Origin of the sequence: Halocynthiibacter sp. SDUM655004 (genome assembly GCF_026015885.1) — a bacterium.
Lineage (GTDB): Bacteria > Pseudomonadota > Alphaproteobacteria > Rhodobacterales > Rhodobacteraceae > Falsihalocynthiibacter > Falsihalocynthiibacter halioticoli.
On record NZ_JAPDUG010000002.1, the window covers coordinates 228,362 to 343,704 of the forward strand.

The window sequence follows — 115,343 nt, forward strand, 5'->3', positions numbered from 1 at the left end:
CCATGGTATTTCTCCTGTTCAGTCGAGAAGTTTCCTGTTTCTCGACCAATCATATGTGCAATGCTGCACCGCAGAACAACCCACACCTCGGCAAACCGGCCATGCATTTTTTGCAACCCCCCAGACATTAACCCTTTATTTACTGCATGTATTTGCATTTCTTTAACCGACTCGCTTGATGATTGAGGGCATAGCTGCTGGAGAAACCAATGCTGGAAACATATCCCTCTGCTGATCGGCTTGCCGCGCTGCGCGACCGAATTGGCACCCTCAAAGAAGAAGAAATGCGCTTGAGTTTGCGCTTTATCCAAGAGCGTGACACGCGCGTTTTCAAGGGGCGTCGCTGCGACGTCCTTGTTGAGCACGAAGAATCCCGCGAGTTCGATCCCGGGCGCCTCCCCGCGGAAATACGGCGTGATCCGCACTACTGGACAACACGCTTTCGCACCCACATCAAGGTCCGCAAACGCTTCAAACCAAGCGACGACATGTCTATTGGGCACGGCGAGGTGATTGATCTGACCAAACAAGGCGGCGTCTATTGCTAGCTGTACAGCAGGCCTGTCTTCCTGTGTAACTGTGCTCTGATAATCCGAGTGCGCTGCGCAAACAGGGTCAAAGGCACCAATTGCGTGTCTTTGACCTTCCTGCGCTCGTTTCGCAAGGTTTTGCCATTGTGTTAGAGCAACCATCAGAACATGAAGTAGCGTTGCGCCATAGGCAGGCTCTGCGCAGGTTCACATGTTAGAAGCTCGCCATTCGCGCGCACTTCGTAAGTTTCGGGGTTCACTTCAATTTCTGGCGTTGCGCTGTTCATAACCATGTCAGACTTGCCGATACCGCGGGTATTTTCGACGGCGAGCGTGGTTTTAGACAAGCCCAGCGCCTTACCAAGCCCTGCGGATTCTGCCGCAGCGGACACAAAGCTGACAGCGGAATGCGCAACTGCTTTGCCCATACCGCCAAACATCTCGCGAGAATAAACGGGCTGCGGCGTTGGAATTGAGGCGTTCGGATCTCCCATCTGAGCCATTACGATGCTGCCACCCATCAAGACCATCTCGGGCTTCACGCCAAAGAACGCGGGTGACCAGAGTGCGAGATCGGCGCGTTTGCCAATTTCGATGCTGCCGATGTGGCGGCTGATTCCGTGGGCGATCGCAGGATTGATCGTGTATTTGGCGATATAGCGTTTGACGCGCACATTGTCGTTGTCGCCCGTCTCTTCGCCCAAACGACCACGCTGCTTTTTCATTTTGTCGGCGGTCTGCCACGTGCGGATCAAAACCTCACCCACGCGGCCCATGGCTTGGCTATCGCTCGCTATGATCGAAAACGCGCCCATGTCATGCAGGATATCTTCCGCGGCGATGGTTTCGCGGCGGATGCGGCTTTCAGCAAAGGCAACATCTTCCGGAATTCCTTTATCGAGGTGGTGGCACACCATAAGCATATCCAAATGCTCCTCGATCGTGTTCACGGTATAAGGCCGCGTCGGGTTGGTCGAACTTGGAATAACGTGCTGCTCGCCCACAACTTTGATGATATCGGGCGCATGACCGCCGCCTGCCCCTTCTGTATGGAATGCGTGAATCGTCCGCCCCTTGATCGCGTTCACCGTATTCTCGACAAAGCCGCTTTCGTTAAGCGTGTCCGTGTGGATCATGACCTGCACATCCATGTCATCGGCAACGGACAGACAGCAATCAATCGCACCCGGCGTTGTTCCCCAATCCTCGTGGAGTTTCATAGCGCAGGCCCCACCTTCAATCATCTCGACCAACGCCGCTGGCTGTGAGGCGTTCCCCTTCCCCGCAAGCCCTATATTCATCGGCGCGTTGTCGATTGCCTGAAGCATCCGACCAATGTGCCAAGGCCCTGGCGTACAGGTCGTGGCGAGTGTGCCGTGTGCGGGGCCAGTGCCGCCGCCAAGCATCGTCGTCACACCGGAATGGAGCGCATCTTCCATCTGTTGCGGGCAAATGAAGTGAATGTGGCTGTCAAAGCCCCCCGCCGTGAGAATACGCCCTTCGCCCGCAATGGCTTCAGTGCCAGGACCAACGATTATGTCCACGTTGGGCTGTGTGTCTGGGTTGCCCGCCTTGCCAATCGCTGCGATCACACCGTCCTTTAGGCCGACATCGGCTTTATAGATGCCCGTTACATCCACGATCAGCGCATTGGTGATAACCGTATCAACAGCCCCACCTGCTCGCGTTATCTGCGACTGCCCCATCCCATCACGGATCACCTTGCCGCCGCCGAACTTAACCTCTTCGCCATAAGTCGTCAGATCGCGCTCGACCTCGATGATCAGGTCGGTATCGGCAAGCCGTAAGCGGTCGCCGGTGGTCGGGCCATACATATCGGCATAGGTCGCACGAGAGATTTTTGCGGGCATGGTCGTTTCCTTAGTTTGCTTCCCAAACCGCGCGGAGGTCTTCGTCGCGGCGGCGGGTCATGGCTTCGAGGCAAGAATAAACTACGGCCGAATACAGATCGGCATCCTGATAAGGCAGCGCGTCCGCAGCGCATTTGCTATCACGGTAATTGTAGAAATCCTGTTGCGAATAATAAATCTGGGCTTCAGCGGTTGCCGGACCATCGGGGAAAATGTCGTCGATCTGCCTTGCGCCTTCGAGCGCCATCAAGAATGCAAATTCTAGATCTTCATCAGCGCGCACGAAGGATTGCCACACACATTCATTGAACTGCTCGGTCATCTCCGGATTGGCGCATTCGCCATGCTCCGTCGCTGCTGATGATCCGCCATAAAGCGCCAGCAGGATAGCCGCCTGAATTCCAATTAATCTCATCCGTCTATCTCCGCCATAAATTCCAACCGCTCTGTGCGTTGGTTCGATAAATCCTCAAGGCATGAAGAAACGATGAACGGCTCAAGCGTACCACCGCGATAAAGCCATCCCTCCGCTTCGCAGGCCTTGTCCCTGTAAGAAATCCACAAGCGTTGCGCCGCAAGGAGCGTGTCCGCCGCGCCGCCCTCTTTTATGTCATTGGCAGCGTCAATTTCCTTCATCGCAGTCATTGCCTTTTCCCACGCCAAATTGAGCGCTTCGTCGGCCTTCAGATACCGTTGATACGCGCAAGCATTGATCGCACGTTGGGTAACCGGATCGTCGCAATTAAGCTCGTCTGCGGTGGCCGCATACGGCAGCATTAACAATGCACTACAAGACAATCCTGCGAGAAAAAGGCGCATCAAAGTGCTCCCATAACCTTTTGATTAAATCCGTAAACTTCGCGCTTACCAGAGAGCGGCACAAGCGTAACTTCGCGCGTTTGCCCGGGCTCAAAACGCACTGCGGTTCCTGCGGCAATATCAAGGCGCATACCGCGCGCTTGATCGCGGTCAAACTCAAGTGCGGCGTTCGTTTCGGCAAAATGATAGTGGCTTCCAACCTGTACGGGACGGTCACCAGTATTGGAGACGACAAGCGTCACCGTTTCCGCGCCTTCGTTCAATACAATGTCGCCGTCTTGGGGGAAAATCTCTCCGGGAATCATAGGAACCTACCTGATTGGATGATGAACTGTGACGAGTTTTGTGCCGTCTGGAAATGTAGCCTCAACCTGCACGTCGTGGATCATTTCCGCGATGCCATCCATACACTGATCAGCTTTAACCACATGGGCTCCCGCTTCCATCAGATCGGCAACCGAACGGCCGTCGCGCGCACCTTCGACAACGAAATCGGTGATCAGCGCAATCGCTTCGGGATGGTTAAGCTTTACACCGCGCTCCAGCCGTCCTCGCGCCACCATGGCCGCCACGCTAATCAAAAGTTTGTCTTTTTCTCTCGGGGTCAGGTTCATTGTCTTCCCTATTCTTGCCAAACGCGCGGGAGGCTGCCCTGCCGTGCGATCTTGAGTACTTGTGCAACGGCGCGCCTCAGTGGCCATGCGTCCGTTGCCCGCATTCTTATGATGCATTTCCCGTTCCAGCCGCTCACAGCAGCAACGACTCCATCAAAGGATTCAATCACAGAACGGAAACGATCTGCTGCGTCTTCAGCTCCCTGCTCGATCAACGCGATTGTGGCGAAGGCGCGCGCTCCAGCAAGCGTCACAGCACTCTCGCTTCCGTCAAGAACCTTCTGGCTGATTGCAAATGGGTCAACCCAAACCGGCGCTCCACATCTGCGCACCTCGCGCCAATCAGAGAACGAAAGGCTTTCGATGGTCTCGCCCATGGCGGCCCGCCCAAGAACAACGCTTTCCGCCATCAAAAAACGCGCGTCCGAAGCAAGCTCAACCGTGGTGCGGCGGCCAAGATTTGAGCCTTCAAAAAGGATTGTTTCCTGTGGCAACCAGCTCAAAGTGCCCGCCTCTCCAACGGATATCGACACATCGACTTGCCCGACTTCACCAGTGGAGCGATACGCTCGTTCGGCGGTTTGCGTGGTGGCCATTGCCGCAACGCCGGTACCAATTTTCATGTCATAGCAAAGGTGATCGCCGCCAGTAACACCGCCCGCAGTGTTGAGAAACACAAGTTCCGGCACATCGCGGTGGACGCGCGGCAAAAACACTTTGGCCGAGCCGGATTGATGTAGATCGGTCAAAGTTGGGCGCGCGCCACGCATTGCCAAACCAACTGCACCACGACCAACCATGCGCTGCATACGCCCCTGCTTCGCAGGTGGCTGACCGCCATGTGTTGTAAAATTTATCGCCTGATCCAGCATCCCAGCCCTCGTAACTTGCCTCATTCCTAGGCAACAGAGCCACACATTCGCAAGCTTCCGCTCAAGGAAAAGGCGCACATATGCCGAAAAAATGCGCCTTCGCCTAAAAATTAATCAAACACCCCTGAATTGACCATTTCCATGCAGCCGGGAAATTGCCTCCTGACTGCAATCGCCGCTGGAAAACTGCGCAGCAATTGTGTAGCGCAGGGGCATGACGAATAAACTCACGCTCCGACGCCCCGATGATTGGCATTTACACCTGCGCGATGGCGATATGCTCGCGGCAGTCTTGCCCGAAACGACACGCCACTTTGCCCGCGCCATCATCATGCCGAACCTTGTGCCGCCTGTTGTAACAGGAGCGCAAGCCGCGGCCTATCGAGATCGGATCACCGCAGCGATGCCAAATGGCGCGGACTTCACACCGTTGATGACGCTTTACCTCACAGAAGACACAGATGCAGAGGATGTCGCCAGAGCGCATGCAAGCGGGCTGATCACCGCAGTGAAGCTGTACCCTGCGGGCGCAACAACGAACTCAGCCAGCGGCGTTAGCAATTTTGACAATGTTCGCCCCGTACTTGAGAAAATGGCCGAGATCGGCCTGCCTCTTTGTCTGCACGGCGAAGTGACAGACCCTGAAATTGACATTTTCGACCGCGAGGCCGTGTTTATCGACCGTGTCCTTGATCCGATCCGCAAAAGCACCCCGGGTCTGCGCACTGTGATGGAACATATCACAACCAAAGACGGTGTGGACTACGCCAAGAGCCAAGACAATCTCGGCGCGACCATCACAACGCACCACCTTGTGATCAACCGCAACCACATCCTCGTGGGCGGCATCAAGCCACACTATTACTGCCTACCCGTTGCGAAACGTGAGTTGCACCGCGAAGCGCTGGTCGAGGCCGCCACATCAGGCGACGCGCGCTTCTTCCTTGGAACTGACAGCGCTCCACATACGGATAAACTCAAAGAAAATGCCTGTGGCTGCGCAGGGTGCTTCACCGCGACCAACACCATGTCTATTCTCGCCGAAGTGTTTGAGAAGCAAGGCGCTCTCGAGAAACTCGAGGCCTTTACTTCGTTGAAAGGGCCCGCGTTTTATGGCCTCCCGGCAAATGAAAAGACAATCATGCTCTCCAAAGGGGCGCCCGTCACCTACCCTGATAAGATCACCGTTGGCGATGAAACCGTAACCGTCTTTGACCCTGGATTTCCGCTGCATTGGCGGGTTGCGGACTAAGCTCCGCAGCGTTCAAATAGACCAATCAAACAAAAGGAACCGCTATGATCCCGAGCGCCTATCCCGACCCGAAAGAAATCGCACGACTGACTGCGCGGATGTTGCTTGAGATCGAAGCGGTACACTTCAACGCCCGCGAACCTTTCACGCTGGCCAGTGGTTTGCCGAGCCCGACTTATATCGACTGCCGCAAGCTGATTTCCTTCCCGCGTATCCGCTCGACGTTGATGGATTTCCTGACTGTTACGGTCATGCGCAATGCAGGGTTTGAAGCGTTTGATAACGTGGCTGGTGGCGAAACCGCAGGCATTCCCTTTGGCGCGCTGGTTGCAGAACGTATGGCGCTTCCAATGAGCTATGTTCGCAAGAAGCCGAAAGGCTATGGCCGTAACGCACGGATCGAAGGCGCGATGAGCGAGGGCGAGCGCGTCTTGCTCGTTGAAGACCTGACAACCGACGGCGGCAGCAAGCTCTCCTTCGTGGACGCAATCCGCGAAACTGGCGCCACTTGCGGGCATACGGCGGTGATCTTCTACTACGGTATCTTCCCTGAAACCGAAAAGACGCTTGGCGATCACGGGGTTACGCTGCATCACCTTTGCACATGGTGGGATGTATTGGCCGAAGCCAAAGCCTCCAATGCTTTTGACGAGGAAACATTGACAGAGGTAGAAGCCTTCCTCAATGATCCGCGCGGCTGGCAAGAGGCCCACAAGAAAGCCTGATCTGATCAACATCTAGGGGTAATTCTTTACGGTAGCCCCTAAATATGCTAATCCACAGGTTATCCACAGAAATATACAATTTGCCAGTACAACTGGCTTTCATGTATGTCAGACGCCAAGGTCTGAGGGGACAGTATGAACGAGATTGCACCGATGCAGGACGGCGCAGGGCTTCCTGCGTTGCCGGAACAACCGTCGCAAATGGATGCGCAACCGCATAATATCGAGGCGGAGCAACAGCTTCTGGGCGCGATCCTGACCAACAACGACACCTACGATCGTGTTGCTGCAATCGTGAACTCCGCGCATTTTTACGAGCCGACTCACGCACGAATCTTTGAGGTTGCGGCAAACAGAATTGCCAAAAACCTCAACGCATCGCCGGTGACGCTCAAAGCGTTTCTCGAGGATGACGAAGGGCTAAAAGAGCTTGGCGGTCCTGCCTATCTTGCACGACTGGCCGGCGCTGCTATCTCAAGCTTTGCGGCCAAGGACTATGCCCAGATTATCTATGATCTGGCTATTCGACGCGAACTTATGGCGCTTGGTCGTGAGATTTCAGACAAAGCTGCCGCTGTGGACATTGCGAGCGAGCCGCGCGAGCAGATCGTTGAGGCCGAGCAACGCCTCTATGCCATGGCCGAGCAAGGGCAAGGCGAAAGTGGCTTCCAATCCTTCCTCAAGGCCGTGACAGAAGCGGTTCAGGTCGCGAACACCGCCTATGAGCGCGATGGCGACCTTGCTGGTATCTCTACGGGGTTGATTGATTTGGACAAAATGCTGGGCGGCTTGCACCGTTCAGACCTTTTGATCCTCGCGGGTCGTCCCTCCATGGGGAAAACATCCTTGGCGACGAACATCGCCTATAACATCGCGAAATCGTATAAGAAGGGCAAGAAAGCCGACGGAAGCGAGGGAGCAATCAACGGCGGTGTCGTTGGGTTCTATAGCCTCGAAATGTCGGCCGAGCAGCTTGCTACGCGGATCTTGTCGGAGGCTTCCGAAGTGCCATCCGGCCAGATCCGCAACGGCGACATGACCGAAGAAGAATTCCGCCGTTTCGTCGAAGCGGCCAAGCAGCTCGAAAGCTGCCCGCTATATATCGACGACACGCCCGCCCTACCTATCTCGCAACTTGCAGCCCGCGCACGGCGCCTGAAGCGGACCCACGGGCTAGACGCTTTGTTTGTGGACTATCTGCAACTTGTACGTCCTGCTTCGGCAAAAGATAGCCGCGTGAATGAGGTTTCGGAAATCACCCAAGGCCTCAAAGCCATCGCCAAGGAACTTGATATTCCGGTTGTTGCGCTCTCTCAGTTGAGTCGGACAGTCGAAAGCCGCGATGACAAACGCCCACAACTTTCGGACCTCCGCGAATCTGGCTCGATTGAGCAAGACGCCGACGTTGTGATGTTCGTGTTCCGTGAGGAATACTACAAAGAGCGCGAAAAACCTGGTGATCACGAGCTTGAGAAGATGGCAACGTGGCAGGAAGAAATGGACGCGCTCCATGCAAAGGCCGAAGTGATTATCGGCAAAGCCCGTCACGGCCCGATCGGCCATGTTGAGCTTTCCTTCGAAGGACAGTTCACGCGGTTTGGTAACCTTGCAAAACCGTGGCAAGGCCAGCCGGAGCAACCCTAACTCCCCGAATTCTGCCAGTCGGAATGAGCGCCAGCGGATTTGCGTAAAATTCGCTTGCCTCGCCGCGATGCAAACGGCACAACCCTCTGCATGTCTACGGGAAAACTCAAAATTGATCTCGCGGCGCTGGTGGCCAACTGGCGCGCTTTGGATGCCCAAACCGGCCCAACCGTTGAAACCGCTGCGGTGGTCAAGGCCAACGGTTATGGCTGTGGCGCAGGCCGCGTTGCACGTGCGCTCGCCCAAGCAGGCGCACGCCGCTTCTTTGTCGCCACCGCCGAAGAAGGCGTAGAGATTCGCCAAGCGCTTGGGCCCGGACCAGAGGTCTGCATTTTCTCAGGGCATATGGCCGGTGATACCGACATGATCCATGATCTTGTCTTAACGCCAATGCTCAATTCCCTCGCGCAACTCACGCGGCATTTCGAGGCCCTCCCCGGAGCGCCATTTGGTATTCAGCTTGATACCGGCATGAATCGCCTCGGCATGGAAGTTGCCGAATGGGCGGCGGTGCGTGACATTGCGCTTTCGCAAAATCCGACCCTTGTGATGAGTCATCTTGCTTGCGCAGACGAGCCCGATCACTCCGCGAACGAGGCCCAGCTTCAGAACTTCCGCGCCATGACCGAGGGCATCACTGCGCCCCGCTCATTGTCCGCAACGGGCGGCATACTCTTGCCGAAGGAATATCACTTCAATCTCACGCGTCCCGGAATCGGCCTCTATGGCGGCGCACCATTTGAAGCTGCAAAGCCCGTTGTGAGCCTTTCACTCCCCGTCATCCAGACGCGCGAATTGGAAGAAGGCGAAGCCGTTGGTTACGGTTGCACATGGGTGGCCGAAGCGCCAAGCAAGCTTGCGACGGTTTCGGGCGGTTATGCCGATGGCCTCATTCGCGCCATGTCAAACAACACAGTACTTTGGTTTGGCGATACGCCTTGCCCTCTGGTTGGCCGCGTTTCCATGGACCTGATCACGGTCGACATTACGCATCTTACCGAACGGCCCGATGCGCTCGATATTTTGTGTCCGGCACAGACTGTTGACGATCTTGCGACTGCGGCAGGCACAATCGGCTATGAAATCCTGACCTCGCTCGGGTCTCGCTATACACGACGCTATGTCGAGGCGGGTTCATGAGCGCAAGGCTGATCTCCAAACCCTTGGCCGCAATTGGACGTTCGGTTTTGCAGCTTCTTGCTGCAATCGGGCGGGTTGCGATCTTTGCGGCTAGCGTCATCAGCCATTTCTTCCGCCCGCCATTTTACCTCAAAGAACTCCTGCAATCCATTCTTAACATTGGATATTTCAGCCTTCCTGTTGTCGGGCTGACAGCACTCTTCACAGGCGGTGCGCTGGCGTTACAAATCTATGCAGGCGGCGCGCGGTTTTCCGCAGAAGCTGTCGTTCCTCAGATCGTTGCCATCGGCATGGTTCGCGAGCTTGGGCCTGTTCTCGTCGGCCTAATGATTGCCGCGCGTGTTACGTCATCAATTGCCGCTGAGATCGCGACGATGAAAGTCACGGAACAGATCGACGCGCTCGTAACGTTATCGACAAACCCGATGAAATACCTCGCTGTTCCACGTGTATTGGCGGCGCTGATAACGGTTCCGCTGCTCGTCGGAATTGGCGACATCATCGGCATTATGGGCGGGTTTATCGTCGCAACCCAAAGCCTTGGGTTCAATGCCGCCACCTATCTTCACAACACGGCCAACTTCCTAGAACCACTCGACATCATTTCGTCGCTTGTCAAAGGCGCGGTATTCGGTGGGATTGCAGCGACGATGGGCTGCTACTACGGCATGAATTCAGGGCGCGGTGCGCAGGGGGTCGGCCGCGCGACCAAAGGCGCGGTAGAGGCGGCCGCCGTGTTGATACTTGCCGCTAACTTCCTGCTGACGGGGGTATTCTTCTCGGTATGATTACGCTCGAAGATGTTCACAAGAGTTTTGGACCCAAGCAGGTTCTACGCGGCCTTGACCTTCACGTACCGCGCGGCGAAAGCATGGTCATCATCGGGGGCTCCGGCACCGGAAAATCAATCTGCATCAAATGCATACTCGGACTTGTTACACCTGATTCAGGCCGAATTACGGTTGATGGCGTCAATGTTCAGAAAGCTGAACGAGACGCGTTTCTGGCGCGTTTCGGGATGCTGTTTCAGGGCGGCGCGCTCTTTGACTCGATGCCGATCTGGCAAAACGTTGCATTTCGCCTCATGCGCGGAAGCCTAAAGCGCCCCAAGGCCGAGGCCTACGAGATCGCCGTAGAGAAACTGCGCCGCGTTGGGCTTTCACCTGATGTTGCCCCGCTCTATCCGGCCGAGCTTTCGGGCGGGATGCAGAAACGCGTTGGCCTTGCCCGCGCCATTGCCGCGGATCCCGAGATCATCTTTTTTGACGAGCCGACAACTGGTCTTGATCCGATTATGTCCGGTGTTATCAACGAATTGATCCGCGAAATCGTGGTGGAAATGGGGGCAACGACCGTCACGATCACCCATGATATGACCTCCGTGCGCACCATCGCAGACCGTGTTGCTATGCTTCATGACGGGGTTATCAAATGGACCGGCCCTGTTTCCGAAATGGACGCAAGCGGTGATGCCCACCTTGACCAGTTCATTCATGGCCGCGCCGATGGCCCGATTGCGAGTCTGCGTTAGGATGTTGCCCGTCTTGCATTGCGCCCGCAAACCTGCGACCCATTTCGCATGAAAACACTGCGCATTCTCAACCTTGCCTTGCTTGTCGCATTTCCTGTGGCATGGTTTGCGCCGCTTCTACGCGCCGGAATTCTGCCGCTGTTCAGCTTGAACGAAATTTCTGTCATGTCCGGAGTCATCGATCTTTGGCAGATCGACATTTTCCTCGCGGTCCTCGTTACCTTTTTTGCGCTTGTTGCGCCGATCTGTAAAACGCTCGGGTTGGCGATGATCCATGCTGGCCGTATGGACGCACGCGCCCTGCCCGTTTTACATCTATTCGGTCGTTTAGCTATGGCAGACATATTTTTGATTTCATTGTATATTGTTGTGATCAAGGGCATTGGTGTTGGCCGCGTCGAAACCGGTTGGGGTCTGTATTTATTTACGGCCTGTGTTTTGCTCAGCCTCTGGGTTTCATTCACCACAGAGCGCTTGGAAAAGGCCGCGAAGAAGGACATAAATGCGCATGGCTAAATCCAAGAATTTTGTTTGCAAAGAATGCGCGGCGACCTTTTCGAAATGGTCAGGCAAATGCGATAACTGCGGCGCGTGGAACACCATTTCCGAGGAGGTTCCGTTTTCCTCTGGCCCTGCTGGAAAGTCACTTGGCTCCAAACGCGGCACGCCGATGGCTCTTTTCGATTTGGCGACCGAAGAAGCGCAACCACCCCGCACCCGTTCCGGCTCAAGCGAGTTGAACCGCGTTTTAGGCGGCGGCTTGGTTCCCGCCAGCGCAGTTCTTGTGGGCGGTGATCCAGGTATCGGGAAATCAACACTCTTACTTCAAGCAGCGGCGAGCTTTGCGCGTGCGGGCCTCAAAACGATCTATGTATCCGGCGAGGAAGCCAGCGCGCAGGTGCGCATGCGCGCTCAAAGGCTCGGGCTACAGGAAGCGCCCGTGAAGCTCGCAGCGGAAACCAACCTCCGCGATATTCTCACGACGCTTGAGGCCGAGAAGCCCGATCTTGTTATCATCGACTCGATTCAAACTATGTGGGCCGACACGGTCGATAGCGCGCCTGGTAGCGTGAGCCAAGTTCGCGCTGCCTGTCATGAGCTTACGACATTTGCCAAACGCAAGGGCATAACCATGATCCTTGTCGGCCATGTCACCAAGGAAGGCCAGATTGCCGGTCCGCGCGTGGTGGAGCATATGGTCGATACCGTTTTGTACTTCGAAGGCGAGCGCGGCCATCAGTTCCGCGTGTTGCGTGCGGTTAAGAACCGCTTTGGCCCTGCTGACGAAATCGGCGTATTCGAGATGACAGGCAAAGGTTTGGCCGAAGTCAAAAACCCCTCGGCACTGTTTATCGGAGATCGCGCCAACCCCGTTCCGGGCAGCGTTGTATTCGCAGGAATCGAAGGCACTCGCCCAGTTCTCGTTGAGTTTCAGGCGCTTGTCGCTCCGAGCCCTCATGCACAGGCCCGCCGCACCGTTGTTGGATGGGACGGCAGCAGACTCGCCATGATTTTAGCCGTTCTTGAGGCCCGCTGCGGCGTTCCTTTTACCGGCTTGGACGTGTACTTGAACGTCGCAGGCGGCATGCGTGTGAGCGAACCGGCGGCTGATCTGGCTGTTGCGGCTGCGCTACTTTCTGCACGGGAAGATCATTCTTTGCCGTCTGAGACTGTGGTTTTTGGCGAAATTAGCCTATCAGGGGCTTTAAGGCCCGTTGGTCAAATGGAAAACCGGTTGAAAGAAGCAGGGAAACTGGGCTTCTCTTCCGCCATTGCACCATCGGGGGGCAAGAAAAGAGACCACGCGGACATGCAGGTTCGATATATGTCGGATTTGGCAAGTTTCGTTAAAGATACTTTCGGGGAAAACTAGCCCCTACAGGAGAAGACATGGAAGGCTTTACCATTGTAGACGGCGCGGTTGCTGTCGTCATCCTCATCTCGGCGCTGCTTGCGTATTCACGCGGGTTGGTTCGCGAGACCTTGTCTATTGCCAGTTGGATCGCTGCGGCGGTCATTGCTTATATTTTCGCACCCAAAGCCGAGCCGCTGGTTCGGGAAATTCCGATTCTCAACGATTTCATCGGCGGCCAATGCGAGCTTTCCCTTGGGGCGAGTTTTGCAATTGTGGGTATTGTGGCGCTTGTGGTCTTGTCGATCTTCACGCCAATATTTTCAAACGTTGTGCAACGCAGCGTGCTGGGCGGACTCGACCAAGGGCTTGGCTTCCTGTTCGGAGCGGCGCGCGGTGCGCTTCTCGTTGCTGTGGCGTTGTGGCTCTATAACTGGGCCGTTACGGATGAGCCGATTGCGGTTATCGAAGATAGCCGAAGCGCCGAAGTATTTGGTCAGCTTTCTGATCGTGTGGGCAATGCGGTTCCAACCGATGTTCCGGGATGGCTTGAGACAAACATGGAAGAATTCCTTGCTCAGTGCGAACCCGTAACCGAAACCACCATCATCGAATAACATCCTCGTACAGAACGTACGGCACGAGGTCGGGCAAGAATTGCCCGGCCTTTTTTGTGCCAAGCGGCTAATTCCTGAGCAATGTGCCGCCACTATCCATGAAATATGACATTTTCCTAACTGCGGATGGGTGACACCGCCGCCGCAACGCCTTAAGAGAAGGGCGACAGAGACATGGATTCGGAGCTGCAATGCGTGACATGCCCCCCGCCCACCCGTTCGATGATGACAAACTCAAGGAAGAGTGCGGTATTTTCGGAGTTGTCGGCGTTGCCGATGCAGCCAATTTCGTAGCGCTCGGACTTCATGCGCTTCAGCATCGCGGACAAGAGGCAGGCGGCATCGTTGTCCATGATGCCGAACAAGGGTTCAACTCCGCCCGTCGCTTTGGATATGTACGCGACAACTTCACTTCCCATTCAGTTATGAAAACCCTGCCCGGCCCTATTGGAATCGGGCATGTGCGCTATTCAACTGCGGGCTCCAAGGGAGCAACCGCGATCCGAGACGTGCAGCCTTTCTTTGGAGAGTTTTCCATGGGCGGCGCCGCGATTGCACACAACGGCAACATCACCAACGCCGATGCCTTGCGCCGCGATCTGATCGAACGTGGCTCCATTTTCCAAAGCAGCTCCGACAGCGAATGCATCATTCACCTGATGGCACGCTCCATGCAGCGCAACATCCCCGAACGGATGAAAGACGCGCTGCGCTCGGTTGAGGGTGCGTTCTCGGTGGTGGCTATGACCCGCACAAAACTCATCGGTGTACGCGACCCTCTGGGCGTGCGCCCGCTGGTTCTGGGCCGTCTTGGCGAAGGGTGGGCTCTGTCTTCTGAGACTTGTGCGCTAGATATTATCGGCGCGGATTTCGTTCGTGAAATCGAGCCTGGGGAGATGGTCGTCATCACGGAGAATGGCGTTGAAAGCCACCGTCCGTTTGAGCAAAAGCCAAGCCGCTTCTGTATCTTTGAGCACGTTTACTTCAGCCGCCCTGACAGTATAATCGGTGGCCGCTCGGTCTATGAAACACGCCGCCAGATCGGGGTTGAGTTGGCGCGCGAAACACCGGTTGAAGCCGATTTGGTTTGCCCTGTTCCGGATTCCGGCACGCCTGCTGCGATCGGCTACAGTCAGGAAAGCGGCATCCCCTATGCGATGGGGATAATTCGAAACCAATATATGGGCCGGACGTTTATCGAGCCGAGCGAGCAAATCCGTAACATGGGTGTGCGCCTCAAGCTTAACGTCAACCGCGCGCTCATTCGCGGCAAGCGGGTCATCCTCGTAGATGATTCAGTTGTGCGCGGCACGACAAGCCGCAAAATCAAGGAAATGATCCTTGATGCAGGGGCCAAAGAGGTTCACTTCCGCATTGCCTCTCCTCCTACCATGTGGCCCTGTTTCTATGGTGTAGATACGCCTGAACGGGAAAAGCTTCTGGCGGCCACCATGAGTGAAGAGGAAATGCGCAAACATCTTGGCGTAAACAGCCTCAAATTTATCTCGCTCGATGGCCTCTACCGCGCGGTTGGCGAAGCAAACGGCCGCGATGCTAAGGCTCCGCAGTATTGCGATGCCTGCTTCTCTGGTGAGTACCCCGTGCGCCCTGCGGATATGATTGCCAAAGGGTTTGAACTCAAGGCAGCGGAATAAGCCGGATATAGGTCTGGAGGGCAAACATGAGCGAACCCATCAAGTTTCGCCCCCATCATTTCCTCTGTTCGCTTGGATTTCAGGGCAAGGGCTATTCGCCGGAATTCACCCAGAACATGTATGAGATCGTTGTCGGGCGCCTGCGGGCGAAAGGCGGCGATGAAGAGCTAATCCAGACCGTCGGGCTTAGCGATGATATTTGCGGCCCCTGCCCTAAACGGCGCGGACGGCTATGCACAGAGCAGAGTAAGATCAAAACGCTGGATCGCGCACATGCGGCGGCGTTGAAGCTTAAGCCGAACGAGCAGCTTACGTGGGGCGAAGCCAAAGCGCGGATCAAAGCAAATGTGCCCTCTGGCCACCTGTCCGAGATCTGTAAGGGCTGTCAGTGGCTGGAGTACGGTCTTTGCGAGACAGCTCTGGCAGAGCTTCACGCAGAAGCGTAACAAGCCCCCAAAACATCCATCGCCTATGAAAAAAGCGCCGCGTGAACCCACACGGCGCTTTCGAAATTCTTGCCCGCTTAAACTGCGGGAGTGCAGGCCTTAGCCCTTACGCAGTTCCAGAGCTTTCCATGCACCGGATACAACCAGCGCAGCGATAACGGCCTTAACCACATCGCCAATCAGGAACGGCTGAGCAAACCCAGCAATTACCTTCGCCGCAGGAAGTCCAGCCCAGCCAGCTTCGACACCAGCCACAGAGGCAACACCAAGCGGCCATGCAAGGCCAGGAACGTAAAGCAGCGCGGATACAGCAACAGCAACGAGCGCCGTGCTGAAGAAGCCCTTGGCATAACCGCGATCAGCAGCGAGGCCAGCAAGGTAAGCCATGCCCACAAAACCAATCAGGAAGCCACCAGTTGGGCCAACGAATGTTGCAAGGCCAAGACCACCGTTTGCGAAAACAGGCAGACCCATCGCGCCTTCGGCCAGATAAGCCACGAGTGTTGCGGCACCAAGGCGCGCGCCGAATGTGAGGCCAACAATCAGAATGGCCAGTGTTTGCAGTGTCATCGGCACGGGGAACATCGGCACAGAAATTTGTGCGGCCAATGCGATGAAAAGCGAACCAGTCAGGACCATCATCCCTTTGGTTACGAGGGAGTTGGAGCCGATCAGGGCTTTGGATAATGTCATTTTGGTCTCCTTGAGGACATGCTCTCAGGCTTGTTTTTGGGCAATATGCCGCGAATGTCAAGGAACCGCTTGCAAGGACGAGGGACTAATGACAAACGAAGGCATGACAAATTCAACCGACAAAATCGCCCTTATCACAGGGGCCTCGCGCGGTCTTGGTGCGGCATTGGCCGAAGCCTTGGCTCCGACCCATCATATTATCGCTGTGGCCCGCACATCGGGCGCGCTTGAAGAGTTGGACGACCGTATCAAGGCGAAAGGCGGCAGCGCCACGCTTGCGCCGCTTGATATTTGTGACCAAGGCGCGATGCAGCATCTCTGCCGTTCGGTATATGATCGTTGGGGGCATGTTGACCTCTGGGCGCATACGGCCATTCACGGAGCGCCTCTTGCCCCGAGTGGCCATGTAGACCCCAAAGATTTCGACAAATCCATGACCTGCAACGCAACAGCCGCGCAGCGTTTGATCACCTATGTCGAGCCACTTTTGCTTGCCGCCGAAAACGGAACCGCGCTGTTCTTTGACGATGACGCCCCCGGTGTTCGCTATTTCGGTAGTTATGGTGCGAGCAAGGCCGCGCAAATGGCGCTCGTGCGTTCGTGGCGTGGCGAAACGCAATCCACCGGCCCACGCGTGGTGATTGCCAAACCCAAGCCGATGCCAACGGGCCTGCGGGCTCGTTTCTTCCCTGGTGAAGATCGCGCACCACTTGCCTCGCCGCATGAGGAAGCGAAAAAGGCTTTGGACCTGCTCCAGCAACCATAACGCGCCAACCAAGCTGCAAATCGCGTCTGATAAATGTGCCTGTGGTGACAATCTGGCACCAAACAACCGCACCCTCGCGATTTCTCGCGCTTGCGCTTGTGGAATTCTTTACCTCCCCCTTCCGCTGTTCTAGGACATGAATATCAAGCAGCGGGAGGCACAATGCGTATTCTCATAACCAACGACGACGGGATCAACGCACCGGGGCTTAAAACCCTGCATAAGATCGCCGAAGAGCTTGCCGGACCTGACGGAGAAGTCTGGACGGTTGCACCCGCTTTCGAACAATCCGGCGTAGGGCATTGCATCAGCTATACCAACCCGCTTGCAATGGCCCAACTGGGAGACCGCGTGTTCACGACCGAAGGCAGCCCCGCAGATTGCGTTTTGGCCGCGCTCTATGACGTGATGCCGGAAAACCGCCCCGACCTTGTGCTTTCAGGCGTAAACCGCGGCAACAACGCTGCCGAAAATACGCTCTATTCCGGTACGATCGGTGGCGCCATGGAGGCCGCTTTGCAAGGCGTCCCATCAATCGCGCTTTCGCAATACTACGGCCCAGACAACGCACAGCTTGATGACCCATTCGAAGCCGCTGCCGAACATGGCGCGGATACTGTCCGCCGAATTCTCGCCGCCAATCCCGAAGAATCCGAGGATTACCGCCTGTTTTATAACGTGAACTTCCCGCCTGTGGCCGCCGCGGCCGTGAAAGGTTTGCGCACAACAACCCAAGGATATCGGCGCGGCACAAATTTCTCGACAGAGCCGCATATGTCGCCCTCCGGTCGCCGTTTCCTTTGGATACGGGGCGGCAACCAGCATGTCGATACAGCCGAAGGCACAGATGCCGCAGCCAACCTAGCGGGCTATATCTCGGTCACCCCCATGCGCGCCGACCTCACCGCCCACGATGCATTTGCCGCGATCAAGGGGCAACTCGACACATGAACGACGCCGAACGGAAAATGCAATTCTTATACGCCCTAAGATCAAAGGGCGTTACGGATAAGCGCGTTTTAACGGCGATGGAAAAGATCGACCGCGGGCCTTTCGTTCGCGGTGTGTTTGCCGAGCGCGCCTATGAAGATATGCCGCTGCCGATTGCCTGTGGCCAAACAATCAGCCAGCCTTCTGTTGTTGGCGTGATGACGCAGGCGCTCAACGTTTCTCCGCGTGACAAGGTTCTTGAGGTGGGCACCGGCTCTGGCTATCAGGCCGCAATTCTTAGCCAATTGGCACGCCGCGTTTATACAGTGGACCGCCATCGTCGCCTTGTTCGAGAAGCACAGCAGATCTTCAACGAACTTGACCTAACCAACATCACCGCTTTCTCCGCAGATGGTAGCTTTGGCCTACCGGACCAAGCGCCGTTTGACCGGATCCTTGTGACCGCAGCCGCCGAAGATGCGCCCGGCCCTTTGCTTTCACAATTGCGAGAGGGTGGCATTATGGTGCTGCCAGTTGGCCAATCAGATACCGTACAAAGCCTTATCAAGGTCACAAGAACCGAAAACGGCTTTGAATACGACGAATTGCGCGATGTGCGCTTTGTTCCGCTGCTCGAAGGGCTAAGCGACGAATAATAGCCTACAACGCGCACTAAACTCGTGTATAATGACCCCATAAGCTCGGCAAACGAGCATAAGAAAATTGAGGAATATCCTATGCAGCCCCCACGTTCCGGCGCTTTGGCGCTGTTTGAGGCCACAGGCAAATTTCAGAATTCCAAGACGCGCAACCTAAGCCCGCGTCTCAAAACCGTCGTGTTCGGCGGCGCGCTGATGGCGCTTGCTGCGTGTAACCAAGGTTTAGATTGGGACATGCGCGGTAATTTCGGCGATGCCTATTCCACCTCCTCCGCAGTGCAACAGGCCAGCAAACCGGCCCCTGCCCCCGACAATCGCGGCGTCGTGTCCTACCCGAGCTATCAGGTTGTACTGGCCCGTCAGGGCGACACAGTTCGCGACGTGGCCGGCCGTGTCGGCGTTGATGCGACAGCGCTCGCTAAATACAACGGCATTCAGCCGGATGTGAAACTGCGCCAAGGCGAGTTGCTCGCGCTTCCCAACCGCGTTGCGGAACCTTCTGCAGCTACGGGCGCGCCAACGGAAGCGATCGATATCACGACAATTGCGGGCAGCGCGATTGAGCGCTCCTCGACCGCTCCACAGCAGAACACCAATATCAACACCGCCAAGCCAAGCGAAACTTCGCCCAAAAAGCCAGAGCCGATCCGACACCGCGTTGCGAGTGGCGAGACGGCCTATTCGATCTCGCGGCTGTACAATGTGAACGTGAAATCCCTTGCGGAATGGAACGGGCTTGGCAGTGATCTGAGTGTGCGCGAAGGGCAATTCCTCCTTATTCCGCTCCCAGCAGAGCAAGCCGCGCCGCAAAAGGTCGAAGTGGTTAAGCAACCAGGAACGGGCTCTGCGACACCGGTTCCCCCAAGCGCAAGTGAGGCGCTGCCAAAGCCAGTGCCCGTAAAAGCACCGGAAGAGGTAAAGGCTCCTGATCTGAGTATGTCAGAGAAAGAAGCCGCCAAAGCAACGCGCTTCTCTATGCCAGTTCAAGGCAGCATCATCCGCGCCTATTCCAAAGGCAAGAACGACGGCATTGATATCGGCGCGACTGCCGGTAGCGCGGTCAAAGCAGCGGATGCCGGAACAGTTGCAGCGATCACAACGAACACCGACGGCGTAACGATTGTTGTGCTGCGCCATGCGGATGGGCTTCTGACGATCTATGCAAATGTCGAGGGCGTATCGATCAAGAAGGGCGATAAGGTGAAGAGAAACCAGGCGATTGCCAAGGTCCGCAATGGCAACCCATCCTATCTGCACTTCGAAGTACGCAAAGGCTTTGATAGCGTCGATCCGATGCCCTATCTTTCATAAGTGACAGTATTCAAAACAGAAAAAGGCGCGCCATAACGGTGCGCCTTTTTTGTATTTAAGAGTGTGAAACGAACTTAGAGAGAAACGCCTCTGCGCCCTGCAAGATCGGTGAAGTATTGCCATGCAACGCGCCCCGAACGGCTTCCTCGTGTGGCCTGCCATTCGATGGCCTCTGCCCAGAGTGTATCTTCGTCAATCTCGATGCCGTATTCCTTGCAATAGCCACGGATCATATCGAGGTACTCATCCTGCGAACATGGGTGGAACCCGAGCCACAGACCAAACCGATCCGAGAGCGACACCTTCTCCTCAACAGCCTCAGATGGGTTGATGGAAGAGCTACGTTCGTTTTCGATCATGTCACGTGGCATCAAGTGACGGCGGTTCGATGTGGCATAGAACACAACATTCTCAGGCCGTCCTTCGATGCCGCCATCCAACACCGCTTTGAGCGATTTGTAGTGCTGGTCATCATGCGAGAAGCTCAAGTCGTCGCAAAACAGAAGGAAGCGTTCTGACGAGGCGCGCAGCAGTGAGAGCAAGCGGCCAATGCTTGGCAAATCTTCACGCTGAACTTCAACGATCTTAAGGCCAAGCCCTTGGCGCAGAACCTCGGCATGAATGGATTTCACAAGGCTCGACTTACCCATACCACGGGCGCCCCATAGGAGCGCATTGTTTGCCGGAAGCCCGCGTGCGAACTGCAAGGTATTCTCGAGAAGCGTGTCTCGCGAGCGGTTGATGCCCACAAGAAGCGACAAGTCCACGCGATTTACCTCTGGCACCGGCGCGAGCCGATCGGGCGCAACATGCCAGACGAAAGCATCCGCCTCGGAAAAATCGGGAGCACCTGCGGGGGCCGGAGACATACGCTCAAGTGCATCGGCAATGCGGCGCAAATCAACGTTATTCATCGGCTGCTTTTCCGTCATCTTTGGTGCCTCGCCCGTCACGCTCGTCTTCGTCGTCGTCATCCTCAAAGGCGCCATCACCGTGGATATCCTCATCCCACAGACCTTCAGCCTTGAGATAGGCTTCACGCTGTTTCTCAACACGGGAAACAAGCAAGATCGACACCTCATAGAGGCCGTAAACAACTGTGAACAGGATAAGCTGGGTGACAACATCCGGAGGTGTCACAAGTGCGGCAACGAGCAGAATGCCAACAACCGCATATTTCCGCACGCCCTTCAAACCACGCGCCGAAACAAGCCCCGCTTTGCCCATAAGTGTCAGCAAAACAGGAAGCTGGAAACACAGTCCGAATGCCAGAATAAATTTGAGCGACAAGTTCAGGCTTTCGCGCACCGACCCAAGAAACACAGTCCGCAACTCTGAGTCTTCGGTCACTTCACCAACGCCCTCTCCTGTGAGCATCCGCGCAAGTGTCGGGATCGCGTCAGAGAAGCCGATAAAGAAGTTCATCGCCAGCGGAGTCACCACGTAATGGGCGAAAGTCGCCCCCAGAAGGAACATTACAGGAGACGCAAAGATAAACGGAAGGAACGCGTTTTGTTCGTTTTTGTATAGCCCCGGCGCGATAAACCGCCAAAGCTGATAAGCAATCACAGGGAATGAAACAGCAAAACCGCCAATCACCGAAATTCGGATCAAGACAAAGAACTTCTCTTGTGGCGCAGTGAAGATCAATTGCGGGTTTTCACCGCGCGCGCGAAGAACATCTGCGATGGGCTGCGCAAGGAAGTTCAGGATCGGTTCGGCAACAATAAATACCAGAACCATACCAACCAGAAACGCAATAACCGACCGGATTAGCCGTGTGCGTAGCTCTGTAAGGTGTTCGATTAACGGGGCGGAGCTGTCTTCGACCGAGTCGCTCATGTTGTTTTGCCTGTGCTCTTGGCCTTGGTGGCCTTCTTGGCAGCGGGTTTCGCCGCGGCTTTCGTTTTGGGCGTTGATTTGGCTGCGGGCTTTTTAGCTGCGGTTTTCTTCGCCGCCGGTTTCTTAGCGGCAGGCTTCTTCGCAGCTGGTGTCTTGGCTGGCTTTGCCGCCTCATCCGTTGCCTTGGCCGCATCTTCGGCGGCCTTCGCAGCAGCTTCTTCCGCTGCTTTCCGCTCTAGAGCCTTTTTCGCAGTCGCTTCCTGAATCTTCTTGCTCGCTTCAGTGCGTTCCTCAGACAACTTGGCTGTTTCGGATCCTGGCTTGGCTTTTGCCGCTACGCTTTCGGGTTTGTTGTTGCCCTTATTCTCGCCCGGGCTCCAGTCCTCAAACCGCTTAGCAACGCCATCAAGTTGATCAAGGCCGAGGCTCTTTTTCGACGTCACGTTTTTGAGGTCTTTGGCCACATCGGCAACGCCGGCGGAATCCGCCGCGTCGTTCATAGCCGACTGGAATTCACGCGCCATGCCCCGCGCTTTGCCGGTAAACCGGCCAACCGTTCGGAACATTCCGGGAAGGTCTTTGGGGCCGACCACGATCAAGGACACAACCCCGACCACAAGCAATTCGCTCCAGCCGATATCAAACATCAGGACATCCTAACAATCTGGAAAAGATCAGGCTTTGTCTTTTTCAGACTCAGGAGTTACGTCGCGCGCAACATCTGCGGTGTCTTCCAATTCTTTCTGACCTTCATTGATGCCTTTTTTGAAGCTGGTGATGCCCTTGCCAACTTCGCCCATCAGGGACGAGATCTTGCCACGGCCAAACAAGACCAAGACAACAACAGCGATCAGCAGCAGACCCGGCAAACCAATATTATTCAGCATTTTCTTTCTCCCAAGACAGGGCAACGCGCCCCGCCGTCATAGTTTCCCTACTGTATCTATTGGTTTGAGGCGGGGTTTCAAATACCCAATCGCACCGATTTGTGATGTTTTTACGCAGAATCCCCCGCTTTGTTGTCGCAGGGCAAAGAATTCGGCGTGATTTTCAGCAAACAACGAGGAAGTTACCCGCAACAGGCGAGCGGATGTCGCGTGCGACACCTTGGCGTGAAGAGCGTGAGAATACCGCGGGCGCTATTTTTGGCGTCACTCCGCGTTGAACACAAAGCATCGGTCGCGACGGATCATAAGCCAGAGCGCGGTGCCGACACGCGGCAAAAACACCGATGGAACCGTTGCGCGCAATGTAGAGCCGTCATAATCCATTTGAAACTCGACAATGCTTTCACGGCCCATAAAGCGTGCTCGCGTCACTACGCCACGCGCTGGCGTTCCGTCGATCGAGGTTGGATTCGGCCCCTTGCCACCGCGATCAAAGTCAATGCGCAGGTGCTGTGGTCGTATTGCGATATCAAGCATCGTGTCATCAGGTTTACCCGGAGCGAGGAACTGACCAAAGGGTGTCTCGCAGAGCGCTCCTTTAACCTTCCCGCGTATCACATTGATATCACTAAAGAAGCGCGCAGCCTCAAGATCAACCGGGCGGTTATAGATATTGTAGGGCGCGCCCAATTGTACGATCTCGCCATTGCGCATCAGCGCGATTTGGTCCGCCATGCGCATAGCTTCGTCAGGCTCATGCGTGACCAGCAATACCGCCGCTCCCTCTTCTTTAAGAACCGCAAGGGTTTCATCGCGGATATCATCGCGCAAGCGGTTATCGAGGCCGGAAAACGGCTCGTCCATGAGCATGATAGACGGACGCGGCGCAAGAGCGCGGGCGAGTGCCACGCGTTGCTGCTCGCCGCCAGAGAGTTCGTGGGGGTGGCTATCAATGAAATGCAGCAAACCGACGCGGCCGAGCAATTCCTCGACCCGAGCGCGGGTTTCGTCCTTAGGACCATCCAACCCGAAGGCAACGTTCTGCCCCACAGTCAGATGGGGGAACAGTGCAAAATCCTGAAACATCAGCCCGATCGAGCGGCGTTCTGGAGGGACGCGATAAACCGTGTCGCAGACAAGTTTATTGTCTACATAAATTTCACCGGAATCCTGCATATCTACGCCCGCGATAATCCGCAGTGTCGTTGATTTTCCGCACCCGGACGGCCCGAGAAGACAGGTCACCTGCCCCGGCATCACTTTGAGCGACACGTTATCTACAACCCGCCGCCCACCAAATTCGCGCACGATGTTTCTTATCTCTAAGCGTGGTGCTTGAGAGTGAACTTGCGCGTCCGGATCTTCGCGCGTGAAAGGCTCTGCCGTTTCTGTGCTAGCGGGACTGGCAACAGTGGATACCTGCGCACCCGTAGCAGAATGCACCAGATCTTCAGAAGCAATCGAGTCCGTGGAAATCTTTTGATCTTTGGTCACGCGCGCGCCTTATCCGATATAAACGGTCAGAATGATCCGCAATCCTCGGGATAGCACCCACCCCAGACCTCGGCAACCCCGACGACCTGCTTTCGGCACAAGGTTACACGGTATGGCCGCAGAGAACACTGCCCTGCGGCCACAATGATATAGTTACATTGTCGAGTTCATCGCGCCGCCATCAAGCAGCACATTCTGGCCGATCATGTTGCCTGCGTACTGGCTGCACATGAATGCGCAAGTCGCGCCAAACTCTTCGGCAGTACCGTAGCGGCCTGTCGGAAGGGAAGCGGCACGTTGCGCAGAAGCCTCCTCAACGGAGATGCCCTGAGCATCGGCCACACCTTGGTCAAGACTCTCAGCGCGGTCTGTCGCGTGAATTCCGGGCAGCAAGTTGTTAATCACAACGCCATGCGGTGCAACCTGACGAGATGTCCCCGCAACATAACCGGTAAGTCCTGCACGCGCTGAGTTTGACAAACCAAGTACCGCAATCGGAGATTTGACCGATTGGCTGGTGATGTTGACAACACGCCCCCATCCCTTCTCGATCATCTTGGGAAGCAGCGCTTTCATCAACGCAATCGGTGTAAGCATGTTGGCGTCAATCGCTTTGATGAAATCTTCGCGCTCCCAATCGGACCACATTCCCGGAGGCGGACCGCCCGCGTTTGTTACGAGGATATCAACATCGGCCGCTTCCGCGAGGACCTTATTCCGCCCTTCTTCGCTCGTAATGTCAGCAGCAATTGCCACGACATCCACCCCATATTTATCGCGCAGTTCCTGTGCAGTTTTTTCGAGCGGACCTTCGGTACGCGCGTTCAGTACAAGATTAACCCCTTCTGCAGCCAAAGCCTCGGCACATCCGCGGCCAAGACCTTTGGATGAAGCACACACCAAAGCGCGCTTGCCTGAAATTCCCATATCCATTGCATTCTCCTGTCTGAATTCCGCGTTAATGTAGCATAGTGATGACTGGGTTAAACCGTAAGTTGTCGGCCACTCCTAAATCTTATGCTTAATAAACAACACGCCTCACTTTTTTGAGATTAACGCCACGTAAACCCTAAGTTTTGACGGTGTTTGGCCTTAATGTCGCCATGTGAAAAGACATATTTAACTTGTCCGGTCGTAAACTCTTAAGAGTGTGTATGTACGACGCGTAAGTTTCTAAGTATGTGGTTCGCCGAGTAAACGGTATCTAAGGATAAGAATATGAAGATTGCCTCCATTACCCCGCCTCAAGTAAACACCCGCGGCGCGTATCAGGCAACTTCTCGAGACCTCCCGAGCCAATCATTCATCGTATATCAATCAATCGAATTCATCGCGGTAAGCGGTGTGAATTACAATGAGCCCTTCGCTGATGGCGCCGCTCTTTGCCTTGATGATGAATACAAGCTGGTCAAAGGGTGCGCACCGGTCGAGATCGAAATCGGCATGACGGATCAGGCCACATTTACGATTTCCGAAAAGCAGTCGGCGACAGGCCGGAAGGGCCAGATTTTTCTCGACAGCAAAGTTACTCTGATGACATCAGATGCAGACTGCGTTGAGGCGCTCGTACTTGCCGAGGTAAATCCGGCCAACATGATGCTCGAGAATATTTTCATTCTTCCGTTCGCTCCCCTACTTGACGACAAAGAGTATCGCTTGATCGAAATCCACCGTGAAGTTGACGTTGAGGACCTCATCGCCAATACCGCGAACTCTCAGGCGCGCAGAGCACGAAACGCCGCGCGCAAAGGCGCCGCTCCTTCTGGTCGACTAAACGAAGCGCCGCAAAATCGGTCGATTGACACAGTTCCGAATTATGTACTCGCGTCGCTGCGGGATATTCAGTCCACAAGCAGTTTTAAGAACTAGTTTCAGTCAACATCTATAGCCCTATTGCCAAGGCCTTAGGGAATAGATTTGCATTCAACAGGCGCTACATGTGTTCAGGGCTGCAACACCCCATTGCGCGGCCATTCGCACGCGAGTATACCGCCGGCATGACAGAGCAACTTTCCATAAAGTCCGATCTCCCCAAAGAGATTGCGCGCCGCCGCACATTCGCGATTATTTCCCACCCAGATGCAGGGAAAACCACACTGACTGAAAAGTTCCTTCTTTTCGGTGGCGCTATTCAGATGGCTGGCCAAGTGCGCGCGAAAGGCGAAGCGCGCCGCACGCGCTCTGACTTTATGCAAATGGAAAAAGACCGCGGCATTTCCGTTTCCGCCTCGGCCATGTCGTTTGATTTCGGCCCCTACCGATTCAATTTGGTTGATACCCCCGGCCACTCGGATTTCTCCGAAGATACCTATCGTACGCTGACCGCTGTTGATGCCGCCGTTATGGTTATCGATGGCGCAAAAGGGATTGAGAGCCAGACGCAAAAACTCTTTGAAGTCTGCCGGATGCGCGATCTGCCGATCCTGACATTCTGTAACAAGATGGACCGAGAGAGCCGCGACACGTTTGATATCATTGATGAAATCCAAGAGAACCTTGCAATCGATGTAACGCCGGCAAGCTGGCCGATTGGGATGGGCCGCGATTTTCTTGGCTGTTACGATATGCTTCGCGACCGACTTGAGCTGATGGACCGCGCGGACCGGAACAAGGTCGCCGAGAGCATTGAGATCAACGGGCTTGATGATCCTCTCCTTGAAGAGCATGTCCCAGCTGACCTGCTCGAAAAACTTCGTGAAGAAGTTGAGATGGCCCGCGAACTTCTACCATCGCTTGACCACCAAGCGATGCTCGAAGGTACAATGACGCCAATTTGGTTTGGCTCTGCGATCAACAGCTTTGGTGTTAAAGAACTAATGGACGGTATTGCCAACTATGGCCCAGAGCCACAGCCCCAATCCGCCTCACCGCGCCCTGTTGCACCGGACGAGAAGAAAGTCGCGGGTTTTGTTTTCAAGGTGCAGGCCAACATGGACCCGAAACACCGCGACCGAGTAGCTTTTGTCCGCCTTGCGTCGGGGCATTTCAAACGCGGTATGAAACTCACACATGTCCGCAGCAAAAAGCCGATGGCAATCAGCAACCCTGTTCTCTTCCTCGCAAGCGATCGCGAACTGGCCGAAGAAGCATGGGCAGGTGATATCATCGGGATTCCAAACCACGGCCAATTGCGCATCGGCGACACATTGACCGAAGGCGAACAAATCCGTGCAACTGGCATCCCAAGCTTTGCGCCCGAACTCCTGCAAGGCGTACGTTCTGGTGACCCACTCAAGGGCAAGCACCTCGAAAAAGCTCTCATGCAGTTCGCAGAAGAAGGCGCGGCAAAAGTCTTCAAGCCAACTTTTGGCTCGGGCTTCATCGTCGGCGTTGTCGGCGCGCTCCAATTCGAAGTCCTCGCCAGCCGGATCGAAATGGAATATGGCCTTCCCGTTCGTTTTGAGCCGAGCCAATTTACATCTGCCCGTTGGGTTGCTGGCGAGAAAACCGCAGTCGACAAGTTCGAAGCTGCCAACAAACAACACATCGCGCGGGACCATGATGGTGACATCGTCTATCTGACGCGTCTACAGTGGGACATCGACCGTATCGAGCGAGACTATCCAGACGTGAAGCTGACGGCGACGAAAGAGATGATGGTATAGGGTATGAGGCCAAGCAAACACTATCTCAGGGCTGCGGAGCTTTACATCAAGCTTCTGTTCAAAAAGAACGAACCATTTGATCCGCCCGTCCTCTATGACCGTGAGAAGAAGTTTGCTTACCTTCCCGTGCCGAAAGCGGCGCCCCCCCCTTTCTAGCCTCGATTCCCGTATAGTTGAGATGCTCGGTCGTATCGAAAAACAAGGTTTTCAACGTCCGAAGGAACTTCGGCTTTGTAATTGTCGAAAGTTATAACAAGACCCAGAAACACAGATCCCACCTAAGGGGCTCGGGCATTTTGAACAAAAATGCTGTTAAAAATGAATCACATGAATTCAAGGTGCTATTTATTTCTTTCTACCTAGGTGGGAGGTATTCACTCCATAGATTGGCGAGTTCGCTGGAAAAGCGTAAACTGTCATCGGGAGAGAATCTTTTAGAAGTCGGTTTCCAAGACGTAGTAGTTCCAGCGCAATGCGCGTGCCAAAACTCAAATCTTGCTATCTTTGCTAAATTTTCGAATTTGCCACCTACTGCATGCACATCCCACCCCAACCGGCTCAGAAAACTATTGGGATTTGCGCACCACTTACGATGACACGAACCCGCCGTAGATGTAAAAACGTGCTCTCGGTGCGACGATGACTGCTTTACCTCCGAGCCTGGAAAAACCCACTTGCCAGGAAATGAGATCGCTCCAATTGGGTTTTGCCGTGTAGCCCTGAAAATACTCCTACTATTCCCCATAACTAACTCGTCAATGTCGACATTCAATACCGCTGGAGACAGAGCCAGAATATCTCGACGCGCAATGTTCAGCATTGAGATTTGAAAGTACTTATACTTGATTGACGTACCTGAACGAGCAATTACCCGTCCATATTTGAATGGCGCCTTAACGACGAGAAAACTGCTCAAACCAGAGACATTTGAAAGCGTGTCAGCAATGTCATGAACGGAATACGCGTCCGAGCCATTATCGAAAACCACAACTGCTTCGGCGCGGTGACGCAACACATGATAACTCGCCCAGTCACCGATCCAATCCAAGTTGTTATTTTTATTAACACAAACTAACGAGTTCCGCTTTCCAATCAAGTTTGACGCGGAGGGTCGTGGAAAATAATCTATTTTCTGATTATTAATTACAAAACTTAGATTCGCGCCCCGAACCCACGGCACTTCTACCAAATCACAGCGTGGAGTGCTGCCTAGAGGTAATATAGTTCGTTTTATACACTCAACTGGCTTGTCATCAATTCTGATAGAGCTAGAAAACAGCTCCCAAAGGCTTCCAAAAAAAAGGTGCTGTAAAAAGTAGTTTTCGTCCGCAAGGAGATACAACGCAATCGTAAAATAGCGTGGTGTCATCAAAGTGCACAAGTTCGGGATGACCTAAAAACAGCTCCAGATTGAGTATAACTCGACGTTCATCTGTAAACAACGAGATACAAATGAAGCTAGGTCAATTGCGTTTGTACTCTCCATCTACTTTCCTTGGCCGCTTCCAAGACAAGCGTCCCATTGATTTGCGACCGCTTTGCTAAAAGTAAGATCATTGTTCTTCTTGAAGCGACGCGACCAAGACTTCCACGATGTTGTCGTCCCGGCGCAGTGAACGTGCCATTCATTTCGCGGCCATACGCGCCCTAAGCCCTCAAAGCGCGCTCCAACAGCATGCACATCCCAGCCAATTCGGCTCAACAGCCCATTTGGTCTAGCACACCATTTGGGCTGTGAGAAATAGCGTTCGGGAAGATACACATTTGCATTGTGTGGAAGGGGTAATTCGAGCTTTGGGTCCGGGAAAACCCATTTTCCACGTGTCGAAACCATTCCGAATGGGCTGCGGCAGGCCACATCAAATATGCTGTTTTTGCCACGCATAACCATCTCGTCGATATCAATGCTCAATACCGCTCTGGATTGTGCAAGAAAGTCGCGGCGCGCGAGGTTGAGCATTCCGACCTGAAAGAACTTGGTATTCAGCTTGAAAGGTTTCTTTAACTGCCGACCGTATTCAAACGGCGCGCGCACAACGGCGCTTACGTCAATACCGTCAACTTCCGCCAAACAAGCGCTAATATCTTCAAGGCGATAGGCATCAGAACCGTTATCAAACAGCACTACTGCGTCCGCACCGTGGGCGTTGGCATGAAACTGCGCCCAATCCCTGATCCAAGTTAGATCGTTGTTTTTGCTTACACAAAGTAGTGCATTGCGCCCTTTGAACGCGTTAGCTGCCGAGCTTCGTGGCGTAATCGGAATCGATTGACCGTCAATAACAAAGGAAAGCTGGCTGCCCTCTCTCCACGGAACTTCGACCAGTTCACAACGGGGCGAACTCGTGCGCGGAATTGAGACGCGTTTAAGTCTAGAAACCGGTTCACCATCGATCCGAATAGCAGCCCTGAAAACATCCCAGAAACTGCCGAACAATGGCGCAGTAAAGCGCAAAGATTTCCCGTCTGGCGACAAGACGCAATCATAGAATAGTTGTGTCGCGTCAAAATGTTCGTAATCAGGATTGTCGCGAAACTCCGAAATGCCTTCAATCTCGCGACGTTGCGAGGAGAACTCAGCGAGGTTCAAGTCGACCAGATCGTAAATTTGGTGGTGCTGCATTCTTCGCCCCTCTTAGTTGGACGTCCGCTACCATAGGCAAACATCCGAAACAAGGCCGGGCGAGTTGAGAAGGCTAGGTGGAAATTAGCCACTCAGACCGCAAAAACAGGCGATATATTTAACAATTTCAGGCAAATACTGCGCTCAAGTTGACCCAGAGCCCGATCTGGGCTATTGGATTGGCGCATCTGCATGCTGCAGAGACCACCGCCGGGACGCTCTGGAACTCTGCGTCCCTCAACCTTACGGTCCGATACCGTAAATGATGGACATACATGACTAAATTCTCAGATTTGAAACTTGATCCCAAGGTTCTCAAGGCCGTTACGGCCGCCGGATATGATACTCCGACCCCAATTCAGGCGGGTGCGATTCCCCCTGCTCTCGAAGGACGCGATGTTTTGGGGATCGCGCAAACAGGTACAGGTAAGACTGCGAGCTTTACGCTGCCGATGATTACCTTGCTGTCAAAAGGCCGCGCGCGCGCACGTATGCCGCGCAGCCTAGTTCTCGCCCCTACACGTGAATTGGCCGCGCAGGTTGCGGAAAACTTTGACATCTACGCAAAGGGGACGCGCCTGACCAAAGCATTGCTGATTGGCGGCGTATCTTTCAAAGAGCAAGACATGCTGATTGATCGCGGCGTTGACGTTTTGATCGCAACACCTGGTCGTCTGCTTGATCATTTCGAGCGCGGCAAACTGCTCCTCACGGGCGTTCAGATCATGGTTGTGGATGAAGCAGACCGGATGCTTGATATGGGCTTTATCCCCGATATCGAACGCATCTTCAGCCTCACGCCATTTACCCGCCAAACGCTGTTTTTCTCGGCCACTATGGCGCCGGAAATCAAGCGGATCACCAACACATTCCTCTCGGCTCCTGCCAAAGTTGAAGTGGCACGTGCTGCGACGACGAGCGAGAATATCGAGCAAGGCGTTGTGCTGATGAAGCCAAGCCGTAAGGATCGGACCGCTAAGGAAAAACGCGATATCCTGCGCGCAATTGTGGAGCAAGAAGGCGAAGGCTGCTCAAACGCCATTGTTTTCTGTAACCGCAAGCGCGATGTTGATATCGTTGCTAAATCTCTGAAAAAGCACGGCTATAATGCAGAGCCGATCCACGGCGACCTTGATCAATCCAAGCGTATGGAAGTTCTTCAAGGCTTCCGCGATGGAGATCTTCGTTTCCTCTGCGCATCAGACGTTGCTGCGCGCGGACTTGATATTCCGGCCGTGAGCCACGTGTTCAACTTCGACGTTCCGAGCCATGCCGAAGATTACGTTCACCGTATTGGCCGAACAGGTCGCGCGGGGCGGAAGGGCAAGGCATTCATGATTTGCTCGCCTCAAGACGAGAAGAACCTTGCTGATATCGAGAAACTGGTGAAGCAGGAAATTCCACGCCTCGAAAACCCGATTGCTACGCCTGTCGAAGAGGCAAAGGATGCTTCCGAAGAAAAGCCGAAGCGGGGTCGTCGTCGTAAGAGCGATAAATCTGAAGAGTCCGCGGCGAAACCTGTTGAAGCAAGTGACAACAGTGCAGCAACAGAAACAGTGCAGACAGAGAAAACTGCTTCTGAGAAGTCTGACAAACAAAAAGACAATCAAAGCGACAACCGTAGCAAAAAGCCTGCTCGCGAGTCGCAACGTGGCCGTGGCCGGAACGACAAAAACCGTGGCGACAACGGCGTTGTCGGCATGGGCGATCACATGCCCGGCTTTATTGCGATGAGCTTTGACGAGCGCCGCGCGGCAAGCTAACACACTCAATCAACAAACAAAAAAGGCAGCCGCATTTGGCTGCCTTTTTTGTTTTGAACACTAAGCTCGTTTAGTTTTCGAGCAAACGGCTCACAACAACGGTAACTTCTGGCTTTTTACCAATCTCGTCCTGTGCGGAACGACGCGCGGCTTTTCGAATTTGGTCTTCAATCTTGTCATCATCCGCCAAAGTTTTGGCGTCCATCCGCATCAACACGTGACCAAGATCAGTTTCGACAACATCAACAAGTTCTGCACTGCTTCGCCCAAAGCGCGGTAGGCCCATGATCTCGACCCATGGATCGCCGAGCGGAGAATCCTCTTCGTCAATGATAATGCTCACCATGATATGCCCATTCAGAGCCATGCGAATACGCTCGCGCACAACGCCATCCAAAGCACCGATCTTCACCGATCCGTCAAGATAGGTGCGGCCTGAATCGATATACTCTACCACCTCGGGACGGTTGCCCGAGAGATTGATCATCATACCATTTACAGCAACAACGCTCGCCAGCCCCTTTTGTTCGCCGAGCTTTGCGTGCTGGCGTAAGTGGCGGTGCTCGCCGTGCATCGGGATGAGCATCTGCGGTTGCATGATCTCGTGAACTCGCTCCAGATCAGGGCGGTTGGCATGACCGGACACGTGGTAAAGGCCACCGTCGTCGTCAACGATATCAACACCCATTTCAGAGAAAGCGTTCATGATATTGATCACGCCGCGTTCATTGCCGGGAATGGTCTTGGACGAGAAGAGAAGCAGATCGCCCTCTTTCATCGACATTCCAAGGTATTTTCCGCGTGATAGCTGCGCAACCGCTGCACGGCGCTCGCCTTGCGATCCGGTGGCCAACAGCATGAGGTTCTCGCGCGGTATGTCGCGCGCTTCTTCAACGGGTACAACCGTTGGGAAATCTTTCAAAATGCCGGTTTCGACACCTGCCGTCACCATCCGCCGCATAGCCCGACCAAGCAAAACAACAGAGCGCCCTGCCCTGTGGCCTGCTTCAGCAAGCGTTTTAAGACGCGCAACGTTGCTGGCGAAAGTCGTCGCAACAACCATGCCCTTGGCCTCTTTTACGAGCCGTTCAATCTCTGGGCCGACTGTTTTCTCGGAGCGGCCTGCTTTGGGCGAAAATACGTTGGTTGAATCACAAACCAGCGCCTTCACGCCGGGTTTGGCGATTTCAGCCCAAAGCTCTGGGCTAAAGGGCTCGCCAATAATCGGAGTTTCATCCAACTTGAAATCGCCAGTGTGAACAATTCGCCCTGCTGGCGTATCAATTACAAGACCAGAACTTTCAGGAATGGAGTGCGCAACGGGCATAAAGCTGACCGCAAATGGGCCTGCTTCAACCACTTCCGGATAGGGCGAAACTGTATGAACCTCTTGCGGATCCGCGCCCTGCTCTTCCATTTTGCGGCGGGCGTGGTGGGCCGTAAAGGCGCGCGCATAAACCACGGGATGACCAAGCTGATGCCATAGATGCGAAAGGCCGCCAATATGGTCTTCGTGAGCGTGGGTGATGAAAACAGCTTCGATACGCTCTTTGTTTTCCTCAAGCCACGTTACGTCGGCCATAATCAGGTCTACGCCTGGTGTGCTGTCCATATCAGGGAATGCGACGCCGATGTCGACAACGATCAACCGCTCCTTGCCCTTGGGGCCGTAGCCGTAAACATAGGTGTTCATGCCGATTTCACCGGCACCACCAAGCGGAAGATAAATCAGACGGTCTCTGCTCATAAAGCGGGGTTTTCCTTGTTATATTTATGTATGACCGTCAAACCATGCATGGTGAGATCATCTTCGAATTTGTCAAAAAGTGCATGCCCCTGTTGAAACAGAGGTGCTAGTCCGCCGGTCGAGATAACCCGCATCGGGCGGTCTCGTTCGGCTTTGATCTGTTCGCATATCCCGTTCACGAGGCCAACGTAACCCCAAAAAACACCTGACTGCATACAGGCGACCGTATTGGTACCTATGACATTAGCGGGTTTGGTGACGTCCACATGGGGCAAAGCAGCTGCTGCTTGGTGCAACGCTTCGAGGCTGAGGTTGACCCCAGGCGCAATCACACCTCCGATATAGGCACCATCGCTGGCCACCACATCAAAGGTTGTTGCAGTGCCAAAATCGACCACGATCAAGTCACCGCCGTAAAGATCATACCCCGCAACCGTATTCACCAATCGATCCGGCCCAACAGCAGTTCCCGCATCTACACGCACATCAACTGGAAGCGCACATTCTGGTTTCCCAACGACCAGCGGGCGCGTGTTGAAATATCGGTCAGCGAACACACGCAGGTTAAACACGACGCGCGGAACGGTTGAGGAAATGATGACTTCGGTGATCGTCACGTCCAGTTTTTGCATCTGCATCAGCGTAGAAAGCCAGACGTAATACTGATCGGCGGTGCGCTGATGCTCGGTCGAGGCGCGCCATGTGGCAAGAAATTTCTCGCCGTCCCAGATGGAAAACACGGTATTTGTATTGCCGCAATCAATCGCCAGAAGCATTCAAGGCCTCCTAAAAGAAAACATCCGCAGCCGGAATCGCCATGCGCCCTGCCGCCGTTACGAGGATCAGGTTGCCACGTTCGTCCACAGTTTCAAAGGTTCCATGCCATTCCTGATTGCCGGTACGGGCCCGAATGGTTTCGCCAAGGCGTGCAGCTCGCGCCAACCATGCCTCTCGAATTGGGGCAAAGCCATAGGTTTGGAACTGTTGCTCATATTTGTTGAACGCGGCGGCAAGAAGATCAAGAAACTCCTCTGGCGTCACCCGAACACCGGTTTCAGAGACGAGGTCAACCGGCGGCACCGCCCCCTCTTCGACCTCATCCTTGCCTGGCGCGCCGACCAAATTGACACCCACGCCGATGAATAGCTGTACGTCCCCGCCTTGTGCGGCAGCACTTTCAAGCAAGATGCCAGCAAGCTTCCCCCCATTGAGAAGCACATCATTCGGCCATTTAAGCGCGAAAGGCGCGGTACGCCCCGTAGCCGCAACAAGGGCATCATAGAGCGCAAGCGCGGTAACAAAACTTCTTAGAGCGACGGTTTCAGGCGGGTCAGGTAACCGAACTGCAAGCGTTGCGGCAAAATTGCCCATTGGCATTGCCCATGCACGACCTCGCCGACCGCGCCCCGCTGTTTGCATATGTGAGAGAATCCAAGTCGGACCAGCGAGGCCAGACGCTTGCCGCGCGGCCTCGCTCAATGTGCTGTCACACGTGGCAAGAACCTGACGCCCATATCCATGGGGCCAGTTTGCCGTTGGATTAGTTGACAAGGGCAACCGCGGCGGCTTTGGCCATAGCCTCAACGCCGAACATATTCACAATGCCAAGCACCATTACCGCAGCAGACACCATCAGAACGCCCCAAAGTACAGGAGATGTCGGGCGGTCTAGCGGATCAGTTTCCTCGCCGAAGTACATGTAGTACACGATGCGCAGGTAGTAGAAGGCGCCGATCACAGACGCAATCACACCGGCAACAGCGAGCCAAACAAGTCCACCCTGAACAGCGGCATTCAGCACCCAGAACTTACCGAAGAAGCCGAGCATTGGCGGAACACCAGAGAGGCTGAACATCAGGACAAGTAGCGCCAGCGCACGAAGAGGTTCGCGAGTGGAGTATTGGTTCAGGCTCGCAATATCAGTTACAGGCTTGCCGTCTTTCTCAAGCGAAAGAATGAACGCAAATGTACCGAGGTTCATGGTGACATAGATCGCCATATAGATAAGCATCGCCTGAACACCGGTTTCTGTTCCGGCAGCAAGGCCCATAAGTGCGAAACCCATGTGAGCGATGGAGCTATAGGCCATCAGGCGTTTGATGTTCTTTTGGCCAATCGCGGCGATCGAACCGAGGAACATCGACAGCACAGAAATCAATGCTACGATTTGGCTCCAATCTCCAACGGTTGCACCAAAGGCATCAAACACAACACGTGCAAAGAGCGCCATCGCGGCCACTTTCGGAGCAGTGGCGAAGAACGCAGTGATCGGTGTTGGCGCACCCTCGTAAACATCCGGTGTCCACATGTGGAATGGAACGGCGGAAACTTTAAACGCGAGGCCCGTCATGATGAACACGAGACCGATGAGCATGCCGATTGGCAGATGCTCGCCCTCTACTGAGGCAACGATATCAGAGAACAACGTTGTGCCGGTATAGCCATACACGAACGACGCCCCATAAAGCAGCATCCCTGAGGACAGCGCACCAAGAACAAAATATTTCAGACCTGCTTCAGTAGATTTCACCGATGTCCGGTTCATGGAGGCAACCACGTATAGCGACAGGGACTGTAGCTCTAGGCCGACATAAAGTGCGAGAAGGTCGCCCGCGGAGACCATCATCATCATCCCGACAACCGCCAAGGCGACAAGGATTGGATACTCAAAACGCAGCAGGTTCTGCTTTGCTAGGTAATCCTGACTCATGATAAGGATCAGCGCCGCAGAGAATAAGATCACAACCTTGGCAAACCGCGAGAACGCGTCGTCCACAAAGGCCCCGTTAAAGGCAGTTTGCGCGCCGTCTCCGGCAACCGCTATCCAGAGACCAAGCACCGCCATCAAACCCGCCGTTGCCCAGAGGATCAAAGGCGCAGCTTTGTCCTTGCTGGTATAGACGCCAAACATCAGGAGGCCCATGGCCGAAACGGCGAGGATCAGTTCCGGAAGAACAGTGGAAATATCTGCAGAGAGCATCGGACCCACCCTTAGTGTGTTGCTGTAGTTGCAGCTTCGACCACAGCGGGCAAAGCAGCGTTATAGTTTGTGATAAGCGCCTCGACCGAGGGGCCGATGATATCGGTGACCAAGCTTGGGTAGACACCCAAAAGCAGCGTCATGAATACAAGCGGCGCAAAGATCGCCTTTTCGAGGCTTGTCATATCCTTGATGGTTTTGAGACTCTCTTTGATGAGGTCCCCCATAACCACGCGACGATAAAGCCAGAGCGCGTAAGCCGCCGAGAAGATGACACCCGATGCCGCAAAGAGCGCGATCCATGTGTTCACTTGGAAAATGCCCATGATAACGAGGAATTCACCAATAAAGCCCGACGTTCCAGGCAGGCCGACGTTCGCCATTGTGAAGAACATAAAGATAAGAGCGTACGCTGGCATCCGGTTTACAAGGCCACCATAGGCATCGATCTCGCGGGTGTGCATCCGATCATAGATCACGCCCACACAGAGGAAGAGCGCGCCGGAGATAAAGCCGTGGCTGATCATCTGGAAGATCGCACCGTCGATACCTTGCTGGTTTACCGCAAAGATACCCATGGTCACGTAACCCATGTGGGCAACGGAGGAATAGGCAATCAGTTTTTTCATGTCGTTCTGAACAAGCGCGATGAGGCTTGTGAACACAATCGCGATGGCCGAGATGATAAGAATAAAACAGGCAAGCTGCTCTGCACCAACCGGGAACATCGGCAAGCTGAACCGTAGGAAGCCATAGCCGCCCATTTTCAGCAGGATCGCCGCAAGCACAACGGAGCCTGCAGTAGGCGCTTGAACGTGTGCATCCGGAAGCCAGGTGTGGACAGGCCACATCGGCATCTTCACCGCAAAGCTGGCAAAAAACGCGAGGAACACGAGGGTCTGCGCACCGCCAATGATGCTAAAGCCCAGAATGCTAATGGTTTCGCTATTGAACTCATGCGTCAGCAGGTCAACGATATCGGTTGTTCCTGCATCCATATACATGGCGATCATCGCAACCAGCATCAGCACCGAACCGATGAAGGTATAAAGGAAGAACTTGAACGCAGCATAGATGCGATCCTTGCCACCCCAGATACCAATGATCAGGAACATCGGGATAAGGCCCGCCTCAAAGAAGACGTAGAATAGGATCAGATCAAGCGCGACAAACACACCGATCATCAGCGTTTCAAGGATCAAGAACGCGATCATGTATTCCTTGACGCGGGTCTTGACGTTCCAACAGGACAGAACAACCAGCGGCATCAGGAATGTGGTGAGCATCACGAACAGAACCGAGATCCCGTCAACGCCCACTTTATAGGTAAAGCCCATGATCCAGTCGGCTTCTTCGACAAACTGGAAACCGGTATTGCTCGCGTCAAAGCCCATCAGGATCGCAAGGCTCACGAGGAATGTGATCGTCGTGGCCGCAAGCGCGAGCCACTTGGTATTTCGTTGGGCAAACTCGTCATCGCCGCGCAGGAAGAGCGCAAGGATTACGGCACCAAACAGCGGAATAAATGTGACGATGGAAAGGAGGTTTTCCATAATTATTCAGCCCCTCCGCTGATAGTCATCCATGTAATGAGAACCACAAGCCCAACCACCATGGCCAAAGCATAGTGGAACAAGTAGCCCGATTGGGCGCGGCCTGCGCGTTGTGTGAAGAACGGGATAATCCCCATGGCAACCCCGTTGATGAAGCCGTCGATCACCAATCCGTCGACTTTCTTCCAGAGGAATTTACCAAGCCGCAGCGCGCCTTTCACGAAGATCACGTCATAGACCTCGTCGAAGTACCATTTGTTCAGCAGGAACTGGTACATGCGGTGCTGGCTCTTGGCCAAACGCTTCGGCAGGCTCGTATCCTTGATGTAGAAGAGATACGCCAACCCGAGGCCCAGGAGCATCGCGACGAACGGCGATACTTTGACCCACTTAGGTGCGTGGTGTGCCTCGTCCATCACGTGGTTATCAGGGTGTGTGTAAACAGCGCCCTGCCCTTTGGTCCAACCTGCGGCGTGAGCGGTTTCTTCACCAGGCCCATCTGTTGCGTGCTCGTCGGAGTGATCGTCATTCGTCGCAACAGCATGATCATCCGCATGATCGTCACCATGGCCGTCGGCTTCTGCAACTTCGTGATGGGATGGAACGCCGTAGAACTTGTTCACATCGTCGTGGCTTCCAAAGAAGCTGCCGAACCAGATCATGCCCGAGAGAACCGCACCAAGCGCGAGTACACCGAGCGGGATCAACATAACCATTGGGCTTTCATGCGCGTGATCATGCGTGTGCTTATCGCCACGCGCCTCGCCAAAGAAAGTCATGAACATCAGGCGCCAGCTATAGAAGCTTGTCATGAAGGCCGCGATAACCAGCATCCAGAAGGCATAGAGCCCAACGCCAGTATGCGCGCCCCAAGCACTCTCGATAATCGCGTCTTTAGACAGGAAGCCCGCGAAACCGATTGTTGTAAGCGGAACACCGACACCGGTAATGGCAAGCGTACCAATCAGCATCGCATAATATGTCATCGGAATTTTCTTCCGCAGACCGCCGTAATGGCGCATGTCTTGCTCGTGATGCATGGCGTGGATCACCGAGCCGGCACCAAGGAAGAGCATCGCTTTAAAGAATGCGTGCGTGAAGAGGTGGAACATCGCAGCGGAGTAAACACCAACACCCGCAGCAACGAACATATACCCGAGCTGTGAACAGGTAGAGTAAGCAATCACACGTTTAATATCGTTCTGAACGAGGCCAACAGTAGCGGCAAAGAACGCTGTTGTTGCACCGATCACAACGATGATCGAGGTTGCCGTTGGCGCAAATTCCATCAGCGGCGACATGCGACAAACGAGGAAAACACCCGCGGTAACCATTGTCGCGGCGTGGATCAGGGCCGAAACAGGTGTCGGGCCTTCCATCGCGTCCGGAAGCCAAGTGTGGAGGAAAAGCTGCGCTGATTTACCCATCGCACCAATGAACAGCAGGAAGGCCAGAAGGTTGGCCGCATTCCAATCGGTCCAGAGGAAATGAAGCTCTGTTTCTGCGAGGGTTGGCGCGGCGGCGAACACATCGTCGAAGTTGATCGAACCTGTGAGCATGAAGAGGCCGACGATCCCGAGCACAAAACCAAAGTCACCAACGCGGTTCACGATAAACGCTTTCATCGCAGCGGCATTCGCGCTTGGTTTGCGGTAGTAGAAGCCGATCAGCAAGTATGAGGCAACGCCCACGCCTTCCCAGCCAAAGAACATCTGAACGAGGTTGTCCGCTGTCACCAGCATCAGCATCGTAAAGGTAAAGAAGCTAAGGTAGGCAAAGAACCGTGGCTTATAGCTTTCGCCCTTTTTCCACTGGGGATCATGATCCATATACCCAAAGGAATAGAGGTGAACGAGGCTTGATACGGTCGTCACAACGATCAACATGATCGCGGTAAGACGATCTAGACGAATTGACCAAGAAGTATCCAGCGCGCCGGACTGAATCCACGTCAGGATGTGGATATAGCGGGTCTCGCCATCAAATCCGAGGAACACGATCCAGCTCAGGAATGCAGCAAGGAACAACAGTCCCGTTGTTACATACTGTGCGCCTTTCTCGCCGATGTAGCGCCAGCCAAAGCCGGCGATCAACGCGCCCACGAGCGGGGCAAAGAGAATGATTTTTTCCATGATGCCCTAGCCCTTCATCACATTGACGTCTTCAACCGCGATGGTGCCACGGTTACGGAAGAAAACCACAAGGATCGCAAGGCCGATGGCGGCCTCGGCGGCGGCAACCGTGAGGATAAACAGGGTAAACACCTGCCCCACAAGATCGCCCAAGAAGCTTGAGAAAGCGACGAAGTTGATGTTGACCGCGAGCAACATGAGCTCGATCGACATCAGGATCACGATCACATTTTTCCGGTTCAGGAAGATCCCGAAAATCCCGATGACGAACAAAGCCGCCGCCACCGCTAGATAATGCTCAAGTCCGACCATATTTCAGTCCTCGTCCTTCTCGTTCTTCGTTGCGCGGTATGTTCCGCGCGCGTTCAATCGCGCCCATTTTTCAGGGCGCTTGTTCTTTTACGACAAGCCCTGTCCCGGCTTTACGTCGATAACTTCCATGGCTTTCGCAGGGTCGCGGTGCATCTGGGCAAGCACATCCTGACGCTTCACATCCTTGCGGTGTGTCATTGTCAGAAGAATTGCGCCAATCATCGCCACGAGCAGGATCAGACCCGCGCCTTGGAAGAGATAGATGTAATCGTCATAGATGATTTGGCCGAGCGCCGCAGTGTTCTGTACATCATCCGCTGCGGGAGCAGCAGACATCAGCGAAGATTGCGCCGTATCAGCAAACTGCCAAACGGTGATTGCAAGGCCGATTTCCATCAGCAACACCACACCAATCAGAATGGCGAAGGGTACAAACGTCGCCATTTCCCCGCGTAATTCAGCGAAATCAACATCAAGCATCATCACCACAAAGAGGAAGAGAACCGCGACGGCCCCCACGTATACGATCACCAGAAGCATCGCCACGAACTCCGCTCCAAGCAGAACAAATAGCCCTGCTGAAGAAATGAACGCGAGGATAAGCCACAGCACCGAGTGCACAGGGTTGCGAGACACAACCACGAACAGCCCCGCCGTGACCACGGTGATCGCGAAGACATAAAAGGCGAAATCTGCAATGCCCATTTTACTGTCCTTCTTCCTGTCCCCTGCGGGACGTTTCTCTGCCCTCTTGGGGCGTTGTCTTCTGGCGCCGGACGTGCTGCCGATGCCTGTTATGCGCGACCCTTAGCGGTAAGGCGCATCAATCTCGAGGTTCCGCGCAATCTCGGCTTCCCATTGTTCGCCGTTGGAAAGGAGTTTTTCCTTGTCATAGAAAAGCTCTTCGCGGGTTTCAGTGGCGAACTCGAAGTTCGGCCCTTCGACAATCGCATCCACCGGACAGGCTTCTTGGCAGAAACCGCAGTAGATGCATTTAGTCATGTCTATGTCGTACCGCGTTGTGCGGCGGCTACCGTCTTCGCGTGGCTCAGCGTCAATTGTGATCGCCTGTGCGGGGCAAACCGCTTCGCAAAGCTTACATGCGATGCAACGCTCTTCGCCATTCGGATAACGGCGCAGCGCGTGTTCGCCACGGAAACGCGGGCTGATTGGCCCTTTTTCATGCGGGTAGTTGATCGTTGCTTTGGGGGCAAAGAAATACTTCAACCCAAGCTGGAAGCCCTTAACGAAATCCGCCAGCAGGAAGTATTTCGCGGCGCGGGTGTAATCCATAGCCATAATCAGCCTCCGATCGCCCAGCGGGCATAGGCTCCGCCAAAGGCACCAAATTGAGCAAGGAACGCAACGATCACGACCCAAGCCAGCGACAGCGGCAGGAATACTTTCCAACCAATGCGCATGAGTTGGTCATAGCGGTAACGCGGTGTAATCGCTTTAACCATCGCGAAGATGAAGAAGAAGAACGCCATCTTGCCGACCATCCAGAGCACACCATCAGGCAGGCCCGGAATTGGCGACAGCCAGCCGCCGAAGAACAACAAGCTCATCAGGGCGCACATCAGGAAGATCGCGATATATTCGCCTGCCATAAAGAGCAGGAACGGAGTCGCGGAGTATTCAACCTGATAACCGGCCACAAGCTCGGATTCCGCTTCGGGAAGATCGAAAGGTGGGCGGTTTGTTTCGGCCAAGGCGCTGATAAAGAACAGGAATACCATCGGCAAATGCGGCAACCAGTACCAGCTAAAGAAGCCGTAAGCACCATCTTGAGCACGCACGATGTCGCTAAAGTTCATTGAACCGGTCGAAAGGATCACACCGATAATGATCAGTCCGATCGACACTTCGTAAGAGATCATCTGCGCTGCGGAACGAAGCGAACCAAGGAATGGATACTTCGAGTTCGAGGCCCAACCGCCCATGATCACGCCATAAACTTCAAGCGAGGACACCGCGAACACAAAGAGGATCGCCACGTTGATATCGGAAAGAACCCAGCCGTCATTGAACGGGATCACTGCCCAAGCCACCATCGCCAAAACAAAGCTTGTCAGCGGAGCGAGAAAGTAAACCGGTTTATCGGCACCTGCGGGCACCACGACCTCTTTGACGACATATTTCAACGCGTCAGCAACAGATTGCAAAACACCCCATGCCCCAACAACGTTCGGACCGCGGCGCATCTGAACCGCCGCCCAGATCTTCCGGTCGCCATAGACCAGAAACAGAAGGGAAATCATCACAAACGCCACGACAGCAAGACACTGCGCGACGATGATCACAAAGATTCCCCAAGGGGTTGAAAAGAACTCAGCCATAGATCCTCACACCGTCGGTATCCCAATTTCTGTGCCACCCGCTCGGGCGCGTGGCGCCTGTGTTTCGAGCGCGGTCGCGAGGGAATGGGTTTGGTGTGCTGTAAACAGCATCCCCACACCAATTTCCACCCTCAACATTCGCAATTGCGCCCCACACGGGCACAAAAATTCTTTGTTGCGCAAATACATCCGCGAAAGGCGCGCTTACAGCAGGTCGCCCTGCCCCCATGCGCCTAACATCTGCGGCGATATGTCTTTGCGTTTGTTGCATTATTCTGCTGCTACGGCCTCTTGGCTGCGTGCTTTTACATTGGCGGAGAGCTCGGCCATAAGCTGGCTCGCCCGCGCAATCGGGTTGGTCAGATAGAAATCTGTTACCGCATTCACGAAATCCGCTTTGGCCGGTTTGCGCAGCGGCACCCGTTTCCATGCGTTTTCCGGCACTTCGTCGATATTGCCAAGGTGCGGAACAGCCTCGATCAAGGCCTGGCGGAGCGCCCCAAGGGAATCATACGGCAATGTCGCGCCAAGCTCGGCGGATAGCGCACGTAGGATCGCCCAGTTTTCTTTGGCTTCGCCCGGCGCGAACCCTGCGCGTTGCGCAAGCTGCGGTCGGCCTTCGGTATTCACGAAAACACCGCTCTCTTCGGTATATGCAGCAGAAGGCAGGATCACGTCAGCGCGATGCGCCCCGCGATCTCCGTGGCTGCCTTGATAGATTACAAATGCACCTGGCGCGATTTCGATTTCATCCGCACCAAGGTTGTAAACAGCTTCAGCACCATCAAGCGCCGCTGTTACGCCGCCTTCTGTCACTGCGCCAACATCAATCGCGCCCACGCGGCTCGCAGCCGTGTGCAGCACCATGAATTTGCTTTCAGTGGTTTCGGCAAACTTCATCGCTTGGCTCAAAACAGCCTCGCCGTCAGCTTCTTGAAGCGCACCTTGGCCAACGATCACGATGGTGTCTTTGCCGAGCGCGTCTGTATGTTCACCTTCGTTCAGCTTCACCAGATCTGCGCGGCTCGTACCAAGATGGAAATATTCATATGTCAGGTCAGCCGCTTCACCAATCACACCGATTTTCGCGCCTGCAAGCCAAGCTTTGCGGATGCGCGCGTTCAGAACGGGCGCTTCCACGCGTGGGTTGGTGCCGATGAGCATGATCGCTTTCGCGGTATCAAGGTCCTCGACAGTTGCCGTGCCAACATAGGCGGAGCGGTTACCTGTTGGCAGTTTCGCGCCATCAGTACGGCACTCAACGTTGCCGCCCTGCCCCTCTACCAATTGCTTAAGCGCAAAGGCTGCTTCGACGGGCGCAAGATCGCCAACCAGACCGGCCAGTTTCTTCCCCTTAATGCCAGCGGCCGCCGCAGCGAGCGCTTCACCCCAGCTTGCTTTGCGGAGCTTACCGTTTTCACGGATATATGGCGTATCAAGGCGCTGACGACGTAGACCATCCCAAACAAAGCGCGTCTTATCGGAAATCCACTCCTCGTTCACACCGTCGTTGTTGCGCGGAACAATCCGCTTCACTTCACGGCCCTTGGTGTCGACGCGGATGTTGCTACCGAGCGCGTCCATCACGTCGATGGTTTCGGTCTTGGTCAATTCCCACGGACGGACGGTAAAGGCATAGGGTTTGCTGGTCAGCGCACCAACGGGGCAAAGATCAATGATGTTGCCTTGAAGGTTGCTGTCGAGCGTTTCGTTTAGATAGCTTGTGATTTCCGCATCTTCGCCACGGCCAGTTTGGCCCATCTGCGAAATGCCGGCAACCTCGGTTGTAAACCGCACGCAGCGTGTACAAGAGATACAGCGGGTCATCGTTGTTGAAACCAGCGGGCCGAGATCAAGATCATCTACTGCGCGCTTTGGCTCATTGTAACGGTTCTCAGAGATACCATAGGCCATCGCCTGATCCTGAAGATCGCACTCGCCACCCTGATCGCAAATCGGGCAATCCAGCGGGTGGTTGATGAGCATAAACTCCATCACACCTTCGCGGGCCTTCTTCACCATAGGAGAGTTTGTTTTCACAACAGGCGGCTGTCCCTCTGGGCCAGGGCGCAAATCGCGCACCTGCATCGCACAAGACGCTGTTGGCTTGGGCGGTCCGCCCACAACCTCAACAAGGCACATCCGGCAGTTGCCAGCAATCGTCAGACGCTCGTGATAACAGAACCGCGGAATTTCAACGCCAGCCTGCTCGCACGCCTGAATAAGAGTCATCGCGGGATCAACTTCGATCTCTGTCTCGTCGATGATGATTTTGCGTAGGTCAGTCATGGGCTTACTCCGCCGCCACGGCGCTTACACGCCCTGTTTTCTTGTGTTTAATCCGGTCTTCGATCTCGTTGCGGAAGTGGCGCACAAGACCTTGGATCGGCCATGCAGCCGCGTCGCCAAGCGCACAGATCGTGTGGCCCTCAACCTGCTTGGTCACGTCAAGAAGCATGTCGATTTCCTCGACTTCTGCATCTCCGGTGACCAAACGATCCATCACGCGCATCATCCAGCCAGTACCTTCACGGCATGGCGTACACTGGCCGCAGCTTTCGTGTTTGTAGAACTTGCTGAGGCGCCAGATCGCTTTGATAACATCTGTGGATTGATCCATCACGATAACCGCCGCAGTCCCAAGGCCAGAACGCTGCTCACGGAGCCAGTCAAAATCCATGATCGCTTCATCAGCGATATCTTTTGGCAAAAGCGGAACCGAAGAGCCCCCTGGAATAACCGCCTTGAGGTTGTCCCAACCGCCACGAACACCGCCGCAATGGCGCTCAAGAAGCTCACGCAAAGGGATCGACATTTCTTCTTCGACAACGCAAGGGTTCACAACGTGGCCCGAAATACCAAAGAGCTTGGTGCCAGCGTTGTTTGGGCGGCCCATGGAGCTAAACCACTCCGCACCGCGCCGCATGATTGTCGGGATAACCGCAATCGATTCAACGTTGTTCACTGTGGTTGGACAGCCATAGAGACCCGCGCCAGCAGGGAACGGCGGCTTCATGCGCGGCATACCCTTCTTGCCCTCTAGGCTCTCAAGCAGCGCGGTTTCCTCGCCGCAAATGTATGCGCCAGCACCGTGATGCAAATAGAGGTCAAAATCCCAACCCGATTTCGCGGCGTTTTTGCCCAACAGGCCTGCGTCATAGCATTCGTCAATCGCAGCCTGTAGCGCTTCGCGTTCGCGAATAAATTCGCCGCGGATGTAGATATAACAGGCGTGCGCGCCCATCGCGAAAGAGGCCATCAACGCGCCTTCGATCAGCGTATGCGGGTCGTGACGCATAATCTCGCGGTCTTTACATGTACCGGGCTCGGATTCATCGGCGTTGATTACGAGGTACGCAGGGCGGCCATCGCTTTCTTTGGGCATGAACGACCACTTCAGACCAGTCGGGAAGCCCGCACCACCACGCCCGCGCAAACCAGAGGACTTTGCTTCGTTGATGATCCAGTCACGGCCCTTCTTGATGATGCCCGCAGTTCCATCCCAATGCCCACGCGATTTCGCGCCCGCAAGGCTGCGATCGTGCATTCCGTACAGGTTGGTAAAGATCCTGTCTTGATCCTTGAGCATCCTCGTCATCCTTCAATTCCCGGGGGCAGCCCCCGACGTGTTATTTCTGGCGCGCGCGCCAAATTTGATATCCTACAACCACCGACCAAACGAAGCCGGCTCCTGCCATAAGGTCAAACAACAGCCGCGTCCGTTGCGACCAGTCCAGCATTGACCCGAGCGATTGGGCCGCAACCCAGAAAATGGCGGTTCCGGCAATCACAAGCGCCAACATGCGCCCTTTTGCCTGCACCTTGTCTTCTGGGCCGCTGCCCTTTTGTGTCATCTCCTAGCCTTTCTTCCGGCTGGAAAATTCGGTCTCGCCGCCCTCGGCGAGGATTTTTGCTTGATCTACCCAGCCATCACGCTCGATACGACCTTTGAACTTCAGGCGCTCATCAACCCAAGCGATCTCTGCAGCGCCCCACTTGGCCACCTGATCAAAATGCCAGATGCCGAGTTCGTTCAGAGTAGATTCAAGTTTCGGTCCCACGCCCTTGAGTTTCTTGAGGTCATCCGCGCCCGCTTTCCGTGGCGCTTTCATCGTGCGCGGCTTCTTCTCTGCAGCAGGTGCCGGTGCAAGGGTTTCCTCTTTGATCGGTTCCGGAACAACTTCTTTCGCCATAGGTGGAGTTACAGGAGCAACGGGAACCGGATCTTGTTCGGCAACTGGCTCTGGTGCCGCTTCAAAAGTGCTTGCGGCTTGTTCTGCAGTCGTGACTTCCTGCTCGCCAAAGCAGAAATAGTAGCGCAGAGCAAAACCTACACCGGCGGCAACGGCAACTCCGATGATCAAGGCAACAATCGTTGCAAGTCCAAGCTGGCCACGCAAAATCAGGAACGCTGCCAATCCAAGCAAAACGCCAATGATCCAACACATGTTCGCACAGGTAAAAAAGCCGGATTCTTGAGTTTTAGTCATACATAACTCCCTCGAAAAAATGTTTTATCTCAACACGTTGCGCACGAATCCGAACAGAGATCGCAGCAATGCGCCCTGTTTGGTTTCGTGAGTATGTGTGTTGGTTTCTCATTGTCTTCTCGTCGTTATTTACGGGGTTATGTAGCCTTAGTCCTCGTCGTAAACCCCGCCCTTTTCTACTTTCTTGGAAAATGCTGTTTTGCCGCCTTCAGCAAGAATTTTGGCCTGAGCGATCCAGTCATCGCGCTCGATCCGGCCTTTGAACTTCAAGCGTTCATCAACCCATTTGATCTCTGCCGGACCCCATTTTGCGACCTGGTCATAATGCCAAATTCCCAACTCGTTTAGGGTCGTTTCAAGCTTTGGGCCAACACCCTTTAGTTGCTTGAGATCATCTGCGCCTGCTTTGCGCGGCTTAGCCATCGTGCGCGGCTTTTTCTCTTTCACCGTTTTCGCTGCTTCTGCGCTTGCGGCTTTCTTCTGTGCGGGTTTTGCCGGTGGCTTTGCGGCGGCCTTCTTGGGGGCAACATTCGCTTTCGATTTGCCGAGCCAAGGTGTGATAAGCGGAACTTCTTCACCGTCAATCCGCTTGATCGTATCACCAAGATCAACAGCCCGTTGCGCAGAAGCGTTGTATTGCGTTTTACCGCTTTCGTGCTCCGTAAGCGACGTCAGGCCAGAAAGCGGCTCCGCAGCGTAGCGGCCATTTTGCGGGCCAGGAACAGGCACGCGACCCGCGGCCAATTCCGCCATCAACTCGCGGAATTTCTCCGCGGTAAGGTCTTCGTAGTAATCCTTGCCGATTTGCGCCATCGGCGCGTTCGCACAAGCGCCGAGACACTCGACCTCTTCCCACGAGAACTTACCATCAGCCGACAGTTCATGCGGCTTTTCGTTGATAAGCTCTTTACACACAGCAACCAAATCTTCAGCCCCACAGATCATGCAGGAGGTCGTGCCGCAAATCTGAATATGTGCAACTGAACCAACAGGTTGAAGCTGGAACATGAAATAGAAAGACGCCACTTCAAGAGCACGAATATGAGCCATGCCAAGCATATCGGCGACATATTCAATCGCGGGGCGCGACAGCCAGCCTTCTTGCTCTTGGGCACGCCACAAAAGCGGAATGATCGCGCTGGCCTGACGGCCCTCGGGATACTTGGTTACCTGCGCCTGCGCCCATGCGCGGTTGGCTTCGGTAAAGGCGAAACTCTCGGGTTGGGTTGCGTGTAGACGGCGTAGCATTAGCGGTCGATCTCCCCGAACACGACGTCCATCGTGCCGATAATTGCGGCCACGTCGGCCAGTTGGTGGCCACCGGCCACATAGTCCATAGCTTGCAAATGCAGATACCCCGGAGCGCGGATTTTGCTGCGATAAGGTTTGTTGGTGCCGTCGGCCACAAGGTACACGCCAAACTCGCCTTTGGGGGCCTCAACCGCCGCGTAGACTTCACCGGCAGGAACGTGGAACCCTTCGGTGTAGAGTTTGAAGTGGTGGATCAACGCTTCCATCGAGGTTTTCATATCGCCCCGCTTCGGCGGCGTCAGCTTACCTCGCGCCAGAACATCACCCGGCTCGTTGCGTAGCTTTTCACAGGCTTGCTTAATGATCTTGAGGCTTTCGCGCATCTCCTGCATCCGCACGAGATAACGGTCGTAGCAGTCGCCGTTCTTGCCAACGGGAATGTCGAACTCGAACTCGTCATAGCACTCATAAGGCTGTGCACGGCGCAAATCCCACGCAAGGCCGGAGCCGCGTACCATCACGCCAGAGAAACCCCAATCAAGGATATCCTGCTCGGATACGATCCCGATATCAGCGTTACGTTGCTTGAAAATTCGGTTCTCGGTGAGCAACCCGTCAATATCGCTAAGGACATTCGGGAATGTATCTGCCCAAGTATCAATGTCTTCGATAAGGTCCGGCGGCAGATCCTGATGGACACCACCAGGGCGGAAATATGCGGCGTGGAGGCGCGCGCCACAGGCCCGCTCGTAAAACACCATAAGCTTTTCACGCTCTTCAAAGCCCCAGAGCGGCGGCGTCAGCGCGCCAACGTCCATCGCTTGTGTCGTGACGTTCAAGAGGTGATTGAGGATACGGCCAATCTCGGAATAGAGAACGCGGATAAGCTGCGCACGGCGCGGTACCTCTGTTCCGGTTAGCTTTTCGATGGCAAGGCACCATGCGTGCTCCTGGTTCATCGGGGCCACGTAATCAAGCCGGTCGAAATACGGGAGGTTCTGGAGATACGTACGGCTCTCCATCAGCTTTTCGGTACCGCGGTGAAGAAGGCCGATATGCGGATCGCACCGCTCGACAATCTCGCCATCAAGCTCAAGCACAAGGCGCAAAACACCGTGAGCCGCAGGGTGCTGTGGCCCGAAGTTGATGTTGAAATTGCGGATTTTCTGTTCGCCCGTCAGAACGTCTTCGAAATTTCCGTCCATATCTTACACCTTCGTCATATTCTGCTGCCAGCGGTCGGGAAGAGCCCCGAAACGCGCTTCTACGGCGGCGTATTGTGGCGCGAGTAGCTGGCTTAGGCCGGCCCGTCGCGTATCATCAAGCGGGAATGTCGCCCCTGCGTGCACGGGTCGATGCGTTTTGGCGGGCATCGGTGCAATCATCAGGAAGCGGCAGAGAGTTTCAATCGTGGCCTGATCAAACAGGCGCTCAAAAAACAGCACAAGACGATCAGCACTTGGGACAGCGGCAAACAACCGATCAAGCGTTCCAGCGTAATCGCTCCGCAGGAACGAAGGATGCCCTTCCCCGCTTAAGATGCTGTCGGCAATGCGATTGCTGATCTTCGCCATCTCTGCGTTGCTCTTTGCGCGCGCGTCCGCGACCATCCGGATATTACTCCAAAGTCGTTCAACAGGATCGCGCAGTATATAGATAAACTTGGTCGTCTGTCCCAATCCGGCCATCATCTTCAGCGTAGCCTTAGACAACAGAGCATAGGCTGGCGTGATGTCAGCGGTCAATTTAGCGTTCGTTCTTGCCGCCTCGGCTTGCTGATACTCAGAATATGCCTCTGGGGAATAACCAAGCTCAAGCAATGCGGAGACCTGCTTCAAACGTTCAATCCGGCTCGCAAGTTTTCGTTTCTTTCCTTCCGCGGAAATGAGCCTGCGCAATTCAAGGGTAACGATGTCTTGCTGAATTTCTTCATTCCGTTTGATCAAGGCACGTTCGGGCGTATCGGTGTCTGCATCATCAAAATAATGCAGTTCCTTTACTGCTGGTGAGGCTACCTCTGGATGCGACTCAAGGAATTTGAACAACCAAGACGTTCCCGCCTTGGCAGCCCCAATTCCAAAAAGATGAGTCGCGTTCGACATATCAGCCTTTTGCCTCGTCTGCTTTATCATCGCCAGGGAGGATGTACTCTGCACCTTCCCAAGGGGACATGAAATCAAACTGGCGGTATTCCTGCGTGAGGCTTACGGGTTCGTAAACAACGCGTTTTTCGATCTCGTCATAACGCACTTCGGTATAGCCCGTTGTCGGGAAATCCTTGCGCAGCGGATGCCCGCGGAAGCCATAATCTGTGAGAATACGGCGCAGGTCCGGATGGCCGGAAAACAGGATACCGTACATGTCAAAAACTTCGCGCTCGAACCAGTTTGCAGCCGGATAAACAGTAACGATCGAAGGCACCATATCGTCTTCGCGCACCATAACGCGCAGGCGAATACGATGGTTCTGGTACATCGACAGGAAGTGATACACCACGTCAAACCGCTTCTCACGGCTTGGGTAATCAACCGCAGTAACGTCGACAAGCGTCGAGAAACGGCAGGTCCGGTCTGTCTTTAGAAACTCGACAAGCCCGACAAGCGCGTCCGGCGTGACATCAACAGTCAACTCGTCAAATGCAATCGAGTAGCCGATCACACAGTTGGGCCGCTTTAGTTCGATATAGGCGCCCAGTTCGTTCAATGCTTCAGACATAGAGCCTACCTCGTGATCGTGCCGGTGCGGCGGATTTTGCGTTGTAGTTGCAGGATGCCGTACATCAGCGCCTCAGCAGAGGGCGGGCAACCCGGCACATAGATATCAACCGGAACGATCCGGTCGCATCCGCGCACAACGGAATAGGAATAATGATAGTACCCGCCACCATTTGCGCAGGAGCCCATTGAAATTACATAGCGCGGCTCTGGCATCTGGTCGTAAACCTTGCGCAGCGCAGGAGCCATCTTGTTGGTCAGAGTACCGGCAACAATCATCACGTCGGATTGGCGCGGAGAAGCCCGAGGCGCGAAGCCGTAACGCTCCACGTCATAGCGCGGCATCGCCGTATGCATCATCTCGACCGCACAACATGCCAGCCCGAATGTCATCCAGTGCAGCGAGCCAGTACGCGCCCAATTTATGATGTCTTCGCTAGATGTCAGCAAAAAGCCTTTGTCCTGAAGCTCTGTGTTCAGGGCTTGGGTCGCGACGTCTTTGTCAACGCCCGCTTGGTTTGGCGACGTACTTAGTCCCATTCCAGAGCTCCTTTTTTCCATTCATAGGCAAAGCCGATTGTCAGAACCGCAAGGAACGCCATCATTGACCAGAACCCAACCAGCCCTACATCTTTGAATGCAACTGCCCACGGGAAGAGGAAGGCAATCTCGAGGTCAAAAATGATGAAGAGGATCGCAACCAGATAGAACCGTACATCAAACTTCATGCGGGCATCATCAAATGCGTTAAATCCGCATTCGTAGGCCGACACTTTTTCCGGATCTGGGTTACGCACCGCGATGATCACAGCCGCGAGAATCAAGACGACCCCCAGCGCAATGGCGATTCCCAAGAAAACAAGGATGGGGAGGTATTCTCTTAGCAGCTCTTCCACGTATGGCTCCTTTGGTTGTGCCTGTGCACATGCCTAATAGCTTGTCGTGGTTTACTCTTGCCTCTTGCCTTGGTCAACCGAGGCGAGGGTCACTTTCACATTGTTTTTGCGGATTATTTGCCGCAGTTCAGACATCTTTAAGCTGATAAAAATAATCAGGATTAAGGCGAAACACCGTTCAGTTTTATCACCTCACAGAACGATCACGCCGATAACGCAGCCAAGTAAAACCAAAGTCGTCGGCCCCCAAAGGTATCTTTCCATTCGACTTGGCGTTGCCCAGTTCCCGATGCAACTCAACACCGCCAACACCAAGACAATCCAAATGGCCCAATCAGGAAAAGTGAGGTTTGAAATAGCTAGCAACTGCAACCCAGCGGCCTGCCACACAACCAATGTCATCGTGACTTGAACGGCGATCTGAAGTGCTGCGATCCAACGAACACGCAGCGGTAATACTCCGGGAAATTTCCCGCCCATCGTCAAGTGCCCCCAAGGCGCACCGAAAATCAGAGCAATCTGTAGAACCACGGGCGGAATCATCGCGATCGCATAAATTTTAGCGGCAATTTCCGGTGTCATAGCGCAGTTACCGCCCTGTTATTTCACAACCCAAGCTGCCGGCCGCTTCTCAAAGAAAGCGGCGATACCTTCGGGTGCTTCCTCTCCGTCCCAACAGCCGATCAGCGCATCAATGCTTGCATTGATTTCCGTCTCGCCAATGGGCGGGCCGAAGCGTCGTGTCAGAGCTTTTGCTGCGGCAACTGCCTCCGGCGCACAAGAAAGGTATGGCGCAACCTCGGCTTCAATCGCATCATCCAAAGCATCAGGTGCTAAGGCCCGTGCAAGAATGCCGAGTTCGACTGCTTCTTCTGCTTGAAAAATCCGGCTGTTCATAAAGACACGCCGCGCCATCGCCTCGCCCATGCGTGCCAAAACATAGGGACCTATGGTCGCTGGGATAAGTCCTAGTTTAGTTTCGGTGAGGCCAAGCTTGCCCCCTTCAACGCCGATCGCCACATCACAGACACAGGCCATCCCAACGCCGCCGCCAAACGCAGCGCCGTGCACACGCCCGATCATCGGCTTGGGCATCGTATTCAGCGCTTGAAGCATATAGGCAAGCTTGCCTGCTTCGCGTCTGCGCGTGTCTGCGTCTGCCGCCATCTGTTGTTGCATCCACGCCAGATCACCGCCCGCGCAGAAACTCTTCCCCTGTCCAGATAGAACAACAACGCGGACTGATTTATCCGTGCCAAGTTCCTTTGCCGCACGGGTCAGCTCGGTGATCAAATGCTCTGACAGCGCGTTGTGCTTTTCGGGCCGCGCAAGCGCCAAGTTGGCGACGCCGCGATCATCCACGGAAATCTCGAGTGTTTCAAACATTGCTGTCCTCCTTCGGGCCACGCATCGCTCGCGCCAGTTGTGCTGCTTCAAGCAGAACGGCTTCATGCAGCCCCGTATCATAGCCCAATGCGGCAACATGGGCTGCCAAAGCCTCTGTCGCAACATTCCCTGCCGCCCCCGGCGCGTAAGGACAGCCGCCAAGCCCTCCTACCGCGCCATCAAACACACGCAAGCCGCGCTCCAACGCAACGGTAACATTCTCAAGCGCACGACCCGATGTATCGTGGAAATGCCCCGCAAGCTGATCGGCGCCCGCAACGCGAAGAACTTCAGCCAGCATGGTATCTATGCCCTCTGGAGTTGCGCGCCCAATCGTATCGCCAAGCGAAATCTCATAACAGCCCATAGCCAGCAACTGCGCCGCAACGCGCGCAACCTGCTCCGGCGCTGTTGGCCCGTCATAGGGGCATTCGACAACGCAAGAGATATATCCACGAACCGGAATACCCTTGGCCCTCGCGGCCTCGGCAACTGGGGCAAAACGAGCGAGGCTTTCTGCAATCGTACAGTTGATGTTGGCCTTGCTGAACCCTTCGCTGGCACTTCCGAAAATCGCAATCTCGTCTGCACGAGCGGCAACAGCGCCTTCAAACCCGCGCATGTTTGGCGTAAGTGCGGCGTAGGAAACCCCCTTAGCGCGCGTAATCCCCGCCAAGACCTCAGCCGAATCCGCCATCTGCGGCACCCACTTGGGCGACACAAAACTGGCCACCTCAATCCGCTTGAACCCCGCGCGGCTCAGGCAATCCACCAAGGCAATCTTGTCAGCCGTCGAGATGACAGATTTCTCGTTTTGAAGCCCATCGCGGGGCCCAACCTCGAAAATCTCGACCTTATCCGATTCAAGCCCCGACATCTGGCACCTCGTAAAAATCCTTCTGGTACAATAGCTGCCCACCCGCTTCGGGCAAGCTCGCCTTGAACGCCGCGCGTTCGGAAAGGCGGGAGTACCATGCGGTTATGTTCGGGAAATCATCCGTGGATGCAAAGTGCTTGGACATATACAACGCTTGCCCGAGCGAGATATCCGCCGCAGAAAACCCACGGTCCAAAACGTAATCCCGCCCTTCAAGCCGCGCCTCAAGCGCCGCATAGCATTTCTTAAGTCGCGCGGCCTCAAGCTTCATGACAATCAGGCTGCGCATCTCGTCCTCGTAGAGCGCGATATGCTGCTGCGTCAGGGCTGCTGCGTGCTGGCTAATCGTTTCAGAAAAATGCACCCAGATGAGCCAGTCCGCGCGCTCCGCATCCCCAACAGCGCATCCAAGCCCCGCTTCGGGATACTGCTCGCAAAGAAACTCGGTGATCGCGCCCGTTTCAAAAAGCGTCTGGCCGCCAATCTCCAGCGCTGGCACCCGCCCCGCAGGATTTAGCGCAAGATATTCGGGCGAACGCAGGTTCTTACCAAACGGATGCTCCACAACTTGAAACGGCAACCCAATAGCGTGGTCGATCTCGTGCAACAGCCAAAGGCTCCGCATCGAACGGGTTTGCGGCGCATGATGTAGGGTTATGTCGGTCATGCCGCTTTAGACCTCCGCCTCTTCAAGCTGAATAAGCGGAGCGCCCGCGACCACCTGATCGCCCTCGCCGCACAACACATCAGCCACAACACCGTCTCGCGACGCCAGAAGGCTATGTTCCATCTTCATCGCTTCAAGAATAACGAGCCGATCACCTTCAGTCACCTTAGCGCCGGGTTTGACAAACACCGCCTTAAGCAGCCCGGGCATAGGAGCGGCAACGATATTGCCGCCCTCCTCCGCCGCGCCGCCGCGCGCCAGCGGGTCAATCGCCTCAAAGACATAACCGTTGCCCCAGAACACGCTTAGGCTTTCACCAAATCGTCGTACCCGTGCTCGAGTTTTGGCTCCATCAACAAACCAGATACCTGCGCGGCGCGTTACGTCATGCGCGATCTCTCCGATCTCGACACGATGCTCGCCAACAGCAAGCGTGGTGATCCGTGCCGCGATTTCCTCGCCGTTGTAAAGGAATGTTATCGTTTGCGGCACAGGCTCCCAAAGAGTGAAGCCTGCACTCTCGATATCGGCCGCTTCGCCAACGGCCTCGGTGAGACCGGCAAAGCCCAGCGCCGCCAGCGCTCGCGTACGAGAACAGGCCACCGGCTCTTCTGCGAGATGCTCAAGATCACGCCCAATAAGGCCGGTATCGACATCCCCCGCGCGAAAGCCCTCGTGGCGGGTAAGGCTGGTTAGAAACGCAAGGTTCGTCACGGAACCGGCCACTTCTGTGCGCGTCAAGGCTTGCTCTAACTGCTTGAGCGCAACGGCGCGTGTTGGCCCATGTGTTGTAAGTTTTGCGATCATCGGATCGTACCACGGCGAAATTTCGTCACCCGTGCGCACGCCGGTATCAATCCGCGCATCTTGGGGAAATTCAAGATGCGAGAGCGTACCCGTTGCAGGAAGGAAACCCGCTGGCACATCCTCGGCATAGAGCCGCGCCTCAAAAGCATGGCCCTTTATTGCAAGGTCCGACTGTGAGGCCGGAAGCCCTTCGCCCGATGCAACACGCAATTGCCATTCCACAAGGTCAACGCCTGTAATTGCTTCGGTCACAGGATGCTCGACCTGCAAACGTGTGTTCATTTCCATGAACCAGAAGCCATCGGTACGCAGCCCATCCGAGCCATCAACGATAAACTCAATCGTACCTGCGCCCGCATAGCCAATCGCCTTTGCCGCCCGAACAGCAGCGTTGCCCATTGCCGCACGCACATCCTCGGTCATACCCGGTGCAGGAGCTTCTTCGATCACTTTTTGGTGCCGCCGTTGGAGCGAGCAATCGCGCTCAAATAGATGCACGGCATCGGTACCGTCGCCGAAAACCTGAACCTCAATATGGCGCGGAGAGGTGATGTATTTCTCAATAAGCACATCGGCATTGCCAAAGGCCGTTTTCGCCTCACCCTGCGCAGAGGCCAGAGCGGCGTCAAACTCGCCCTCCTTCTCGACAAGGCGCATACCCTTGCCACCACCGCCCGCTACGGCTTTGATCAAAACGGGATAGCCTATCTGTTCTGCTTGTTCGGCGAGATAGGCGCTATCTTGATTGCTGCCGTGATAACCCGGAACAACCGGAACGCCCGCCTCTTCCATCAAAGCTTTAGCCGCATCCTTAAGGCCCATCGCGCGGATTGCTTTGGCAGAGGGGCCGATGAAAACAAGGCCCGCTGCCTCGACAGCCTCTACAAACTCGGGGTTTTCCGAAAGAAATCCATAACCGGGATGAATCGCCTCTGCGCCCGTATCAAGAGCGGCCTGAATAATCACATCGCCGCGCAAGTAGCTTTCGGCGGGTGCCGCCGCGCCGATATGCACCGCTTGATCGGCCAGCGCCACGTGTCGCGCCCCCGCATCGACGTCGGAATAAACCGCCACCGTGCCAACGCCCATCTTACGGGCGGTCTCAATAACACGACAGGCAATCTCGCCACGGTTCGCAATCAAAATCTTGGCAAACATGCTGCTCTCCAAACTAAATGCGGAACACGCCAAAGCGCGTGTCATCAATCGGGGCGTTTAGGGCCGCGCGCAGCGACAGCGAGAGAACCCGCCGCGTTTTGCGCGGATCGACAATGCCGTCATCCCAAAGCCGTGCAGAGGCATAGAGCGGATGGCTCTGCTCCTCGAACATTTCAATTGTGGGCTGTTTGAACGCCGCCTCTTCTTCCGCGCTCCAGCTTCCGCCGCCGCGCTCAATCGCGTCGCGCTTCACGGTGGCCAGAACGCCAGCGGCCTGTGGCCCGCCCATCACCGAAATGCGGCTTGTGGGCCAACTCCACATAAAACGTGGCTGGTATGCGCGTCCCGCCATGCCGTAATTGCCAGCACCGAAACTGCCGCCCACAACCATCGTCACCTTTGGCACGCTCGTTGTGGCAACCGCCGTCACCAGCTTGGCGCCGTGTCGCGCGATACCTTCGTTCTCGTACTTCTGACCGACCATAAAGCCAGTGATATTTTGCAGGAATATCAACGGTATTTTTCGTTGGCTGCACAGTTCCACAAAATGCGCACCCTTTTGCGCGGCTTCGGAAAACAGCACGCCGTTGTTGGCAATAATGCCAACGGGGCAGCCTTCAAGATGCGCAAACCCCGTGACCAATGTTTCGCCAAACCGTGCTTTGAACTCGTCAAAGCGGCTACCATCCACGACGCGCGCGATCACCTCACGGATATCATACGGCGTTCGGAGATCGGCAGGGACAACGCCCAAAAGCTCCTCTGGGTCATAAACTGGCTCTTCCGGCGATTGCCAGTTGACCGTTGCGGGCTTGGTTATGTTGAGGTTGCCAATGGCCTGACGCGTTAGGGCGAGCGCATGAGCGTCGTCCTCCGCGAGGTAGTCCGCAACCCCCGATAAGCGCGTATGAACATCGCCACCGCCCAGATCTTCAGCCGACACAATTTCGCCCGTTGCCGCCTTCACGAGCGGAGGACCGGCAAGGAAAATCGTGCCCTGCTCTTTCACAATGATGCTCACATCAGCCATCGCCGGAACATAAGCTCCACCTGCCGTACATGAGCCCATCACCACGGCGATTTGCGGAATACCCGCCGCCGACATATTGGCCTGGTTATAGAAAATACGCCCGAAATGGTCCCGATCAGGAAAGACCTCGTCTTGGTTCGGAAGGTTCGCACCACCGGAATCCACAAGATAGACGCAGGGCAACCGACATTCCGCTGCTATTTCTTGTGCGCGCAGGTGCTTTTTGACGGTCATTGGGTAATAGGTGCCGCCTTTTACGGTGGCGTCGTTGCAAACGACCATTACGTCCTGCCCCATGACTTGGCCGATGCCCGCGATCACGCCCGCACAGGGGGCCGCGCCATCATACATGCCATGGGCCGCCGTTGCACCGACCTCGAGAAAATCGCTGCCCGCATCAAGCAGGTTCGCCACCCGTTCGCGCGGCAGCATCTTGCCACGGCTTACATGGCGCGCGCGGGATTTCTCCCCACCGCCTGCAGCGGCTAGCTTTGCCGCCTCGGATACAACGCCCAGCGCCTCAAGATGCGCGGCGCGGTTGGCCTCGAAACCCTCCCCTGCTGTTATCGCCTTACTGACCAGTTTCACGACATCGCTCCCATCATCTCGCGACCAATGAGCATCCGGCGGATTTCGGAGGTGCCGGCACCGATCTCCATCAGCTTTGCATCACGGAAAATACGGCTCACCGCGCTTTCGTTCATAAAGCCCGTGCCGCCCATGGCCTGTACCGCTTGGTGCGCCACGACCATCGCTTCCTCGGACGCATAGAGCACACAAGCCGCCGCATCCTGCCGCGTAACTTGGCCGCGATCACAGGCCCGCGCCACCTCGTAAACATAGGCGCGCGCGGAATTCATCTTGGTGTACATGTCCGCAATTTTACCCTGCATGAGCTGGAAGTTCCCAACAGGCTCGCCAAACTGCTTGCGCTGCGAAATATAGGGCATCACCTCATCAAGGCACGCGGCCATAATCCCCGTGCCGATACCCGAGAGCACAACGCGCTCGTAATCAAGCCCACTCATCAAGACACGTACGCCTTTGCCCTCTTCGCCCAGCACATTTTCAAAAGGCACTTCAACATTTTCAAAGATCAACTCGGCCGTGTTGGAGCCGCGCATCCCCATCTTGTCGAAATGGGGGCTGGTTGAAAAACCCACCATATCTTTTTCAATGAGGAATGCAGTCATTCCACGGCTGCCGGCATCCGGATCCGTTTTCGCGTAAACCACTAACGTATCTGCATCGGGCCCGTTGGTGATCCAGAATTTCGTACCGTTCAGGGTATAGTAGCCGTTCTTTTTCTCGGCGCGCAGCTTCATCGACACAACGTCAGATCCCGCCCCTGCTTCCGACATAGCAAGCGCGCCGACATGTTCGCCGGAGATAAGTTTAGGAAGATATTTTGCGCGTTGTTCTGGTGTGCCGTTGAGTTTGATCTGGTTCACACACAGGTTGCTGTGCGCCCCATATGACAAGCTCACAGAGGCGCTGGCACGCGCGATTTCTTCAACTGCGATCACATGCGCCAGATACCCCATGTCCGCACCGCCGAACTCCTCTGGCACGGTAATCCCCAATAGGCCAAGCTCCCCCATTTCTTGCCATAGCTCTGGTGGAAACTCGTTCTTGGCATCTATTTCGGCCGCCATCGGCTTCACACGATCTTGCGCCCAACGATGCACCATCTCGCGCAGCGCATTAACTTCTTCGCCCAAGTCAAACGTCATAGTTGCGGTGAACACGGCTCTCTCCCATTTCCTGATCGCGCATTTATTGAACGCTTGTTCATTTAATAGCACAGAGCGAGTCGCGTCAATCCTTCGCAAGGCGACAGGCAAGAACTCCGAGAAGCGTTTGAAAATTAAGGCAGCAGTGCCTCTGCGAGGTCGGGAAGATCGCGGTAGTGGGCTAGCAAGGCATCGGGCTCAAGGGCCGCAACCGCCTCACCCGTCGGGCCGAATCCAACCAACACAATCGGCACACCGGCAGCGCGCGCAGTGTCACGATCTGTCACTGTGTCGCCAATCAAGATTGAACGCTCGACCTCTCCGCCTGCCTGTGTTACGGCCGCGAGATACGGAGCAACATCCGGCTTTCGTGTGGGCAAGGTGTCAGCACCAATCAAAGCATCAAACGCATCGCGCACACCCAGTCGCGACAGCAGGCTCTCTGCCAACCCTTCAGGCTTATTGGTGCAAATCGAAACCGCGAAGCCGCGCCCCCGCAGAGTCTCTACCGCATCCATTGCACCATCATAAAGCCGTGTGTGGCGATCAATCTCTCGCCCATATGCTTCCAGCAAAACAGGATACTGCTCAGGAACCCCCGCCTCAGCTCCCTCAGGATCAACGCGCGAATACCCGAGCGCCAACATCGCACGCCCTCCGTGAAACGCAGTCAATGCATCTGCAACGGGATCAAGCACATCGCCGTGCCCCAAACCTTGAAAACAATAATTCGCCGCCGCAATGAGATCGGCGCTTGTATCGGCAAGCGTTCCGTCGAGGTCAAAAACCACGCATCTTTTTCTATTATTTGGCAATTTTCAGCGTATCCCTGTAACATCCTGTAAAGCTATTTGAACATTTTGCCCCTTGCCCCGCGCGCTTTGAGCGATAAAACGGGGGAACATTCCGCCGCGACCACAACAGAAAAGACACTAAATGCCAACAGCCCTTATTACACTGGCCGCCGGTCAGGGCAGCCGTATGAACTCGGATTTGCCAAAAGTTCTACATAAAATCGGCGGTGCAACGCTACTTGAGCATGCTTTGGCAAGTGCTGAAGAACTGGATGTCGACCGCAGGATTGTTGTTGCCGGACATGGGGCTGAACTTGTGCGCGCAGAAGCCGAAGACCTTGGCGTATCTGACGTGGTGGTTCAGGAGGAGCAACTTGGCACAGGCCACGCGGTTTTGCAGGCGCGCGCGGCCCTCTCTGATTTCACGGGTGATGCGCTCGTTCTCTATGGCGACACACCGTTCATTCGCCCCGAAACGCTTTCGAAGATGGCAGCAGCGCGCCAAACCCACGCCGTCGTGGTCCTTGGGTTTGAAGCTGCGGATCCTGCGCGCTACGGCCGACTAATCACGAAGGGCGATGACCTTGAGCGCATCGTTGAGTTCAAGGACGCAACTGATGAGGAACGCGCGGTAACACTCTGTAATAGCGGAGTTATTTCCGCTGACGCCGAAACCTTGTTCTCACTTCTGGACGAGGTTGGGAACGACAACGCGGCGGGCGAGTACTACCTCACTGACATCGTCAAAATTGCCCGCGACCGTGGACTTTCAGCAGGCGTTGTGACCTGCGAGGAGGCCGAAACACTTGGCATCAACGCCCGCGCCGAACTTGCAAATGCCGAAGCCGTATTTCAGGCCACAAAACGCGTCGAAGCTCTTGAAAACGGCGTCACGCTGCTTGCGCCCGAAACGGTGTATTTCGCACGCGACACATACATTGGGCGCGATACAGTTGTGGAGCAAAACGTGGTGTTCGGCCCCGAAGTCACCATTGAATCAGGCGCTCACATCCGCGCGTTCAGCCACCTAGAAGGCTGTCACGTCAGCCGCGGCGCGATCGTTGGCCCATATGCCCGTCTGCGCCCCGGCGCGGAACTTTCTGAAGATGTGCGTGTTGGCAATTTCGTCGAAATCAAAAACGCCACACTCGCCGAAGGGGCAAAAGCCAATCACCTCACCTATGTCGGCGATGCGACAATCGGAGCGCGCGCCAACCTCGGAGCTGGCACAGTTACTTGTAACTATGACGGCGTGATGAAGCATCACACCGATGTTGGAAATGATGCCTTTATCGGCTCTTCCACCATGCTGGTTGCCCCGGTAAAGGTTGGCAACCGCGCAATGACGGCGAGCGGCTCGGTGATTACAAGTGACGTACCGGCCGACGCATTGGCCATCGGACGCAGTAAGCAAGTCAACAAAGAGAGGCTTGCGGATAAATTGTTTCAAAAATTGCAACAGATAAAAGCCAAAAAATCGGGTGGTAAATCGTAATGTGCGGTATCGTTGGTGTATTGGGAACGCATGAGGTTGCGCCCCTATTGGTCGAGGCGCTTAAACGGTTGGAATACCGAGGCTATGACAGTGCGGGCATTGCAACGATCGACGATGGCAAACTTGATCGTCGGCGCGCCGTAGGCAAGCTGGTGAACTTATCCGACGCTCTTGTTCACAACCCTCTTACCGGAAAATCGGGCATCGGTCATACCCGCTGGGCCACCCATGGCGCCCCAACCGTCAGCAACGCCCACCCGCACAAAGCGGGTCGCGTGGCGGTGGTTCACAACGGAATTGTCGAAAACTACCAGAGCCTCCGCGAAGAGTTGGTCGCAGCAGGATACAGTTTCGAAAGTGAAACCGACACAGAAACAGTCGCAACGCTTGCGCAGTTCTTCCTTGAGCAAGGACAAGCGCCAGTTGACGCTGCTAAATCTACCATCAACCGCCTAGAGGGCGCATTCGCGCTGTGCTTCTTGTTTGATGGCGAGGATGATCTTCTCGTAGCAGCACGCAAGGGTTCACCTCTAGCGATTGGTCATGGCGAAGGCGAGATGTATGTCGGTTCCGACGCGATCGCGCTTGCCCCAATGACGGATCGGATCACTTATCTTGAAGAAGGCGATCACGCCGTAATCACCCGCACCTCTGTTGAAATCTTTGACGCGAACGGCGCCGAGGTCGAGCGCCCGGTCAAGCAGGTTCAACTCGACGCAACACGCATCGAAAAATCCGGCTACAAGCATTTCATGGCTAAGGAAATCGCGGAACAGCCCGTCGTACTGGCCGATGCACAAGCCCATTACATTAAAGACGGCAACATCACCTTGCCTGTTGATCTCGATTTCAGCGCATTTGATCGCGTGACCATGGTTGCCTGTGGCACAGCATATCTTGCCTGTCTTACTGCGAAGTACTGGTTCGAACAGATCGCGCGCATTCCTGTCGAGGTCGATATCGCCTCGGAGTTCCGTTATCGTGAGCCGCCTGTGCCCGCGCGGACCTTGGCGATTTTCGTCAGCCAATCGGGAGAAACGGCTGATACGTTGGCGGCCCTTCACTATGCCAAATCCCAGGGCGCAACGATCCTTTCTGTGGTCAACGTCACCGAAAGCTCCATGGCGCGGGATAGCGATATGTCGCTTCCGATCCTTGCGGGCGTCGAAGTTTCCGTGGCTTCAACAAAAGCATTTACGTGTCAATTGTCGCTCTTGCTTTTGCTCGCACTCAAGGCATCATCAGACCGTGGGGCGCAAAGCACAGAGCAAGTGCAAAGCTACCTTGCCCATTTGCAAAAAACGCCCGCTCTTGTGAGCCAATCGCTGAATGTTGGCGACGCGGTAAAAGAAGCCGCCAAACTCGTTGCAGAGGCACAAGATATCTTGTTCCTCGGACGCGGCGCGATGTTCCCACTGGCGCTAGAAGGCGCGCTCAAACTCAAGGAACTCAGCTATATTCACGCTGAAGGCTATGCAAGTGGCGAGTTGAAACACGGGCCAATTGCGCTGATCGACAAGCATGTTCCTGTTGTGGTCATGGCCCCGCGCGATGCTCTATTTGAAAAGACAATCTCCAACATGCAGGAGGTTATGGCCCGTGGCGGCAAGGTGCTGCTGATCTCTGATGCCGCCGGTATCGCTGAAGCAGGGCAAGGCGTTTGGAGCACGATCACCATGCCGGAGATCGAGCCTGTTTTCGCCCCAATCCTCTATGCGATCCCTGCACAGCTATTGGCCTATCACACGGCGATCGCCAAGGGCACCGACGTAGACCAACCACGCAACCTTGCAAAATCGGTGACCGTAGAATGACCCCAGAAGCCGCCCTATCCGACCTTCGCGCCCACGCCCAAGATGGCAAGGCCGAAGAAATGCGGGCCTATCACAAGGCCGATCGAGAGTACCTTGGGGTTGCCAATCCCGATATCGACAGCTGCACCAAAGCGTGGCGCAAAGAGCTGGACGTTCCAGAGCGAGTTGCCCTCGCCCGCGATCTTTGGGCCACAGATATCCACGAGGCACGTGTAGCAGCCGCCAAATTGCTGACCCAAGCGCGGCTGCGCCCTGACGAAGCGGCGTGGGAGCTTATCCAAAGCTGGGTTCCGGATTTCAACGCATGGGCCATTGCCGATCACGCTTGCATCGCGGGGCAAAAACGCCTCGTTGCCGACCCCACGCGCCTTGATGAGGTAGAGCCGTGGATTGCATCTGATCACATGTGGACGCGCCGCGCGGCCTTTGTCATCACCTTGCCGTGGACCAAACAGAATTTCCCGAAACCCGCCGAGATTGAAGCGCGGGAACGCGTATTGGGCTGGGCTGCGACGCTGGTTGAGGACAAGGAATGGTTTATCCAAAAGGCGATTTCGTGGTGGCTGCGCGATCTGTCAAAGCACGATGTGCCACGCGCGCAGGCGTTTTTGAATGAATATGGCCCGCGCCTGAAACCATTCGCACAGAAGGAAGCCACGCGCCACATGCGCGATTACACTGTGCCTCCGCTCAAAGAGCCAGACGTCGAGACTGCTGACGCTCCTAAGCCTGACGAAGCGCCCGACGCATAATCTTGCCCGTCGCCGTCATTGGCATTTCGTCAATAAACTCAACGGAACGAGGAGCGACGTGTGGACTGACCTTGTCTTTGACGCGGGCGATCAACGCATCCTCTAACCCATCAGCACTCTCGCCTTCGCGCAACACGATGAATGCTTTCACAACCTCTGTCCGCAGCGCATCCGGAATTCCAATACAGGCCGCCATGGCGACCGATGGATGAGCGCAAAGACAGTTTTCGATCTCACTCGGTCCAATGCGATAGCCAGCGGAGGTAATCACATCGTCATCGCGGCTGGAGAAGCGGAAATAGCCGTCCGCGTCACAACTGCCAAGATCACCGGTGCGCAGCCAGCCATTCACGAATTTACGTTCTGTTTCCTCGGGCTTATTCCAATAGCGCAGAAACATCACCGGATCGGGCGCGCGCACCGCAATTTCGCCAATCTCACCTGCAGGAACTGGATTGCCTTCAGCGTCGATAATCGCAACCTCATGACCAGGAACGGCACCGCCCATCGCACCAGCCATATGTTTACCAAGCGCTTTTGATGCGGAAACCACCAAATTACACTCAGTCTGACCGTAAATCTCATTCACCGGTGCGCCCAAAACATCCTCTGCCCATTGCAACAAGTCTGCGCCAAGGCTCTCTCCGCCAGAGCTGATACTGCGGATATCCACGCCAACAGGAACGTCCGCTCCACGCATCATTTTGAGTGCGGTTGGCGGCATAAAGAGGTTCCTAATTCGATACCGCGCCATCAGGTCATAGGCCGCTGCAGCGTCGAACTTTCGCATCCGATGCGAGACAAGCGGCACACCGTAATAAAGGCAGGGCATTGCCATATCCATCAACCCACCGATCCACGCCCAGTCTGCTGGCGTCCAGCCGCAATCGCCCTGTTTCGGGAAGCCATCGTGATGCACTTCGATGGCCGGAAGATGACCGAGCAGGAACCTGTGCCCATGCAAAACGCCTTTTGGGTCGCCCGTTGTACCGGATGTATAAATCAAAACCGCCGGCGTATCAGCGCGGGTCTCTACTGGGGTACATGTTTTAGGATGCTTTTCGATTTCGTCCCAAACTGACTCAACACCAGCCGCATCGCCGATGGTCAAAACCGTTTCAAGAGCAGGCAGGTCAGAACGTATCTTGGCAACTTTGGGAAGGCTTTCGTCACTCGTTATCAAAAGCTTCGCGCCACTATCGGAAAGCCGATACCGCAACGCGTCTTCGCCGAATAAGGTAAACAGCGGAAGCACAACCGCGCCAAGCTTATAGGCTGCGAAATGCGCGATTATAACCGCCGGTTCTTGCGGCAACAGGATTGCAATGCGGTCCCCCTCTCCTACACCTTGTGCAGCAAAGGCATTGGCCAGCGCATTGGAAGCCTCTTCCAACTCGCTATATGTCCAACGACGTTCGGTTCCATCCTCCTCCACATGGATTATCGCCTCCTGATCCGGCGCACTACGCGCCAAAGAGGTACAGCAAAGCTCAGCGATATTCATTACCGGCGGAATATCCCAACGAAATGCGGACGCAACAGCATCCCACGTTGTGAAATCCTTGATCAATCGCCGCTTATCCTGCTCTTGCATCCATCTCCTCCCCAGAGATTGTGAACGAGCGTTCAGTTAACCGCCCGCGCCCTCCAGCGTCAATTGCGTTTTCGCCATTCCGCCAGACAGTTATCGCGCAAATATTACCGCGCACCACCCCACCATCTATAAATCCCCCTTGCCCCTCAATACCACCACGCCTAGGCTATCTGCATGACCGCACCCTTGATTGATCCCTTCTTGCGCCCGATTACATATCTGCGCCTCTCGGTAACGGACCGTTGCGACTTTCGCTGTGTTTACTGCATGGCGGAGCAAATGACCTTTCTACCGAAAAAAGAGCTACTGACGCTTGAGGAGTTGGATCGGCTGTCTTCTGCCTTTATCGGGCTGGGTGTGCGCAAGCTTCGGATTACGGGCGGGGAACCGTTGGTGCGCCGTGACATCATGAGCTATTTCAAAGCCATGTCGCGGCACCTGAAATCAGGTGCGCTGGACGAACTCACGCTTACAACCAATGGCTCACAACTGGCAAAGTATGCCGACGAACTCGCGGCCTGTGGGGTGAAACGGATCAACATCTCTTTGGATACGCTCGATGAGGCGAAATTTGCCGAGATTACGCGCTGGGGCCGCTTGCCACAGGTTCTTGAAGGGATCGAGGCCGCTCAAGCGGCAGGCCTTAAAGTAAAACTGAACACAGTGGCGCTTAAAGGCTTTAACGAGGACGAGCTTTTTACCCTCACCGAATTTTGCGCCGCACGAGATATGGACCTGACCTTTATCGAGGTCATGCCCATGGGAGATATCGGCAATGAAAACCGGATCGGGCAATATTGGTCTCTCGAAGACTTACGAGAAACTCTGGCCACACGTTTTAGCCTTGCCGACCTTCCCGACAAAACCGGGGGCCCTGCGAGATATGTCAGGATCGGGGAAACGCGCCAACGCATTGGTTTCATCACGCCACTGACACATAATTTCTGTGAAAGCTGTAACCGCGTTCGGGTGACTTGCACGGGCGAAATTTTCACCTGTCTGGGACAAGAAGGGAAATCCGATCTCCGTGCGCCATTGCGTGCGAGCGAAAGCGATACAAAGCTGAATGAAGCGATCCGCGCCGCGATCGCGCTCAAGCCCAAGGGCCATGATTTTGACTATTCGCGACAGGAAGTGGCTGGGCAAATGAGCCGCCACATGAGCCATACCGGCGGCTAAAGCTTTAGATCAACTTTACAACACAATAGCTTGATTTAAAAAGAAAAAGGCCGCCAGATTGGGCGGCCTTTTCTATCAATCTTAGCTTACCTCATGAGGCAGCAGGCATCCGACTTTCGACCATCTCAACCCACCAGCTACACCCCGCAGGGATCGCATTGTCGTCGAAATTATAGGCTGGGTGATGCACCGCTGCTGTGTCGCCATTGCCGACGAGGATATAAGCGCCGGGGCGTTCTTCGAGCATAAAGGCGAAATCCTCACCGCCCATCACAAGCGGCGCATCTTCGCAATCACCAGAAATTTTCTTGGCCGCTTCAGCCGCATATTCGGTTTCCGTGTCGTGGTTAACCATCACCGGATAACCGCGCATATAGTTAACGTCGGCCACCCCGCCAAGCGCCTCTGCTGTGAGCGGAGCGATTGCTTTAATCCGCTGTTCGGCAAGGTCACGAACGTCGTTTGACAGCGTCCGCACAGTCCCCTTCAGATGTACTTTCTGGGGAATGACGTTGTAAGCGTTGCTCTCGGTTTCAAAGCTCGTGACCGAAACAACGACTTGCTTCACAGGGTCCACATTTCGACTTGCGATTGTCTGCATCGCCAAAACGATCTGGCTCGCGATGATCGTCGTATCAACAACCTCTTGTGGCTTTGCCGCGTGGCCGCCCTTGCCCTCGACAAAAATGTCAAATGTATCGGTCGCGGCAAAGAACGGGCCTTTGCGAATTGCAAAGCTACCGAGCGGATGACCGGGCCAGTTATGCATCCCATAGACTTCCTGGATGTTCCAGCGATCCATCATGCCGTCTTCACACATTTCACGGCCACCGCCGCCGCCCTCTTCGGCAGGCTGGAAAATCACAACCGTGGTGCCGTCAAAGTTGCGCGTCTCGCACAGGTATTTTGCTGCACCAAGTAGCATGGCCGTGTGGCCGTCGTGACCGCAGGCATGCATAGCGCCTGGTGTTTTGGACGCATATTCAACGCCTGTTGCTTCAAGGATCGGAAGCGCATCCATATCTGCGCGCAGTCCCACAACTTTGCCAGACGTATCAGTCTTGCCCTTGATAACGCCGACAACCCCAGTGCGGCCGATACCCTCTACAACCTCATCACAGCCGAATGCGCGCAGCAATTCCGCCACCCGCGCCGAAGTTCGGTGCGTTTCAAACAGGATTTCCGGGTTTGCGTGGAAGTCTCGTCGCCATTCGGTAATTTCGGGCAGAAGCTCTGCGAAGCGGTTCTTTACGGGCATTTTCTAGTCCTGTGTTAAGTGTTGGATAAGCCGAAGCATAAAGGCCTCTCCGGCCTCCAACTGGCTGATTTCTAAATATTCATTCGGTTGATGGGCCTGCGCGATATCGCCAGGTCCACAGACAGCTGCGGAGTAGCCCCCCGCCTGAAACTGTCCAGCTTCTGTTGCGTAAGCCACAACATTGGTCGCGTTATCGCCTGTCAGGTGGCGGAGGAGTTGCTCGGACTGACCTTCGGTTTCCGGCGCAAGCGGCGGAACGGCGTATCCTTGCGATATATCGATACCGGTGTCGGGGTGGATGGCCTGCATCCGATCTGAAATCTCCTCGGCTTTGGCACGAAGCTTCGCCTCCCAATCGGCCAAAGACTCCCCAGGCACAACGCGGAACGACAAGTCGAAATGACACTCTTTGGCGGTAATATTATGCGCCGTACCGCCGCTTATTCTACCGATGTGCAGCGTTGTGTAGGGCGGCACGAAATCCGCAGCGAGCGGATTCGGTGTTGCCTTTGCGGAGAGTGCGTTCTGTTCGTGCGCCCACTGAATCAACTCGGTGCCATACATGATCGCGGAAACACCGGTGTGAAGCAGCGAGCTATGCACCTCGAAGCCTCGCACCGATACCTGAAACCCGACGCTGCCTTTATGCCCCGTGACAACCTTCATCATTGAAGGCTCACCAATAATTGCTGCAGAGGCAGGAGGAAGAGCTTTCATCGCCTCGATCATCGGAGGCGCACCGAAACAGCCAACCTCTTCATCATAGGAGAACGCGAGTTGGATTGGCCGCTTTACCCCCGACTTAAGAATATGCGGCACCGCCCAGAGCGCCAAAGCGTCAAAGCCCTTCATATCCGCAGTACCACGCCCATAAAGACGGCCGTCTTTTTCGACCATCTCGAATGGATCGCTCTCCCACGCTTGTCCGACAACAGGTACGACATCCGTGTGCCCCGACAGCACAACGCCGCCTTCGACCTCCGGCCCGACATTTGCAAAGAGCGAGGCCTTTTGGCCGGTCTCGTCATAAACGCGGAATGACTTTACGCCAAAGCTCTCGAGATATCCCTCGATCCACTCGATCAGCGGCAGGTTACTTTCGCTGCTGACGGTATTGAAGCTTACGAGCTTACCAAGAATCTCGCGCGTGGATAGAGGCTCTCCCATGAGGTTTCCAGACTTTAGGAACGGCCGATTGGTCGTTGTTATTGAAGAACAAAGTGGCCTTTACTGACCTCTGTATAGACCGAAGGCGCCGCCTCGTGTGACACGGGGAAGATTGGCGACGGGATCGGCTTGAACTTGAGGTCAGAGGCAATTTTCTTTTGGCGCGGATCGGCAACAGGAACCGCAGACATTAGCGATTTTGTATAGCTGTGCTGCGGGTTTTCAAACACCGCTTGGCGCGGTCCGATCTCGACGATCCGACCCAGATACATCACCGCAGTTTGGTGGCTCACACGCTCGACCACAGCCATATCGTGGCTGATGAACAGCATCGCGATTCCGAGGTCTGCCTGTAGCTCCATGAGCAAGTTCAGCACTTGCGCCTGAACCGACACATCAAGCGCAGAAACGGCCTCGTCCGCAACAACGAGCTTCGGGTTAAGCGCAAGCGCGCGGGCAATCGCGATCCGCTGGCGTTGGCCGCCGGAGAGCTCATGCGGGTATCGTTTTAGGAAGCTGCGCGGGAGTTCAACCCGATCAAAAAGGCTCGCCACGCGGTCGTTCACTTCGCTGCCACTTGCGAGGTTATAGTTGCGCATCGGCTCGGCAACCTGATCGATCAACCGCACTTGAGGATTGAGCGAGGCAAAGGGATCCTGAAACACCATTTGCATATCGCGGCGCGCTTTACGCAACTCTGTAGGGCTAAGCGCAAGAATATCAACACCGCCGAGGTTTACTTCGCCGCTTTGTGGCTCAACAAGCCGTAGAATGGACCGCCCGCAAGAAGACTTCCCGCAGCCGGATTCCCCAACGAGCGATAGCGTTTCCCCTGGTTTGAGCTCAAACGACACATCTTCGACAGCGTGAACATTGGCCACAGTACGGCGCAGCAGGCCCTTCTTCACGGGGAAACGCGTCGTCAGGTTCTTGACCTTTAGCAGAGGCGGAACCTCGCCCGCCTTCGCGGCGATTTCCTGTTTTGCTTTGGCCGCGGCCATAACAACTTCGTATTTATCCTCATCACCGAGGATACGCATTGGTTCTGGGAAGGCCTTTCCCGTCATCTCGCCAAGCTTCGGTACGGCCGCCAGCAGCGACTTGGTGTAATCGTGCTGCGGATTCTCGAATATCTGCTCGACCGGCCCCTCTTCCATCATGTTCCCGCGATACATCACGATCACGCGGTCGGCCATCTGGGCCACAACTGCCATATCATGGGTGATAAATAGAACGGCGGTGCCATGTTCGCGCTTAAGGCGGTCAATGAGCGCAAGAATCTCGGCCTGAATAGTCACATCCAACGCAGTTGTCGGCTCGTCACAGATCAGCAGCTTCGGCTCGCAAGCCATAGCAATCGCGATCACCACGCGCTGCCGCATCCCACCAGAAAGCTCGTGCGGATACTGCGTCATGCGGCGCTCAGGCTCAGGGATCCGCACGTCTTTTAGGATTTCAATAGCCCGTTTGTTGGCTTCCGACTTGCTAAGTCCCTTATGAAGAATCAACCCTTCGGTTAGCTGCTTGCCGACGGTAAATACCGGATTGAGCGAGGTCATCGGCTCCTGAAAAATCATTCCGATCTCGTTACCACGGATTGAACGCATGTCGGCTGGATCAACCTTAGCAAGATCAACCTCGCCTTCGACACCGCGGTTAAACTCAAGGGATCCTTCGGTGATTTCACCACCGCCAAACTCGACAAGCCGCATGATCGAAAGCGACGACACCGATTTACCCGATCCCGATTCGCCAACGACACAGAGGGTCTCTCCGGGATCAATGCTAAAGGATATATCCTCAACGCCAATTACGATTCCGCTATTAGTTTCAAACTCTACGCGAAGGTTCTTAACGTCGATTAGGTGGCTGTCTAGCATAGTGTATGATCTCGTATATCAGGATGCTCGTCACGCTAAGCGCCGAGAATAGCGAAAGTCAAACCCGAATCCTGATCCAGAAAAATTCGAGGCAATTCACATTTGAATTTCGATAATCCGATTAAAATCACCACCCGACAGCGTACAATATGCCGAAAAATCAGACATTTTGACAAATCCAACCGTTATCGCAACGGAAACCGGGCAACGGCACGCTTGCTTTTTTTTTACATTTGCCCTGAACTACCCCGCATGGCGGATCGAACCTCGAAGTGAGTCGTTATTGCATATGAAACGAAATTTGCTTCTACCCAAGCGAGTCCGAGAACTCGTGTCCAAAAAATCCGGAAAGCCGGGGTCCGCATATCCAACAAGGAGAGTAATATGAAAATGAAGACAGCCCTACTGGGCGCTGCTGCCGCATTTGCGATGGCCCCTATGGCCATGGCGGAACGAGGCGCAGACGGCCATGTAAACATCATCTATTGGCAAGCGCCATCGATCATGAACCCATATCTTTCCGGCGGTACAAAAGACCTTGAGGCCGCGAGCCTCGTCATTGAGCCGCTCGCCCGCTATGACCAAGACGGCAACATGGTTCCATGGCTCGTCGACTCTGTACCAACAGTAGAAAACGGCGGCGTCTCTGAAGACCTCACAACTGTAACGTGGAAGCTGAAAGAAGGCCTTCTGTGGTCTGACGGCACACCAGTTACTTCTGCTGACGTCAAGTTTAGCTGGGAATACTGTACCGCTGACGGCGGTGGCTGCGCGCAGTCCGAAAAGTACAATGATGTTGTCGACGTTGAAACACCCGACGAACTTACAGCGATTGTAAAATTCGGCGTGTCCAAGCCCTTCCCTTATGGCCCCTTTGTTGGCGCGCAAGCTCCGATCCTTCAAAAGGCGCAGTTTGAAAACTGCCTCGGCCCAAAGGCACCTGAGTGTACAGAAGAGAACTTCGCACCGATCGGCACTGGCCCGTTCACCGTAACAGAGTTCCGCCCGAACGACGTTGTGTCGCTCGAAGCAAACCCGAACTACCGTGATGCGTCCAAACCAGCGTTTGCGACAGCGACACTCAAAGGCGGCGGCGACGCAACCGCGGCTGGCCGTTCGGTTCTTGAAACCGGCGAGTTTGACTACGCGTGGAACCTACAGCTTGCACCAGACGTGCTTGCCAACATGGAAGCCAAGGGCAAAGGCAAGATCGTGTCCGGATTTGGTACGCTTGTTGAGCGGATCATGGTTAACCAAACCGATCCTTCCGCTGATCTCGGTGACGAGCGCGCTACCAAAAAACACCCACACCCGTTCCTGACAGACAAGAACGTACGCCAAGCGCTTTCCATGGCGATTGACCGCGAACTGCTGACAGAAATCGGCTATGGCGCTGCTGGTCGTCCAACTTGTAACGTGCTGCCTGCTCCTGCGATCTATGCCTCGACCGCAAACGACGGCTGCCTTGTACAAGACATTGCTGGTGCAAATGAGCTTCTCGAAAGCGCTGGTTGGGTGAAAGGTGCTGACGGCATCCGCGCCAAAGATGGTGTGCGTCTTTCGATGCTGTATCAAACATCCACAAACGCTGTGCGTCAGGATTTCCAAGCTCTGATCAAACAGTGGTGGGGCGAAATCGGCGTTGAAACCGAACTTCGCAACCTTGATGCGTCCGTGTTCTTCGGTGGTGACCCAGGTTCGCCTGACACATTCCAGAAGTTCTTTGCTGACGTAGAAATGTACGCCAACAACTTCGACGGCACAGACCCAGAGTCCTATATGGCAAACTGGGAGTGTAAGCAGGCTCCAAGCCCAGAGAACCAGTGGCAAGGCAACAACATGCCACGCTTCTGCTCTGAGGAATATGACGCTCTCGTGGCCAAGATGGCTGTGACTGGCGACATCAATGAGCGTGCCGAACTTGCCAAAGCTATGAACGACATGCTGATGCAAGAATATGTCATCATTCCACTTGTGGACCGTGGCCGAGTGTCGGCTCACTCCAACACTCTTGGTGGTGTGATCCTCAATACTTGGGACAGCGAGCTGTGGAACGCAGCTGACTGGCATCGCGTCAAGTAAACCTATGTGAATTGGGGCGTCCGTAAGTTTCGGGCGCCCCTTTTCCATATCTTGGCTTCCCCTGAATACCAGAGCCGATCAATCGGCCCGAGGCAAACCACATGCTCACATTCACGCTCCGCAGGCTGCTGCTCGCGATCCCGACGCTTATTTTCATTTCGTTGGTCATTTTCCTGCTTCTGGAACTCGCACCCGGCGATCCGATGGCACAAGTGCCCTTGACGGTCCCTCCAGAAGTAAAGGCGCAGATGCGCGAGGCTCTCGGCCTTGGACAACCGATCCATATCCGCTTTGTCAAATGGCTCTACCAGTTCTATGTGGTTGAACCGCTTTATCTCGCAGACGCTTTATTCGGAACCAGCTGGTCCGAAGGTCTGCCCCGCATCATTTCTTGGCAGTGGCGCTCCTCCGTTCTTGACGTCGTTGCCCAACGTATCCCGCAAACTCTTTGGGTTGTTGGCCTTTCCTATGTGATTGGTGCCATGATCGCTGTTCCGATCGGCGTCATCTCTGCCTATCGCCAGTACTCGATCTTCGATCAAATCGGCACATTCATTTCGATGGTCGGCTTCTCGGTTCCGACCTTCTTTACCGGTGTTTTGCTGATCGTGATCTTCTCGGTCAACCTTGGCTGGTTCCCATCAATTTACGACACGACACTGGTTGTGAATGACTGGCCTTCCTTCGTTAAACAGCTCAAGCAGATGGTGATGCCGGTCTTTGTTCTGGCGCTTTATAACGCAGCACAGATCAGCCGCTTTATGCGCGCCTCCATGCTCGACAACCTCAATCAGGATTACGTCCGCACTGCGCGTGCAAAGGGGCTCGGAGAGCGGGCCGTTGTGTTGGTCCATGTGCTGCGCAACTCGATGATCCCTGTTGTGACCGTGATTGCGCTTGGTGTGCCGACGGTCTTTTCCGGTGCGATCATTACGGAGCAGGTGTTCAAGGTGAATGGCCTCGGCCAGCTTCTGATTACGGCCATTCAGGCCAATGACCTTCCAACAGTTCAAACGCTGACCGTGATCTTTGCGATCCTGATCATCCTGTTCAATCTAATTGCCGATATCCTTTATGGTATCCTCGACCCAAGGATCCGCTATGACTAAGACAGCCGTACACTCAAACGACGCCACCGAAGAAACTGCAACCCGCAGCCAGTGGTGGGACGTCTGGGATCAGTTCAAGACCCACCGCGGCGCGATGGTCGGCTTGATCATATTTGTGTCGATCCTGTTGTTCGTCGTTGTCGGGCCATGGGTGTGGACCATTGATCCAACCCATATCGATATCCGCGCCCGCAACCAGGGGCCAAGCCTTGCGCATCCATTTGGAACTGACCAACTTGGCCGCGATATCTTTGCGCGGATGATGGCAGGCGGTCAGGTTTCCATGGCTGTGGGGATGACGGCGATGGCGCTTTCCTTGTTCCTCGGCACGTTGATCGGGGTGTTGGCTGGGTATTTCAAATGGCTCGACGGGCCGCTTATGCGCTTGACCGACCTGTTCCTCGCCCTGCCCCTTCTACCCCTGCTGTTGGTGATTATCCTTCTGTTCCGCGAACGCCTAAGTTCGGTATTCGGGCCAGAGGGCGGCATTTTCATCCTAATGGTGTTCGCAATCGGCATAACAAGCTGGATGCAGGCTGCGCGGATTGTGCGCGGTGACGTGCTAGCGCTCAAGGAACGCGAGTTTGTTTTGGCTGCCCATTCCATCGGAACAGCCCCGCGCAAGATGATCCTACGGCATATTCTGCCCAACGTGATGTCGCCCATCATGGTGTCGGCCACGCTCGGAATTGCCAATGCAATCATCACAGAGAGTGCGCTCTCGTTCCTCGGCCTCGGCTTCCCACCAGACTTCCCAACATGGGGCCGGTTGCTCTTTGACGGCGTTGACTTCCTTCAGCAGTACCCAGAGCGCGTTCTGTTCCCGGGCATTGCAATCTCGCTAACTGTGCTGTCGGTTAACTATATCGGCGACGGGCTGCGCGATGCGCTCGATCCACGCATTCGCGGGCGCTAAACAACATGCCAAAAAACCACAAAGGGGCCATGTGGCCCCTTTGCTTATGGCAAAACGATCTCGTCTCTAATGACCAATTCGCTTCTTGAGGTTTTTCAGGTACATCCAAACTCCTAACACGACAAACGGTACAAGCACCGCAGTCAGAACCGTTTTGGAAAGATGAAAGTTCTTTGCCAGAGGTGCAAAGAAATACCCCAGAAGACTGACAGCATAATAAGAAATTGCCACAACCGAGAGCCCCTCAACTGTTTGCTGGAGGCGCAATTGCAGATCCGCGCGTCTGTCCATAGACCGCAGGATCTCTTGATTTTGTCGCCCGCGCTCCACATCCACCCGCGTGCGCAGCAACTCAGCAGCGCGCACCGCCCGATCTGACATCCGCTGCAACAATTTCTCCGCAGCCGTCACTGTGCGCATCGCAGGATCAAATCGACGCATCATGAATTCGTCAAAGGTCTGTCGCCCTCTATACCGCTCTTCTCGCAATATCTTGATCCGTTGGTTTACGATTGCCTCATACGCGTTCGTCGCGCCAAACCGATAACTTGTTTCTGCAGTCAACTGCTCCAACCTCGCTGTAAGAGGCTTGAGCTCGGCAAGGGTCTCCTCGGCGGCGTCCACTGTTGTCCCCATCCGCGCCACAACACCCGTCAATTCGGATTCAATGGGGCCAATCTCGCCCATTAGATTTTTGGCCGTGAGATAGCCGAGCATGGCCATAGTTTTATAGGTTTCGATCTCACATAGCCGTTGAAGAATACGCCCTGTCCGTTGCGGACCAACGCCATCCTGCATCATCATCGCGAACCTGACGTGGCCAGCCTCATCAATACGAAAGTCAGAGGCAACCAGCGCAGAAGCATCCAAAATTTCGCTCACGGCAAGGCTTTCCGGAACAAACCACTGTGTCAGATTTTCAAGGATTGCCTCGTCATGCTCCGGTCGCTTCTCGATATGGAAATGCGCAGACGTAAGCCGAAGTCCGGGCGCTTTGGCACACCAATCTTTTGGAAAGACTTCAAAACCCTTCGGATCGAACGCCCGACTCGCGACCGCTTCGGTGAAGATTGTATAGGTTAAGAACTCACTGTGACTCTCCCATTTCAGGAAATGGCGGCCAAGTGGGCCAAAGTAGTGTGTCGCGCCGGGACGTGGATGCACAGCTCCGTGACGGTCCAGTAAATCCAGAAGATGCGCGCGCTCGGCTGCATAGTCTCGCTCTTGGCCATCTGGTGTTTTAAGCGCCAGAAAAACCGCGCTCGCTGGCGCGGAAAGCGCGGGGAATGGCCGTGCATGAAGTTCATTCGCCAAATGATATCGGTCTGGATGATCTTTGATCTCGTCCATACTTGCCCCTTACGGCCCTTGAATAGTGGGCTATGATTTTCATCCAACATAAAGCGCCGCGCCAAAGTGTAAAGAAATTTTCGCATTGTTTTCAATGTGTTAACTGTGTGCGAATGTATACAAAAACGTCAAACAAAGAAAAAGCGCCCCGCCATATCCGGCGGAGCGCTTGGTATTGATCTTCCGAAAACGGAAGTGATGTTAGTTGATCATCGTCAGCAGTTGATCGAGGCTTGCCTTCGCATCGCCGTAGAACATCCGTGTGTTTTCTTTATAGAACAACGGGTTCTCGATACCGGAGTAGCCAGTACCCTGTCCGCGCTTGGACACGAACACCTGCTTGGCTTTCCAACACTCCAGAACCGGCATGCCGGCAATCGGGCTGTTCGGATCATCTTGTGCGGCTGGGTTCACGATGTCATTCGAACCAATCACGATGGCAACATCGGTTTCGGGGAAATCTTCGTTGATCTCGTCCATTTCAAGCACGATGTCATATGGCACTTTGGCTTCGGCCAAAAGCACGTTCATGTGGCCCGGCAGACGACCCGCAACAGGGTGGATCGCAAAGCGCACATTCTTGCCCTTGGCGCGCAGGCGCTTTGTCAGTTCGCTTACGCTTTGCTGAGCTTGCGCCACGGCCATACCATAGCCAGGAATGATGATGATGTTGTCCGCTTCTTCAAGTGCGGTAGCAACGCCATCTGCATCAATCGCGACTTGCTCGCCTTCGACTTCCATCTGCGGTCCTGCAGCGCCACCAAAGCCGCCGAGGATAACACTGATGAAGGAGCGGTTCATCGCCTTACACATGATGTAAGAGAGGATTGCACCCGAAGAACCAACCAGCGCGCCCACAACGATCAGAAGGTCGTTGCCGAGCGAGAAACCAATCGCCGCCGCAGCCCAGCCAGAGTAGCTGTTAAGCATCGATACAACGACGGGCATATCCGCGCCGCCAATCCCCATAATGAGGTGATAGCCGATAAAGAAGGCTGCCAGCGTCATGATAAAGAGAGGCAAGATGCCGCCAGTGTTGAAGTACCAGACAAGGCAGACAAGCGACAAAATAGCGGCCGAAGCGTTCAGAACATGACCACCGGGAAGCTTTTGCGCCGCCGATGTGACCTTACCCGCCAGCTTGCCATAGGCAATAACCGAACCCGTGAACGTCACCGCACCGATAAAGATACCGAGGAACAATTCAATCCGCAGGATGTTTTGTTCAACCGGAGTTTTATGCGCAAGCAATGCCGCAAACCCTTCGAGGCCGTGGCGTGCTGTCTCGTCCATCGACAAAACATTACCTAGCTCGAGGTGTGCGTTATAGCCCACAAATACCGCCGCAAGACCAACAAGCGAGTGCATCGCCGCCACAAGCTGCGGCATCTCGGTCATCTGGACGCGCTGCGCCACATAGGTGCCGATCACGCCGCCAGCTACGATGAGAACAATTGACAGCACCCAAAGGCCAGACCCCGGCCCGACGAGCGTTGCAAAGACCGCCAGCGCCATGCCGACGATACCATACCAAACCGCGCGTTTCGCGCTTTCCTGTCCGGACAATCCGCCGAGGGACAGGATGAAAAGAACCGCCGCAACAACGTAAGCGGCTGTGGTGAAACCAAATTCCATGATCCCTACCCCCTTAAGATTTCTGGAACATGGCGAGCATACGCCGTGTCACGAGGAAGCCGCCGAAGATGTTAATTCCGGCCATGAAGATCGACAGAGCTGCCAACAGAATGACGAGGAACGACCCCGACCCGATCTGCATAAGCGCACCCAGAATGATGATCGACGAAATCGCATTGGTCACCGCCATAAGTGGCGTATGAAGCGAGTGGCTGACGTTCCAGATCACTTGGAAACCGACGAATACGGCAAGAACGAACACGATGAAGTGCTGCATAAAGCTTGCTGGTGCATAGAGACCGGCAAGAAGCATGAGCGCTCCGCCAATACCGAGCAACGTGAATTGCTGCTTGGTTTGGGCTTTGAATGCCGCAACTTCTTGGGCCTTTTTCTCTTCGGCTGTGAGTTCGGGCGCCGCCGGTTTCGGCTTGGCCGCCGCAATCGCTGCCACTTTGGGTGGCGGCGGCGGGAAAGTAATTTCACCTTGGTGCGTCACAGTCGCGCCGCGGATCACATCGTCTTCCATATCGTGGTTGATCTGACCGTCTTTTTCTGGTGTCAGATCGGACATCATATGGCGAATGTTGTTGGCATACAGCGACGATGCCTGTGCCGCCATGCGCGATGGGAAGTCTGTGTAACCGATGATGGTTACGCCATTTTTCGTTACGATCTTCTCGTCCGCGACGGTCAGCTTACAGTTGCCGCCTTTTTCGGCTGCAAGGTCAACGATGACAGAGCCGTCTTTCATTGCTGCAACCATATCCTCGGTCCAAAGCTCTGGAGCTTCGCGGTTCGGGATAAGGGCGGTCGTAATCACGATATCGACTTCTGGCGCCAATTCGCGGAACTTCGCAAGCTGTGCTTCGCGGAATTCTGGCGAAGAAACAGAGGCATAGCCGCCAGTTGCGGCACCGTCTTGCTGTTCTTCTTCAAAGTCGAGGTAAACAAATTCGGCCCCCATGGACTCGACCTGTTCCGCCACTTCTGGGCGCACGTCGAACGCATAAGTAATCGCACCGAGGCTGGTGGCCGTTCCGATTGCGGCAAGTCCGGCAACACCGGCACCAACAACAAGAACCTTGGCTGGAGGCACTTTACCCGCAGCCGTCACCTGACCCGTAAAGAACCGGCCAAAATTGTTACCCGCTTCGATAACCGCGCGGTAACCAGCGATGTTTGCCATGGAGCTTAGCGCATCCATCTTTTGCGCACGGCTGATGCGCGGCACCATTTCCATCGCGATAACATTGGCACCGGAAGACTTGGCAGCCTCCATACCATCGTCATTCGCAGCAGGGTTAAAGAAGGAAATCAGAGTTTTGTCCTTGGTCAGACGCTTGAGTTCCGTGGCATTTGGCTGGCGAACCTTGGCGATGATATCGCAGGCCTTCCACAATGCGGCGGCTCCGCGGATAACTTCAACGCCAGCTTCTTTATAAGCGGCATCAGAAAAACCGGCGCCCTTCCCCGCGCCCGCTTCGATCGCGCATTCGTATCCCAGCTTTTGCAACTGGAGCGCGCTTTCGGGCGTCATGGCAACGCGTGCCTCCCCCTCGAAAACTTCCTTCGGTGCTCCGATTTTCACAGCACTTTTCCCCTTTTCTCTATCTAAAACACAGGTTTTGAAATCTGTGGGCCGATCACCTCATATCTCGCGCAAGATTGTTTCTCAAGTTACCACCGCGGATTTCATAAAGATTCTCAATTGCCAAGATACGGATTCACTTGCCAAAGCCGCGATAGAAAGCCACGATGCGCAAGGTGTTAGAGGGTAAGATGTCTGATATTGCTCGGATAATAGGCTCACCGAACGGAAATGGCTCCATCGCAAGCGCGGCGCCAAAGGTGTTGCAACATTGCGTAGGCAAGGATGCTGTATTTGCCAAGGTTTCCGCCAATGGGTTTGGTCGTTTCTTTTGCAATGACACGCGCAATGCTTCCCTAGCGTCAATTCGGAGGGTATCATGACCCGAACGTACCGCCGATACAAGGTAGAAGACGCCGAGCCGACCTATGCCGTGTTCTATCGCGCCATTCGTGAAGGAACCGCAGATTACTACAGCGAGGAACAACGCTCGGCCTGGGCCGCAAGCGAAGAGATGCGCCCTGGATGGCCGGAACGCCTTGCGCAGACAGCCTGCTGGGTGGCCGAGGACGACGGCGAAGTGATCGGCTTTTTTACTCTTGAACAGGACGGCCACATTGATCTTGTGTTCGTCTTGCCGGAATACCACGGCACCGATGTCGCTGGGGCGCTTTACGACCTTATCTTAGTGGATGCACACGCCCTCGGCCTACAGCGCCTGTTCACCGAAGCCAGTCGCATGGCACAGCCCTTCTTTGCCAAACGAGGCTGGCATATAACCAGCCGCGAAACCATTGTGCGCGAAGGCGTTGAGCTTGACCGATACAATATGGCGCGCGATCTGTTTTAGGCGCTCGCTATCCTTGCGCAGCCCAATCGCGCACCGCATCCCCAAACGCGCTGAACAGTTTTCGCGAAACGCTATCGTTTTCTGCGTTCCACTCCGGATGCCACTGAACCGAAAGCGTAAAACCGGGCGCGTCTTTGATATAGAGGGCTTCGGGCGTACCGTCCGGCGCGTGGCCATCAACAACCACGCGCGGGCCGGCAACCTTTATTCCCTGTCCATGCAGCGTATTGGTCATCACTTGACGCGCACCAAGGAGCTGTTCGAATGGGCCGTCATCGCTGAATGTCACAACATGGCGAAGCGCAAATTTTTCTTCAAGCGTACCATCGGGCGGCATGCGGTGATTGTCCCGCCCTTCAAGATCCCTTATTTCCGGATGAAGCGAACCGCCCATAGCGACGTTCACTTCCTGAAATCCACGACAAACGCCGAAAATGGGTTGGCCGCGCTCCACACATGCGCGAATGAGCGGAAGCGTAAGCGAGTCTCGTGCGCGATCAAAAAGGCCATGCGCCTCGGTTTCTTCTTCGCCATATTCTTCGGGGTGCACATTTGGTCGCCCCCCTGTGAACATAAAACCATCGCAACACGCGAGCAGGTCTTCGATCTCAACCAGATCTGAATCCGAAGGCACCATCAACGGAACACACCCCGAAACTTTGGCGATTGCTTCGGAATTCATGGAACCGGACGCATGGGCCGGATACTCGTCATTAATAAGAAACCGGTTCCCGATGATACCGACGACTGGTCGCGCCATACTGCCTCGCTTGTTTGCTTCAGAGCTCTATACCACGGCGCAGCACTTGGATAACTGCAAGATTATGCGCGGAAACGCACAGTCGGCGCGGCTCACATTTTTAATACCGCACAGAGATCAATAGCAAATCGCAAAGAAGCTTGTTGCAGAAACGAAAACGGGGAAGCCACAAGCTCCCCCGTTTTTGCACAATTTATCTGCAACTATGCCTGTGCTTTAAGCTCCAGACGACGTGCGTGCAGCACGGGCTCGGTATACCCCGAAGGCTGGACACGCCCCTTAAACACCAGGTCACAAGCCGCTTGGAACGCGATGCCATCGAAGTTCGGCGCCATTGGCGTATAAGTCGGGTCGCCCGCATTCTGACCATCGACCACGGCGGCCATCTTCTGCATGGCGGCCATAACCTGCGGTTCACTCACAACACCGTGGTGCAACCAATTTGCCAAAGCTTGGCTCGAAATCCGGCAGGTGGCGCGGTCTTCCATCAGGCCAACGTTGTTGATGTCCGGCACCTTGGAACAACCAACACCGGCATCAATCCAACGAACGACATAGCCAAGGATACCTTGGGCATTGTTCTCGATCTCTGCCTGAATTTCCTCATCGCTCCAGTTTTGCCCATCTGCAGTCGGGATCGTAAGTAGCGCCGCAAGCGTGCCGCGCGGCCCGCCCGCTTTGATCTCGTCCTGACGCGCAAAAACATCAATCTCGTGGTAATGGGTAGCATGAAGCGTTGCTGCCGTCGGGCTTGGCACCCATGCGCAGTTCGCGCCCGCCTTCGGATGACCGGATTTCGCTGCAAGCATATCCGCCATCATGTCGGGCATCGCCCACATGCCTTTGCCGATCTGCGCCTTGCCCTGCAATCCGCAAGCCAAGCCGATATCTACGTTGCGGTCCTCGTAGGAAAGGATCCAAGGCGTTGTTTTCATGTCGCCTTTCTTAAGGAATGGCCCTGCTTCCATCGACGTGTGGATTTCATCGCCCGTGCGATCAAGGAAGCCTGTGTTGATAAAGGCAACGCGGCTCTTGGCGGCACGGATACATTCCTTGAGGTTTACAGATGTGCGGCGCTCTTCGTCCATAATACCGAGTTTGACGGTATTCTTCGGAAGGCCAAGCGCGCCCTCAACCGCTGTGAAAATCTCATCTGCAAAGGCAACCTCTTCTGGCCCATGCATCTTTGGCTTCACCACATAAACAGAGCCGTGCAAGGAGTTGCCGCTGTCTTTCTTCAGGTCGTGAATGGCGATCAATGTGGTGACCATCGCATCCATCAACCCCTCGCCTGCTTCGTTTCCGTCTTTGTCGAGGATCGCAGGATTGGTCATCAGATGCCCGACGTTACGAACGAGCATGAGAGAGCGGCCTTTTAGTTTAATATCCGAACCATCAGGCGCAACAAACTCGATATCGTCAGCGAGTACACGCTCAAAGGTTTTCCCGCCTTTGGTTACGGTTTCGGATAGATCGCCCTGCATCAAGCCGAGCCAATTGGAGTAGGCAAGCACTTTGTCCTCTGCATCCACAGCAGCGACCGAGTCCTCGCAATCCATGATGGTTGAGATCGCACTCTCTAGGATTACATCTGCGATCCCCGCAGGGTCGGTTGCACCGATCTGGTGGGATTTGTCGATCACGACGCGAATGTGTAGGCCGTTTTTGACAAACAGAACCTCGGACCCATCCGCCTTGGCGCCAGCAAACTGTGCTGCATTCTCAAGCTCAACATTTCCGCCTTCGGTCGCAAAGCTGACCTTGCCGTTATCAACACTTATACCAGTGACATCGGCCCATTTCGCGCCCGCGAGCGGCACTGTGGCATCAAGATGTGCCTTTGCTGCGGCAACAACCTGTGCGCCGCGCTCTGGGTCGAAACCGCCAACAGTCGGCAGGCTGCCCAGCGCATCCGTGCCGTAGAACGCATCATAGAGGCTTCCCCACCGCGCATTCGCGGCGTTTAGTGCAAAGCGTGCGTTCATGATCGGAACCACAAGCTGCGGCCCAGCAATCGTGGCGATTTCCGGATCGACGTTCGCCGTATCAATAGAAAAATCTTCGCCTTCTTCAACGAGATAGCCAATGCTGCGCAGGAAGGCTTCATATTCAACCGGATCATGAGATTGGCCGCGGTGCTCAACATGCCAACGATCAATCTGCTCCTGAATCTCGGCGCGTTTTTCAAGCAAAGCGCGGTTTTTCGGGCCTTTCTCGTGGATAAGGCCAGAAAGGCCATCCCAAAACGCTGCGGGCTCAACCCCTGTTCCGACAATGGCGCGCGTTTCGATAAACTCTGCCAATTCCGGCGCGACCTGAAGTCCCGCTCTCTCTACATACTGCGCCATCGTGCAACTCCTGAATATGTTTGCGCAAAACCTATGGGCTTTCACCTGTGAAGGCAAGATTTGCGGTCAAAACTCTTTACCAATTTTCGGGAAAGGTTTTTTCGGATTTTCAACAGAATGGGAAAACAGTTTATGCCAATTGCTTGCAGCTTTCGGCGAATTGCGGTCAACCTTGGCCAAGCAGTAAGGAAAGACGCCATGACCAACGAAGCTCCGCAGAAAATCTATCTCGCCGAATACAAACCCTTCCCGTTTCTGATTGATGGGGTTGAGTTGAACTTTGATCTCGCGCCGCGCGCCACGCGGGTCAAAAGCAAGATCAATTTCCGCCCCAATCCAGACAGTGACTCACGTGAGTTTTTCCTGCATGGCGAAAACCTGAAGCTCATCTCTGCGAAGATTGACGGTAAAGAGATTTCTCCTGAAGTTACCGATCTTGGACTGACCGCAGATGTGCCAAATGCGCCGTTTGTGTTTGAAGCGGAGGTCGAGATTTCGCCCGAAACCAATACCGCACTTGAGGGGCTTTATATGTCAGGCGGCATGTATTGCACCCAATGCGAGGCCGAGGGGTTCCGAAAGATCACCTACTATCCCGACCGCCCAGACGTGATGGCAACGTTCAAGGTTCGCATTCAAGGTAGCGAAAGCGTGCTGCTCTCCAACGGGAATCCGGTTGAACAAGGCGAAGGCTTTGCAGAATGGCACGATCCATGGCCAAAACCCGCCTACCTCTTTGCGCTAGTTGCCGGAAACCTCGTGGCACACCCAGACAGCTTCACCACAAAAAGCGGCAAAGAGGTGGAGCTCAACATCTATGTTCGCCCGGGGGATGAAGGAAAATGCGCCTTCGGAATGGAAGCGCTCAAACGCTCTATGACTTGGGATGAGGAGGTTTATGGCCGCGAGTACGACTTGGACATTTTCAACATCGTGGCCGTGGATGACTTCAATATGGGCGCAATGGAGAACAAAGGCTTGAACATTTTCAACTCTTCCTGCGTTCTGGCCAGTCCCGAAACGGCAACCGACGCGAATTTCGAGCGGATCGAAGGGATCATTGCCCACGAATACTTTCACAACTGGACAGGCAACCGCATTACCTGCCGTGATTGGTTCCAGCTTTGCTTGAAAGAAGGGCTGACAGTTTTCCGCGATCAGCAATTCACCAGCGACATGCGCAGCCGCGCGGTGAAGCGGATTGACGATGTGATAACACTTCGCGCTCGTCAGTTCCGGGAAGACAACGGACCGCTGGCGCATCCTGTACGGCCTGAAAGCTTTGTCGAAATCAACAATTTCTATACGGCTACGGTCTATGACAAAGGCGCTGAAATTATCGGAATGCTCAAGCGGCTTGTTGGGGATGAAAACTATAAACGTGCGCTTAGTCTCTATTTCGAACGTCATGACGGCGAGGCCGCGACGATTGAAGATTGGCTCAAGGTATTTGAAGACACGACGGGGCGCGATCTTTCACAATTCGCACTCTGGTATTCGCAAGCGGGCACACCGCGCCTCAAGGTAAGCGAAGCGTTCGAGGACGGCACCTATATCCTGACTTTCAAACAGGAAACGCCTCCTACTCCAGGCCAATCGGAAAAAGACCCGCGCGTTATTCCGATCGCTGTTGGATTGCTCAACCCCAACGGCGACGAAGTCCGCGAGACTTGCGTGCTGGAAATGACAGAAGAGGAACAAAGCTTCCGCTTCTCCGGCCTCGCCGCAAAGCCCATTCCTTCTATCCTGCGCGAGTTTTCCGCTCCTGTGATCCTTGAGCGCGAAACAACAAACGCCGAACGCGCCTTCCTCCTCGCCCATGACACTGATCCGTTCAACAAATGGGAAGCTGGCCGTGCCTTGGCCAAAGATACAATCACGCGCATGCTGACCGAGGACAGAACAGTTGGCAGTGATCTTTTGGATGCCATTTCCAAAGTGCGGCGCGATGACAGCCTAGATCCCGCGTTCCGCGCACTTGTCCTTGCGCTGCCCAGCGCGGATGACATTGCCCAAACGCTCTTTGATGCGGGCCATACACCAGACCCAAGCCGCATTCACACCGCGCTTGAGACAGTTGCGCTCTCGTATGCGACGCACCTGCAAGACGTGCTGCCCAAAATCTATGCCGACATGCATATAGATGGCCCCTACTCTCCGGATGCGGAGCCTGCTGGCAAACGCGCGCTTCAAGGCGCGGTTCTTTCGCTATTGTCGCGACTTGATGGTGGCAATCAAGCGCGCGCGCAATTCGCGGCAGCAGACAATATGACCCAGCAACTTCAAGCACTTGCCTGCCTCCTGCGGATTGATCGCGGGCGCGAACAACTTGCGGCCTTTGAGGAACAGTGGAAAGACGACCGGCTTGTCATGGACAAATGGTTCAACCTGCAAACCGCGCTCGCCGCGCCTGAAGCCGCTGTTCAAACCACAGAGGCCCTTACCAAACACGCCGCGTTTGATTGGAAAAATCCCAACCGCTTCCGCGCAACGCTGGGCGGGCTGACAGGCAACATGGCTGGCTTCCATTCACCTGACGGCAGCGGCTATCGACTTGTTGCGGATTGGCTTATCAAACTTGACGCCGCAAATCCCCAAACCACTGCCCGCATGAGCACCTGCTTTGACAGTTGGCGGCGCTATGATGCCGACCGTCAAGCGCTCATCAAGGCAGAGCTGACCCGCATCCTCGAAACTCCGAAACTCTCGCGGGATACAACAGAGATGGTTACCCGTATTTTAGGAGACTGATATGGCCGAACGGCGCAACCTTTTGATCACCGGCGCAAGCGACGGGATTGGAGCGGAAACGGCCAAACTCGCGGCGGCACGCGGTTACAACATCGGAATTGGATACCGCACTGATAAAAAGGGCGCCGAAGAAACCGCCCGTGCAGCGGAAGCACTGGGGGCAAAAACGGTCTTGCTACATGGCGATATCTCGGTCGAAGCAGACATTCAGAATGTGTTTGCGACGTTCACCTCGGAACTTGGGCAGCTTGATGCATTGGTAAATAACGCTGGCATTGTTGGGCCGAGTATGCGGGTCGAGGACATGAGCCGCGCACGTCTGGATCAAATGTTCGCGGTGAATACCATCGGCCCAATGCAATGCGCCCAGACCGCCGTTCGCCTTATGGCGCATCGCTATGGCGGCAAAGGCGGCGTGATCGTTAATGTATCTTCGGTTGCCGCGCTGCTTGGAAGTCCGAATGAATACGCGGATTACGCCGCTGCAAAAGCCGCGTTAGATGCGTTCACAATCGGGCTGGCCAAAGAGAACGCCCGCGAGGGTATTCGCGTAAATGCGGTTCGCCCTGGCGTTACACGAACAAAAATCCACGCAAAAGGCGGCGAGGAAGGCCGCGAAGACCGCATTGCACCGATGGTTCCCATGGGACGCCCGGGCGAAGCGCAAGAAATCGCAGAAGCAATTCTCTATCTGCTGTCGGACGCCTCATCTTATATGACCGGCAGCTTTCTTGACGTCACAGGCGGGCGATAATTATTCGCAGTAGCTTTGGCGGCTGGTCCATTTGCGCATGTCCGCGGTACGGGAGGCGCTGCTGAATGGTCCCCAGTCGGCAGCAACCCCGCCGCGCCTGCCATTCTCCTTAGCAGCAACCACGCCATCACGTGGAACGGTCTCTGCCCAAATGCGAATAGCACAAGAGAGGTTGGCGGAGCCGTTTTTGAGCGCCTCGCCGCTTTTGGCATCGCAACCATATCCGCGCGCTGTTGCCGGAGCGATCTGAACAAGGCCGAACCAACGTCCGCCCCCACCGACGGCTTTTGGATTCCACGTGCTTTCCCATTTCGCCAGCGCCGACATCAGACCTACCCAAAACTGGGCCCGCTGGCTTTCACTGTTTTCTGCGTAGGCAGGGCACCATTGGTGGATGTCAGCGGGGATTGTTTTCGGCAGGACCGCGCCGTGCGTTTGCAAAGCGTTCAATGTTGTTTCGGTCCAGACATCACCGCTCGGCAGGTGGTCCCATCGCGCGACACTTGGTTTGAATTCACCAGAGTCCGCAGCATTCCCCATGAACCCGCCTTCGCCGCACCCAACCAAAACAGCTAGAACAACACCACATCCGAGCATCTTAGCCCGTTTTGTCAATCCGCCAATGCGCTGCATCCGCAAACTCCTCTTGAATTACCGGCAAAAGAAACACCAGATCACAAACCGGATGCAATCGACTTTTCGTTTCCCGCGTATAGCTTGCGGAAACACGCGCAAAATAGCGGCGATCCTCTTGCCTCGCTTGGGCGGCTGATCTAGATAGGCTTGAACTGAGAAAAATGCGGCCTGTTGGCCTATCAACAGGCGGTTGCCGAGGGAAAACCACATGCTCGACCTGACCTATACAACGCCCAAAGTCAAAACAATCGCGGGCGCCAAGCACGATTGGGAACTTGTGATCGGAATGGAAATCCACGCACAGGTCGCCAGCAATGCCAAGCTATTCTCCGGCGCGAGCACCACTTTCGGCGCAGAGCCGAACTCTAATGTTGCCTTCGTTGACGCCGCGATGCCAGGCATGCTCCCAGTGATTAACGAATATTGCGTAGAACAAGCCGTGCGCACGGGGCTTGGCCTTAAAGCGGATATCAACCTTTACTCTGCCTTCGACCGCAAAAACTATTTCTACCCTGACCTTCCTCAAGGGTATCAGATCAGCCAGCTTTACCACCCCATCGTTGGCGAAGGCGAAGTTCTGGTTGAAATGGGCAATGGCGAAGCGCGCCTTGTGCGGATCGAGCGTATCCACCTTGAGCAAGACGCCGGCAAATCCATCCACGATATGGACCCCGCAATGAGCTTTGTGGATCTTAACCGCACTGGCGTTGCATTGATGGAAATCGTCAGCCGCCCCGACATTCGCGGCCCCGAAGAAGCTGCTGCCTATGTGATGAAACTGCGCCAGTTGCTGCGCTATCTCGGCACCTGTGACGGCAACATGCAAAACGGTAACATGCGCGCGGACGTTAACGTCTCTGTTTGCCGCCCGGGGCAGTACGAGAAATATCAAGAAACGCAGGATTTCAGCCACCTCGGAACCCGCTGCGAAATCAAGAACATGAACTCCATGCGCTTTATCCAGATGGCTATCGATTACGAGGCCAAGCGTCAGATTGCCATTCTTGAAAGCGGCGGTGAGATCGATCAGGAAACCCGCCTCTATGACGCTGACAAGAACGAAACACGCTCTATGCGCTCCAAAGAGGAAGCGCATGATTACCGGTATTTCCCCTGCCCTGACCTACTTCCGCTCGAAATCGAGCAAGACTGGGTAGATGGCATAAAAGAAAGCCTCCCAGAGCTTCCAGACGAGAAAAAAGCGCGCTTTATGAGCGACTTCGGCCTGACAGACTATGACGCAAGTGTTCTGACCGCCGAAGCCGAAAATGCTGCTTTCTTTGAGAAGGTCGCCGAGGGCCAAGACGGCAAACTCGCAGCAAACTGGGTGATCAACGAGCTCTTTGGCCGTCTCAAGAAAGACGACAAGGATATCAATTCCTGCCCCGTCACACCTGAGCAGCTTGGCGCGATCATCGGATTGATCACCAAGGGCGATATCTCAGGCAAGATCGCCAAAGACCTCTTTGAGATCGTCTATACCGAAGGTGGCGACCCCGCGAAGATCGTTGAAGAGCGCGGCATGAAGCAGGTTACCGATATGGGCGCAATCGAAGCCGCCGTGGACCAGATTATTGCCGACAACCCAGCGCAGGTTGAGAAAGCCAAAGCCAACCCGAAACTGGCCGGTTGGTTCGTCGGGCAGGTTATGAAAGCGACTGGCGGCAAGGCGAACCCGAAAGCGGTCAACGAGATCGTTTCCAAGAAACTCGCAGGCTAAGTTACGCGCCGTTCCGCCCGTCGGAACGGCCGAAACGCTTGAGTTTTTCGGTAAATCCTTTAGGGACTTCACATCTTCAACGGAGTGACACCAAAGATGACCGCCTTTGAATACAAGATCGTTCCTGCCCCGCAGAAAGGCCTCAAAGGCAAAGGGATGCGTACAACCGAAGCCCGCTTTGCCAATGCACTCACTTACGAAGTGAACAAAATGGCGCGCGAAGGCTGGGAGTATCTGCGCTCAGAGACATTGCCGTGTGTCGAGCGATCGACCCTCGGCACCAAGTCAAATTCGTTTCAATCCGTCCTCGTGTTTCGTCGCGAAGCAACAGAAGAAAACGAGAATAAGCTTGCTGCCCCCGAACGCGGAAAATCGCTCTTTGCACCCTTTGGAAAATCCGTTGGCCCCGCGACCGCACCCGAACCTGCCGCAATCGCCAAACTGTCAAACGACAAAGATAGCAGCGAAGAGGGCAGTGCAGAAACCGAGGCGGATGAAGTCGAAGTCGAAGTCGATAGCGATAACACGGCTTCTGACGACAAAAAAGCCAACAAAGACGACGAAAAGTCAGCCTGAGATATCAAGCGCTAACGCGTGAATGCGTGAAACAATATCAGAACCGAGCGCCTTATGAACGGCGCGGTGACGGTTGATGCGCGACATCTCTGCAAACTCGGGTGCCTTGATCACAATTCGAAAGTGGCTCTCGCCTGATCCATCATCTCCTGCGTGTCCAGCGTGCAGGTGGCTTTCGTTGATCACCTCAAGCGTGTCCGGCGCAAAGGCGGCTGTAAGTTTTTCGTGAATTTTCTCTGCGATTGCCATTTTTCCACCTTTTCCGCTTCAACTTGCTGGCCAAAACACTAAACTCTCTGCTCCGAGTCGCGAATTGGCTCAGGCACAGGTTGGACACGGCCGTTGTAGGCCACAAAGTTTTAGGACGCCAGCATGAAGAAAGACGATCCCTTCGGGTTTGACATGAGCGTTTCTTCCGACAAGAAAAAACGCACCAGAGGGCGGCGCGGCATGTCTGGCGCCTTTGAAACCTCTACGCGCAAATGCGAACATCCTGGTTGCGAGGAAGTCGGCAAGTATCGCGCGCCACGCTCGCCCGATCACCTCGACGAATACCTTTGGTTCTGTAAGGACCACGTGCGGGAATTTAACCTCAAGTGGAACTTCTTTAACGGTGCCACAGAGGAAGAGATCGAAAAGCAACTCGGCAAAGATCGTGTCTGGGAACGCGAGACAAAGCCGCTTGGCAAAAAATCCGCCGAGCAACGCGCATGGGAACGCCTTGGCATCGATGATCCGCATCAGGTTCTGGGCGAGAACGCCACACGCAATCCAGGCAAATCTATTACCGGTACACGCCGCCTGCCCCCGACCGAACGCAAGGCCATCGAAATTCTCGAGGCCAAAGATCATTGGACCAAGGCAGAAATCCGCAAAGCTTACAAAAAGCTTATCAAAATCCTTCACCCTGACATGAACGGCGGCGACCGTTCAGACGAGGAGCGTTTGCAGGAAGTGGTTTGGGCATGGGACCAGATCAAAGACAGCCGCGTATTCAAAGATTAGGCGCATCATACGCCACACACCAACCAAAGGGTCGCACAATGTTGCGGCCCTTTTTCGTGGTGTACCGTAGTTTCACGGCGTCATGCGGAGATTGACGCCGATAAATCCGCGCCGCCCTTGCACGTCACTTGATTTTCAAGCACAACACCTCTTGAAAACGAGGCACGCGCGGCGTGAATTTCAAGGAAACAGACGATGGCGGACGGAGCAATGGATCAGAACGTAAAACCAACAGAAGAGATCTCGGTACGCGATGTCTTTGGAATTGACAGCGACATGGTTGTTAAGGGCTTTGCCGAGAAAACCGACCGTGTGCCAGAGCTCGACAGCACCTATAAATTTGATCCCGACACCACGCTCGCCATTCTCGCTGGTTTTGCGCACAACCGCCGCGTGATGATCCAAGGTTACCACGGCACGGGTAAATCAACCCATATTGAACAAGTTGCCGCGCGCCTCAACTGGCCATCTGTGCGTGTGAACCTCGATAGCCACATCAGCCGGATCGACCTTATTGGTAAGGATGCGATCAAACTTAAAGACGGCAAACAGGTTACTGAATTTCAGGAAGGTATCCTGCCTTGGGCGCTTCGCACCAATACCGCGATTGTCTTTGATGAATACGACGCAGGCCGCGCGGACGTAATGTTCGTTATCCAGCGGGTGCTTGAAGCAGACGGCAAGCTCACTTTGCTTGACCAGAACAAGGTGATCACACCGCACCCCTATTTCCGTATTTTCGCCACTGCGAACACCGTTGGCCTTGGCGATACAACCGGCCTTTACCACGGCACCCAGCAGATCAACCAAGGCCAGATGGACCGTTGGTCGCTTGTTGCTACGCTGAACTATCTTAGCCACGATGCCGAAGCGAACATCGTGATTGCCAAGAACCCTGCTTACAACACCGACAAGGGCCGCAAGACGATCTCGCAAATGGTGACCGTAGCCGATCTTACCCGCACGGCGTTCATGAATGGCGAACTTTCCACCGTCATGAGCCCACGGACCGTGCTGGCGTGGGCGCAAAACGCACAGATTTTCCGCAGCGTTGGTTATGCCTTCCGCTTGAGCTTCCTCAACAAATGCGACGAGCTTGAGCGGCAGACAGTTGCTGAATTCTATCAGCGTTGTTTTGACGAGGAACTCCCAGAAAGCGCCGCAAGCATGAGCCTCGGATGAGCGCACCCATGCATAATCGCCGCGCGCTAACAGCGGAGGCATAGGATGCAGAAGAAGTCTGACAACCCCGCCGATCCGTTCAAAAAGGCGCTCGCTGATGCGACCCGCGTTCTTGCGGATGATCCGGAGCTTTCGGTCTCCTATACCGTTGACCCTCCCGGAAAAACGGCGGATTCGGTACGCTTGCCGCAGGTAACGCGTCGGATGAGCCGTGAGGAAGTTCTGCTTGCGCGAGGCAACGCCGATGCGCTTGCACTTCGTCACAAGTATCACAACGACGCGACCCACAACCGCTATCTCCCCCAAGGGCAAATGGCGCGGGACCTCTACGAAGCAATGGAGAACGCCCGTTGCGAGGCCGTCGGTGGCCGCGACATGCCCGGCACCTTGAGCAATATCGACGCCAAAATCGGCAACGAGGCTCTCCGTAAGGGCTATGGCGATATCAGCGCGCAATCGGAAGCCCCGCTTGCCGAAGCCGCGGGGTATTTGATCCGCCATCTTGCAACAGGCCGCGACCTTCCCGCGGGTGCGGCGAATGTCATGGAGCTTTGGCGCCCATTTATTGAGGATCAGGCCGGCGGTACGCTTGAATCGCTTGAAGAAATGCTCGCAGATCAGGTCTCTTTTGCAAAGCTCGCCCGCCAGATTATCGACGATCTTGGCTATGGCGACCAGCTTGGTGAAGACCCGGACGGCGAAGACGACAGCAGCGACGAAGAAGCCCAGCCCGAAGCCGAAGAAGAGCCGGAGAATCCCGATTCAACCGGTGAGGACGACGAAGAAGAAGAGGCCGAAGCCGCGCCCGAGCAAAGTCAGGACGACAGTCAGGACCAAAGCCAGGCACAGGTTTCCATGGATGACGCCGCCGATCAGGAAGACGGCAGCGAAGCAGATATGCCAGATGGCGACGCCCCGATGGACCCGCCTCCTCCTGCTGCACATTCAGAGGCTGATCCGGATTATCAGGTCTTTTCAACAGATTGCGACGAGGAAATTCTCGCCGAGGAATTGGCAGAGCCCGCCGAGCTTGAGCGTCTCCGCGCCTATCTTGACCAACAGCTTGAGCCGCTGAAGGGCGCTGTTTCGCGACTTGCCAACAAGCTGCAACGCCGCCTGCAGGCCCAACAAAACCGGAGCTGGGACTTCGATCAGGAAGAAGGCATTTTGGATGCTGGCCGCCTCGCACGCGTGATTGCCAATCCGACAACGCCGCTTTCGTTCAAAGTTGAACAAGACACAGAGTTCCGTGATACCTGCGTAACACTTCTAATTGACAACTCCGGCTCCATGCGAGGGCGTCCGATTTCGATCGCGGCGATCTGTGCAGATGTTCTCGCGCGAACTCTGGAACGTTGTCAGGTCAAGGTCGAGATCCTCGGATTCACCACCCGCGCTTGGAAAGGTGGACAAGCCCGTGAAACTTGGCTGCAGCAAGGCCGCCCGCAGCAGCCGGGCCGCCTGAACGACCTGCGCCACATCATCTATAAATCCGCAGACGCCCCTTGGCGGCGGACTCGCCCGAACCTTGGGCTGATGATGAAAGAAGGCTTGCTCAAGGAAAATATCGATGGAGAAGCGCTGGAATGGGCACACAAACGCACCATTCACCGCCCCGAAGCGCGCAAAATCCTGATGGTCATCAGCGACGGTGCACCGGTGGATGACAGCACGCTATCGGTCAACCCGCCGAATTACCTCGAGAAGCACCTGCGCGATGTGATCGCTATGGTTGAGAAGAAGAAGTTGGTTGAGTTGCTGGCTATTGGTATCGGTCATGACGTGACCCGCTATTATGACCGCGCGGTGACGATCACGGATGTAGAACAGCTCGCTGGCGCCATGACTGAGCAACTCGCAGCACTCTTTGACAATGACCCGCGTGCGCGCGCCAAATTTCTTGGTATCCGGCAGGCCGGCTAGCCGTTTGATGCGGAATTGGTGCGTATAACCGCGCCACCTTTAACAACAAAAACTTGGCGAGCAGATCTACCGCGCGCCATTTATCGGAGGTCGTGCATGTTTCAAGATTTTGGAACCGTTTCCCACCCAGAGTTCGGCCCGGAACGGCTGACAAAGCTCCGCGCGGCGCTTGAGGCAAGAAATCTCGATGGATTCATCGTGCCACGTGCAGACAGGTTTCAGGGCGAATATGTGGCAGATTGCGATGCACGGCTCTCTTGGCTCACCGGATTTACGGGCTCTGCAGGGTTCTGCGTCGTGCTCCCCGAGGTAGCGGGCGTTTTCATTGACGGACGATATAGAACGCAGGTGAAATCGCAGGTTGATCTGGCGCATTTCACGCCAGTTCCATGGCCCGAGCAATCGGCAGCAGACTGGATCAAAAGCCAAACAAAAGGGCCATTGCGACTTGGTATCGATCCATGGCTCCATACTGTTCAGGACATACGCGCGCTCGAAAGCGGCCTCAAAGGGACCGGTGTTGAGATTGTTGCGCTTGATGAAAATCCGCTTGATGCAATTTGGGTCGACCGCCCTGCCCCTCCCGCTGCGCCAGCCGTTGACCAGCCACTTGAATTCGCCGGTGAACCCCACGAAAGCAAGATCAAGCGCATGGCCACAGCGATTGCGGATGCGGGTGCGTCACAAGCTATCATTACCCAACCAGATGCGATTTGTTGGCTCTTGAACGTGCGTGGCGCCGATATCCCGCGCAATCCCGTTGTGCACGCGATGGCCGTCTTACACGCCGCAGGACACGTAGACCTTTTCACGGATCCGACTAAATTTAACGAGGTTGCGGAGAAGTTCGGCCCTTCCGTCGCGCTGCATGCTGAAAGCGAGATGCCCGACTTCGTCTCCGCTCTCAAAGGCCCCACTTTGCTTGATCCGGCGACTACGCCGCTCGCCCTAGCCGAAATCTGCGCCGAGACTATCGAAGCGCCGGATCCCTGTGCGCTTGCAAAGGCGTGCAAGAACGACGTCGAGCTTGCAGGCGCCGATGCCGCCCAATTGCGAGACGGGGTGGCTATGGCAGAGTTTCTGTGCTGGCTTGACGAAAACGCCCCTAGCGGCACACTCACCGAGATCGATGTCGTCACGAAACTCGAGTCCTTCCGCCGCGCAAGCAACGCTCTGCGCGAAATTAGCTTCGAAACAATTGCGGGCGCTGGTGAGCACGGTGCAATCATGCATTACCGCGTGTCCGAAGACACAAATCGTTCCGTCAAATCTGGCGAGCTTTTGTTGGTCGATAGCGGTGGCCAATATCAGGATGGTACAACCGACATCACCCGCACCATCGCTGTCGGAGAGATCGGGGAAACAGAAAAACGCTGCTTCACGCGCGTCCTTCAAGGGATGATCGCAATCAGCCGCGCAGAGTTCCCGAAGGGCACCAAAGGTCGCGACCTTGATCCATTTGCCCGCATGGCACTTTGGCAAGCTGGGCAAGATTTCAATCACGGGACCGGCCATGGTGTCGGCAGTTATCTTTCCGTCCACGAAGGTCCGCAGCGCCTTGCAAAAACCGGTTCCATTGCGCTGGAAACAGGGATGATCCTCTCTAACGAGCCCGGATATTACCGCGAGGGGGCGTTCGGTATTCGTATTGAAAATCTCGTTGCCGTGGAACCTGCCCCAGCCCATGCAGATGCAGACCCCGAGCGCGACTTCCTTCGGTTTCGCACAATGACCTTTGTTCCCATTGATCGACGCCTGATCATGACATCGCTTCTAAACAAGGCGGAAATTGACTGGATCAACCAATATCATTTTGCCACATGGAAGCTTTTGCGTGATCATGTTAGCAAGCCAACTCGAAGCTGGCTCAAAGAGGCCTGCGCGCCATTAAAAGGAGACGCACCTGTGCCGGAAATTACGATCACAAAAGCAGATACTACCTATGTGGTGCGCGCCGGTGGTGCGGTTATTGGGGAAAGTCAAAACGCACTTATCCTCAATGAAGGTTCGCTCGCCCCTGTGGCCTATTTCCCGCGCGAAGACGTCGCAATGGCGATGCTTGAACCGAGCGATCACACCACTCACTGCCCGTGGAAAGGCAACGCCTCTTACTTCTCAATTCACACCAAAAGTACCGTTATCAAGAACGCGGTGTGGTCTTATGAAGAGCCATTGGAAAGCGTCGAAGAAATCGCTGGTTACCTCGCCTTCGCAGGAGAGAACGTTGCCGTCGAGGGGCTTTGATCCGCTTACGAGTGCTCTTCTGCGGCGGTTTCTGATAGGGCGCGGTTAAAGGTTAGCAACGCGTCCACATGATAGATTGCCCCCAATAGCGCGCCGCTCTCGGCGACAACCGGAATGAAATCCAGATCATGCGCTTCAAACTCTGGCATGATCTCTTCCAGAGTTGCTTCGGGCCCAACCAGACGCCCTTCTTTGACGAGAGCATCGCAGTCAGCCTCATCGGCGCATCGTTGCTCTCCGAGAGCACGCATGACCGTCTTAACGCGTATCGTAGACAGCAAATATCCTTGTGGACCCGCCGCCAAATGAACATCGCGGCGTTCGAGCTGCGTCAGGAAGAAACTCTTGTCGACCATGCGCGAAGAAATTGCGGTCGAAACAGACACTGCCGCCATAACTGCAAGCCCAGTTTGCCAGTCTCCCGTCAATTCAAACACGATGAGCGTTGTAGATATCGGCGCGCCCAATACCGCTGCGGCCACGGCCCCCATTCCTGCAAGCGCATAGATCGTGTGCGAGCCGCTGACATTGGGAAAAGCCTGTGTCGCGATTAGGCCGAACGCCAGCCCAGTTAGAGCACCTAGCATCATCGCGGGGGAGAATACCCCGCCTCCCATGCGCCCCGCCATCGTGATCGCAACGGCAATGGCCTTCAAAACGGCAAAAACAACGGCCTCGCGGAACAACAGATCACCAGACAAAGCCGCCGAAGTTGTTCCGTAGCCAACACCGATAATGTGTGGGAAGAAAATGGCGATGCCGCCAAGCAATCCACCCGCAATTGCAGGGCGCAAAATTGCAGGGATACGCAGTGTTTTTTGCAGGACGTTGCCGAAATTATCGGCCCAGAATATCGACTTCATCAAGACAACCGCGACAAGCCCCGAAATAATCCCAAGCAGGAGAAATGCGGGAAGCTCTACGTAGAACGCCAATTCACCAACGCGCATGAGCTGAAACTCGGTCACATTGCCAAATTCGAGGCGGCTGATGACGGTACCCGCGACCGACGCAATAACAATGGGCGCGAATGCGTGCACCGCAAAGTGGCGAAGGATAACCTCAAGCGCGAACAACGCTCCTGCAATCGGTGCGTTAAAGCTCGCTGAAACAGCCGCTGCAACGGCACACCCAAGTAGATCCCGCGCATCAATGCCGCTGGCATGAATGCGATTGCTTACCCATGTCGAAATTACCGCCGCCAGGTGCACGACCGGGCCTTCACGCCCAGTGGAGCCGCCCGACGAAAGCGTAATCAATGATGCAAGTCCGCTTGCCAATCCCTCGCGGCGCTCCACGCGTCCATGATGCAGGGCTGCGCCCTCGATGACATCAGCGACAGAGCGAACGCGTCCGTCGGGCGTATATTTGTTCAGCAAAATTCCAACGATCAGCCCGCCCACAATCGGCACAAGCAAGATCCAGTACCACGGAAGCCGATCCGCAACAGAAAGCATATCTGTGCGCGTCTCCGCATCATATAAAAAGCCCTGAAGCGCCAAGATGGCTTTGCGAAAATACAGCGCTGTAAATCCGGCTCCAATCCCGATCAAAAGCGCAATAAACCAGAACTGCAGCTCGTTCGGCCCCTCTTGCCGAATGATGCGCAATGCGTCCTTCACCGCCAGATTGGCGCGCTGGTAACCGTCTTTGATCTGGGCTTTCATTGGCAACAGCTGTTCATTGCGGGTCAATGCCTTTGGACTTTCCCAAGCGGATGGGTTCACCTAGGGTTTCACTCGGACCGAATGAAGGCAGAGGCAATATGACCATCGAAACCGCATTGACCGAACTCTCCTCCTTGTTAGGCGATCGTTTGTCGCGTTCCAAGTCTGATCTGGAAACACACGGAAAAAGCGAGACATATTTTCCACTTACGCCACCTGACGCCGTGGCCTATCCGCTAAGCACCGAAGACGTGTCTGCGATCCTGCGCATCTGCCATACCCATGAATGCCCCGTTGTTGCGTGGGGTACAGGAACCTCTCTTGAGGCTCATGCCCTCGCGGTACAAGGCGGCATCTGTTTGGACATGACGAAAATGAACCGCGTGGTCGAGGTGGCGCCAGAGGACTTCGCGGTAACGGTTGAACCGGGGATAACCAGAGAAGAGCTAAACACGGAGTTGCGCGCAACAGGACTATTCTTTCCGGTAGACCCCGGAGCAAATGCATCAATCGGCGGCATGGCGGCAACACGCGCAAGCGGTACAACCACGGTTCGTTATGGCTCCATGCGTGATAACGTTCTGGGGCTTACCGTGGTGCTGGCAGATGGCCGCATTATCAAAACTGGTGGCCTCGCTCGAAAGTCCGCGGCAGGCTATGACCTCACCTCGCTCTTTCTTGGCAGCGAAGGGACCCTTGGCATAATCACGTCACTCACTCTGCGCCTTCATGGGCAGCCAGAGGCGATTTCTGCGGCCGCGTGCGTCTTTGAAACAGTGGATGATGCCGTCGCGACGGTCATCGAAACCATGCAGTCTGGTGTCCCCATGGCACGAATTGAACTCGTAGATGCTGATACGGCACGCGGGTTCAATATCTACGCGAAAGCCGACATCCCCGAAAAGCCACACTTGCTCATTGAGTTCCACGGTTCAGAAAGCGGCGTTGCGGAACAAGCAGAGAGCTTTGGAGAAATCGCACAGGATAATAACGCGCTCGCTTTTCGGTGGAGCAATCGACCAGAAGAGCGCGCCGAGCTTTGGAAAATACGCCACAACGCCTATTACGCCAGCCTCGCCCTAAGACCAGGAGCTTCGGCGATCGTAACTGATGTTTGTGTGCCGATCTCCAAGCTGGCTGATGCAATCAAAGCGGCACAGGCAGACATTGCGGCGTCTTTCTTGACTGGCCCAATTCTCGGGCATGTTGGCGACGGCAACTTTCACGCAATCCTGCTTTGCGACAAGAACGATCCGAAAGAAGTTGCTGAGGCAAAGCGCCTTGCCACCGAAATGTCTCGCCGCTCGGTAGAGGTTGGCGGTACGATCACGGGGGAACATGGTGTCGGGATGGGCAAACTCGGCCTAATGGAACTAGAACACGGCTCGGATGGGTGGAATGTTATGGGAGACATCAAAAAGGCACTCGATCCCACAAATATCATGAATCCAGGCAAGTTGACGCGTCAAAACTAAAGGCATTCCCATACCAGCCCAAAATGCCACCGAAATGAAAGCTAACAATCGAAGCCGATCTTAACCCGCAAGAAGCGTTTTTGCGGCGGCTCGCGCTTCGTTGGTGATGCGATCCCCAGAGAGCATTCGCGCAACTTCGTCCACACGATCTTCTGCGGCGAGCGGCACAACAGTCGATAGCGTAGAGCCGTCTTGTATCCGCTTCTCGACCCGCCAATGATGCCCGCCGAGCGCCGCAACTTGAGGAGAATGGGTTACGACGAGTACCTGTCCCTCCGCGGCCAAGGCCGCCAACCTGCGGCCAACCGCGTCAGCAGTCGCCCCTCCGACACCACGGTCAATCTCGTCAAAGATCATCGTGATGCCTTTGGTTCCCGAGGTAAGGCAAACCTTCAATGCCAACAAAAACCGCGAAAGTTCGCCTCCAGAAGCGATCTTGTTCAGAGCGCCTGACGGAGCGCCTGGGTTGGTTGCAACAGTGAACACAACATCATCAGAGCCCTCTGGACCACCGTCGATTTCGTTGAACTGGGTCTCAAAAACGGCGCGCTCCATTTTGAGCGGAGCTAGCTCTTTGGCCATGGCCGCATCAAGCTTTTTCGCTGCGGCTTTTCGCGCCGCGCTCAGGGCGTTTGCGGCATCCTCATAGGCTGCCTGCGCCTCTTCAAGCGCGCGCTTCAATGTGCCGATATTCCCTGCGCCTTGGTCCAGCGCCTCAAGACGCTTGCGTAGTTCATCCGCGTGGGCAGCAAGATCATCAGCCAATACGCCATGCTTGCGCGCAAGAGCGCGGATCGCAAACAAACGCTCTTCGCAGTCTTCAAGCTCACCTGGGTTAAATCGCAATCCATCCAGCGCACTCTCGATTTCGGATTGCCCCTCACTCAATTCATTCAGTGCACGGGTCAGCGCCTCAATCCCACGATCAAAAGCACCATCAAGCTGAGTCGCGGAGTCCTCTAACCAGCGCAGCGCATTGACGATCAACGCCTCTGCGCCCTGCCCGCCAATCGCATCGCGTGCTTTGGTAACGTCATCAGCAACGCGCGTCGCGGCCTGAAGCTGGCGACGGCGGGTGTCTAGCTCCGCTTCCTCACCAGCAACAGGACCAAGAGCATCAAGCTCTTCAACTGAATGCCGCAGGAAATCCTCTTCCTCGCGCAGATCGGCAAGATGGGCTTCCTCGGCCAAAAGCGTTTTTTGCGCCGCCGAGAGGGCTCTCCATGCTTCCGAAGTTTTTGCAACTTTGCTTTCAAGCCCACCATATGCATCGAGCATTTTTCTATGTCCGCGCGGATTTAGAAGTCCGCGGTCATCATGCTGTCCATGCAGTTCAACAAGCGTTTCAGAAAGCGCACGAAGCACCTCCCCAGAGGCGCGGCGATCGTTTATCCACGCCGTTTTTCGTCCGTCGGCGGAATTCACCCGCCGCAAAATAAGCTCCTCGTCCGAATAGGGTATACCGGCCTCATCAAGAACCTTTTGCGCGTTGTGGCCAGATGGGATTTCAAAGCATGCCGTGACTTCACCCTGCTTTGCTCCACTGCGTACAAGCTCGGCACGTCCGCGCCATCCCAACACAAACCCCAGAGAATCGAGCAGAATGGATTTCCCCGCGCCGGTCTCGCCCGTAAGAACATTCAAACCAGCCTGAAACTCAAGGCTCAGGTGATCAATGATAAGCATGTCGCGGATCTCGAGACTACGCAGCATGGATTGCGCCTTCCGGTCCTATAGCCATTCGCCTTTGACTGTCTGACGATAGAAATCGCCCATCCAGTTGTCTTTGAACAGACCAGGCTCAAGCCCTTGACCACGCAGCAAGGCATAGCTGTCTGCGTACCAGCTTGAAGAGCGGAAGTTGTGGCCGAGAATCGCGGCGGCCGTCTGGGCCTGACGCGGGAAGCCAAGAGAGAGATAGGATTCGACCAGACGGTGCAATGCTTCTGGCGTGTGGCTCGTTGTCTGGAAGTCTTCAACCACAACACGGAAGCGTGCAATCGCGGCCGCATAGTGCTTGCGCTTGAGATAATAGCGGCCAATTTCCATTTCCTTGGCGGCCAAATGATCAAACGCCAAGTCGAAGTGAAGAATTGCGGACCGTGCGTATTCGCTATCAGGATAGCGCTCGATCACGACACGAAGCGCTTGCAGCGCCTGAAAGGTAAGGCCTTGATCGCGGCCCACTTCGTCAATCTGATCGTAGTAGGAAAGCGCCAAAAGATACTGTGCATAAGCGGCATCTTCTTCGGCAGGATAGAAATCGATATATCGTTGCGCGGCGATGCGGCTGTTTTCGTAGTCCTGATCCTGATGGTAGGAGAACGCCTGCATAATCAAGCTGCGGCGTGCCCAATCAGAATAGGGATACAAGCGCTCTACTTCGCCAAACAGGCGTGCGGCGTCTGCAACGTCACCTTGGGCAAGATCATATTCAGCGCGTTTGTAGATGTCCTGAGCGGAATACGCTTCAAGGTTAACGTTTTCGGTTCCCTTGTCTGCGCATGCGACAAGCACCGTCAAACCCGCGAACAACGCAAATTGCTTTGACCAAACTCTTGCGCGTGCCATTAAGCGCCACCTTCAACCGTTGATTCCGCACCACAAATACGAGTGCTGCTCGGCTTTCCTAGCATAGAATTTTGCAAGGCAAAACGCCTTAACGAAGGAAAAACAGGGAAGTGATATTTACTGGATTGTTGCCGGAACATCTGTTGCAGCGACCCCAGCTCCCGGCAAACGCGCCGCTGTCAGCGTGTCACATTCAACTTCGGTCCATGCGGAAGGATCCGCAAAAACGGCGCGCAGCAGCTTGTTTGTTAGTGCGTGACCCGCCCGAACACCAGTGTAACGCCCCAATACCGGAGCACCGGCAAGCGCAAGATCGCCAAGCGCATCAAGCATTTTGTGACGTACGGCTTCATCGGTATGACGCAAGCCACCGGGCGTAAGAACGGTATCTCCGTCGATAACAACTGCATTTTCGACAGTGCCGCCAAGCGCAAGACCGTTTGCGCGCATCGAATCCACATCCGCCTGACGACAGAAAGTCCGGCTATCACACAGCTCACGAACGAATGAACCATTGGCCATAGACAGCGTTTTGTCTTGTTGGCCAATCGCCTCGTCAGCGAAGGTGATATGAAAATCAATGAAGAGCGTTTCCGCAGGCTCAAGGCGGGCAATTGCCGCGCCCTCACGAACTTCGACAGGCTTCAGGAGTTTAATCGCTCGGATAGGGGCATCCTGCCGTGCGAATCCAGCATCCAGTATCTCGGCAACAAACTGCGCAGAGCTGCCGTCCAAAACTGGTACTTCAGGGCCATCGATATCAACCAGAGCGTTGTGAACACCACAGCCCGCAAGAGCGGCCATGATATGCTCAATCGTTGAAACGCTAGCACCCTCAGAGTTTTCGATACGTGTACAGAGGGGGGCTTTGACTGTTGCGTCAAACTTCGCAGGGATACGGTTATCGCCTTCTAGGTCCACGCGGCGAAACGTGATTCCGGCATTGGCAGGCGCCGGACGAACAACCATACGAACAGGTTTACCCGTGTGAAGGCCGATGCCGTCAAAGACGATGTCTGATTTCAAAGTGCGCTGCACGTATTACCCCAGAATTGCACCGATGCCAGTCCCGCTTCGGCACAGTACAGGTATTGCCTGCCCCCCGAATAGACAATTCAATCTTTGTAACGGTTTGAAACATCACATTTTCTCATAAGCGAAATACCGCCTTTGAGATTTTAACCTTTTGTTAACAAAAGAAAAAGGCCGAGCGTTTGCCCGGCCTTCCTAAATAATCTGTGTGCGAAATTAATTCGCCTGACGGCGTAGAAATGCTGGAATGTCGATGCGTTCCTGCTCTGGATCAACCTCAGATTCGTAATCCGGTGCAGCCTCTTGGGACTGAACTGGCGGTTGTTGACGTACCGGAGTTGCGGCTCTCGGCGCCTCTTCGTGTGAGTGGCCAGTCATGCGATTGATCAGCGAGTTAATACCGAAACGCGGTGCTTTTTCCTGCTCCTGAGTTGGCTGCTGCGGCGCTTGAGCGGCGGGGCGGCCAAGGCCGCTGGACGGCGCTTTGGCGACCGCTGCTTGCAGGCGGGCAACTGCTTCTGGTGAAGGTGTTCCAGCAGGAAGCGGTTTTGGCGCTACAAACTCTGCTGTCTCACGCTCGGCTTCTACTGGAGCTGCAGGTTGAGCAACCTCCGGCTGGTAAGCTGGTGCCGGTAGTTCGTCAGTTTCTGGTGCCTGAGCAACTTCTTCTTGTGGTGTAAAGAAACTAGGGGCTGGCGCCGGCTCTGCTTCTTCTGCTGGGCTATTGAAAAGGTTTGGCTCTTCTTCGCCACCTTGATCAGCGTCTTGCTGCTGCAGCGCCTCACCTGGCTCAAGCGGCTTTGCGAGGCCACGGCGTGGCGCTGGCTTCTGAGCTTCGCCTTCAACGGTGTCGATACCTGTTGCCACAACAGAAACGCGCATTGTGCCTTCCATTTCGGTGTCGAGCGTGGAACCAACGATGATGTTTGCTTCTTGATCCACTTCTTCGCGGATGCGGTTTGCCGCTTCGTCCAATTCGAACAATGTAAGGTCGTAACCGCCTGTGATGTTGATAAGAACACCACGTGCGCCACGAAGGCTGATCTCGTCGAGAAGCGGGTTGGCAATTGCTTTTTCTGCGGCTTGAACAGCACGATCTTCGCCAGTCGCCTCGCCGGTACCCATCATCGCCTTGCCCATTTCGTCCATCACGGAGCGCACATCGGCAAAGTCGAGGTTGATGATGCCCGGACGAACCATCAGATCGGTTACGCCTTTAACACCTTGATACAAAACATCATCTGCGAGGCTAAAAGCCTCTGTAAATGTTGTTTTCTCGGTGGCCATGCGGAACAGGTTCTGGTTCGGGATGATGATAAGCGTATCAACAACCTTCTGGAGCGCTTCAACGCCCTCTTCCGCCTGACGCATGCGCTTGGCGCCTTCGAACTGGAACGGTTTCGTCACAACGCCAACCGTCAGAACACCAAGCTCGCGTGCGGCCTGTGCAATGATTGGTGCAGCGCCGGTTCCGGTGCCGCCCCCCATACCAGCGGTGATGAAACACATATGCGCGCCGGCGAGGTGATCTACGATTTGCTCAATGCTTTCTTCGGCCGCTGCGGAGCCAACCGAAGGACGCGCACCAGCGCCAAGACCTTCGGTAACCTTAACACCCATCTGAATGCGATCGTTCGCACGGCTCTGCTGAAGCGCCTGTGCGTCGGTGTTCGCAACGACGAATTCAACGCCGTCCAGCGCCTTTTCGATCATGTTGTTAACCGCGTTGCCGCCTGCTCCGCCTACCCCAAACACGGTAATGCGTGGCTTCAGATCGTTTTGTTCGTGCATGCTAAGATTTAATGTCATGACTGGTCCGCCTGTAATGCCTAGCCGCTCGTCCCGGAGCGGAAATTATACCTGATTAAAAGCGATTTTAGCCTGACATTCACAAAACGTCACGAAAAAAACGCCACAAAGACACAAAATATGGCCCATCAGGAGGGAAAGTTTGGCGGTATCTTGCCGAAACCCCTATATTTTGCGTTTACCAATTATCTTTAAACCATTTCACTGCGCGCCGAACAGACCGCACGGGATATCGCTCAGCAGGAATATCGAAATCCCACCACTCATCCTGCGGGTGTGCAGCGAACAAACAAAGCCCGACCGCCGAAGCAAAAGGAGCCCCAGTTGCTGACTGTGGCAAACCCTGAACGCGCAGCGGGCGACCGATCCGAACACGCTGTCCGAGGATACGCGCCGCAAGGCCATCAAGTCCTGGAATCTGGCTTCCGCCACCGGTCAGTACAATCTGTTGACTTGGGAGGTGTTCAAAACCCGCCGCCTCAAGGCACGCGCGGGTTTCTTCAAGAATTTCCTCAACGCGCGGACGCATGATCCCGATCAGTTCCGCACGGCTTACCGTACGGCGATCCTTTTCCCAATCCCCACTATCACATCCAATGTCGATCTGTTCGCGGTCATCCATGCCTGTTGCGACGACACCGCCGTTCAGGGTTTTGATGCGTTCTGCCGTGGCCTCTGGAATTTGGAAGCCTTTGGAAATGTCGCTTGTGATGTGATCGCCACCGATCCGAACGGTATCGGCATAGATCATGTGTTTCTTCATAAAGATCGAAATGCCGGTGGAACCGCCGCCCATATCAATACAGGCTGCTCCGAGCTCTTGCTCGTCCTCAACCATCGCCGAAATTCCGGAAACATAAGCCGAAGAGGCAAGACCAGCCAGCTCCAGATCACACCGCTTCACGCAATAGATCAAGTTCTGAACCACACTCGCATCCACCGTCAGGAGGTGCATATCTGCCGTCAGGACAGAGCCGATTTGCCCGCGCGGATCAGCAAGACCAGACCGATGATCCAGCGCGAAATTCACCGGCTGCGCATGAAGAACTTCGCGACCAGTACCGATATCCGGCACCTCACACGCCGCTAAAACGCGCGCAACATCATGTTCTGTTGTCACCCGATCCTGAATCTCGACCTGCCCATCAAGCCCATAAGACCGAGGGCGCGCGCCAGAGAAACACGCAATCACGTGATCAACGCGTGTCTTGGCCATCTTTTGCGCACATTGAACTGCCGTGCGAATGGCGCTCTCGGTCTCCTGCATGGCTTCAATCTCGCCAAAGCGTACACCGCGCGACCGCGTCGTCGCCGCCCCAATAACACGGAAACTGCTCTGCCCCGCCATCGAGCCAACGCCATCGTTACTTCCAAAGTTCTCGGGGCCATCAAATCGAAGGATAAGACAGGCAATCTTTGATGTCCCCACATCTAGAATTGCCACAACGCCACGCTGCATCGCCGCTTGACGCATATTCCGCATTGCCCGCTGGCTTTGATAAAGATCCGTCATGATCCGCCATCCCCATCTTCAAGTTTTACATCTGTTACCTGACCCGCTTTCGGGGCCATTCTCAGCGTCGGACGCTGGCTCAGTCTCATATCCACAGTCGTAATGTCGCGCTCGAGCATGTCCTGAAGGCCATCAAGCGCGATGACGCGATTAAGCGCCGCAATCGGATCACTTTCTGGAAGCAGAATGCGTTGATCGCGATCAAGTACGATATCCCAACGGCGCTCGCCCATACGCACCAACCCACGCATGCGATCAAGGATCGGTCCTGCGGCTTGGAAAATTTCAACGGCTTCTGGGATTGCCTTATCTGCGCCAACGCCGACTACGAGAGGCAGATCAGGCCGCGAAGCGCGCGCCGGAACTTTGCTAACTCGAACACCCGAAGTATCAAGCAGCGTCACCTCACCTCGCCCGCGCCACACAATCGCGGGAACGCGCTCTGTCACGCCAACATGCAGAACGCCGCCCTTGCGCACTTGGATCGTCACATCTTTGACAGCATCCATCTCGGCAATCCGCTGGTGCATGGCATTCAGATCAAGATCAAAAGAGCTTTGCGGAAAATCTACAGAGGCAGTTTCGCGAATTTTGGCGGCCAATTCTTCTGAAACACCGTCAACCGCCATCATGTGAACCATGAACATCGGGTGCTGCTCGAAATCGCCGCGCACATCGGTGATCCACTGAAGGGTTGCCTCGCGTCTGTCCGCAGAACTTAGGAACCAGCCAGCAGCAAGCCCAGCGACAATCACCGGAACACCAAGGGCTACGAATTTCCTTACAAACGGCGTTAGCCACAGGCGTTGGATGCGGTAGGCAATGCGACTAGGCGCAGGGTCACGACGATATTTTCGCTTTCCCTTGCGGTCATTCTTGCGCGGCGGCGCCAGTAGCGCAACTTGAAAACGGGGAGATGCATCGCTGCCGAAGCTTATCTCTGCCATGATGCATCCTCCACAAGCCAAGCACAAAGCTTGCCAAATCCCATGCCCGAAACTTGCGCCTGCTCTGGCGTGAGCGACGTTGGCGTCATGCCCGGCTGCGTGTTGGTTTCAAGCAGGATCAGCCCGCCAATGCCGCGGCTCTCGTCCCAACGGAAATCCGTGCGTGATATTCCGCGACATCCCAATGCTTCGTGCGCGCGCAAAGCGTAATCGAAACAGGCGTCTGTGATGTCTTGTGGGATATTCGCCGGAACCTCGTGACGCGAGCCACCAGGAACATATTTGGCATCATAGTCATACCATCCATCTGTGATGATATCGGTCACACCAAGCGCCTTGTCGCCAACAACCGTTGTCGTAAGCTCGCGGCCCGGCGCAAATGTTTCGACCATCACGATCTCTGGCATATCGTCAGAAAGGACCGGTGGCGCGGCCCCCTCTTCAACAAGATATACGCCAACAGAGGATCCTTCGTTGTTCGGCTTCACGACATAGGGAACAGGCATCACATGGCCCGCCATAACGTCAGCTTTGGTAAACAAGCCGCTCTCGCATACCGGAAGGCCAGCCGCGCGGTAGGCTTCTTTGCTGCGCTCTTTGTCCATAGCGAGAGCAGAGGCCAAAACACCGGAATGTGTATATGGGATACGTAGCCACTCAAGCATCCCTTGAACACACCCATCCTCGCCCCAACGGCCATGCAAGGCGTTGAAAACAACATCAGGTGAGATTTCGGACAAGCGTGTAGCGAGGTCCGGACCTGCATCCACCTCAACCACGTTAAAACCTTCGTCCCGAAGGGCAGCCGCGCATTCACGCCCTGACGAGAGCGACACTTCCCGCTCTGCGGAGGGGCCACCCATCAACACTGCCACTTTTTGGGATGCCCTGCTCGACATCGCCGCCTCTTTTGTTTTGGCCCGTTTATGGGCTCTTGTTCACCCGAAATTCGGGCACATTTACCGCGCGTTTTGCGCAATTATCGGGCCGCTCAAAACGGCACAATGCCGCTTAACCCTTTGATTTTAAATGTAACACCAAAAACCGTTGCTTTGCCTGTTCGGGTCTTTGAATACTCTGCTACGTTCTATTTTATCCGCACTCTAGGCGCTTATTATTGCTACCTAGCTCCCGCAATTAATGCGGGCAAATCAGGAAGCAGGTTCGCCGATGCGTTTGATTTCCCATACTAGCTCTATTGAACTGTTTTTGAAAACCTTTTTTCGCACTTCTTCACCTAATCCCTCAAGATCGGCTGCCGTTGCGCCTCCGGCGTTGGTCAAGAAGTTGCTGTGCATCTCGTTCATAACAGCACCACCGAGCCGCGCGCCGCGCATTCCGGCATCATCAATCACCTTCCACGCCTTGAGGTCATGCACATCATCAGCTTTCCCCGTCGAGCTAAATCCGGCGGGGTTTCGGAAGGTGCTTCCAGCTGTTCGATCCTTGGTGGGTTGGGTTTCGTCACGCTTTTTGAGTTGTTCAGCCATACGCCCTTCAAGCTCTACTGGCTCACCCATTGGCCCCTTCAGAACTGCGTCAACCAACACACCGCCTTCGGGCATAGCCGAATTGCGATACTCAAAAGCTAAGTCTTCTGCGGAAAGTGTTATCAACGCTCCCTCTCGCGTAACGAAACGCGCGGACTGGAAGACATCAGCCATATATCGGCCATAGCATCCCGCATTCATTGCGACGGCCCCGCCAATCGCGCCCGGGATCGTACGCAGGAAGGTCAGATCAACGCCCGCCGCCGCCGCACGCCGCGCCACATGCGCATCCAACGCTGCGGCACCTGCTGTAACAGTTTCGCCATCAATCTCGATGCCGTTGAAACCACGCCCAAGCCTAATCACCACAGCACGTATGCCACCATCGCGCACAATCAGATTGCTCCCCACACCCATCGGGAAAACTTCGATCTGTGGCGGAAGATCGCGAAGGAAATCCTGTAGGTCCTCAACGTCCTGAGGTTGGAACAACACATCCGCCGGACCACCGACCCGCAGCCACGTCAACTCTGCCAAAGAACGGTCAAACGTCAGCGTTCCGCGTGGTTTCGGAAGCGTTTCAGGTGAAATTATGCTGGCAGGGTTTGACACGTATAAAGCGCCCTTTGTTAAAGCGTGGGTAAGATTTGGGGCACTCTATAAGCCACATCAGCACAGGTCAAAACGGCAATATGCACCGGCTACGATTTTGGCCGCATAATTTTAAGCCAACGCAGCAGGTAATACACCGGCCAGCGCAAAACAGATGCCCCCGCAACGGTGATAATAGCGCCGATCAACAGGCCGTTTTCAATGTAAACCCATACCAACAGTGGCAGCCCAACCGCCAACAGGGCATAGGCAGCGGGCCAGTGATGGTGCTTACTTGGAAACATCGCGATGACATTGGCAAGCACGAGCCATAGAAAGGCAAATACAAGGGATAAAGGCATTTCCGTCATTGCAAGCGCGCCTCGCTCGTCGTTATTCAGTTAGCAGTTCCGGCAGGTTGTTGGCCCATGCCGAGATCGTCCCTGCGCCGAGACACACAACGATATCGCCCGAACGCGCCTGTTCCCGAACCAAACGCACAAGATCGTCTTCGCTGGTTACGGCGCGCGCATGACGGTGGCCATGGCGAATGAGGCCAGCAACGAGATCGTCCCGCGTTGCGCCCTCGATGACATCCTCACCTGCGGAAAAGACTTCGGAAATCCCGACAACATCCGCATCGTTGAAACAGGCACAGAAATCGTCAAAGAGTGAGTGCAGGCGGCTGTAACGGTGCGGCTGGTGAACAGCAATCACGCGCGCGCCCTCGGTGTGGCTCGTGGCTTGGCGCGCTGCCTTTAGAACAGCGGCTATTTCAACTGGGTGGTGGCCGTAGTCATCGATGATCGTGACGCCGTCGACTTCACCAACCTTGGTGAAACGACGGTTCACGCCACCGAAATTCCGCAGCGCATCGCGGATCTCTTCGGTTTTCATACCAAGGTGCCGCGCTACAGCAACCGCAGAGAGCGCATTGCTCACGTTATGATCGCCGGGCATCGGCAACGAACAATCTTCGATCACAATCCCTTCGGCCTGCAGGGCAATATCAAAATGGGCAACGCCCGCCTTATACGTCAGGTTCACCGCCCGTACGTCGGCTTGGGCGTTAAACCCAAAGGTCACAACGCGCCGATCCGAGATCTTACCCACAAGCGACTGAACTTCATGGTGATCCGTGCAGCACACCGCAAGGCCATAAAATGGTATGTTACTTACGAATTCGAGGAACCCTTGGCGCAGAGTGTCGAAATCGCCCCAATGCTCCATATGTTCCGGGTCAATGTTGGTCACAATCGCGATCGTCGCTGGAAGGCGGTTAAAGGTGCCGTCGCTCTCGTCAGCTTCAACAACCATCCACTCGCCCTGCCCCATGCGGGCATTCGAACCATAGGCGTGGATGATCCCCCCGTTAATAACCGTTGGGTCAATCCCACCCGCATCCAGAAGCGTGGCCACCATGGTTGTTGTCGTCGTTTTGCCGTGGGTACCTGCGACAGCGATGTTACTCTTCAGGCGCATCAACTCGGCCAACATCTCCGCACGGCGCACCACGGGAAGGCCACGAAGCCGCGCAGAGTCGAGTTCTGGGTTCCCCGGTTTGATCGCGCTTGAAATCACCACAACTTCGGCATTCTCAAGGTTCTCGGGCTTTTGCCCGATAAAGATTGTCGCGCCCAGTTCTGCAAGACGGTCGGTGATTTTGCTTGTCTTCAGGTCACTACCCTGAACGGTATAACCGTGATTCAGAAGCACTTCTGCAATGCCAGACATCCCGATGCCGCCAATGCCGACAAAGTGGATTGGCCCCATTTCATTGGGAAGTTTCGTGGCTTTTGCGTTCATGTAAGGGCCTCTGTCTGGCGGTGGTTTTGGGTCGGTGTCTGGCTTAGTGTTTCAACGAGATCGACGAGCCGCTCTGTTGCATCCGGCTTGCTACAAGATAGCGCAGCACTTGCCATTTTGTTCGCGCGATCAGGGTCTGTCAGAATCTCTGTGATTTTCGCGCAAAGGCTCTCTGGTGTGAATTCGGATTCCTGCATGATCTCGGCGGCTCCGGCTTCGGCCAAAGAGCGGGCGTTGGCAGTTTGCTCGTCGCGGATCGCAGCGGCGAGCGGTACAAAAATCGCTGGTCGCCCAATCACGCTGATGTCGGCAACCGTGCTTGCACCACTGCGGGCGATTACAAGCTGGCATTCGCTCATACGGCGGGGAACATCTTTGAAAAAAGGCTTGATGTCAGCTTTGATCGCTTCGGATTCATAGTATTCAGTTACGCGTTCGATATCTTCTTCGCGTGCTTGCTGGTCAACGCGGATATTGCGGCGCAATTCCATCGGCAAGGCTGCGATCGCTGGCGGTACGACATCGGACAAAATGCGCGCGCCTTGACTTCCGCCCATGACCAAAAGCGACATTGGGTAATCCCCTGGCTCGATGTATCCGGCACCGGCTCGATCCAAGACAGCGCTGCGCACGGGGTTCCCGGTATCAATTCCTTCAACTTCTTTGGGAAGCTCCGTCGGCCAAGTTCCGCAAGCCACCGCGTTTACGCGCTTGGCAAAGACCTGGTTCACGCGCCCCAAGACACCGTTCTGCTCATGAAGCGCACGCGGGCGGCGCAAAATCCAAGCTGCCGCAACAGCGGGAATTGACGGATAGCCACCGAAACCAACAACCACGCTTGGCTTAGTGCGTTGCATCTTCCAGACCGCAGAAATGATACCGCCGACTATGCGAAATGGAACTGCAAGCTTTGCCAGCACACCACCGCGCGCAAAGGTGGCGCTTGAAAGCACTTCGATCTCAACCTCGGGCGGGAAGCCGCCAGTGTATCGCGCACCGCGCGCATCAGTTGAGAGCTTTACGGCCCATCCTTTGGCCAGCATCGCCTCGGCAAGAGCCTGTGCGGGGAACATATGCCCGCCGGTTCCACCTGCTGCGATTACGAGTGTCTGCGTCATTTATTCTGTCCTAGCGTGCCGCGTCCACGGCCAATAAAGTGATCTCCGATGACCCCTTGCGGACGTGTTCGTGTCAGCGCGAGCAGCATCCCAACAGCGATACCACCAGCAACCAGCGACGAGCCACCATAGCTTACAAACGGAAGTGTCATCCCCTTAGCTGGCAGCAAACGCACCGCCACACCCATGTTGATGAAAGCTTGAATGCCAAACATACAAGCCAGCCCCGTTCCGGCTATCCGCGCAAAAGGATCGCGCTCCCGCATCAAACGATACAGCGAGCGCACCGTGATGACGAGAAACAGGAATATAATGGCGAGCACAAGCACCAAACCGTATTCCTCTGCGGCAACGGCGATAATAAAATCGGTATGCGCATCAGGAAGCGACCATTTGACCTGTCCCTCACCAACACCAACGCCGAAATAGCCCCCTTCGCGGATGGCGTTTGTGGCATATCCCATCTGGGTTGTGGGATCGATATCAGGGTTCAGGAAGCCATCAATTCGGCGCGCGAAGTGTTCGGAGTTATTATACGCAAACATCCCGCCCAATACGACAAGCACCGCAATGCCGATCAGCAGGAAAATAGGAGCCCCAGCCACGAAATACATCACGCCCCACCCAAAGAGGATCAGCGCGGCCTGTCCAAAATCGGGCTGCATCGCGAGGAAAAGTACAATCGTCAAAACCAAGCTGAATGACATGATCTTGCCTGGTGGTCCGTTGATCTCCTGACTGGCTGCCATGAGCCAAGCCGTCACAATCACAAAGCCGGGCTTGAGGAACTCGCTTGGCTGCACCGAGGCAAACCCGAGGGAGTACCACCGTGTAGCGCCCTTGCCGAAATCGGTTCCCAGAACCGGCAACAATGCCAGCGCAATGAACGCCGCGACAAACCCCAGAACACCTAGCCGCCGCACCATCAGAGGCGACATTACAGAAACAGACACCATCACGATTAGGGCAATTGAGCCAAAGAAGCCTTGGCGGAATACGTAGTGAAACGGCTCAAACCCGTTTTTCTCGGCGAGCGGTGGCGACGCGGCAAAGCCGAGCAGAAGCCCGATCCCGAACAGTACGAGAATAAAAATCAACGTGAGTTTATCAATCGTGCGCCACCAACGTGGGAGCACCGGCTCTCCGCCCTGTCGGGGGAGTGTGCCATACACCATCTCGGTCATGGATACCGCCTATTACTGCCTCAAAACGCCCGTTTGCCGGGTCTGTGCGGAATCCTAACGCGGACAGCGAATTTAATCCAGCTTTAAAACACGAGAGACAGGCCGAAGGTGTGCGGCGCGGCGGCGGTCTAAAGCGCGTTTACCTGCGCGATGAAATCCTCGCCGCGTTTTTCAAAGCTGTCGTATTGATCGAAACTCGCGGCCGCAGGGGCAAGCAAAACGGTATCCCCCTTCTCTGCATCCCGTGCGGCTTGGGAAACGGCAGCTTCCATGGTTTCGCAAATCTCAAGATCAACGCCCTCTAGGCCAAGCGCGAACTTGCGCGCGTCGCGCCCGATCACATAAGCTTTCTTGACGTTGTCAAAATGTGGCGCAAGTCCCGCAAGCCCGCCTTCTTTCTCAAGACCGCCACAAATCCAACGGATGTTCTTGAACGCCTCAAGCGCACAGGCTGCGCTCTCGACATTGGTTGCTTTGCTATCGTTTACAAAGCGCACGCCATTGATATTCGCTATGGTTTGGCTTCGATGTGGAAGGCCTGCAAAGCTTTTGAATGCCTCTTCGA

Annotated in this window: 103 protein-coding genes and 2 pseudogenes (2 of these 105 running past the window's edge); 37 read left to right on the top strand and 68 right to left on the bottom strand. The window is 55.1% G+C overall.

Annotated elements, in window-relative coordinates:
- Window positions 1-4, bottom strand: the start of a protein-coding gene (locus N9C89_RS08815) for a DUF1127 domain-containing protein (protein ID WP_263953513.1). The gene continues 203 nt to the left of window position 1, outside the view; 4 of the gene's 207 nt are visible here — the first part of the coding sequence; the start codon lies at window positions 2-4; its stop codon lies off the left edge, out of view.
- Between the two features lie 205 nt (window positions 5-209).
- On the opposite strand from N9C89_RS08815, the gene N9C89_RS08820 reads away from it, so the two are divergent.
- The gene (locus N9C89_RS08820) at window positions 210-548 is read left to right on the top strand and encodes a hypothetical protein (RefSeq protein ID WP_263953514.1); all 339 of its coding nucleotides are present in this window, start codon (window positions 210-212) and stop codon (window positions 546-548) included.
- Window positions 549-691: 143 nt separating this feature from the next.
- On the opposite strand, the gene ureC is transcribed toward N9C89_RS08820, so the two are convergent.
- From ureC to N9C89_RS08850, 6 genes are read right to left on the bottom strand one after another with little or no spacing between them, the layout of a single operon-like run.
- A complete protein-coding gene (gene ureC, locus N9C89_RS08825; protein ID WP_263953515.1) occupies window positions 692-2,401 on the bottom strand; it encodes an urease subunit alpha in 1,710 nt (569 codons plus the stop codon).
- Between the two features lie 10 nt (window positions 2,402-2,411).
- Window positions 2,412-2,816, bottom strand: a complete 405-nt coding sequence (locus tag N9C89_RS08830; RefSeq protein WP_263953516.1) for a lysozyme inhibitor LprI family protein — start codon at window positions 2,814-2,816, stop codon at window positions 2,412-2,414.
- Window positions 2,813-3,220, bottom strand: a complete 408-nt coding sequence (locus N9C89_RS08835) for a lysozyme inhibitor LprI family protein (protein WP_263953517.1) — start codon at window positions 3,218-3,220, stop codon at window positions 2,813-2,815. Before N9C89_RS08835 ends, N9C89_RS08830 begins: the two co-directional genes overlap by 4 nt.
- The gene (locus tag N9C89_RS08840; RefSeq protein ID WP_263953518.1) at window positions 3,220-3,525 is read right to left on the bottom strand and encodes an urease subunit beta; all 306 of its coding nucleotides are present in this window, start codon (window positions 3,523-3,525) and stop codon (window positions 3,220-3,222) included. Before N9C89_RS08840 ends, N9C89_RS08835 begins: the two co-directional genes overlap by 1 nt.
- A 6-nt stretch (window positions 3,526-3,531) precedes the next feature.
- On the bottom strand, window positions 3,532-3,834 hold the full coding sequence (locus N9C89_RS08845) for an urease subunit gamma (protein WP_263953519.1): 303 nt from the start codon (window positions 3,832-3,834) through the stop codon (window positions 3,532-3,534).
- Window positions 3,835-3,842: 8 nt separating this feature from the next.
- On the bottom strand, window positions 3,843-4,643 hold the full coding sequence (locus N9C89_RS08850; protein WP_263953520.1) for an urease accessory protein UreD: 801 nt from the start codon (window positions 4,641-4,643) through the stop codon (window positions 3,843-3,845).
- Between the two features lie 277 nt (window positions 4,644-4,920).
- Between N9C89_RS08850 and pyrC the strand changes: the two genes are divergently transcribed.
- The 11 genes from pyrC to N9C89_RS08905 all read left to right on the top strand — a co-directional run bounded on the left by pyrC (window position 4,921) and on the right by N9C89_RS08905 (window position 15,568).
- Entirely contained in the window at window positions 4,921-5,958 is a 1,038-nt protein-coding gene (gene pyrC / locus N9C89_RS08855) for a dihydroorotase (protein WP_263953521.1), read from the top strand.
- A 44-nt stretch (window positions 5,959-6,002) separates the two neighbouring features.
- The gene (locus tag N9C89_RS08860; protein ID WP_263953522.1) at window positions 6,003-6,683 is read left to right on the top strand and encodes an orotate phosphoribosyltransferase; all 681 of its coding nucleotides are present in this window, start codon (window positions 6,003-6,005) and stop codon (window positions 6,681-6,683) included.
- 135 nt (window positions 6,684-6,818) lie between these two features.
- Entirely contained in the window at window positions 6,819-8,327 is a 1,509-nt protein-coding gene (locus N9C89_RS08865) for a replicative DNA helicase (protein ID WP_394358494.1), read from the top strand.
- A 90-nt stretch (window positions 8,328-8,417) separates the two neighbouring features.
- Complete coding sequence (gene alr / locus N9C89_RS08870) at window positions 8,418-9,467, top strand: alanine racemase (protein ID WP_263953523.1); 1,050 nt, start codon at window positions 8,418-8,420, stop codon at window positions 9,465-9,467.
- The gene (locus tag N9C89_RS08875) at window positions 9,464-10,255 is read left to right on the top strand and encodes an MlaE family ABC transporter permease (protein WP_263953524.1); all 792 of its coding nucleotides are present in this window, start codon (window positions 9,464-9,466) and stop codon (window positions 10,253-10,255) included. Before alr ends, N9C89_RS08875 begins: the two co-directional genes overlap by 4 nt.
- Entirely contained in the window at window positions 10,252-10,998 is a 747-nt protein-coding gene (locus N9C89_RS08880) for an ABC transporter ATP-binding protein (RefSeq protein ID WP_263953525.1), read from the top strand. Before N9C89_RS08875 ends, N9C89_RS08880 begins: the two co-directional genes overlap by 4 nt.
- A 48-nt stretch (window positions 10,999-11,046) precedes the next feature.
- Window positions 11,047-11,514 (top strand): paraquat-inducible protein A, encoded by a 468-nt coding sequence (locus N9C89_RS08885; RefSeq protein ID WP_263953526.1) that lies wholly within the window; start codon window positions 11,047-11,049, stop codon window positions 11,512-11,514.
- Window positions 11,507-12,871 (top strand): DNA repair protein RadA, encoded by a 1,365-nt coding sequence (gene radA / locus N9C89_RS08890; protein ID WP_263953527.1) that lies wholly within the window; start codon window positions 11,507-11,509, stop codon window positions 12,869-12,871. Before N9C89_RS08885 ends, radA begins: the two co-directional genes overlap by 8 nt.
- A gap of 17 nt (window positions 12,872-12,888) precedes the next feature.
- Window positions 12,889-13,467, top strand: a complete 579-nt coding sequence (locus N9C89_RS08895) for a CvpA family protein (RefSeq protein ID WP_263953528.1) — start codon at window positions 12,889-12,891, stop codon at window positions 13,465-13,467.
- 200 nt (window positions 13,468-13,667) lie between these two features.
- Entirely contained in the window at window positions 13,668-15,122 is a 1,455-nt protein-coding gene (gene purF, locus N9C89_RS08900; RefSeq protein ID WP_263954424.1) for an amidophosphoribosyltransferase, read from the top strand.
- A 26-nt stretch (window positions 15,123-15,148) separates the two neighbouring features.
- The gene (locus N9C89_RS08905; protein ID WP_263953529.1) at window positions 15,149-15,568 is read left to right on the top strand and encodes a DUF1284 domain-containing protein; all 420 of its coding nucleotides are present in this window, start codon (window positions 15,149-15,151) and stop codon (window positions 15,566-15,568) included.
- Window positions 15,569-15,667: 99 nt separating this feature from the next.
- Here the strand turns inward: N9C89_RS08905 and N9C89_RS08910 are convergent, their stop codons facing one another.
- Entirely contained in the window at window positions 15,668-16,261 is a 594-nt protein-coding gene (locus tag N9C89_RS08910; protein ID WP_263953530.1) for a biotin transporter BioY, read from the bottom strand.
- A gap of 88 nt (window positions 16,262-16,349) precedes the next feature.
- Here N9C89_RS08910 and N9C89_RS08915 point away from each other — a divergent pair, with 88 nt between their 5' ends.
- From N9C89_RS08915 to N9C89_RS08930, 4 genes are all read left to right on the top strand, one after another.
- Entirely contained in the window at window positions 16,350-17,027 is a 678-nt protein-coding gene (locus N9C89_RS08915; RefSeq protein WP_263953531.1) for an SDR family NAD(P)-dependent oxidoreductase, read from the top strand.
- A gap of 162 nt (window positions 17,028-17,189) precedes the next feature.
- Complete coding sequence (gene surE / locus N9C89_RS08920) at window positions 17,190-17,978, top strand: 5'/3'-nucleotidase SurE (RefSeq protein ID WP_263953532.1); 789 nt, start codon at window positions 17,190-17,192, stop codon at window positions 17,976-17,978.
- Window positions 17,975-18,613: a protein-L-isoaspartate(D-aspartate) O-methyltransferase gene (locus N9C89_RS08925; RefSeq protein WP_263953533.1), complete on the top strand. Its 639-nt coding sequence runs from the start codon at window positions 17,975-17,977 to the stop codon at window positions 18,611-18,613. Before surE ends, N9C89_RS08925 begins: the two co-directional genes overlap by 4 nt.
- Before the next feature lie 81 nt (window positions 18,614-18,694).
- Window positions 18,695-19,927, top strand: coding sequence for a M23 family metallopeptidase (locus tag N9C89_RS08930; protein WP_263953534.1), 1,233 nt, complete (start codon window positions 18,695-18,697; stop codon window positions 19,925-19,927).
- 74 nt (window positions 19,928-20,001) lie between these two features.
- Here the strand turns inward: N9C89_RS08930 and N9C89_RS08935 are convergent, their stop codons facing one another.
- The 6 genes from N9C89_RS08935 to N9C89_RS08960 all read right to left on the bottom strand — a co-directional run bounded on the left by N9C89_RS08935 (window position 20,002) and on the right by N9C89_RS08960 (window position 25,083).
- Complete coding sequence (locus tag N9C89_RS08935; protein ID WP_263953535.1) at window positions 20,002-20,841, bottom strand: ATP-binding protein; 840 nt, start codon at window positions 20,839-20,841, stop codon at window positions 20,002-20,004.
- The gene (gene tatC / locus N9C89_RS08940; RefSeq protein WP_263953536.1) at window positions 20,834-21,769 is read right to left on the bottom strand and encodes a twin-arginine translocase subunit TatC; all 936 of its coding nucleotides are present in this window, start codon (window positions 21,767-21,769) and stop codon (window positions 20,834-20,836) included. Before tatC ends, N9C89_RS08935 begins: the two co-directional genes overlap by 8 nt.
- Window positions 21,766-22,416, bottom strand: coding sequence for a Sec-independent protein translocase protein TatB (gene tatB, locus N9C89_RS08945; RefSeq protein ID WP_263953537.1), 651 nt, complete (start codon window positions 22,414-22,416; stop codon window positions 21,766-21,768). The genes tatC and tatB overlap by 4 nt, the downstream gene beginning before the upstream one ends.
- Window positions 22,417-22,443: 27 nt before the next feature.
- Window positions 22,444-22,656, bottom strand: coding sequence for a twin-arginine translocase TatA/TatE family subunit (gene tatA / locus N9C89_RS08950; RefSeq protein ID WP_263953538.1), 213 nt, complete (start codon window positions 22,654-22,656; stop codon window positions 22,444-22,446).
- A 264-nt stretch (window positions 22,657-22,920) separates the two neighbouring features.
- On the bottom strand, window positions 22,921-23,976 hold the full coding sequence (locus tag N9C89_RS08955) for an ABC transporter ATP-binding protein (protein WP_263954426.1): 1,056 nt from the start codon (window positions 23,974-23,976) through the stop codon (window positions 22,921-22,923).
- A 327-nt stretch (window positions 23,977-24,303) separates the two neighbouring features.
- A complete protein-coding gene (locus N9C89_RS08960; RefSeq protein WP_263953539.1) occupies window positions 24,304-25,083 on the bottom strand; it encodes an SDR family oxidoreductase in 780 nt (259 codons plus the stop codon).
- Window positions 25,084-25,368: 285 nt separating this feature from the next.
- Between N9C89_RS08960 and N9C89_RS08965 the strand changes: the two genes are divergently transcribed.
- Together N9C89_RS08965 and N9C89_RS08970 are read left to right on the top strand one after the other, a co-directional pair.
- A complete protein-coding gene (locus tag N9C89_RS08965; protein WP_263953540.1) occupies window positions 25,369-26,019 on the top strand; it encodes a hypothetical protein in 651 nt (216 codons plus the stop codon).
- A gap of 128 nt (window positions 26,020-26,147) precedes the next feature.
- The gene (locus N9C89_RS08970) at window positions 26,148-27,755 is read left to right on the top strand and encodes a peptide chain release factor 3 (RefSeq protein WP_263953541.1); all 1,608 of its coding nucleotides are present in this window, start codon (window positions 26,148-26,150) and stop codon (window positions 27,753-27,755) included.
- A gap of 1,486 nt (window positions 27,756-29,241) precedes the next feature.
- Here N9C89_RS08970 and N9C89_RS08975 read toward each other — a convergent pair.
- Window positions 29,242-30,378 carry a hypothetical protein gene (locus tag N9C89_RS08975; protein WP_263953542.1) on the bottom strand — a complete coding sequence of 379 codons (1,137 nt, stop codon included), beginning with the start codon at window positions 30,376-30,378 and terminating at the stop codon, window positions 29,242-29,244.
- 275 nt (window positions 30,379-30,653) lie between these two features.
- On the opposite strand from N9C89_RS08975, the gene N9C89_RS08980 reads away from it, so the two are divergent.
- Entirely contained in the window at window positions 30,654-32,141 is a 1,488-nt protein-coding gene (locus tag N9C89_RS08980) for a DEAD/DEAH box helicase (protein WP_263953543.1), read from the top strand.
- A gap of 70 nt (window positions 32,142-32,211) precedes the next feature.
- Here N9C89_RS08980 and N9C89_RS08985 read toward each other — a convergent pair whose 3' ends face one another.
- From N9C89_RS08985 to N9C89_RS09120, 28 genes are all read right to left on the bottom strand, one after another.
- On the bottom strand, window positions 32,212-33,888 hold the full coding sequence (locus N9C89_RS08985; protein WP_263953544.1) for a ribonuclease J: 1,677 nt from the start codon (window positions 33,886-33,888) through the stop codon (window positions 32,212-32,214).
- Complete coding sequence (locus N9C89_RS08990) at window positions 33,885-34,664, bottom strand: type III pantothenate kinase (protein ID WP_263953545.1); 780 nt, start codon at window positions 34,662-34,664, stop codon at window positions 33,885-33,887. The genes N9C89_RS08985 and N9C89_RS08990 overlap by 4 nt, the downstream gene beginning before the upstream one ends.
- A 10-nt stretch (window positions 34,665-34,674) precedes the next feature.
- Window positions 34,675-35,439, bottom strand: a complete 765-nt coding sequence (locus tag N9C89_RS08995; protein WP_263953546.1) for a biotin--[acetyl-CoA-carboxylase] ligase — start codon at window positions 35,437-35,439, stop codon at window positions 34,675-34,677.
- Window positions 35,429-36,868: an NADH-quinone oxidoreductase subunit NuoN gene (gene nuoN, locus N9C89_RS09000; protein WP_263953547.1), complete on the bottom strand. Its 1,440-nt coding sequence runs from the start codon at window positions 36,866-36,868 to the stop codon at window positions 35,429-35,431. The genes N9C89_RS08995 and nuoN overlap by 11 nt, the downstream gene beginning before the upstream one ends.
- 11 nt (window positions 36,869-36,879) lie before the next feature.
- Entirely contained in the window at window positions 36,880-38,421 is a 1,542-nt protein-coding gene (locus N9C89_RS09005; protein WP_263953548.1) for an NADH-quinone oxidoreductase subunit M, read from the bottom strand.
- Between the two features lie 2 nt (window positions 38,422-38,423).
- Window positions 38,424-40,553: an NADH-quinone oxidoreductase subunit L gene (gene nuoL / locus N9C89_RS09010; RefSeq protein ID WP_263953549.1), complete on the bottom strand. Its 2,130-nt coding sequence runs from the start codon at window positions 40,551-40,553 to the stop codon at window positions 38,424-38,426.
- A 6-nt stretch (window positions 40,554-40,559) separates the two neighbouring features.
- Window positions 40,560-40,865: an NADH-quinone oxidoreductase subunit NuoK gene (nuoK, locus tag N9C89_RS09015; RefSeq protein WP_263953550.1), complete on the bottom strand. Its 306-nt coding sequence runs from the start codon at window positions 40,863-40,865 to the stop codon at window positions 40,560-40,562.
- Window positions 40,866-40,952: 87 nt separating this feature from the next.
- Window positions 40,953-41,570, bottom strand: coding sequence for an NADH-quinone oxidoreductase subunit J (locus N9C89_RS09020; protein ID WP_263953551.1), 618 nt, complete (start codon window positions 41,568-41,570; stop codon window positions 40,953-40,955).
- 102 nt (window positions 41,571-41,672) lie between these two features.
- Window positions 41,673-42,167, bottom strand: a complete 495-nt coding sequence (gene nuoI / locus N9C89_RS09025; RefSeq protein ID WP_263954427.1) for an NADH-quinone oxidoreductase subunit NuoI — start codon at window positions 42,165-42,167, stop codon at window positions 41,673-41,675.
- Entirely contained in the window at window positions 42,167-43,204 is a 1,038-nt protein-coding gene (gene nuoH / locus N9C89_RS09030; protein WP_263953552.1) for an NADH-quinone oxidoreductase subunit NuoH, read from the bottom strand. The genes nuoI and nuoH overlap by 1 nt, the downstream gene beginning before the upstream one ends.
- A 270-nt stretch (window positions 43,205-43,474) precedes the next feature.
- Complete coding sequence (gene nuoG, locus N9C89_RS09035; RefSeq protein ID WP_263953553.1) at window positions 43,475-45,493, bottom strand: NADH-quinone oxidoreductase subunit NuoG; 2,019 nt, start codon at window positions 45,491-45,493, stop codon at window positions 43,475-43,477.
- Window positions 45,494-45,497: 4 nt separating this feature from the next.
- The gene (gene nuoF, locus N9C89_RS09040) at window positions 45,498-46,793 is read right to left on the bottom strand and encodes an NADH-quinone oxidoreductase subunit NuoF (RefSeq protein ID WP_263953554.1); all 1,296 of its coding nucleotides are present in this window, start codon (window positions 46,791-46,793) and stop codon (window positions 45,498-45,500) included.
- A gap of 40 nt (window positions 46,794-46,833) precedes the next feature.
- The gene (locus N9C89_RS09045) at window positions 46,834-47,058 is read right to left on the bottom strand and encodes a DUF5337 domain-containing protein (RefSeq protein WP_263953555.1); all 225 of its coding nucleotides are present in this window, start codon (window positions 47,056-47,058) and stop codon (window positions 46,834-46,836) included.
- Window positions 47,059-47,061: 3 nt separating this feature from the next.
- Window positions 47,062-47,694 (bottom strand): NADH:ubiquinone oxidoreductase, encoded by a 633-nt coding sequence (locus N9C89_RS16185; protein ID WP_394358495.1) that lies wholly within the window; start codon window positions 47,692-47,694, stop codon window positions 47,062-47,064.
- Between the two features lie 147 nt (window positions 47,695-47,841).
- Entirely contained in the window at window positions 47,842-48,942 is a 1,101-nt protein-coding gene (gene nuoE / locus N9C89_RS09055) for an NADH-quinone oxidoreductase subunit NuoE (RefSeq protein ID WP_263953556.1), read from the bottom strand.
- Window positions 48,942-50,150, bottom strand: a complete 1,209-nt coding sequence (locus tag N9C89_RS09060; RefSeq protein WP_263953557.1) for an NADH-quinone oxidoreductase subunit D — start codon at window positions 50,148-50,150, stop codon at window positions 48,942-48,944. The genes nuoE and N9C89_RS09060 overlap by 1 nt, the downstream gene beginning before the upstream one ends.
- Before the next feature lie 3 nt (window positions 50,151-50,153).
- Window positions 50,154-51,047 (bottom strand): sulfotransferase, encoded by an 894-nt coding sequence (locus N9C89_RS09065; protein ID WP_263953558.1) that lies wholly within the window; start codon window positions 51,045-51,047, stop codon window positions 50,154-50,156.
- 1 nt (window position 51,048) lies between these two features.
- Window positions 51,049-51,660, bottom strand: coding sequence for an NADH-quinone oxidoreductase subunit C (locus tag N9C89_RS09070; RefSeq protein ID WP_263953559.1), 612 nt, complete (start codon window positions 51,658-51,660; stop codon window positions 51,049-51,051).
- Window positions 51,661-51,665: 5 nt separating this feature from the next.
- A complete protein-coding gene (locus N9C89_RS09075; RefSeq protein ID WP_263953560.1) occupies window positions 51,666-52,199 on the bottom strand; it encodes a NuoB/complex I 20 kDa subunit family protein in 534 nt (177 codons plus the stop codon).
- Window positions 52,190-52,555: an NADH-quinone oxidoreductase subunit A gene (locus N9C89_RS09080; protein WP_263953561.1), complete on the bottom strand. Its 366-nt coding sequence runs from the start codon at window positions 52,553-52,555 to the stop codon at window positions 52,190-52,192. Before N9C89_RS09080 ends, N9C89_RS09075 begins: the two co-directional genes overlap by 10 nt.
- A 192-nt stretch (window positions 52,556-52,747) precedes the next feature.
- Window positions 52,748-53,137, bottom strand: a complete 390-nt coding sequence (locus N9C89_RS09085; RefSeq protein ID WP_263953562.1) for a hypothetical protein — start codon at window positions 53,135-53,137, stop codon at window positions 52,748-52,750.
- 18 nt (window positions 53,138-53,155) lie between these two features.
- On the bottom strand, window positions 53,156-53,941 hold the full coding sequence (locus tag N9C89_RS09090) for a crotonase/enoyl-CoA hydratase family protein (RefSeq protein WP_263953563.1): 786 nt from the start codon (window positions 53,939-53,941) through the stop codon (window positions 53,156-53,158).
- Window positions 53,934-54,818: a hydroxymethylglutaryl-CoA lyase gene (locus N9C89_RS09095; RefSeq protein ID WP_263953564.1), complete on the bottom strand. Its 885-nt coding sequence runs from the start codon at window positions 54,816-54,818 to the stop codon at window positions 53,934-53,936. The genes N9C89_RS09090 and N9C89_RS09095 overlap by 8 nt, the downstream gene beginning before the upstream one ends.
- Complete coding sequence (locus N9C89_RS09100) at window positions 54,805-55,485, bottom strand: glutathione S-transferase family protein (protein ID WP_263953565.1); 681 nt, start codon at window positions 55,483-55,485, stop codon at window positions 54,805-54,807. The genes N9C89_RS09095 and N9C89_RS09100 overlap by 14 nt, the downstream gene beginning before the upstream one ends.
- 6 nt (window positions 55,486-55,491) lie before the next feature.
- Window positions 55,492-57,450: an acetyl/propionyl/methylcrotonyl-CoA carboxylase subunit alpha gene (locus N9C89_RS09105; RefSeq protein WP_263953566.1), complete on the bottom strand. Its 1,959-nt coding sequence runs from the start codon at window positions 57,448-57,450 to the stop codon at window positions 55,492-55,494.
- A 13-nt stretch (window positions 57,451-57,463) separates the two neighbouring features.
- The gene (locus N9C89_RS09110) at window positions 57,464-59,068 is read right to left on the bottom strand and encodes a carboxyl transferase domain-containing protein (RefSeq protein ID WP_263953567.1); all 1,605 of its coding nucleotides are present in this window, start codon (window positions 59,066-59,068) and stop codon (window positions 57,464-57,466) included.
- The gene (locus tag N9C89_RS09115; RefSeq protein WP_263953568.1) at window positions 59,065-60,228 is read right to left on the bottom strand and encodes an isovaleryl-CoA dehydrogenase; all 1,164 of its coding nucleotides are present in this window, start codon (window positions 60,226-60,228) and stop codon (window positions 59,065-59,067) included. The genes N9C89_RS09110 and N9C89_RS09115 overlap by 4 nt, the downstream gene beginning before the upstream one ends.
- Window positions 60,229-60,347: 119 nt before the next feature.
- Window positions 60,348-61,004, bottom strand: a complete 657-nt coding sequence (locus N9C89_RS09120; RefSeq protein WP_263953569.1) for an HAD-IA family hydrolase — start codon at window positions 61,002-61,004, stop codon at window positions 60,348-60,350.
- A gap of 145 nt (window positions 61,005-61,149) precedes the next feature.
- Here N9C89_RS09120 and glmU point away from each other — a divergent pair, with 145 nt between their 5' ends.
- The 3 genes from glmU to N9C89_RS09135 are packed head-to-tail and all read left to right on the top strand — an operon-like array spanning window position 61,150 to window position 65,068.
- On the top strand, window positions 61,150-62,502 hold the full coding sequence (glmU, locus tag N9C89_RS09125) for a bifunctional UDP-N-acetylglucosamine diphosphorylase/glucosamine-1-phosphate N-acetyltransferase GlmU (RefSeq protein WP_263953570.1): 1,353 nt from the start codon (window positions 61,150-61,152) through the stop codon (window positions 62,500-62,502).
- Window positions 62,502-64,316 carry a glutamine--fructose-6-phosphate transaminase (isomerizing) gene (gene glmS, locus N9C89_RS09130; protein ID WP_263953571.1) on the top strand — a complete coding sequence of 605 codons (1,815 nt, stop codon included), beginning with the start codon at window positions 62,502-62,504 and terminating at the stop codon, window positions 64,314-64,316. The genes glmU and glmS overlap by 1 nt, the downstream gene beginning before the upstream one ends.
- A complete protein-coding gene (locus tag N9C89_RS09135; RefSeq protein ID WP_263953572.1) occupies window positions 64,313-65,068 on the top strand; it encodes a DNA alkylation repair protein in 756 nt (251 codons plus the stop codon). The genes glmS and N9C89_RS09135 overlap by 4 nt, the downstream gene beginning before the upstream one ends.
- Here the strand turns inward: N9C89_RS09135 and N9C89_RS09140 are convergent.
- Window positions 65,040-66,662, bottom strand: coding sequence for an AMP-binding protein (locus N9C89_RS09140; RefSeq protein WP_263953573.1), 1,623 nt, complete (start codon window positions 66,660-66,662; stop codon window positions 65,040-65,042). The genes N9C89_RS09135 and N9C89_RS09140 overlap by 29 nt on opposite strands.
- A 174-nt stretch (window positions 66,663-66,836) precedes the next feature.
- Between N9C89_RS09140 and moaA the strand changes: the two genes are divergently transcribed.
- Entirely contained in the window at window positions 66,837-67,841 is a 1,005-nt protein-coding gene (gene moaA, locus N9C89_RS09145; protein ID WP_263953574.1) for a GTP 3',8-cyclase MoaA, read from the top strand.
- A 91-nt stretch (window positions 67,842-67,932) separates the two neighbouring features.
- Here the strand turns inward: moaA and N9C89_RS09150 are convergent, their stop codons facing one another.
- From N9C89_RS09150 to N9C89_RS09160, 3 genes are read right to left on the bottom strand one after another with little or no spacing between them, the layout of a single operon-like run.
- Window positions 67,933-69,099, bottom strand: coding sequence for a M20 aminoacylase family protein (locus N9C89_RS09150; protein ID WP_263953575.1), 1,167 nt, complete (start codon window positions 69,097-69,099; stop codon window positions 67,933-67,935).
- 3 nt (window positions 69,100-69,102) lie between these two features.
- On the bottom strand, window positions 69,103-70,266 hold the full coding sequence (gene argE, locus N9C89_RS09155; RefSeq protein ID WP_263953576.1) for an acetylornithine deacetylase: 1,164 nt from the start codon (window positions 70,264-70,266) through the stop codon (window positions 69,103-69,105).
- A gap of 38 nt (window positions 70,267-70,304) precedes the next feature.
- Complete coding sequence (locus N9C89_RS09160; protein ID WP_263953577.1) at window positions 70,305-72,146, bottom strand: ABC transporter ATP-binding protein; 1,842 nt, start codon at window positions 72,144-72,146, stop codon at window positions 70,305-70,307.
- Between the two features lie 384 nt (window positions 72,147-72,530).
- Between N9C89_RS09160 and N9C89_RS09165 the strand changes: the two genes are divergently transcribed.
- From N9C89_RS09165 to N9C89_RS09175, 3 genes are all read left to right on the top strand, one after another.
- Window positions 72,531-74,228, top strand: coding sequence for a peptide ABC transporter substrate-binding protein (locus N9C89_RS09165; RefSeq protein ID WP_263953578.1), 1,698 nt, complete (start codon window positions 72,531-72,533; stop codon window positions 74,226-74,228).
- A gap of 101 nt (window positions 74,229-74,329) precedes the next feature.
- Window positions 74,330-75,337, top strand: a complete 1,008-nt coding sequence (locus N9C89_RS09170; protein ID WP_263953579.1) for an ABC transporter permease — start codon at window positions 74,330-74,332, stop codon at window positions 75,335-75,337.
- Complete coding sequence (locus N9C89_RS09175) at window positions 75,330-76,253, top strand: ABC transporter permease (protein WP_263953580.1); 924 nt, start codon at window positions 75,330-75,332, stop codon at window positions 76,251-76,253. The genes N9C89_RS09170 and N9C89_RS09175 overlap by 8 nt, the downstream gene beginning before the upstream one ends.
- Before the next feature lie 66 nt (window positions 76,254-76,319).
- Here the strand turns inward: N9C89_RS09175 and N9C89_RS09180 are convergent, their stop codons facing one another.
- From N9C89_RS09180 to N9C89_RS09190, 3 genes are all read right to left on the bottom strand, one after another.
- Entirely contained in the window at window positions 76,320-77,603 is a 1,284-nt protein-coding gene (locus tag N9C89_RS09180; protein WP_263953581.1) for a DUF3422 family protein, read from the bottom strand.
- 201 nt (window positions 77,604-77,804) lie between these two features.
- Complete coding sequence (locus tag N9C89_RS09185) at window positions 77,805-79,238, bottom strand: NAD(P)(+) transhydrogenase (Re/Si-specific) subunit beta (protein ID WP_263953582.1); 1,434 nt, start codon at window positions 79,236-79,238, stop codon at window positions 77,805-77,807.
- 13 nt (window positions 79,239-79,251) lie between these two features.
- A complete protein-coding gene (locus tag N9C89_RS09190) occupies window positions 79,252-80,826 on the bottom strand; it encodes a Re/Si-specific NAD(P)(+) transhydrogenase subunit alpha (protein WP_263953583.1) in 1,575 nt (524 codons plus the stop codon).
- A gap of 379 nt (window positions 80,827-81,205) precedes the next feature.
- Between N9C89_RS09190 and N9C89_RS09195 the strand changes: the two genes are divergently transcribed.
- On the top strand, window positions 81,206-81,676 hold the full coding sequence (locus N9C89_RS09195) for a GNAT family N-acetyltransferase (RefSeq protein ID WP_263953584.1): 471 nt from the start codon (window positions 81,206-81,208) through the stop codon (window positions 81,674-81,676).
- A 7-nt stretch (window positions 81,677-81,683) separates the two neighbouring features.
- Here N9C89_RS09195 and N9C89_RS09200 read toward each other — a convergent pair whose 3' ends face one another.
- Together N9C89_RS09200 and N9C89_RS09205 are read right to left on the bottom strand one after the other, a co-directional pair.
- Window positions 81,684-82,436, bottom strand: a complete 753-nt coding sequence (locus N9C89_RS09200) for a gamma-glutamyl-gamma-aminobutyrate hydrolase family protein (RefSeq protein WP_263953585.1) — start codon at window positions 82,434-82,436, stop codon at window positions 81,684-81,686.
- A gap of 203 nt (window positions 82,437-82,639) precedes the next feature.
- Window positions 82,640-84,784, bottom strand: a complete 2,145-nt coding sequence (locus N9C89_RS09205) for a malate synthase G (RefSeq protein WP_263953586.1) — start codon at window positions 84,782-84,784, stop codon at window positions 82,640-82,642.
- A 198-nt stretch (window positions 84,785-84,982) separates the two neighbouring features.
- Here N9C89_RS09205 and pepN point away from each other — a divergent pair, with 198 nt between their 5' ends.
- Both pepN and N9C89_RS09215 read left to right on the top strand, forming a co-directional pair.
- Window positions 84,983-87,535: an aminopeptidase N gene (pepN, locus tag N9C89_RS09210; protein WP_263953587.1), complete on the top strand. Its 2,553-nt coding sequence runs from the start codon at window positions 84,983-84,985 to the stop codon at window positions 87,533-87,535.
- A gap of 1 nt (window position 87,536) precedes the next feature.
- Window positions 87,537-88,289, top strand: coding sequence for an SDR family oxidoreductase (locus N9C89_RS09215; protein WP_263953588.1), 753 nt, complete (start codon window positions 87,537-87,539; stop codon window positions 88,287-88,289).
- On the opposite strand, the gene N9C89_RS09220 is transcribed toward N9C89_RS09215, so the two are convergent.
- On the bottom strand, window positions 88,290-88,829 hold the full coding sequence (locus tag N9C89_RS09220; protein WP_394358508.1) for a transglycosylase SLT domain-containing protein: 540 nt from the start codon (window positions 88,827-88,829) through the stop codon (window positions 88,290-88,292).
- A gap of 304 nt (window positions 88,830-89,133) precedes the next feature.
- Here N9C89_RS09220 and gatB point away from each other — a divergent pair, with 304 nt between their 5' ends.
- Window positions 89,134-90,645 carry an Asp-tRNA(Asn)/Glu-tRNA(Gln) amidotransferase subunit GatB gene (gene gatB / locus N9C89_RS09225; RefSeq protein WP_263953590.1) on the top strand — a complete coding sequence of 504 codons (1,512 nt, stop codon included), beginning with the start codon at window positions 89,134-89,136 and terminating at the stop codon, window positions 90,643-90,645.
- A gap of 96 nt (window positions 90,646-90,741) precedes the next feature.
- Complete coding sequence (locus N9C89_RS09230; RefSeq protein ID WP_263953591.1) at window positions 90,742-91,221, top strand: DUF4177 domain-containing protein; 480 nt, start codon at window positions 90,742-90,744, stop codon at window positions 91,219-91,221.
- On the opposite strand, the gene N9C89_RS09235 is transcribed toward N9C89_RS09230, so the two are convergent.
- Complete coding sequence (locus tag N9C89_RS09235; RefSeq protein ID WP_263953592.1) at window positions 91,213-91,470, bottom strand: BolA family protein; 258 nt, start codon at window positions 91,468-91,470, stop codon at window positions 91,213-91,215. The two genes, N9C89_RS09230 and N9C89_RS09235, sit on opposite strands and share 9 nt — an antisense overlap.
- Before the next feature lie 123 nt (window positions 91,471-91,593).
- Here N9C89_RS09235 and N9C89_RS09240 point away from each other — a divergent pair, with 123 nt between their 5' ends.
- From N9C89_RS09240 to N9C89_RS09260, 5 genes and pseudogenes are all read left to right on the top strand, one after another.
- A complete protein-coding gene (locus tag N9C89_RS09240) occupies window positions 91,594-92,226 on the top strand; it encodes a J domain-containing protein (RefSeq protein ID WP_263953593.1) in 633 nt (210 codons plus the stop codon).
- Between the two features lie 195 nt (window positions 92,227-92,421).
- Window positions 92,422-93,408, top strand: coding sequence for a cobaltochelatase subunit CobS (gene cobS / locus N9C89_RS09245; RefSeq protein WP_263953594.1), 987 nt, complete (start codon window positions 92,422-92,424; stop codon window positions 93,406-93,408).
- 45 nt (window positions 93,409-93,453) lie between these two features.
- The gene (gene cobT / locus N9C89_RS09250; protein ID WP_263953595.1) at window positions 93,454-95,331 is read left to right on the top strand and encodes a cobaltochelatase subunit CobT; all 1,878 of its coding nucleotides are present in this window, start codon (window positions 93,454-93,456) and stop codon (window positions 95,329-95,331) included.
- Window positions 95,332-95,427: 96 nt separating this feature from the next.
- Window positions 95,428-97,221, top strand: a pseudogene (locus N9C89_RS09255) (aminopeptidase P family protein); the annotation flags it as partial.
- Window positions 97,222-97,290: 69 nt separating this feature from the next.
- Window positions 97,291-97,575: pseudogene (locus tag N9C89_RS09260) on the top strand (DUF427 domain-containing protein); the annotation flags it as partial.
- A 5-nt stretch (window positions 97,576-97,580) separates the two neighbouring features.
- On the opposite strand, the gene N9C89_RS09265 reads toward N9C89_RS09260, so the two are convergent.
- Entirely contained in the window at window positions 97,581-99,242 is a 1,662-nt protein-coding gene (locus N9C89_RS09265) for a chloride channel protein (protein ID WP_263953596.1), read from the bottom strand.
- Window positions 99,243-99,340: 98 nt separating this feature from the next.
- Between N9C89_RS09265 and N9C89_RS09270 the strand changes: the two genes are divergently transcribed.
- On the top strand, window positions 99,341-100,717 hold the full coding sequence (locus N9C89_RS09270) for an FAD-binding oxidoreductase (RefSeq protein WP_263953597.1): 1,377 nt from the start codon (window positions 99,341-99,343) through the stop codon (window positions 100,715-100,717).
- A 60-nt stretch (window positions 100,718-100,777) separates the two neighbouring features.
- Here the strand turns inward: N9C89_RS09270 and recN are convergent, their stop codons facing one another.
- From recN to murD, 13 genes are all read right to left on the bottom strand, one after another.
- Window positions 100,778-102,430, bottom strand: a complete 1,653-nt coding sequence (gene recN / locus N9C89_RS09275) for a DNA repair protein RecN (protein ID WP_263953598.1) — start codon at window positions 102,428-102,430, stop codon at window positions 100,778-100,780.
- A gap of 18 nt (window positions 102,431-102,448) precedes the next feature.
- Window positions 102,449-103,288, bottom strand: a complete 840-nt coding sequence (locus N9C89_RS09280; protein ID WP_263953599.1) for an outer membrane protein assembly factor BamD — start codon at window positions 103,286-103,288, stop codon at window positions 102,449-102,451.
- A 117-nt stretch (window positions 103,289-103,405) separates the two neighbouring features.
- The gene (gene lpxC / locus N9C89_RS09285) at window positions 103,406-104,326 is read right to left on the bottom strand and encodes a UDP-3-O-acyl-N-acetylglucosamine deacetylase (RefSeq protein ID WP_263953600.1); all 921 of its coding nucleotides are present in this window, start codon (window positions 104,324-104,326) and stop codon (window positions 103,406-103,408) included.
- Between the two features lie 210 nt (window positions 104,327-104,536).
- Entirely contained in the window at window positions 104,537-106,129 is a 1,593-nt protein-coding gene (gene ftsZ, locus N9C89_RS09290; RefSeq protein ID WP_263953601.1) for a cell division protein FtsZ, read from the bottom strand.
- Window positions 106,130-106,307: 178 nt separating this feature from the next.
- Window positions 106,308-107,642, bottom strand: a complete 1,335-nt coding sequence (gene ftsA, locus N9C89_RS09295) for a cell division protein FtsA (RefSeq protein ID WP_263953602.1) — start codon at window positions 107,640-107,642, stop codon at window positions 106,308-106,310.
- Window positions 107,639-108,589, bottom strand: a complete 951-nt coding sequence (locus tag N9C89_RS09300) for a cell division protein FtsQ/DivIB (protein ID WP_263953603.1) — start codon at window positions 108,587-108,589, stop codon at window positions 107,639-107,641. Before N9C89_RS09300 ends, ftsA begins: the two co-directional genes overlap by 4 nt.
- Window positions 108,577-109,488 (bottom strand): D-alanine--D-alanine ligase, encoded by a 912-nt coding sequence (locus N9C89_RS09305; RefSeq protein ID WP_263953604.1) that lies wholly within the window; start codon window positions 109,486-109,488, stop codon window positions 108,577-108,579. Before N9C89_RS09305 ends, N9C89_RS09300 begins: the two co-directional genes overlap by 13 nt.
- A 252-nt stretch (window positions 109,489-109,740) precedes the next feature.
- Window positions 109,741-110,691 (bottom strand): UDP-N-acetylmuramate dehydrogenase, encoded by a 951-nt coding sequence (gene murB, locus N9C89_RS09310; RefSeq protein WP_263953605.1) that lies wholly within the window; start codon window positions 110,689-110,691, stop codon window positions 109,741-109,743.
- An 89-nt stretch (window positions 110,692-110,780) separates the two neighbouring features.
- On the bottom strand, window positions 110,781-111,041 hold the full coding sequence (locus N9C89_RS09315; protein WP_317134931.1) for a DUF2484 family protein: 261 nt from the start codon (window positions 111,039-111,041) through the stop codon (window positions 110,781-110,783).
- 22 nt (window positions 111,042-111,063) lie between these two features.
- A complete protein-coding gene (murC, locus tag N9C89_RS09320) occupies window positions 111,064-112,476 on the bottom strand; it encodes a UDP-N-acetylmuramate--L-alanine ligase (protein ID WP_263953606.1) in 1,413 nt (470 codons plus the stop codon).
- Window positions 112,473-113,594, bottom strand: coding sequence for a UDP-N-acetylglucosamine--N-acetylmuramyl-(pentapeptide) pyrophosphoryl-undecaprenol N-acetylglucosamine transferase (locus tag N9C89_RS09325; RefSeq protein ID WP_263953607.1), 1,122 nt, complete (start codon window positions 113,592-113,594; stop codon window positions 112,473-112,475). The genes murC and N9C89_RS09325 overlap by 4 nt, the downstream gene beginning before the upstream one ends.
- On the bottom strand, window positions 113,591-114,778 hold the full coding sequence (gene ftsW, locus N9C89_RS09330) for a putative lipid II flippase FtsW (RefSeq protein WP_263953608.1): 1,188 nt from the start codon (window positions 114,776-114,778) through the stop codon (window positions 113,591-113,593). The genes N9C89_RS09325 and ftsW overlap by 4 nt, the downstream gene beginning before the upstream one ends.
- Before the next feature lie 128 nt (window positions 114,779-114,906).
- Window positions 114,907-115,343: the 3' portion of a UDP-N-acetylmuramoyl-L-alanine--D-glutamate ligase gene (murD, locus tag N9C89_RS09335; RefSeq protein ID WP_263953609.1), read on the bottom strand. It continues 958 nt past the right edge of the window; only the last 437 of its 1,395 coding nucleotides appear in the window; its start codon lies beyond the right edge, outside the window — the gene reads right to left on this strand; it ends in the stop codon at window positions 114,907-114,909.

Coding starts and splice junctions, on each gene's coding strand:
- N9C89_RS08820 (WP_263953514.1), top strand. CDS start 210: ATGCTGGAAACATATCCCTCTGCTGATCGGCTTGCCGCGCTGCGCGAC.
- ureC (WP_263953515.1), bottom strand. CDS start 2,401: ATGCCCGCAAAAATCTCTCGTGCGACCTATGCCGATATGTATGGCCCG.
- N9C89_RS08830 (WP_263953516.1), bottom strand. CDS start 2,816: ATGAGATTAATTGGAATTCAGGCGGCTATCCTGCTGGCGCTTTATGGC.
- N9C89_RS08835 (WP_263953517.1), bottom strand. CDS start 3,220: ATGCGCCTTTTTCTCGCAGGATTGTCTTGTAGTGCATTGTTAATGCTG.
- N9C89_RS08840 (WP_263953518.1), bottom strand. CDS start 3,525: ATGATTCCCGGAGAGATTTTCCCCCAAGACGGCGACATTGTATTGAAC.
- N9C89_RS08845 (WP_263953519.1), bottom strand. CDS start 3,834: ATGAACCTGACCCCGAGAGAAAAAGACAAACTTTTGATTAGCGTGGCG.
- N9C89_RS08850 (WP_263953520.1), bottom strand. CDS start 4,643: ATGCAGCGCATGGTTGGTCGTGGTGCAGTTGGTTTGGCAATGCGTGGC.
- pyrC (WP_263953521.1), top strand. CDS start 4,921: ATGACGAATAAACTCACGCTCCGACGCCCCGATGATTGGCATTTACAC.
- N9C89_RS08860 (WP_263953522.1), top strand. CDS start 6,003: ATGATCCCGAGCGCCTATCCCGACCCGAAAGAAATCGCACGACTGACT.
- N9C89_RS08865 (WP_394358494.1), top strand. CDS start 6,819: ATGAACGAGATTGCACCGATGCAGGACGGCGCAGGGCTTCCTGCGTTG.
- alr (WP_263953523.1), top strand. CDS start 8,418: ATGTCTACGGGAAAACTCAAAATTGATCTCGCGGCGCTGGTGGCCAAC.
- N9C89_RS08875 (WP_263953524.1), top strand. CDS start 9,464: ATGAGCGCAAGGCTGATCTCCAAACCCTTGGCCGCAATTGGACGTTCG.
- N9C89_RS08880 (WP_263953525.1), top strand. CDS start 10,252: ATGATTACGCTCGAAGATGTTCACAAGAGTTTTGGACCCAAGCAGGTT.
- N9C89_RS08885 (WP_263953526.1), top strand. CDS start 11,047: ATGAAAACACTGCGCATTCTCAACCTTGCCTTGCTTGTCGCATTTCCT.
- radA (WP_263953527.1), top strand. CDS start 11,507: ATGGCTAAATCCAAGAATTTTGTTTGCAAAGAATGCGCGGCGACCTTT.
- N9C89_RS08895 (WP_263953528.1), top strand. CDS start 12,889: ATGGAAGGCTTTACCATTGTAGACGGCGCGGTTGCTGTCGTCATCCTC.
- purF (WP_263954424.1), top strand. CDS start 13,668: ATGCCCCCCGCCCACCCGTTCGATGATGACAAACTCAAGGAAGAGTGC.
- N9C89_RS08905 (WP_263953529.1), top strand. CDS start 15,149: ATGAGCGAACCCATCAAGTTTCGCCCCCATCATTTCCTCTGTTCGCTT.
- N9C89_RS08910 (WP_263953530.1), bottom strand. CDS start 16,261: ATGACATTATCCAAAGCCCTGATCGGCTCCAACTCCCTCGTAACCAAA.
- N9C89_RS08915 (WP_263953531.1), top strand. CDS start 16,350: ATGACAAACGAAGGCATGACAAATTCAACCGACAAAATCGCCCTTATC.
- surE (WP_263953532.1), top strand. CDS start 17,190: ATGCGTATTCTCATAACCAACGACGACGGGATCAACGCACCGGGGCTT.
- N9C89_RS08925 (WP_263953533.1), top strand. CDS start 17,975: ATGAACGACGCCGAACGGAAAATGCAATTCTTATACGCCCTAAGATCA.
- N9C89_RS08930 (WP_263953534.1), top strand. CDS start 18,695: ATGCAGCCCCCACGTTCCGGCGCTTTGGCGCTGTTTGAGGCCACAGGC.
- N9C89_RS08935 (WP_263953535.1), bottom strand. CDS start 20,841: ATGAATAACGTTGATTTGCGCCGCATTGCCGATGCACTTGAGCGTATG.
- tatC (WP_263953536.1), bottom strand. CDS start 21,769: ATGAGCGACTCGGTCGAAGACAGCTCCGCCCCGTTAATCGAACACCTT.
- tatB (WP_263953537.1), bottom strand. CDS start 22,416: ATGTTTGATATCGGCTGGAGCGAATTGCTTGTGGTCGGGGTTGTGTCC.
- tatA (WP_263953538.1), bottom strand. CDS start 22,656: ATGCTGAATAATATTGGTTTGCCGGGTCTGCTGCTGATCGCTGTTGTT.
- N9C89_RS08960 (WP_263953539.1), bottom strand. CDS start 25,083: ATGGATATGGGAATTTCAGGCAAGCGCGCTTTGGTGTGTGCTTCATCC.
- N9C89_RS08965 (WP_263953540.1), top strand. CDS start 25,369: ATGAAGATTGCCTCCATTACCCCGCCTCAAGTAAACACCCGCGGCGCG.
- N9C89_RS08970 (WP_263953541.1), top strand. CDS start 26,148: ATGACAGAGCAACTTTCCATAAAGTCCGATCTCCCCAAAGAGATTGCG.
- N9C89_RS08975 (WP_263953542.1), bottom strand. CDS start 30,378: ATGCAGCACCACCAAATTTACGATCTGGTCGACTTGAACCTCGCTGAG.
- N9C89_RS08980 (WP_263953543.1), top strand. CDS start 30,654: ATGACTAAATTCTCAGATTTGAAACTTGATCCCAAGGTTCTCAAGGCC.
- N9C89_RS08985 (WP_263953544.1), bottom strand. CDS start 33,888: ATGAGCAGAGACCGTCTGATTTATCTTCCGCTTGGTGGTGCCGGTGAA.
- N9C89_RS08990 (WP_263953545.1), bottom strand. CDS start 34,664: ATGCTTCTGGCGATTGATTGCGGCAATACAAATACCGTGTTTTCCATC.
- nuoN (WP_263953547.1), bottom strand. CDS start 36,868: ATGCTCTCTGCAGATATTTCCACTGTTCTTCCGGAACTGATCCTCGCC.
- N9C89_RS09005 (WP_263953548.1), bottom strand. CDS start 38,421: ATGGAAAACCTCCTTTCCATCGTCACATTTATTCCGCTGTTTGGTGCC.
- nuoL (WP_263953549.1), bottom strand. CDS start 40,553: ATGGAAAAAATCATTCTCTTTGCCCCGCTCGTGGGCGCGTTGATCGCC.
- nuoK (WP_263953550.1), bottom strand. CDS start 40,865: ATGGTCGGACTTGAGCATTATCTAGCGGTGGCGGCGGCTTTGTTCGTC.
- N9C89_RS09020 (WP_263953551.1), bottom strand. CDS start 41,570: ATGGGCATTGCAGATTTCGCCTTTTATGTCTTCGCGATCACCGTGGTC.
- nuoH (WP_263953552.1), bottom strand. CDS start 43,204: ATGGCTGAGTTCTTTTCAACCCCTTGGGGAATCTTTGTGATCATCGTC.
- nuoG (WP_263953553.1), bottom strand. CDS start 45,493: ATGACTGACCTACGCAAAATCATCATCGACGAGACAGAGATCGAAGTT.
- nuoF (WP_263953554.1), bottom strand. CDS start 46,793: ATGCTCAAGGATCAAGACAGGATCTTTACCAACCTGTACGGAATGCAC.
- N9C89_RS09045 (WP_263953555.1), bottom strand. CDS start 47,058: ATGACACAAAAGGGCAGCGGCCCAGAAGACAAGGTGCAGGCAAAAGGG.
- N9C89_RS16185 (WP_394358495.1), bottom strand. CDS start 47,694: ATGACTAAAACTCAAGAATCCGGCTTTTTTACCTGTGCGAACATGTGT.
- nuoE (WP_263953556.1), bottom strand. CDS start 48,942: ATGCTACGCCGTCTACACGCAACCCAACCCGAGAGTTTCGCCTTTACC.
- N9C89_RS09060 (WP_263953557.1), bottom strand. CDS start 50,150: ATGGACGGAAATTTCGAAGACGTTCTGACGGGCGAACAGAAAATCCGC.
- N9C89_RS09065 (WP_263953558.1), bottom strand. CDS start 51,047: ATGTCGAACGCGACTCATCTTTTTGGAATTGGGGCTGCCAAGGCGGGA.
- N9C89_RS09070 (WP_263953559.1), bottom strand. CDS start 51,660: ATGTCTGAAGCATTGAACGAACTGGGCGCCTATATCGAACTAAAGCGG.
- N9C89_RS09075 (WP_263953560.1), bottom strand. CDS start 52,199: ATGGGACTAAGTACGTCGCCAAACCAAGCGGGCGTTGACAAAGACGTC.
- N9C89_RS09085 (WP_263953562.1), bottom strand. CDS start 53,137: ATGACACCGGAAATTGCCGCTAAAATTTATGCGATCGCGATGATTCCG.
- N9C89_RS09090 (WP_263953563.1), bottom strand. CDS start 53,941: ATGTTTGAAACACTCGAGATTTCCGTGGATGATCGCGGCGTCGCCAAC.
- N9C89_RS09095 (WP_263953564.1), bottom strand. CDS start 54,818: ATGTCGGGGCTTGAATCGGATAAGGTCGAGATTTTCGAGGTTGGGCCC.
- N9C89_RS09100 (WP_263953565.1), bottom strand. CDS start 55,485: ATGACCGACATAACCCTACATCATGCGCCGCAAACCCGTTCGATGCGG.
- N9C89_RS09105 (WP_263953566.1), bottom strand. CDS start 57,450: ATGTTTGCCAAGATTTTGATTGCGAACCGTGGCGAGATTGCCTGTCGT.
- glmU (WP_263953570.1), top strand. CDS start 61,150: ATGCCAACAGCCCTTATTACACTGGCCGCCGGTCAGGGCAGCCGTATG.
- glmS (WP_263953571.1), top strand. CDS start 62,502: ATGTGCGGTATCGTTGGTGTATTGGGAACGCATGAGGTTGCGCCCCTA.
- N9C89_RS09135 (WP_263953572.1), top strand. CDS start 64,313: ATGACCCCAGAAGCCGCCCTATCCGACCTTCGCGCCCACGCCCAAGAT.
- N9C89_RS09140 (WP_263953573.1), bottom strand. CDS start 66,662: ATGCAAGAGCAGGATAAGCGGCGATTGATCAAGGATTTCACAACGTGG.
- moaA (WP_263953574.1), top strand. CDS start 66,837: ATGACCGCACCCTTGATTGATCCCTTCTTGCGCCCGATTACATATCTG.
- N9C89_RS09150 (WP_263953575.1), bottom strand. CDS start 69,099: ATGCCCGTAAAGAACCGCTTCGCAGAGCTTCTGCCCGAAATTACCGAA.
- argE (WP_263953576.1), bottom strand. CDS start 70,266: ATGGGAGAGCCTCTATCCACGCGCGAGATTCTTGGTAAGCTCGTAAGC.
- N9C89_RS09160 (WP_263953577.1), bottom strand. CDS start 72,146: ATGCTAGACAGCCACCTAATCGACGTTAAGAACCTTCGCGTAGAGTTT.
- N9C89_RS09165 (WP_263953578.1), top strand. CDS start 72,531: ATGAAAATGAAGACAGCCCTACTGGGCGCTGCTGCCGCATTTGCGATG.
- N9C89_RS09170 (WP_263953579.1), top strand. CDS start 74,330: ATGCTCACATTCACGCTCCGCAGGCTGCTGCTCGCGATCCCGACGCTT.
- N9C89_RS09175 (WP_263953580.1), top strand. CDS start 75,330: ATGACTAAGACAGCCGTACACTCAAACGACGCCACCGAAGAAACTGCA.
- N9C89_RS09180 (WP_263953581.1), bottom strand. CDS start 77,603: ATGGACGAGATCAAAGATCATCCAGACCGATATCATTTGGCGAATGAA.
- N9C89_RS09185 (WP_263953582.1), bottom strand. CDS start 79,238: ATGGAATTTGGTTTCACCACAGCCGCTTACGTTGTTGCGGCGGTTCTT.
- N9C89_RS09195 (WP_263953584.1), top strand. CDS start 81,206: ATGACCCGAACGTACCGCCGATACAAGGTAGAAGACGCCGAGCCGACC.
- N9C89_RS09200 (WP_263953585.1), bottom strand. CDS start 82,436: ATGGCGCGACCAGTCGTCGGTATCATCGGGAACCGGTTTCTTATTAAT.
- N9C89_RS09205 (WP_263953586.1), bottom strand. CDS start 84,784: ATGGCGCAGTATGTAGAGAGAGCGGGACTTCAGGTCGCGCCGGAATTG.
- pepN (WP_263953587.1), top strand. CDS start 84,983: ATGACCAACGAAGCTCCGCAGAAAATCTATCTCGCCGAATACAAACCC.
- N9C89_RS09215 (WP_263953588.1), top strand. CDS start 87,537: ATGGCCGAACGGCGCAACCTTTTGATCACCGGCGCAAGCGACGGGATT.
- N9C89_RS09220 (WP_394358508.1), bottom strand. CDS start 88,829: ATGGGGAATGCTGCGGACTCTGGTGAATTCAAACCAAGTGTCGCGCGA.
- gatB (WP_263953590.1), top strand. CDS start 89,134: ATGCTCGACCTGACCTATACAACGCCCAAAGTCAAAACAATCGCGGGC.
- N9C89_RS09230 (WP_263953591.1), top strand. CDS start 90,742: ATGACCGCCTTTGAATACAAGATCGTTCCTGCCCCGCAGAAAGGCCTC.
- N9C89_RS09235 (WP_263953592.1), bottom strand. CDS start 91,470: ATGGCAATCGCAGAGAAAATTCACGAAAAACTTACAGCCGCCTTTGCG.
- N9C89_RS09240 (WP_263953593.1), top strand. CDS start 91,594: ATGAAGAAAGACGATCCCTTCGGGTTTGACATGAGCGTTTCTTCCGAC.
- cobS (WP_263953594.1), top strand. CDS start 92,422: ATGGCGGACGGAGCAATGGATCAGAACGTAAAACCAACAGAAGAGATC.
- cobT (WP_263953595.1), top strand. CDS start 93,454: ATGCAGAAGAAGTCTGACAACCCCGCCGATCCGTTCAAAAAGGCGCTC.
- N9C89_RS09265 (WP_263953596.1), bottom strand. CDS start 99,242: ATGAAAGCCCAGATCAAAGACGGTTACCAGCGCGCCAATCTGGCGGTG.
- N9C89_RS09270 (WP_263953597.1), top strand. CDS start 99,341: ATGACCATCGAAACCGCATTGACCGAACTCTCCTCCTTGTTAGGCGAT.
- recN (WP_263953598.1), bottom strand. CDS start 102,430: ATGCTGCGTAGTCTCGAGATCCGCGACATGCTTATCATTGATCACCTG.
- N9C89_RS09280 (WP_263953599.1), bottom strand. CDS start 103,288: ATGGCACGCGCAAGAGTTTGGTCAAAGCAATTTGCGTTGTTCGCGGGT.
- ftsZ (WP_263953601.1), bottom strand. CDS start 106,129: ATGACATTAAATCTTAGCATGCACGAACAAAACGATCTGAAGCCACGC.
- ftsA (WP_263953602.1), bottom strand. CDS start 107,642: ATGACGGATCTTTATCAAAGCCAGCGGGCAATGCGGAATATGCGTCAA.
- N9C89_RS09300 (WP_263953603.1), bottom strand. CDS start 108,589: ATGGCAGAGATAAGCTTCGGCAGCGATGCATCTCCCCGTTTTCAAGTT.
- N9C89_RS09305 (WP_263953604.1), bottom strand. CDS start 109,488: ATGTCGAGCAGGGCATCCCAAAAAGTGGCAGTGTTGATGGGTGGCCCC.
- N9C89_RS09315 (WP_317134931.1), bottom strand. CDS start 111,041: ATGACGGAAATGCCTTTATCCCTTGTATTTGCCTTTCTATGGCTCGTG.
- murC (WP_263953606.1), bottom strand. CDS start 112,476: ATGAACGCAAAAGCCACGAAACTTCCCAATGAAATGGGGCCAATCCAC.
- N9C89_RS09325 (WP_263953607.1), bottom strand. CDS start 113,594: ATGACGCAGACACTCGTAATCGCAGCAGGTGGAACCGGCGGGCATATG.
- ftsW (WP_263953608.1), bottom strand. CDS start 114,778: ATGACCGAGATGGTGTATGGCACACTCCCCCGACAGGGCGGAGAGCCG.